General features: G+C 73.5%; 77 protein-coding genes, 3 tRNA genes and 2 rRNA genes. 37 read left to right on the top strand and 45 right to left on the bottom strand.

The genetic code is table 11. From position 1 onward, the window contains the following. A 23S ribosomal RNA gene (locus tag LWC33_RS21740) occupies window positions 1-1,856 on the top strand; the annotation flags it as partial. Between the two features lie 135 nt (window positions 1,857-1,991). Beyond that, a 5S ribosomal RNA gene (rrf, locus tag LWC33_RS21735) occupies window positions 1,992-2,108 on the top strand. A 210-nt stretch (window positions 2,109-2,318) separates the two neighbouring features. On the opposite strand, the gene LWC33_RS21730 is transcribed toward rrf, so the two are convergent. Both LWC33_RS21730 and LWC33_RS21725 read right to left on the bottom strand, forming a co-directional pair. Continuing rightward, the gene (locus LWC33_RS21730) at window positions 2,319-3,413 is read right to left on the bottom strand and encodes a quinone-dependent dihydroorotate dehydrogenase (RefSeq protein WP_233306267.1); all 1,095 of its coding nucleotides are present in this window, start codon (window positions 3,411-3,413) and stop codon (window positions 2,319-2,321) included. A 46-nt stretch (window positions 3,414-3,459) separates the two neighbouring features. After that, entirely contained in the window at window positions 3,460-3,837 is a 378-nt protein-coding gene (locus LWC33_RS21725) for an RNA-binding S4 domain-containing protein (protein WP_233306266.1), read from the bottom strand. A 58-nt stretch (window positions 3,838-3,895) separates the two neighbouring features. Between LWC33_RS21725 and LWC33_RS21720 the strand changes: the two genes are divergently transcribed. The 3 genes from LWC33_RS21720 to LWC33_RS21710 are packed head-to-tail and all read left to right on the top strand — an operon-like array spanning window position 3,896 to window position 5,905. Beyond that, window positions 3,896-4,801, top strand: coding sequence for a DMT family transporter (locus LWC33_RS21720; protein ID WP_233306265.1), 906 nt, complete (start codon window positions 3,896-3,898; stop codon window positions 4,799-4,801). A gap of 10 nt (window positions 4,802-4,811) precedes the next feature. Beyond that, complete coding sequence (locus LWC33_RS36190; protein WP_233306264.1) at window positions 4,812-5,681, top strand: diacylglycerol/lipid kinase family protein; 870 nt, start codon at window positions 4,812-4,814, stop codon at window positions 5,679-5,681. Between the two features lie 38 nt (window positions 5,682-5,719). Then, window positions 5,720-5,905 carry a hypothetical protein gene (locus tag LWC33_RS21710; protein ID WP_233306263.1) on the top strand — a complete coding sequence of 62 codons (186 nt, stop codon included), beginning with the start codon at window positions 5,720-5,722 and terminating at the stop codon, window positions 5,903-5,905. 16 nt (window positions 5,906-5,921) lie between these two features. Here LWC33_RS21710 and LWC33_RS21705 read toward each other — a convergent pair whose 3' ends face one another. Further along, a complete protein-coding gene (locus tag LWC33_RS21705; protein WP_233306262.1) occupies window positions 5,922-6,275 on the bottom strand; it encodes a hypothetical protein in 354 nt (117 codons plus the stop codon). Window positions 6,276-6,398: 123 nt separating this feature from the next. On the opposite strand from LWC33_RS21705, the gene LWC33_RS21700 reads away from it, so the two are divergent. Beyond that, window positions 6,399-7,565 (top strand): IS630 family transposase, encoded by a 1,167-nt coding sequence (locus tag LWC33_RS21700; protein WP_233306261.1) that lies wholly within the window; start codon window positions 6,399-6,401, stop codon window positions 7,563-7,565. Between the two features lie 12 nt (window positions 7,566-7,577). Here LWC33_RS21700 and LWC33_RS21695 read toward each other — a convergent pair whose 3' ends face one another. Together LWC33_RS21695 and LWC33_RS21690 are read right to left on the bottom strand one after the other, a co-directional pair. Next, window positions 7,578-7,880, bottom strand: coding sequence for an ArsR/SmtB family transcription factor (locus LWC33_RS21695; RefSeq protein ID WP_233306260.1), 303 nt, complete (start codon window positions 7,878-7,880; stop codon window positions 7,578-7,580). Next, window positions 7,877-8,308 (bottom strand): SRPBCC domain-containing protein, encoded by a 432-nt coding sequence (locus LWC33_RS21690; RefSeq protein WP_233306259.1) that lies wholly within the window; start codon window positions 8,306-8,308, stop codon window positions 7,877-7,879. Before LWC33_RS21690 ends, LWC33_RS21695 begins: the two co-directional genes overlap by 4 nt. Window positions 8,309-8,391: 83 nt before the next feature. Here LWC33_RS21690 and LWC33_RS21685 point away from each other — a divergent pair, with 83 nt between their 5' ends. Then, a complete protein-coding gene (locus LWC33_RS21685; protein WP_233306258.1) occupies window positions 8,392-9,045 on the top strand; it encodes an RraA family protein in 654 nt (217 codons plus the stop codon). A 211-nt stretch (window positions 9,046-9,256) separates the two neighbouring features. Here the strand turns inward: LWC33_RS21685 and LWC33_RS21680 are convergent, their stop codons facing one another. Continuing rightward, window positions 9,257-10,045 (bottom strand): 2-keto-4-pentenoate hydratase, encoded by a 789-nt coding sequence (locus LWC33_RS21680; protein WP_233306257.1) that lies wholly within the window; start codon window positions 10,043-10,045, stop codon window positions 9,257-9,259. Window positions 10,046-10,060: 15 nt separating this feature from the next. Further along, on the bottom strand, window positions 10,061-12,007 hold the full coding sequence (gene malQ, locus LWC33_RS21675) for a 4-alpha-glucanotransferase (RefSeq protein ID WP_233306272.1): 1,947 nt from the start codon (window positions 12,005-12,007) through the stop codon (window positions 10,061-10,063). Between the two features lie 269 nt (window positions 12,008-12,276). Between malQ and LWC33_RS35650 the strand changes: the two genes are divergently transcribed. Both LWC33_RS35650 and LWC33_RS21660 read left to right on the top strand, forming a co-directional pair. After that, window positions 12,277-14,118: a carboxypeptidase regulatory-like domain-containing protein gene (locus LWC33_RS35650; RefSeq protein WP_305080884.1), complete on the top strand. Its 1,842-nt coding sequence runs from the start codon at window positions 12,277-12,279 to the stop codon at window positions 14,116-14,118. A gap of 10 nt (window positions 14,119-14,128) precedes the next feature. Further along, on the top strand, window positions 14,129-14,953 hold the full coding sequence (locus LWC33_RS21660) for an alpha/beta hydrolase (RefSeq protein WP_233306256.1): 825 nt from the start codon (window positions 14,129-14,131) through the stop codon (window positions 14,951-14,953). Between the two features lie 37 nt (window positions 14,954-14,990). On the opposite strand, the gene LWC33_RS21655 is transcribed toward LWC33_RS21660, so the two are convergent. Next, on the bottom strand, window positions 14,991-15,695 hold the full coding sequence (locus LWC33_RS21655; protein WP_233306255.1) for an acetoacetate decarboxylase family protein: 705 nt from the start codon (window positions 15,693-15,695) through the stop codon (window positions 14,991-14,993). A 144-nt stretch (window positions 15,696-15,839) separates the two neighbouring features. On the opposite strand from LWC33_RS21655, the gene LWC33_RS21650 reads away from it, so the two are divergent. The 3 genes from LWC33_RS21650 to LWC33_RS21640 all read left to right on the top strand — a co-directional run bounded on the left by LWC33_RS21650 (window position 15,840) and on the right by LWC33_RS21640 (window position 22,409). Continuing rightward, window positions 15,840-21,281 (top strand): SpoIIE family protein phosphatase, encoded by a 5,442-nt coding sequence (locus tag LWC33_RS21650; protein WP_233306254.1) that lies wholly within the window; start codon window positions 15,840-15,842, stop codon window positions 21,279-21,281. A gap of 220 nt (window positions 21,282-21,501) precedes the next feature. Next, complete coding sequence (locus LWC33_RS21645; RefSeq protein ID WP_233306253.1) at window positions 21,502-22,035, top strand: cysteine dioxygenase; 534 nt, start codon at window positions 21,502-21,504, stop codon at window positions 22,033-22,035. Beyond that, on the top strand, window positions 22,032-22,409 hold the full coding sequence (locus LWC33_RS21640; RefSeq protein ID WP_233306252.1) for a rhodanese-like domain-containing protein: 378 nt from the start codon (window positions 22,032-22,034) through the stop codon (window positions 22,407-22,409). The genes LWC33_RS21645 and LWC33_RS21640 overlap by 4 nt, the downstream gene beginning before the upstream one ends. A gap of 22 nt (window positions 22,410-22,431) precedes the next feature. Here the strand turns inward: LWC33_RS21640 and LWC33_RS21635 are convergent, their stop codons facing one another. The 6 genes from LWC33_RS21635 to LWC33_RS21610 form a co-directional block, all read right to left on the bottom strand. Further along, entirely contained in the window at window positions 22,432-24,012 is a 1,581-nt protein-coding gene (locus LWC33_RS21635) for a fatty acyl-CoA synthetase (RefSeq protein ID WP_233306251.1), read from the bottom strand. 115 nt (window positions 24,013-24,127) lie between these two features. Next, entirely contained in the window at window positions 24,128-25,321 is a 1,194-nt protein-coding gene (locus LWC33_RS21630) for an acyl-CoA dehydrogenase family protein (RefSeq protein WP_233306250.1), read from the bottom strand. A 42-nt stretch (window positions 25,322-25,363) separates the two neighbouring features. Continuing rightward, window positions 25,364-29,701 carry an ATP-dependent RNA helicase HrpA gene (gene hrpA, locus LWC33_RS21625; RefSeq protein ID WP_233306249.1) on the bottom strand — a complete coding sequence of 1,446 codons (4,338 nt, stop codon included), beginning with the start codon at window positions 29,699-29,701 and terminating at the stop codon, window positions 25,364-25,366. A 158-nt stretch (window positions 29,702-29,859) separates the two neighbouring features. Further along, window positions 29,860-30,120 (bottom strand): DUF8836 family protein, encoded by a 261-nt coding sequence (locus LWC33_RS21620; RefSeq protein ID WP_233306248.1) that lies wholly within the window; start codon window positions 30,118-30,120, stop codon window positions 29,860-29,862. A 383-nt stretch (window positions 30,121-30,503) separates the two neighbouring features. Continuing rightward, a complete protein-coding gene (locus LWC33_RS21615; RefSeq protein ID WP_233306247.1) occupies window positions 30,504-31,322 on the bottom strand; it encodes a serine hydrolase domain-containing protein in 819 nt (272 codons plus the stop codon). Window positions 31,323-31,341: 19 nt separating this feature from the next. Further along, window positions 31,342-32,649, bottom strand: a complete 1,308-nt coding sequence (locus LWC33_RS21610) for a M20 family metallopeptidase (protein WP_233306246.1) — start codon at window positions 32,647-32,649, stop codon at window positions 31,342-31,344. 28 nt (window positions 32,650-32,677) lie between these two features. Between LWC33_RS21610 and LWC33_RS21605 the strand changes: the two genes are divergently transcribed. Beyond that, window positions 32,678-33,493 carry a DUF72 domain-containing protein gene (locus LWC33_RS21605; RefSeq protein ID WP_233306245.1) on the top strand — a complete coding sequence of 272 codons (816 nt, stop codon included), beginning with the start codon at window positions 32,678-32,680 and terminating at the stop codon, window positions 33,491-33,493. Window positions 33,494-33,508: 15 nt separating this feature from the next. Here the strand turns inward: LWC33_RS21605 and LWC33_RS21600 are convergent, their stop codons facing one another. From LWC33_RS21600 to LWC33_RS21570, 7 genes are all read right to left on the bottom strand, one after another. Continuing rightward, on the bottom strand, window positions 33,509-34,723 hold the full coding sequence (locus LWC33_RS21600) for an MFS transporter (protein ID WP_233306244.1): 1,215 nt from the start codon (window positions 34,721-34,723) through the stop codon (window positions 33,509-33,511). 110 nt (window positions 34,724-34,833) lie between these two features. Beyond that, window positions 34,834-36,417, bottom strand: a complete 1,584-nt coding sequence (locus tag LWC33_RS21595) for an acyl--CoA ligase family protein (protein WP_233306243.1) — start codon at window positions 36,415-36,417, stop codon at window positions 34,834-34,836. Between the two features lie 35 nt (window positions 36,418-36,452). After that, window positions 36,453-36,644, bottom strand: a complete 192-nt coding sequence (locus LWC33_RS21590) for a ferredoxin (RefSeq protein WP_233306242.1) — start codon at window positions 36,642-36,644, stop codon at window positions 36,453-36,455. Continuing rightward, complete coding sequence (locus tag LWC33_RS21585; RefSeq protein ID WP_233306241.1) at window positions 36,641-37,051, bottom strand: hypothetical protein; 411 nt, start codon at window positions 37,049-37,051, stop codon at window positions 36,641-36,643. Before LWC33_RS21585 ends, LWC33_RS21590 begins: the two co-directional genes overlap by 4 nt. A gap of 206 nt (window positions 37,052-37,257) precedes the next feature. After that, window positions 37,258-37,899, bottom strand: coding sequence for a class F sortase (locus tag LWC33_RS21580; protein ID WP_233306240.1), 642 nt, complete (start codon window positions 37,897-37,899; stop codon window positions 37,258-37,260). Then, window positions 37,896-38,630 carry an excalibur calcium-binding domain-containing protein gene (locus LWC33_RS21575; protein WP_233306239.1) on the bottom strand — a complete coding sequence of 245 codons (735 nt, stop codon included), beginning with the start codon at window positions 38,628-38,630 and terminating at the stop codon, window positions 37,896-37,898. Before LWC33_RS21575 ends, LWC33_RS21580 begins: the two co-directional genes overlap by 4 nt. Before the next feature lie 116 nt (window positions 38,631-38,746). Next, entirely contained in the window at window positions 38,747-40,636 is a 1,890-nt protein-coding gene (locus tag LWC33_RS21570; protein WP_233306238.1) for a propionyl-CoA synthetase, read from the bottom strand. 244 nt (window positions 40,637-40,880) lie between these two features. On the opposite strand from LWC33_RS21570, the gene LWC33_RS21565 reads away from it, so the two are divergent. After that, complete coding sequence (locus tag LWC33_RS21565; protein WP_233306237.1) at window positions 40,881-42,185, top strand: GDSL-type esterase/lipase family protein; 1,305 nt, start codon at window positions 40,881-40,883, stop codon at window positions 42,183-42,185. Window positions 42,186-42,191: 6 nt separating this feature from the next. On the opposite strand, the gene LWC33_RS21560 is transcribed toward LWC33_RS21565, so the two are convergent. From LWC33_RS21560 to LWC33_RS21550, 3 genes are all read right to left on the bottom strand, one after another. Continuing rightward, window positions 42,192-42,566: a hypothetical protein gene (locus LWC33_RS21560; RefSeq protein WP_233306236.1), complete on the bottom strand. Its 375-nt coding sequence runs from the start codon at window positions 42,564-42,566 to the stop codon at window positions 42,192-42,194. A 78-nt stretch (window positions 42,567-42,644) separates the two neighbouring features. Continuing rightward, window positions 42,645-42,863, bottom strand: a complete 219-nt coding sequence (locus tag LWC33_RS21555) for a heavy-metal-associated domain-containing protein (protein WP_233306235.1) — start codon at window positions 42,861-42,863, stop codon at window positions 42,645-42,647. 44 nt (window positions 42,864-42,907) lie between these two features. Further along, window positions 42,908-43,189: a metal-sensitive transcriptional regulator gene (locus LWC33_RS21550; protein ID WP_233306234.1), complete on the bottom strand. Its 282-nt coding sequence runs from the start codon at window positions 43,187-43,189 to the stop codon at window positions 42,908-42,910. Window positions 43,190-43,511: 322 nt separating this feature from the next. Between LWC33_RS21550 and LWC33_RS21545 the strand changes: the two genes are divergently transcribed. The 4 genes from LWC33_RS21545 to LWC33_RS21530 all read left to right on the top strand — a co-directional run bounded on the left by LWC33_RS21545 (window position 43,512) and on the right by LWC33_RS21530 (window position 44,224). Then, window positions 43,512-43,769 (top strand): hypothetical protein, encoded by a 258-nt coding sequence (locus LWC33_RS21545; protein ID WP_233306233.1) that lies wholly within the window; start codon window positions 43,512-43,514, stop codon window positions 43,767-43,769. 187 nt (window positions 43,770-43,956) lie between these two features. Next, a tRNA-Glu gene (locus LWC33_RS21540) sits at window positions 43,957-44,029 on the top strand. Window positions 44,030-44,047: 18 nt separating this feature from the next. After that, window positions 44,048-44,121, top strand: a tRNA-Asp gene (locus LWC33_RS21535). Between the two features lie 29 nt (window positions 44,122-44,150). Continuing rightward, a tRNA-Phe gene (locus LWC33_RS21530) sits at window positions 44,151-44,224 on the top strand. Between the two features lie 164 nt (window positions 44,225-44,388). On the opposite strand, the gene LWC33_RS21525 is transcribed toward LWC33_RS21530, so the two are convergent. Continuing rightward, on the bottom strand, window positions 44,389-44,985 hold the full coding sequence (locus LWC33_RS21525) for a formylglycine-generating enzyme family protein (protein ID WP_233306232.1): 597 nt from the start codon (window positions 44,983-44,985) through the stop codon (window positions 44,389-44,391). 217 nt (window positions 44,986-45,202) lie between these two features. Further along, window positions 45,203-46,687, bottom strand: a complete 1,485-nt coding sequence (locus tag LWC33_RS21520; RefSeq protein WP_233306231.1) for a glycosyltransferase family 39 protein — start codon at window positions 46,685-46,687, stop codon at window positions 45,203-45,205. A 377-nt stretch (window positions 46,688-47,064) separates the two neighbouring features. On the opposite strand from LWC33_RS21520, the gene LWC33_RS21515 reads away from it, so the two are divergent. Further along, window positions 47,065-47,427 carry a hypothetical protein gene (locus LWC33_RS21515; RefSeq protein WP_233306230.1) on the top strand — a complete coding sequence of 121 codons (363 nt, stop codon included), beginning with the start codon at window positions 47,065-47,067 and terminating at the stop codon, window positions 47,425-47,427. Window positions 47,428-47,541: 114 nt separating this feature from the next. Here LWC33_RS21515 and LWC33_RS21510 read toward each other — a convergent pair whose 3' ends face one another. The 3 genes from LWC33_RS21510 to LWC33_RS21500 form a co-directional block, all read right to left on the bottom strand. Further along, window positions 47,542-48,561: a sigma-70 family RNA polymerase sigma factor gene (locus LWC33_RS21510; RefSeq protein WP_233306229.1), complete on the bottom strand. Its 1,020-nt coding sequence runs from the start codon at window positions 48,559-48,561 to the stop codon at window positions 47,542-47,544. Window positions 48,562-48,887: 326 nt separating this feature from the next. Next, window positions 48,888-49,724: a mycofactocin-coupled SDR family oxidoreductase gene (locus LWC33_RS21505; RefSeq protein ID WP_233306228.1), complete on the bottom strand. Its 837-nt coding sequence runs from the start codon at window positions 49,722-49,724 to the stop codon at window positions 48,888-48,890. Window positions 49,725-49,797: 73 nt separating this feature from the next. Then, the gene (locus LWC33_RS21500) at window positions 49,798-50,622 is read right to left on the bottom strand and encodes a mycofactocin-coupled SDR family oxidoreductase (protein WP_233306227.1); all 825 of its coding nucleotides are present in this window, start codon (window positions 50,620-50,622) and stop codon (window positions 49,798-49,800) included. Between the two features lie 177 nt (window positions 50,623-50,799). Here LWC33_RS21500 and mftR point away from each other — a divergent pair, with 177 nt between their 5' ends. Beyond that, complete coding sequence (gene mftR, locus LWC33_RS21495; RefSeq protein ID WP_233306226.1) at window positions 50,800-51,462, top strand: mycofactocin system transcriptional regulator MftR; 663 nt, start codon at window positions 50,800-50,802, stop codon at window positions 51,460-51,462. A gap of 173 nt (window positions 51,463-51,635) precedes the next feature. On the opposite strand, the gene LWC33_RS21490 is transcribed toward mftR, so the two are convergent. Further along, entirely contained in the window at window positions 51,636-52,322 is a 687-nt protein-coding gene (locus tag LWC33_RS21490) for a hypothetical protein (RefSeq protein WP_233306225.1), read from the bottom strand. 298 nt (window positions 52,323-52,620) lie between these two features. Beyond that, on the bottom strand, window positions 52,621-53,583 hold the full coding sequence (locus LWC33_RS21485; protein WP_233306224.1) for an acyl-CoA desaturase: 963 nt from the start codon (window positions 53,581-53,583) through the stop codon (window positions 52,621-52,623). A gap of 407 nt (window positions 53,584-53,990) precedes the next feature. Between LWC33_RS21485 and LWC33_RS21480 the strand changes: the two genes are divergently transcribed. After that, complete coding sequence (locus LWC33_RS21480; protein ID WP_233306223.1) at window positions 53,991-54,194, top strand: cold-shock protein; 204 nt, start codon at window positions 53,991-53,993, stop codon at window positions 54,192-54,194. 59 nt (window positions 54,195-54,253) lie between these two features. Here LWC33_RS21480 and LWC33_RS21475 read toward each other — a convergent pair whose 3' ends face one another. Continuing rightward, a complete protein-coding gene (locus LWC33_RS21475) occupies window positions 54,254-55,165 on the bottom strand; it encodes an NAD-dependent epimerase/dehydratase family protein (protein ID WP_233306222.1) in 912 nt (303 codons plus the stop codon). A 294-nt stretch (window positions 55,166-55,459) separates the two neighbouring features. Here LWC33_RS21475 and LWC33_RS21470 point away from each other — a divergent pair, with 294 nt between their 5' ends. Continuing rightward, window positions 55,460-55,963 (top strand): hypothetical protein, encoded by a 504-nt coding sequence (locus LWC33_RS21470; protein ID WP_233306221.1) that lies wholly within the window; start codon window positions 55,460-55,462, stop codon window positions 55,961-55,963. A gap of 240 nt (window positions 55,964-56,203) precedes the next feature. After that, complete coding sequence (locus LWC33_RS21465) at window positions 56,204-57,409, top strand: DUF445 domain-containing protein (protein WP_233306270.1); 1,206 nt, start codon at window positions 56,204-56,206, stop codon at window positions 57,407-57,409. A gap of 16 nt (window positions 57,410-57,425) precedes the next feature. Here the strand turns inward: LWC33_RS21465 and crcB (LWC33_RS21460) are convergent, their stop codons facing one another. Then, window positions 57,426-57,782, bottom strand: a complete 357-nt coding sequence (gene crcB, locus LWC33_RS21460; protein ID WP_233306220.1) for a fluoride efflux transporter CrcB — start codon at window positions 57,780-57,782, stop codon at window positions 57,426-57,428. Continuing rightward, window positions 57,779-58,237, bottom strand: a complete 459-nt coding sequence (gene crcB / locus LWC33_RS21455) for a fluoride efflux transporter CrcB (protein WP_233306219.1) — start codon at window positions 58,235-58,237, stop codon at window positions 57,779-57,781. Before crcB (LWC33_RS21455) ends, crcB (LWC33_RS21460) begins: the two co-directional genes overlap by 4 nt. Window positions 58,238-58,360: 123 nt before the next feature. Here crcB (LWC33_RS21455) and LWC33_RS21450 point away from each other — a divergent pair, with 123 nt between their 5' ends. The 7 genes from LWC33_RS21450 to LWC33_RS21420 all read left to right on the top strand — a co-directional run bounded on the left by LWC33_RS21450 (window position 58,361) and on the right by LWC33_RS21420 (window position 66,151). Further along, a complete protein-coding gene (locus tag LWC33_RS21450) occupies window positions 58,361-58,789 on the top strand; it encodes a helix-turn-helix domain-containing protein (RefSeq protein WP_233306218.1) in 429 nt (142 codons plus the stop codon). An 11-nt stretch (window positions 58,790-58,800) separates the two neighbouring features. Then, window positions 58,801-59,631: a hypothetical protein gene (locus LWC33_RS21445; protein ID WP_233306217.1), complete on the top strand. Its 831-nt coding sequence runs from the start codon at window positions 58,801-58,803 to the stop codon at window positions 59,629-59,631. 133 nt (window positions 59,632-59,764) lie between these two features. Then, on the top strand, window positions 59,765-60,112 hold the full coding sequence (locus tag LWC33_RS21440; RefSeq protein WP_255692450.1) for a DUF2516 family protein: 348 nt from the start codon (window positions 59,765-59,767) through the stop codon (window positions 60,110-60,112). Beyond that, the gene (locus LWC33_RS21435) at window positions 60,109-60,651 is read left to right on the top strand and encodes a YbaK/EbsC family protein (protein ID WP_372476670.1); all 543 of its coding nucleotides are present in this window, start codon (window positions 60,109-60,111) and stop codon (window positions 60,649-60,651) included. The genes LWC33_RS21440 and LWC33_RS21435 overlap by 4 nt, the downstream gene beginning before the upstream one ends. Before the next feature lie 129 nt (window positions 60,652-60,780). Further along, a complete protein-coding gene (lon, locus tag LWC33_RS21430; protein WP_233306215.1) occupies window positions 60,781-63,114 on the top strand; it encodes an endopeptidase La in 2,334 nt (777 codons plus the stop codon). A 121-nt stretch (window positions 63,115-63,235) separates the two neighbouring features. Further along, window positions 63,236-64,630: an FAD-binding oxidoreductase gene (locus tag LWC33_RS21425; RefSeq protein WP_233306214.1), complete on the top strand. Its 1,395-nt coding sequence runs from the start codon at window positions 63,236-63,238 to the stop codon at window positions 64,628-64,630. A 123-nt stretch (window positions 64,631-64,753) separates the two neighbouring features. Next, the gene (locus LWC33_RS21420; RefSeq protein WP_233306213.1) at window positions 64,754-66,151 is read left to right on the top strand and encodes an FAD-binding oxidoreductase; all 1,398 of its coding nucleotides are present in this window, start codon (window positions 64,754-64,756) and stop codon (window positions 66,149-66,151) included. 10 nt (window positions 66,152-66,161) lie between these two features. Here the strand turns inward: LWC33_RS21420 and purU are convergent, their stop codons facing one another. Next, complete coding sequence (gene purU / locus LWC33_RS21415) at window positions 66,162-67,055, bottom strand: formyltetrahydrofolate deformylase (protein WP_372476669.1); 894 nt, start codon at window positions 67,053-67,055, stop codon at window positions 66,162-66,164. 227 nt (window positions 67,056-67,282) lie between these two features. Further along, window positions 67,283-67,774, bottom strand: a complete 492-nt coding sequence (locus tag LWC33_RS21410) for a DUF2505 domain-containing protein (protein WP_233306211.1) — start codon at window positions 67,772-67,774, stop codon at window positions 67,283-67,285. Between the two features lie 36 nt (window positions 67,775-67,810). Between LWC33_RS21410 and LWC33_RS21405 the strand changes: the two genes are divergently transcribed. The 3 genes from LWC33_RS21405 to LWC33_RS21395 all read left to right on the top strand — a co-directional run bounded on the left by LWC33_RS21405 (window position 67,811) and on the right by LWC33_RS21395 (window position 70,505). Continuing rightward, complete coding sequence (locus LWC33_RS21405; RefSeq protein ID WP_233306210.1) at window positions 67,811-68,881, top strand: UDP-N-acetylmuramate dehydrogenase; 1,071 nt, start codon at window positions 67,811-67,813, stop codon at window positions 68,879-68,881. Window positions 68,882-69,063: 182 nt separating this feature from the next. Continuing rightward, window positions 69,064-70,227, top strand: a complete 1,164-nt coding sequence (locus tag LWC33_RS21400; protein WP_233306209.1) for a L,D-transpeptidase — start codon at window positions 69,064-69,066, stop codon at window positions 70,225-70,227. Between the two features lie 47 nt (window positions 70,228-70,274). Continuing rightward, entirely contained in the window at window positions 70,275-70,505 is a 231-nt protein-coding gene (locus tag LWC33_RS21395; protein ID WP_233306208.1) for a hypothetical protein, read from the top strand. Window positions 70,506-70,520: 15 nt separating this feature from the next. On the opposite strand, the gene LWC33_RS21390 is transcribed toward LWC33_RS21395, so the two are convergent. Both LWC33_RS21390 and LWC33_RS21385 read right to left on the bottom strand, forming a co-directional pair. Continuing rightward, window positions 70,521-71,258: an SDR family NAD(P)-dependent oxidoreductase gene (locus LWC33_RS21390; protein ID WP_233306207.1), complete on the bottom strand. Its 738-nt coding sequence runs from the start codon at window positions 71,256-71,258 to the stop codon at window positions 70,521-70,523. Between the two features lie 55 nt (window positions 71,259-71,313). Continuing rightward, window positions 71,314-71,568, bottom strand: coding sequence for a DUF2530 domain-containing protein (locus LWC33_RS21385; RefSeq protein WP_233306206.1), 255 nt, complete (start codon window positions 71,566-71,568; stop codon window positions 71,314-71,316). Between the two features lie 380 nt (window positions 71,569-71,948). Between LWC33_RS21385 and LWC33_RS21380 the strand changes: the two genes are divergently transcribed. Both LWC33_RS21380 and LWC33_RS21375 read left to right on the top strand, forming a co-directional pair. Next, entirely contained in the window at window positions 71,949-73,325 is a 1,377-nt protein-coding gene (locus LWC33_RS21380; RefSeq protein ID WP_233306268.1) for an NCS2 family permease, read from the top strand. Window positions 73,326-73,424: 99 nt separating this feature from the next. Continuing rightward, the gene (locus tag LWC33_RS21375) at window positions 73,425-74,660 is read left to right on the top strand and encodes an MFS transporter (RefSeq protein ID WP_233306205.1); all 1,236 of its coding nucleotides are present in this window, start codon (window positions 73,425-73,427) and stop codon (window positions 74,658-74,660) included. Between the two features lie 104 nt (window positions 74,661-74,764). Here LWC33_RS21375 and LWC33_RS21370 read toward each other — a convergent pair whose 3' ends face one another. The 6 genes from LWC33_RS21370 to LWC33_RS21345 form a co-directional block, all read right to left on the bottom strand. Continuing rightward, window positions 74,765-75,730, bottom strand: coding sequence for a DMT family transporter (locus tag LWC33_RS21370; RefSeq protein WP_233306204.1), 966 nt, complete (start codon window positions 75,728-75,730; stop codon window positions 74,765-74,767). Between the two features lie 188 nt (window positions 75,731-75,918). Then, entirely contained in the window at window positions 75,919-76,869 is a 951-nt protein-coding gene (locus LWC33_RS36185) for a glycoside hydrolase family 16 protein (RefSeq protein WP_233306203.1), read from the bottom strand. 45 nt (window positions 76,870-76,914) lie between these two features. Continuing rightward, window positions 76,915-77,781, bottom strand: a complete 867-nt coding sequence (locus tag LWC33_RS21360) for a VldE C-terminal domain-containing protein (RefSeq protein WP_233306202.1) — start codon at window positions 77,779-77,781, stop codon at window positions 76,915-76,917. A 3-nt stretch (window positions 77,782-77,784) separates the two neighbouring features. Beyond that, complete coding sequence (locus tag LWC33_RS21355) at window positions 77,785-78,906, bottom strand: amidohydrolase family protein (RefSeq protein ID WP_233306201.1); 1,122 nt, start codon at window positions 78,904-78,906, stop codon at window positions 77,785-77,787. Then, on the bottom strand, window positions 78,903-79,757 hold the full coding sequence (locus LWC33_RS21350) for a hypothetical protein (protein WP_233306200.1): 855 nt from the start codon (window positions 79,755-79,757) through the stop codon (window positions 78,903-78,905). Before LWC33_RS21350 ends, LWC33_RS21355 begins: the two co-directional genes overlap by 4 nt. 439 nt (window positions 79,758-80,196) lie before the next feature. Continuing rightward, window positions 80,197-81,705, bottom strand: coding sequence for a glutamate-cysteine ligase family protein (locus LWC33_RS21345; RefSeq protein WP_233306199.1), 1,509 nt, complete (start codon window positions 81,703-81,705; stop codon window positions 80,197-80,199). 135 nt (window positions 81,706-81,840) lie between these two features. Between LWC33_RS21345 and LWC33_RS21340 the strand changes: the two genes are divergently transcribed. Together LWC33_RS21340 and LWC33_RS36180 are read left to right on the top strand one after the other, a co-directional pair. Then, complete coding sequence (locus tag LWC33_RS21340) at window positions 81,841-82,653, top strand: TrmH family RNA methyltransferase (protein ID WP_233306198.1); 813 nt, start codon at window positions 81,841-81,843, stop codon at window positions 82,651-82,653. A gap of 5 nt (window positions 82,654-82,658) precedes the next feature. Next, the gene (locus LWC33_RS36180; protein WP_233306197.1) at window positions 82,659-83,219 is read left to right on the top strand and encodes a DUF2537 domain-containing protein; all 561 of its coding nucleotides are present in this window, start codon (window positions 82,659-82,661) and stop codon (window positions 83,217-83,219) included. Window positions 83,220-83,360: 141 nt separating this feature from the next. Here LWC33_RS36180 and sepH read toward each other — a convergent pair whose 3' ends face one another. Then, a complete protein-coding gene (gene sepH, locus LWC33_RS35325; protein WP_255692439.1) occupies window positions 83,361-85,070 on the bottom strand; it encodes a septation protein SepH in 1,710 nt (569 codons plus the stop codon). Window positions 85,071-85,443: the final 373 nt, after the last annotated feature.

Genomic DNA, 85,443 nt, shown 5'->3' with positions numbered 1-85,443 from the left:
GTGGGGTTGGTGTAGTGGTTGGGTTGGGTAGGGGAGCGTCGTGCATCCGGTGAAGCCGCCGAGTGATCGAGTGGTGGAGGGTGTGCGAGTGAGAATGCAGGCATGAGTAGCGAATGCAGAGTGAGAATCTCTGCCGCCGGATGACCAAGGGTTCCTGGGCCAGGTTGTTCCGCCCAGGGTGAGCCGGGACCTAAGGCGAGGCCGACAGGCGTAGTCGATGGATAACGGGTTGATATTCCCGTGCTCGTGATAGTGCGTCCATGCTGAGGTCGTTGATGCTAACCATCCGAACCCGCCTTTGAGTCCTTCGGGACGAGGAGGAGTGGGGGAGCGTGGGATCCGATTCGGTAGTAGGCAAGCGATGGGGTGACGCAGGAGGGTAGCCTCGCCACGCGGTGGTTGTCGTGGTGTAAGCCTGTAGCCCGATCTCTAGGTAAATCCGGGGGTCTGCCTTTGATGGCGGGGGTGAGAGGTGATGCGTAGCCGATTGAGGCGAAGTAGGGTGATCCCATGCTGTCGAGAAAAGCCTCTAGTGAGTGCTGTTGCGGCCCGTACCCTAAACCGACACAGGTGGTCAGGTAGAGAATACCGAGGCGATCGAGTGAACTCTGGTTAAGGAACTCGGCAAAATACCTCCGTAACTTCGGGAGAAGGAGGGCCGGTGGCCTTGAAGCCCCGTTGCGGGCTAGGGGTGGCCGGTCGCAGAGACCAGGCCCAAGCGACTGTTTACTAAAAACACAGGTCCGTGCGAAGTCGCAAGACGATGTATACGGACTGACGCCTGCCCGGTGCTGGAACGTTAAGAGGACCTGTTAGCCGACTCGTCGGCGAAGCGGAGAATTTAAGCGCCAGTAAACGGCGGTGGTAACTATAACCATCCTAAGGTAGCGAAATTCCTTGTCGGGTAAGTTCCGACCTGCACGAATGGCGTAACGACTTGGGCGCTGTCTCGACCAGAGACTCGGCGAAATTGCACTACGAGTAAAGATGCTCGTTACGCGCGGCAGGACGGAAAGACCCCGGGACCTTTACTACAGCTTGGTATTGGTGCTCGGTTCGGCTTGTGTAGGATAGGTGGGAGACTGTGAAGCGGTCACGCTAGTGGTTGTGGAGTCGTTGTTGAAATACCACTCTGGTCGAATTGGGTGTCTGAACCTCGGGCCATGATCTGGTTCAGGGACAGTGCCTGGTGGGTAGTTTAACTGGGGCGGTTGCCTCCTAAAGGGTAACGGAGGCGCCCAAAGGTTCCCTCAGCCTGGTTGGCAATCAGGTGTTGAGTGTAAGTGCACAAGGGAGCTTGACTGTGAGACTGACGGGTCGAGCAGGGACGAAAGTCGGGACTAGTGATCCGGCACCTCCTGGTGGAAGGGGTGTCGCTCAACGGATAAAAGGTACCCCGGGGATAACAGGCTGATCTTGCCCAAGAGTCCATATCGACGGCATGGTTTGGCACCTCGATGTCGGCTCGTCGCATCCTGGGGCTGGAGTAGGTCCCAAGGGTTGGGCTGTTCGCCCATTAAAGCGGTACGCGAGCTGGGTTTAGAACGTCGTGAGACAGTTCGGTCCCTATCCGCCGCGCGCGTAGGAGACTTGCGGAAGGCTGTCCCTAGTACGAGAGGACCGGGACGGACGAACCTCTGGTGTGCCAGTTGTACCGCCAGGTGCATGGCTGGTTGGCTATGTTCGGAAGGGATAACCGCTGAAGGCATCTAAGCGGGAAGCTCGTTCCAAGATGAGGTCTCCCACCACCTTTGCGTGGGTAAGGCTCCCAGTAGACGACTGGGTTGATAGGCCAGAGATGGAAGCCCTGTGAGGGGTGGAGTTGACTGGTACTAATAGGCCGAGGGCTTGCCACAACATGTTGTTCGCATCCACTGTGTGACCCTGAGCACACGACCAGCAGTCCGGTTGGGCTGTGTGGTTGGTGGTCGACCCCGTCACCCCTCCCACGACTTCTGTCGGGGCGGGGTGGGGGATAGGTGAATAGTGTTGTCGGTGGTCATGGCGGAGGGGGAACGCCCGGTCCCATCCCGAACCCGGAAGCTAAGCCCTCCAGCGCCGATGGTACTGCACTCGCCAGGGTGTGGGAGAGTAGGTCGCCGCCGACATCAAACATCGAGAAGGCCCCGCAGCACTGCTGCGGGGCCTTCTTGCGTTTCCGCCTTCTCCAACATTCTGGAACCATAACGCGTCCAGAACGCCCGACCTGATGCGTTCTGGAACCATGACGCGACCAGAGCATCGGATTGAGCGCGTTATGGAGCCATAATGCGGCTCGGAGAGGGGGAGAGACGCATTATGGTTCCATAGCGCGGGGGTCAGGAGGTGGAGCCCACCGCGGCGGAGAGGGTGGCGTGCCCGTCGCGACGCAGGAGGGCGGCGAGGTCCCGGTTCACCTTCCGCGGCCACGTCCCGCCGCCATAGATGAAGCCCGTGTAGGACTGCACCAGCGAGGCGCCGGCGGTGATGCGGCGGTAGGCGTCCTCACCCGTGAAGATTCCGCCCACGGAGATGATGGTGCGGTCGGGGCCGAGCTTCGCTCGCAGCGTCCCCACGACAGCCTGTGCCGCCGTGGCCAGGGGAAGACCCGACAGCCCACCGGTCCCCAGCGCGTCGACCTCGGTGCGGGGTGTGCGGAGACCGTCGCGGGAGACGGTGGTGTTGGTGGCGACCACGCCGTCCAGCCCGAGGCGCACGGTCAGGTCCGCCACGGCGTCGACGTCCTCGGCGGCGAGGTCGGTCGTGATCTTCACGAGCAGAGGGACGGTGCGTCCGGGCACGGCGGACACGAGCTCCTCGCGCACGGCCTCGAGCAAGGGCGACAGCACGGCCACCTGCTGCATGTCGCGCAGGCCCGGCGTGTTGGGGGAGCTGACGTTGACGACCACGTAGTCCGCGTGCGGCGCGAGGACGCGCGCGCTGTGGCGATAGTCGTCGACGGCCTCCTCGGGCGTCGCGACCTTGCTCTTGCCGATGTTGATCCCCAGGACCGGCCGACCCTCCCGCGACAGGGCGGCCAGTCGTGCGGCGACGGCGTCGGCCCCGGAGTTGTTGAACCCCATGCGGTTCACGAGCGCCTTGTCCTCGGGGAGGCGGAAGAGCCGGGGCTTGGGGTTGCCCGGCTGCGGGCGTGCGGTGATCGTGCCGAGCTCGACGAAGCCGAAGCCGAGCCGGCCCAGCGCGACGGGCCCGCGGGCGTCCTTGTCGAAGCCCGCGGCCAGACCGAGCGGGTTGGGGAAGTCGACGCCGAACACCCGCGTCCGCAGCACCGGGTCGGACTCGGTCAGCAGGGCGCCGAGGCGCGGGCCGACGACCGAGGACCCGGCCACGCCCCGGATCGCCCCGAACGCGACACCGTGGATCGGCTCGGCGGGAATCCGCCGCAGGACGTGCCGGAACAGCAGGTCGTACATGCCCCCATCATCGCCCACCCGCCGGGCGCGGGCTTCCCAGGGACGCTCAGGGACGCGGTGGGCGGAGGGCGCCGAGCTGGTCGAGCATCCGCCGCTCGCGCTTGGTGGGCCGCCCCGTCCCGCGCTCGCGCACGGCGAACACCGGGCGGGCCTCCTTCGGCGGCGGGGGCGGCGTGTGGTCGAGGTAGCAGGCCTGCGCCTCGGGCGCCCCGACCCGCTTCTGGATCACCTTGGTGACCTCGACGATCCGCGTCTGCTCGTACACCCGCGCGCGGACCTCGTCGCCGGGGTGCACCGCGGTGGCGGGCTTGGCGGGGCGGTCGTTGACGCGCACGTGCCCGCCCCGGCAGGCGGCCGCGGCGTCGGACCGGGTCTTGGCCAGCCGGACCGACCAGAGCCAGCGGTCGAGGCGGGTGGACTCCATCCCTCCATCGTGACAGCACCGCGCGGCATAGATCCACCGCGCGCGGGGTTGCCCGGTGATGACGCAGGTGCGGGACCGGACGTGGCTCGTGGCGGTCGCGGCCGCGCTGTGGGGGACCGACGGCCTGCTGCGGGCGCCGCTCGCGGGCGCGCTCCCGGCCGCCACAGTGGTGTTCTGGGAGCACCTGATCGCCGTCGTCGTGCTGCTGCCGCTGGTCCCCGCGGCGGTACGGGCCTTCCGCGCCGCGTCGACGCGCGACCGCGTGGCACTGCTCGTGATCGGGGCGGGATCGTCGGCGTTGGCCACGGCGCTCTTCACCGCGGCGTTCGCCACCGGCGACGCCCTGACCCCGCTGGTGCTCCAGAAGCTCCAACCGCTCGTGGCCGTCGTCGCCGCGGCGGCCCTGCTCGGCGAGCGGGTGCGCGTGGGGTACTGGCTGTTCGCGGTGCCGGCCCTGGTCGGGGCCTGGCTGGTCGCCTTCCCCGATCCGTTCGCGGTGCAGGTGCGCGAGCTCGGGGCGGCCGGGCTCGCGATCGGCGCCGCGGTGCTGTGGGGCTTCGGCACGGTGCTCGGCCGGCTGGTCGGGGTGCGGACCGCGCCGCGCGACGTCACGGTGCTGCGCTTCCTGGTCGGGCTGCCGGCCGCGGCGACCATCGTCGCGGTGCAGGGCGCGCCGCTCGCCGTCACGCCCGGCCAGCTCGGCCCGCTGGCGCTGCTGGCACTGATCCCGGGCCTGCTCGCGCTCGTCCTCTACTACGTCGGGCTGCGCGACACCCCGGCCGCGCGGGCCACCCTCGCCGAGCTCGCCTTTCCCGCGACGGCCACGGTCCTCGGCATCGCGTTCCTCGGCGTCTCGCCCAGCCCGACGCAGTGGATCGGCCTGCTCGTCGTCGTGGTGACGATCACCGCGCTCGGCCTGCGGGAGCGCGGCGCGGAACCGGTGGTGCTGACGCGGACCGGATAGGGTGCGCGGCGTGGCGCGCGCCTTCGACCGGGTCGTGGTCGTCTTCAACCCGAACAGCACCGGGAACGCGCAGGAGCGCGCCGAGGAGCTCAAGTCGGGGCTCGCCGAGCGGGCCGCCGACCTGCCCGTCGAGCTGCGCCCCACCGAGTACGCCGGGCACGCGCGGGAGATCGCCCGCGAGGAGGCCGGGTCGGGCGCGCCGCTGGTCGTGTCGGTCAGCGGCGACGGCGGCTACAACGAGGTCGTCGACGGCCTGATGAAGGCCGGCGAGACCCGGGCCGCCGCCGCGGTGCTGGCGGCCGGCAACGCGAACGACCACCGCCGCGTCGTCGCCCGGCGGCCGCTGCTCGACGCGATCGTCGAGGGCCGGACCGAACGGCTCGACCTCCTGCGGCTCACCGTCGACGGCGACGTGCGGTACGCGCATTCCTACATCGGGCTCGGAATCACCCCGGTCGTCGCGCTGGAGCTCGAGCGCGGCGGCAAGGGCTCGTTCACGGAGGTCGTGACGACCGTGCGCGCCTTCTCCCGCTTCCACCCCTTCGCCATCGAGGTGGACGGCCGGCGCGAGACCTTCGACAGCCTCGTCTTCGCCAACATCCCCGAGATGGCGAAGTACGCCACGCTCGCCGAGGACGCCCGCCCGGACGACGGCGTCTTCGAGGTCGTGCTCGTCCGCCACCACTCGAAGCTGCGCACCGCCCTCACGGCGGTGAAGGCGGCGTTCCGTGGGCTCGGCCCCCAACCCAGCGTGCGCGAGTACGCCTTCGGCACGATCGACCCGATGCCGGCTCAGGTCGACGGCGAGGTCCTCGAGCTCGAGGCCGCCGCCCGGGTGCGGGTCGACATCGTGGCCGGCGCGCTCGCCACGGTCCGCTGATCCCGTTTGCCCGTGGGCCGGGGAGGTACGCCCGGAGTATGGAACGTGGCAGCAGCAAGCACAGCCCGCGTGTCGACGAGCAGGAGGCCGCCGAGGTCCAGGGCCGGATGGGCAACCACGGCGGGCACCGCGAGGAGTGGGCGGAGACCGAGCCGCGCGAGGGCGTCGAGAACCGGATCGAGCGGACGGAGCTCCCGCCCCGTCCGCTCGACGACGGCGAGTGACTAGTGGTTCCGGTCGTTAGTTCGTCGGGGGTCTGAGGTCCTGCCAGGCGTTGGGGTCGTCGAGGTAGAGGCCGCAGGCCAGGTCGAGGGCGTCTTGGCAGGTCCCGAAGGGCAGCCCGTTGGGGAAGAGCGATTCCTGGTAGTCGTCGTGGCTGGCCCGGTAGATCGCGACCTGCCAGTCATGGGCTGACCCGATGTAGCGCAACCGGCACAGCGGCAGGGTCGTGTGGGCGGTGGTGGCCTCGAGGTAGGTGAACACCCCGTGGTGGCGCATCCGCAGCTCGGTGATCTGGGGCCAGCGCTCCCGGGCGCGCGCGGCCAACCGGTGCCGCACGGAGTTCTTGGTCGACTCGGGGAAACGGGGCGCCACCGGCTCATGGTGGCAGCCCCGAGCGAGCTGTCCGGCCCGCAGGATCGTCCGCTTGCCGCACGCACGGGTTCGCACGGTGTGTCGCGGGGCGCCCAGCGGCGATCGGGAGCCGACAACGCGGGGATGCCGGTCGCCAGCCCGTTCGTCATCGTGCTCACCGCTGCCGAACAGGCCGTGCTGACCGCACGAGCCCGCAACGCACGCACCGAACACCGCGACCGGTTACGGGCCCGGATCGTGCTCGCGGCCGCCGGTGGCGCCTCGAACGCCGCGATCGCCGCGGAGCTGGGGGTCTGTGTCGACACCGCACGCAAGTGGCGTCGCCGCTTTGCGACCGGGCGGATCGAGGGGCTGACCGACCGGCCCCGCAGCGGGCGGCCGCGCATCTTCACCGCGGGGCCGACCGCCGCGCTCACCGCGCTGGCGTGCACGCTGCCGGCCGAGACCGGGATCCCGCTGGCGCGGTGGAGCAGCGCGGAGCTGGCCGGCGAGGCCGTCACTCGCGGTCTGGTCGAGTCGATCTCCGCGTCCACGGTGCGCCGCCGACTCGACGATGCCGCGATCAAACCCTGGCACCACCGCTCGTGGATCTTCCCCCGGGACCCCGACTTCGAGGCCAAGGCCGCCCGCGTGCTCGACCTCTACGCCCGCACCTGGGCCGGTGCCGCACTCGGCCCGGACGACTACGTGATCAGCGCCGACGAGAAATCCCAGCTCCAAGCCCTGCGGCGGCGCCACCCCGGCCGGCCCGCCGGGCCGGGCCACCCGCGCCGCGTCGAGTTCGAGTACCGCCGCGGCGGAACCCTGGCCTACTTCGCCGCCTACGACGTCCACCACGCCCGGGTCCTGGGCACCATCGCGCCGAAGACCGGCATCAAGCCCTTCACCGAACTGGTCGACCACGTGATGAGCCGCGAGCCCTACGCCTCCGCCCGCCGGGTGTTCTGGGTCGTCGACAATGGCTCCAGTCACGCCGGGCAGGCCTCGATCGACCGCATGACCGCGACCTGGCCGACCGCGACCCTGGTGCACCTACCCGTGCACGCGTCCTGGCTCAACCAGGTCGAGATCTACTTCTCGGTCCTGCAACGCAAAGCCATCACCCCGGTCGACTTCCCCGACCTCGACGCCCTCGCCGAGCGCATCCTGGCCTTCCAGGATCGCTACAACCAGACCGCAACCCCCTTCGACTGGACCTTCACCCGACACGACCTTCGCGCCCTACTCGACAAGATCAGCCACGAACAGCCCGCCGCACCCACCGCTGCCGCACGACCCCCGACGAACTAACGACCGAGACCACTAGCCCTCCGCGATCGCCTTGATCGCGGCGAGCCGGCGGTCCCACTCCTCCGCCAGGCCGGTCAGCCAGGCCGCGGCCGCGATCAGCCCGTCCGGCCGGGGGGACCAGCGGACCTCCCGGCCGTGCCGGCTGGACCGGACCAGCCCCGCGGCGTCGAGCACCCCGAGGTGCTGGACGACGGCCTGCCGGCTGATCGGCAGGTCGCGCGCCAGCACGGTCGCGCTCGCCTCCCCGCGCGCGAGCCGCTCGAGCAGCTCGCGGCGGGTGGGGTCGGCGAGCGCCGACAGGGCCTGACCACTCATGCGGGCACGGTCTCCAGGTAGCGCTGCAGCTCCGCGGTCTTGATCGCCCAGCCCTCGGTGTTCCCGCGGTGGTAGGCCGCGGCGTCGCCGGTGAGGCTCGCGAACCCGCTCTCCCTGACCCGGACGAGGGTCCCGTCCGCGATCTCGGTCAGGGTGAACTCGACGAGCGTCTCGTCCCCCGGTGCGGGCTCGGTCTCCCGGCTGCGCGCCCACCGGAAGCTGAACACCTCCGGTTCCTCGACGCGGTCGACCCGGGCGACGCTGGTGCCGTGGCCCTCGAAGCTGAGGGTCAGCCGGCCGCCCGGGCGCAGGTCGATCTCGGCCCCGGCGTCGCCGAACCAGCGGCCGAGGTGCTGCGCCTGCGTGATGACCTCCCAGACGCGGGCGCGGGCAGCGTTGACGGTGATCTCGCGGGTGATCGTGTCCATGGCTTCCTCCTCGGTTGATGTGCAAGCCTGAGGTTGCACCACATCGAAGTGCAAGTCAAGGATTGCAGGAGCAGGATGGGGGCATGGACACGCTGATCGAGCGCCTCCGCGCGGTGCAGGTCTCCTCGCTGTGCGACGCCGACAAGGGACTCGCCGTCGTCGACCCGACGATCCGCGCGATGGTCCCGGACGTCTCGTTCGCCGGGCCCGCGTTCACGTTGCTCGCCTACGACGACCACCTGCCGGTGCTCGTCGCTCTGCGCGAGGCCGAGCCCGGGTCGGTCCTGGTGGTGGCCACGAACTCGCTGCGCAAGGCGGTGTCGGGGGAGCTGTTCGCCACGGAGGCGCGCCGGCGCGGGATCGCCGCGATCGTGATCGACGGCTACTGCCGCGACGTCCGGGGGCTGCGCCGGATCGGGTTGCCGGTGCATGCGCGCGGCACCAACCCGATGTCCGGCACCACTCGCGACCCCGGCACCTTCGGGCGCGAGGTGCTGCTCGGGCGGGTGCGCGTTTCGTCCGGCGACATCGTGGTCGGGGACGACGACGGCATCGTCGTCGGCCCGCGGGAGCGCTTCGCCGCCGCGATCGACACCGCCGAGGAGATCGAGCGGGCCGAGAAGGCGCTGCTCGCGGGCATGGCGGCGGGCCGGGACCTGCACGGCATGACCACGGTCGACGAGCACCTCGCCGCCCTGACGAAGGAGCAGCCCAGCACCCTGGGCTTCACGGTCTGACAGCGAAACCCCGCGACTCGCGGGAGCCTCCACCCCGACTCGCGGAAGCTCACAGCGCGACTCGCGGGAGCTCGCAGCGCGACTCGCGGAACGGAGGCGCTCGTTTCCGCGAGTCGGGCTCTGGGCTCCCGCGAGTCGGGCTCTGGGCTCCCGCGAGTCGGGGTGTGGGCTTCGTCGGGTCGGGTCGGGTCGGGTCGGGGCTGCGTCGGCGTCAGGTGGAGAAGGTGATCTCCACGGAGCCGTGGGGGCCGAAGTCGGCGCGGACGGCGTCGCCCGCGGAGATCGCGGGCACCGGGGTGGTGGAGCCCGTCGTCACGATCTCGCCGGCCCGCAGGCCGGTCCCGAGGTGCGCGAGCTCCTCGGCCAGCCACACCAGCGCCGTCCGCGGGTCGCCCATCACCTCGGCGCCCGTCCCGGCGGCGGCCTTCTCACCGTTGATCCACAACGCTGTCCCCGCTGTGGACAACTCGATCCCCTGCCAGTCCGGGATCTCCGGGCCGAGCACGAACTGCCCGGCGCAGGCGACGTCGGCCAGCAGCAGCGAGCTGCCCGCCCGCGGGTAGTCCCGCAGCCGGGAGTCGGGCACCTCGATCGCCAGGTGCAGCGCCGCGACGGCGGCGAGCACCTCCTCCCGCGACGCCCCGACCGGCACGTCGGACGCCATCCGGAACGCGAACTCCGCCTCGACCACCCGCATGTGCAGGCCGCCGAAGGGCAGCACGTCGCCGGGTTCGAAGCGGAAGCGGTCGAACAACCGGCCCGGCAGCGGGGTGCCGATGCCGATGACGGCCTGGCTCGGTGCCGACGTCGCCGCGATCTTCCAGCCGTAGCCCGGGCCCGCCCGCTCGCCGATCCGCTGCTGGATCGCCCAGCCGGCCGCGTGGTCGTAGGGGCGCAGGTCCTCGGGGAGATCGTCGATCACGTCGCCGCCCGCCCACGCACGCCAGAGCAGATCGGCGGCGTGGTCGGCGGTCGTCAGGGCCTCGGCACTGAGGGGCATGATGTGATCGTCGCCTCACCGGCCCCCGGAACGCAATGCCGCGACGACCTCCTTCACCCGCGGGTCCGTCGCGAGCTCCTCGAGCGAGACCGGCAGCGGCAGCCGCCAGTTCGGGTACTCGTCGACGGTGCCGGGCAGGTTGGGCTGCCGGGTCTCGCCGACGACGTCGTAGGGCGAGGCGAGCACGAGCCGGCTGCGGCTGCGGGCCAGCAGCGCGTGCATCGCGACGACGATGCGGTCGTCGGAGGCGTCGGCCGGGTCGAGCACCCCCTCGGCGACGAGCAGGGCGACCAGCTCCTCGCGCTCGGCGGCGGCCTTGCGCTCCTCGGCGGCGACGTCGTCGAGCAGGCCGAGGTCGGCCCGGGCCCGGACGTGTTCGCCGGTCAGGAAGCCCACGGCCGTCGGCAGGTCGTGGGTCGAGATGGTCGCGACCGCCTCCTCCGGCCACTCGCCGGGCGGCATCAGCGCGTCATCGCGCTCGGGGTCGCGGGCGAACCAGAGCACGGTCGAGCCGAGCATGTTCCGGCTGTGCAGGGCCTCGGTGACCTCGGGTTCCACGGTGCCGAGGTCCTCTCCCACCACGGCCGCGCCGGCCCGGGAGGCCTCGAGGGTGAGGACGGCGAGCATCGCCTCGGCGTCGTAGTGCACGTACGTGCCGCGGTCGGGCGTGCGGCCCGGCGGCACCCACCAGAGCCGGAACAGCCCGGCGACGTGGTCTATCCGCAGTCCGTCGGCGTGGCTGAGCAGGGCGCGGAGCATGTCGCGGTAGGCCGCGTACCCGGTGTCGGCCAGCCGGTCGGGACGCCACGGCGGCAGCCCCCAGGCCTGCCCGCGCTGGTTGAAGGCGTCGGGCGGGGCGCCGACGGTCACGTCGAGGGCCAGGACGTCCTGCAGCGCCCACGCGTCGGCACCCTCCGGGTCGCACCCGACGGCGAGGTCGTGGATGACGCCGAGCACCATGCCCGCCTCGCGGGCCGCGGTGCGGACCCCGTCCAGCTGGTCGGCGAGCCGCTGCTGCACCCAGCCGTGGAACGCGACCCGCGGGGCGAGGTCGCGCCGCGCGCGGGCGACGGCGTCGGAGCCGGGATGGCGCAGCTCCTCGGGCCAGAGCGTGAACCGGCCGCCGTAGCGCTCGGCGAGGGCGCAGTACGTCGCGAAGTCGATGAGGTCGGGCCCCGGCTCGATCGGGTCGGGCCGCCCGGCCGACCGCCACAGCACCTCCAGCGCCGACCGCTTCGCCGCCCACACCCGGTCGTGCGCGATGCGGTCGCCGACGGTCTCCGGGCGCAGGGCGTCGACCTCGGCGCGGGTGGCCGCGTCGGCCGCGGCGTACTCGGCCAGGTCGGTGACCCGCAGCGCGAGCGGGGTCGCGAACCGCCGGCTCGACGGCGTGTACGGCGAGGGCTGCACGGGGGAGAGCGGGGTGATCGCGTGCAGCGGGTTGAGCAGGACCGCCGAGGCGCCCTGCTCGCCGGCGTGCGCGGTGAAGCGCCGCAGGTCGCCGAGGTCGCCGATGCCCCAGCTGGCGGCGGAGTGCAGGGCGTAGAGCTGCAGCATCCAGCCCCACGAGCGGGGGGTCGGCGGCAGCGCCGGCGGCGAGACGACGACGGTGACCTGCTGCTCCGCCGTCTCCAGCCGGTACCAGCCGGGTTCGAGCCCCGCGAGTACGCCCTCGACCTCACGGCGGCCGCCGTCCTCGTCGACCAGCACACCGGGCACCGGGAGCGGTCGGGAACGGTCGGCGCGCAGGCCGATCGTGCCGGGGAGCAGACCGCGCGCGGCCTGCTCGCGCGCCTCGTCCAGCGCCGCGGTGCGGGCGGCGGGGGTGCTCGCGTCGACCTCGAGCAGGCCGAGGACCTCGACGACCACCTCCTCGTCGACGGTGACCGGCCTGCGGTCGCCGTCGTCGTAGCCCGTTGCGACGCCGTGCGCCGCGGCCAACTCCGAGAGGTCCGGATCGATCGCCACGATGCGGAATCGTCCCGGATCGGGGCCGCCTCCGCCCGCCCGGATCCCCCGGACGCGCCGAGCCGGGTCGCCCGCGCCGACTGAATCGCGCTGAGCTGGGCCGATACCCGCCCGGGCGACACGCCGCGAACCGGTCGCCGAACAGGGTGAAGGGGCCTTCCGGTGCTACGGTCCTGCGACGAGTCCGGGCGGGCCCGCACGTCTCGCGCGGCCGTGGCGAGGGCACCGGTCGGGCCTCGACGAGATCGCGCGAGGAGAGCCGAATGAGCACGTGGGCCCTGGTCGTCATGGTCCTGCTCGTGCTGCTGGCCGCCGGGATCGTCCTGGTGGCGATGCGCCGCGGAGGCCGGGGCGGGGCGACCGCCGCCGGGACCGCCGCCCCGCCCGAGGCGGATCGGCCCGCGGGGCGGACGGTGGGAGACCTGGTCCGCGACCGGTCCGCCGGTACGCCCGCCGACCCCGAGCCGACCGAGCCCGGCGAACCCCCGGCGGCCGCCGCGCCGGTCGCCGAGGACCCGGCCGCGGCCGAGGACGCGCCCGCCGCGCCGGCCGAGCCGCCCGCCGAGGACCGGTCCGAGGAACCGCCCGCCGAGCACCAGATCGTGGCCGAGGAGGTCGACGCCGGCCCCGTCGGTCCTCCGTGGACGCGCGGTTTCGTCGACGGCGTGCCGGTCGAGGCGCCCCCGCGCATCCGGCCGCAGCGCCGGTCCGCGGTGGACCCGGCGCTGGTCGCCCGGGTCACCTCGGTCGCCCCGCCCACGCCCAGTCGCGACGAACGGCCGATGGCCCGCGGGATCGTCAGCCCGGCCGTCGCCGAGGCGGTGGCGCGGGTCGAGGCGTCGCGGAAGCGGAGGGGACCCGAGGCGCCGTCCGACGAGTCCGCCGTGCCCGCCCCGCGCGACGGCGGCGGTCAGCGCCCGATGCTCGCCGTCGTGCGCGGCGGGGCGGACGACGGGCGCGAGGTCCGCCGGCTGCGCACGGTGCCGACGATCACCGCGATGACCGCCGGCGCGGCCGCCGCCTCCCTCGCCGAGCCGGTGGTGGCGGGGCAGGTGGTCGAGGAGGCCGAGGAGCGCCCGGCCGAGCAGGCCGAGGAGCGACCGGTGGAGGTCGTGGACGAGGTCGAGGAATCCACCGGGACGGAGGACCCGGCCGACGGGCGCGAGGAGGCGCAGGCCGCGGAGGAGCCGGTCGCGGAGGAGCCGAGCGTCGAGGAGCCGGCCGCCGAGGCTGTCGACACGGTCCCGACAGCCACCGCTGTCCCCACCCCTGCGCCCGCGACCAGCCCCGACCCGGAGATCGACACCCCGGCTGCGGCGGCCGCGCCCGCGCCCGTCACGCTGAGGTCCGTGAGCCCGACGACGAGCGCCCCCGAGCCCGCCCCGCAGCCCGCCGGCACCGACACCGCCGTGGACGAGGCCCGCGCGGCCGAGCACGCCGCCGTCGACCTGGCCCTGCTGCGCACCCTCGGGTTCGCCGACCCCAACCCGCGCCCCGGCGCCGCCCCCGTCGTCGACCTCGCGGTCGTGCACGAGGAGGAGGAGCCGCTCGCGCCCGGGCAGGCCGTGCCCGTCCGGTTCCTGGTCGTGCAGCGCGACCGGCTCCCGGTGGGCGACGCCGCCGTCACGCTCCTCGACCCGCGCGGGCGTGAGACCGCCTCCGCGAGCGCCGACGTCGAGGGCCGCGGCGAGGTCACCGCACCCCGCCCGGGCGGGTACGTGCTGGTCGCGGCCGCGGACGGGCACCAGCCCGGGGTCGTCGCGCTGACCGTGCCCGACACCGAGTACGCCGTGGCGGAGGTCGAGGTGCAGCTCGTGCGCTCCTCGACGGTGGCCGGTGCGGTCCGGGACGTGCGGGGTTCGGGCGTCGCCCACGTCGCGGTCTCCCTGCTGCAGGACGGCGAGCTGGTCGCCACCACGATCACCTCGGCCGCGGGCGGCTACCGCTTCGGCGAGCTGGCCGCCGGCGAGTACACGATCGCGGTGGTCGCCGAGGGGCGGGAGCCGCGGATCGTGCCGGTCCGGGTGGGCGAGGAGGCCGACGCGGCGCAGGACGTCGTGCTGGCCGGGCCGGTCGCGCAGCCGTCCGCCGCCGGCGAGCACTGAGGGCTCGCCGATGCCGGTCGCGGAGGGGCGCCTCCCGGGCGTCCTCGGCGAGCTGTTCTGGCGGGCCTGGCTCCCGGACACCGAGGTCACCGGCGTCCTGCTCGTCAGCCACGGCCTGGGCGAACACTCCGGCCGCTACGACGCGCTCGCGCAGGCCCTCACCGCCGACGGCTGGGCGGTCTACGCCCCCGACCACGCCGGGCACGGGCTCTCCGAGGGCCGGCGGGTCGACGGCGGCCCCGCGAACTGGGTTCCCGACCTCGACCTCGTGCGCCGGCACGCGGCCGCCCGGCACCCCGGACGGCCGGTGATCCTGCTCGGGCACAGCATGGGCGGGCTGATCGCCCTGCGCTACGCGGCCGCTCACCAGGCGGCCCTCGCCGGCCTGGTCCTCTCCGCGCCCGCCCTGTCGAAGCAGGCCGTCCCCGGCCGGCTGGTCCCGCTGCTGACCGCCCTCGCCCGCGTGGCACCCGCCCTGCGGCCCGCGGGGATCGACGTCGCGGACCTCAGCAAGGACCCTGCGGTGGTCGCGGCGTACCGGGCCGATCCGCTCGTCCACCAGGGCCACCCGACACTGCGGCTCGGCTCCGCGATGTTCGACGCCATGGACGAGGCCCTCGCCACGGCGGCGGCGATCCGGCTACCGGTGCTGGTGCAGCACGGCGTCGACGACCGGATCACGACCGTCGAGACCTCGCGCGCGCTGGCCGTGGCCCTCGGCTCCGAGGACCTCACCGTCGAGTTCTACGAGGGCCTCTGGCACGAGATCTACAACGAGCCGGAGCGGGACCGGCCCGTCGCCGACCTCCGCGCCTGGCTCGCCGCGCACCGCTGACCCCGCGCCGGTCGCCCGGCTGACGGAACCGCGGTGCTCAGATCGGCAGCTCCTCGGCCGGGTTCATGTCGAAGGCGAGGTGGTCGACGATCGCGGTGAGCAGCGGCCGGCGGGGCAGGCCGAGGGACCGCAGCTCGTCGGCCATGGGATGCCCCGCGCCGAGGACGAGCGTGCCCGCCCCCGGGCCGACCCGGATCCCCCGCAGCCGGGCGCGGACGGGGCTGGCGAGCATCACGCCGTCGCGCGGGGCGAAGGCCGTGACCGCCCCGGGAACCGTGCCCGGCAGGGCGAAGGGCAGCGTGGAGAGGGCCGCGGTGAGCACGTGCCGGCCCTCGTGGGCGAGGTGCCCGGTGGCGCGCGAGCCGCGGATGTCGAGCTCGGCGGTCCCGAGCCACTTCGGCAGGCCCCACAGCGCGCGCCCGGCCTCCATCGTGAAGGTCTCGGTGACCGGCAGCTGGATGATGTGCACGCCGGTCCGGCCGCGGAACCGGACCGCGAGGGCGAGGGCCAGCTCGTCGTAGGTGCCGAGGTCGTTGACCCGGTAGTCGACCAGCCCGACGACGGCGACCGCCCACCCGGCCACGGCCAGCGGCTCCAGCCCGGTGCCCCGGAGCAGCGCCGCCGCGCGGGCCGCCCGGACGGGGTACGCGGCGCAGGCCGCGCCCGCGTCGCCGATGCGCACGGGGAAGGTCAGGTGCTTCCCCTGCACCTCCCAGCTGCCGTCGTCGAGCCTCGTCGCCATGACGGCATCCTGCCCGGTGGGAGGGGCCCCGGTGGCCGGTCGACGGGCCGCGTCCGGCCCGCGCGGGCCACGAATCGCCGCGGTCCCGGCGACCTGGCAGGCTGGTCCCCCAGGGGCGCCGGCCCCGACAGCGGAGGAGGGCTCGTGACGGTTCCGGACGGCCCCGGCGTCCGCCGCCTGCTCGCGACCGCCGATGAGTCGGACTCACCGCTCGGGGCTCCGGGGGAGTGGCCCGCCGAGCTGTCCTCGGCGGTCGACCTCATGCTCGCCTCGCCGCACCCGCTCGCCCTGTTCTGGGGCCCGCGGCACCACCTCGTCTACAACGACGCGTTCGCCGCCGTCCTGGCCGACCGGCACCCGCGGGCCTTCGGCCGGCCCGGCGCGGAGGTCTGGCCCGAGGTCTGGGACCACGTCGGCCCGGCGCTGCGGCACGTGCTCGACACCGGTCAGGCGGTGCAGCAGACCGACGACCGGCTGGTCGTGGACGGCTCCGACGGGCCGCGGGAGACCTTCTGGCGCTACGCGTTCAGCCCCGTCCGGGCCGCGGACGGGACGGTCACGGGCGTGTTCGACGTGATGTCGGAGAGCACGGCGCAGGTCGTCTCCGCCCGGCGCACCGCCCTGCTCGGCCGGCTGGCGCAGCTGGTCCGGGACGCGGGCCCGGCCGATCCGGCGGCCGCGCAGGTCGTCGCCGCGCTCGTGGACTCGCCGGACGTGCCGTTCGCGCTGATCGGCGGGGTGGGCGCGCCCGTGGCCGTCGGGGTGGACCCGACGCCCGGGCTGGTCGCGCTGCTGGACCGGGAGGGCCTGGTCACGCTGCCGTCCGGGGAGAAGGCGTGGGCCGCCCCGCTCAGCGGCGGGGTCCGGCTGCTGCTCGGCGCCACGCCCCTGCACCCGATCGACCGCGAGCACCGCGAGTTCCTCGCGCTCGTGGCCGGGCACGTCGACGCGGCGCTGGCAGCGGTGCGGGCGGCCGCGGAGGAGCGCGAACGCACCGGCAAGCTCGACAGTCGCGACCGCAGCCGCACCGAGTTCTTCACCGGCGTCAGCCACGAGTTCCGTACGCCGCTGGCGCTGATCATGGGTCCGCTCGAGCAGCTCCGCGGTGCGGACGACCCCCGGGTCCGGCACGACGCCGACGTCGCCCACCGCAGCGCGCAGCGGATGCTCAAGCTGGTCAACACCCTGCTGGACGTCTCGCGCCTGGAGGAGGGACACCCCGACGCCGGCTTCGCGCCCGTCGACCTCGGCACGCTCACCGGCGAGCTCGCAGCCCTCTTCCGCGCCCCGACCGAGCGCGCCGGGCTGCGGCTCGACATCGACTGCCCGCCGTCCGAGCGGCCCGTCTGGGTCGACCAGGACATGTGGGAGAAGATCGTCCTCAACCTGCTGAGCAACGCCCTGAAGTTCACCTTCGAGGGCGGCCTGCGGGTGAGCACGCGTCTCGAGGACGACCGGTTCGTGCTGCGGGTCGCCGACACCGGCACCGGTGTGCCGGCCGCCGAGCTGCCCCGGCTCTTCGACCGCTTCCACCGGGTGCGCGCCGCCCGGGCCCGGTCGCACGAGGGCAGCGGGATCGGGCTCGCGCTGGTCCGTCAGCTCGCCGAGGTGCACGGCGGCACGGTCGAGGCGGCCAGCACGGCGGGCGTCGGCAGCACCTTCACCGTGCGGCTGCCGCTCGGGTTCGTCCACCTGCCGGTCGAGAGCATCACCCTCGGGCGGCCCGCGACCACGCCGCACCCGCGTCCGGAGACCTTCGAGCCGTTCGTCGCCGAGGCGCTGCGCTGGACCCCGGCCCGCCCCGAGGACCGCGGGACGCCGCGGCTGCCGGAATCCGTGGACCCGCCGCAGGGCCGGGTGCTCGTGGTCGAGGACGACGTCGACATGCGCGAGCACCTGCACGGGCTGCTGAGCGAGAACTGGTCGGTGCACGCGGTGGCGAGCGGCACCGAGGCGCTCGACGTGGCCCGCTCCGACCCGCCGGACCTCGTCGTCGCGGACGTGATGATGCCCGAGCTCGACGGCATCGGGCTGCTCCGCGCGTTGCGCGCCGGCGCCCGCACGGCCGGTCTGCCCGTGGTGCTGCTGTCCGCGCGGGCCGGCGAGGAGGCCGCGGTCGAGGGCCTCGCCGCGGGGGCGGACGACTACCTCGTCAAGCCCTTCTCCGCGCGCGAGCTGCTGGCCCGCGTCGCCAACCACCTGCACCTGGGCCGGGTCCGGCGGGCCGCGGAGCACCGCTTCCGCGCCATGGCCAACTCCACGCCCGCGCTCATCTGGGTCGACGACGCCGGCGGCCACCGGGTGTTCGTCAACCGCGGTTGGCTGGACTTCACCGGCGCGCGCGAGGCCGTCGGCGAGCTCGGGCTCGACTGGCGCGAGCGCATCCACCCGGACGACCGCGAGCGCTACCGCTCGGTCGTCGAGGCGGCCACCCGGACCGGCGCGCCGTTCGAGGTGGAGTACCGGCTGCGCGGCGGCGACGGCCGGTTCCGCTGGGTGCTCGACCGCGGTGCCCCCGTGGGCGCGACCGCCGGCACGGACGGCGGGCCCGCCGGTCGCCGGGTCGGGTACGTCGGCGGCTGCCTCGACATCGACGCCCGGCACACCGAGCAGCGCCGCCACCAGCTCTACGCCGCGGTCGGCGACGCCCTGGACCGGGAGATCAGCCAGTCCGCGCGGCTCGAGGCGTTCGCCCGGATCGTGGTCGACGAGCGCCTGGGCGACATCGTGCGCGTGTTCACCGACGACGGCGCGGGCCCGGCCATGCGGATCGTCGCGGCCACCGACCCGGACGTCGAGCGGGAGCTCCGCACGCTCCCCGGCCTGCCGGTGCTGTGGGAGCTCGCCGACGTCGAGGAGCCGGTCCTGCTCCCGCCCGAGAAGCTCGCGGCCGCGTTCGCCGCGACCCCGCCCGAGGCGCAGGAGGTGTGGCGGCGGTCGGGGGCGCACTCGGCGTTGCTCGTCCCGCTGCGCGCCCGCGGCGGCATGCTGGGCATGTTCGCCGTCGCGCGCACGGGCGCCTCGCCGGTGCTCGACGAGTCCGACGTCGCGTTGTTCGCCGAGATCGCGCGGCGGGCGGCGGTCGCGGTGGACAACGCGCGGCTGCTGGAGCAGGAGCGCGCCAGCAGCACCCGGCTGGGGCTGCTGCACCGCGCGACCGCCGAGATGTCCGCGGCCGCGACCCCCACGGAGGTCGCCCGGACGGCCACCAGCCACCTGGTGGCCCTCCTCGGGTCCGCGGTGGCCGGCGTGTGGCAGACCCGCGGCGAGGACCTGCAGCTCCTGGCCCTCCAGGGCTGGGAGGGCGAACTGCCCGCCGAGCTCACCACGGTCTCCCTCACCGGCGACCATCCGGCCCGGACGGCCCTGCGAACCCGCCACGCCCTCTGGTTCGAGGACGCCGGGGGACTGCGCGACGAGCACGCCCCCGCCGCGGAGTGGCTGGCCGCCTTCGGGATCGAGGCCGCCTTCTGGGTGCCGCTCGTGGCGGGCGACCGCGACCTGGGCATGATCGCCGTCGGGTTCACGGGGCCGCGGGCCCTCACGGCCAGCGACCGCGAGGCGACGCTCGCCGTGGCGGAGCTGGCGGCGCAGGCGTTGGACCGGTCCCTGCTGCTGGTCGCCGAGACCGAGGGCCGCCGGCTCGCCGAGCGGCTCGGGGCCGTGGCCACGGCCCTCTCCCGTGCCACCGACCTGGAGTCGGTGGCCGACGTGATCCTCGCCCACGCGCGCTCGGCGCTCGGCGCCGAGGCCGTCGTCGTGCTGCTGGTCGACGACGAGGGCCTCCTGCACACCCTCGCCGCCGACGGTTGGTCGACCGACGGCCGGATCGTCGAGCACGGCCTGCGCGTGACCTCCGACCACCCGCTCGGCCAGGTGGTCCGCTCGGCAGAGCCGATCTGGGCCGCCGGGGGCCTGCCCGGGCCGTACCCGGTGCGCACCGCCGTTCCGCTGCTGGTCGCGGGCCGGGCGATCGGCGTGATCGGGCTCGGCTTCGGCCGCGACCCGGCCTTCGGGCCGGACGAGCGCGGGCTGGTGCTCACCCTGGCCAGCCAGTGCGCCCAGGCCGTGCAGCGGGCGCGGCTGCACCAGGCCGAGCACGAGGTCGCGGTGACCTTGCAGCGCAGCCTGCTGCCCCAGGAGCTGCCGCAGCTCGACCGGCTCGCCGTCGCCACCCGGTACAACCCGGGGACCGAGGGCACCGAGGCGGGCGGCGACTGGTTCGACGTGCTCGACCTCGCCGACGGGCGGGTGGCGCTGGTGGTCGGCGACGTCGTCGGGCGCGGTCCGTCGGCGGCCGCCGTGATGGGCCAGCTGCGCAGCGCGCTCGCCGCGAACCTGGTCAACGGCCAGCCCCCGGCCACCGCGTTGGAGCAGCTCGACCTCTTCGCCCGCCGGGTCACCGGGGCACGGGCCAGCACCGTCGCCTGCGCGGTCGTCGACACGGCCTCGGGCGTGCTGCGCTACGCGTGCGCCGGGCACCCCGCGCCGCTGGTCGCCGGGCCGGACGGGGTCCGCCTGCTCGACGGCGGCCGGGGCACACCGCTCGGCGTCGCGGGCCGGCCGCCGTTCGCGGAGGCCGAGGGCCGGATCGAGCCGGGCGAGACGATCCTGCTCTGCTCGGACGGGCTCTTCGAGCGGCGCACCGAGGTGATCGACGACGGCATGGAGCGGCTGGCCGAGACGTTCGGCGCGCTCGCCGCGCACCGGCCGTCGGACGTCATCGACGTGCTGCTCGAGCGGATGCTCGACGCGGAGGGCGCTCCGGACGACACGGTCGTGGTGCTGGCCCGCCGGGTGCCCGAGCCGCTGACCCGGTCGATGCCGGCCGACGCCGAGTGCCTGGCCCCGATGCGCCGGGCGATCGCGGAGTGGGCCGCGCGCTGCGGGCTCGGCGAGGACGGCACCACCGACCTGCAGCTCGCCGTCGGGGAGGCGGTGACCAACGCCGTCGAGCACGCCTACACCTCCGGCGGGGACCCGGGTGCCGACGCGGTCGAGCTCACCCTGGAGCTGCGGCCCGAGGGCCCGGTCGCGGTCCGGGTCGTCGACCACGGGCTCTGGCGGCCGCCGCCGGCCGACCCGGGCTACCGCGGGCGTGGCCTCGCGCTGATCCGCGAGCTGGCCGAGGAGGTCGAGGTCCTCCCGGCCGACGACGGCACCGAGGTCTGGTTCCGGCTGCCGGCGCTGCCCGTGGAGGTGGTCCCGCGGCTGCCCGGTGGCGCGGCCGACCGGCCCGCCGGGGCGGCCCCGGTCGACGGGGGCCCGGCCGTCACCCGGCTGCGCCGGTGGGCGGACCGGCACACGGTGCGCGTGCACGTGGACGGCGACCTCGATCTGGCCGGTGTCGCGGCGGTGCGCTCGGACCTGCTCGCCGAGCTCGACGGCGGCGGGCCGCTCACGCTCACCCTGGCCGCGGACTCGTACGTCTCCAGCTCGGGGATCGCGCTGCTCTCCGAGCTCGCCCAGCGCGCGCGGGCCGGCGGCACGGAGTTGAGCGTGGTCACACCCTCGGACAGCCCGGCGCGCCGGATCCTGGTCCTCGCCGGGCTGGACACCCTGATCGGCGTGGTGCCGGACGCCTGAGCAGGGCGTGACCGGACATTCGATCCGCTGGTCCGGGCACTGGGAGCGATTTCCGTGCCGGGCCCGCGGTGTGCTGGAATCACCGTGTGATGCCCGCGTGGAACCTCGGCCCGATCTGGGAGAGTCGCCGCGGGCACGTGTTCGACGAGTGCTGTCAGAGACGTCGCAGCTCGAGCTGACCCAGGCCCCCCGCTCGCGTCGTCCCCTCCTTGGAGTACCCGTGCTCGCGCACGCCCCTGCCGCTCGTCCCCGTGCCCTGCGTCCCACCGCTCCCACCCCGCTCGACCTGTCCGACCTCACCGACCTGACCCGCCGGTACGCCGAGGAGGTCCGCCTCGGCCGGCACGCGGTGCACGTCGATCCCGTGCACCGCTGGTCCCGCCGCCTGCACTCCGACGACGTCGTGGACGTCTGGCTGATCAGCTGGGCCCAGGAGCAGATCGCGGAGCTGCACGACCACGCCGGCTCGCTCGGCGCGCTCACCGTGGTCTCCGGCGACCTGGTCGAGCAGCGCTGGGTCGCCGGCCAGGGGCTGCGCGCCCGTACGCTGCGGGCGGGGCGCGGCGCCGCCTTCCCGCTCGGCCACGTGCACGACGTCGCCAACCACCTCGAGGCGCCCGCGGTCAGCGTGCACGCCTACTCGCCGCCGCTGACCGCGATGAGCTACTACGAGGTGACGTCCGGTCCGGACGGGGAGTTCCTGCGCCGCACCCGCACCGAGCTGACGGACGAACCGGAGAAGGTGGGGGCATGAGCCGCTCGATCGCCGACGTGCTGGCCGAGGCGCGGGCCCGGCTGAAGCGCGTGGACCCGCAGGAGGCCGCCGGGCTCCTGGAGCGCGGCGCGCGCCTGGTCGACACCCGCCCGCAGTGGCAGCGCGACGAGGAGGGCTCCTTCGCCGACGCGCTGGTGATCGAGCGCAACCACCTGGAGTGGCGGCTCGACCCGGCTTCCGGCGCCCGCATCCCCGAGGCCGTCGACCACGACGTGACCTGGATCGTGGCCTGCTCCGAGGGCTACAGCTCCAGCCTCGCCGCCGCCTCCCTGCAGGACCTGGGCCTGCACAACGCCACCGACCTCGACGGCGGGTTCCGGGCGTGGAAGGCGGCGGGCCTCCCCACCGCCTGACGCCCGAGGGCCGCCGCAGCGGTCAGTCGGCGAGGGCGGCGTAGGTGTCGCGGAGCTCCCGCTTGAGGATCTTGCCGCTCGGGTTCTTGGGCAGCTCGTCGACGACCACCACGTACTTGGGCGCCTTGAACCCGGCCAGGCGCTCGCGGGTGTGGGCGACGATCTCCGCCGGCTCCGCGGAGGCGCCCTCGCGCAGCACGACCGCGGCGGCCACGGCCTCGATCCACTCCGGGTGCTTCACCCCGAACACCGCGACCTCGCTGACGGCGGGGTGCTCGTAGATGGCGTCCTCGACCTCGCGGCTGGCGACGTTCTCGCCGCCGGTGATGATGATATCCTTCTTGCGGTCGACGATCGTGAGGTAGCCGTCGGCGTCCATCACGCCGAGGTCACCGCTGTGGAACCAGCCGTTGCGGAAGGCCTCCGCGGTCGCCTCCGGCTTGCCCCAGTACCCGCGCATCGCGTGCGGGGTGCGGTGCACGATCTCGCCGACCTGCCCGACGGGGACCGGGTTGTCCCCGTCGTCGTGCAGCCGGGTCTCCACGTTGAGGCTCGCCCGCCCGGCCGTCCCCGCCTTGGCGATCTGCTCCTCGGGGAACAGCACGGTCGCGTTGGGCGCCAGCTCGGTCTGGCCGTAGTAGTTGAACAGCCTGATCGCGGGCAGCCGCTCGCCGAGCTCCGTGAGCACGGCCACGGGCATGATCGCCGCGCCGTAGTAGCCCTTCCGCAGCGAGCCCAGGTCGTACCGGTCGAAGTCGGGGGAGCGCAGCAGACGGATCCACACCGTCGGCGGGCAGAACATCTTGGTGATCTTCTCGGCCTCGACGGTGCGCAGGATCGTCTCCGGGTCCGGGGAGTCGACGATCACGCTGGTCGCGCCCAGGTAGACGTCCGGCGTGAGGAAGTCGTGCAGTGCCGCGCAGTGGTAGAGCGGCAGGGCGTGCAGCTCGACGTCGTCGCGGTGGTACTCGCCGTCGACGATGTCGCTCACGTACTGGGCGGTCAGGTTGCGGCTCGTCATGATCGCGCCCTTGGGGGCCGAGGTGGTGCCGCTGGTGTAGAGCAGCTGGACCGGGTCGTCGTCGCCGATCTCGACGTCGGGCTCGGTGGCGTCGGGGTGCGCGAGCAGCTCGTCGAAGGACACCCAGCCCTCCCGCGCCCCGACCACGACCTGCAGCTCGACCGGGACGCCGGCCTCCTCGAACGTCGGCGCGAGCCGCTCGGAGACGATCGCCGCCCGGGCCCCGCTGTCCTCGAGCGCATAGCGCACCTCGCCCGCGGTGAAGTTGAAGTTCACCGGCACGGAGATCGCGCCGATCCGGGCAAGCGCGAAGTAGGCGACGACGAAGGCGTACGAGTTGTGCGACAGGATCGCGACCCGGCGGTTCCGCCGCACACCCTGCGCCACCAGGGCGTTCGCCACCCGGTTGACGTCGGCGTCGAGCTCGGCGAAGGTGCGCCGGGTGTCGCGGTGGACCACGGCGAGCTTGCCCGGGTACTTCTTCGCCGTGCGGGCCAGGAGCGCCCCGATGCTCTGCCGTCGCGCCCGCGCGATCTCCGCGGTGTAGGGCGGCAGGTAGCGGTCCAGGTCGTCGTCGGTCATGCGCGGGGCCTCCTCGTCGAGCCGTTCGGCGATCAGTAGACCCCGGTACGGGCCCCGCCGTCGAGGCTGCGGAGCAGGCTCGGGACGAGGCTCGGCAGGCGGCTCCGGAGAAGGGTCAGGAGAAGGCGCCGATACCCGTGATCTCCTTGCCGACGATCAGCGTCTGCATGGTCTCGGTGCCCTCGAAGGTGTGCACCGCCTCGATGTCCGCCCAGTGCCGGGCGACGTGGTGCTCGAGCAGGATCCCGTTGCCGCCCAGCAGGTCCCGGGCGGTGCCGAGGATCCGCCGCGCGGCCTGGGTGTTGTTCCGCTTGGCCAGCCCGGCGACCGTCGGGGACAGCCGCCCGGCCTCGGCGAGCCGGCCGATCTGCATGCAGTAGAGCTGCATGCCGGTGAGGTCGGCCAGCATGCCGACGAGCTTCTCCTGCACGATCTGGAACGCGGCCAGGGGCTTGCCGAACTGCGTGCGCTCCTTCGCATACCGAAGGGCGGCGTCGTAGCCCGCGGTCGCGTGGCCGAGCGCCATCCACGCGCAGAGCCCGCGGGTGCTCGCCAGGACCTCGGCGCAGTCGGCGAAGGTCCGCGCCCCGGTCAGCCGGTTCTCCTCGGGCACGCGCACGCCGGTGAGCGTGATGTCGGCCTGCCAGACCGCGCGCACCGACACCTTGCCGCCGATGACCGTGGCCTCGTAGCCCTCGGCCGGGGTCTCCACGACGAAGCCCTTCACCTCGCCGTCGGCCACGTCCCGGGCCCAGACGACGACGAGGTCGGCGATCGTGCCGTTGCCGATCCAGCGCTTGGCGCCGTCGAGCACCCAGTGGTCGCCCTCGCGACGGGCGGTGGTCTCCAGCGCGACCGAGTCGGACCCGTGGTCCGGCTCGGTGAGCGCGAAGGCGCCCAGCCGCTGCATCGTGGACATCGACGGCAGCCAGCGCTGCTTCTGCTCCGCGCTGCCGCACATCGCGATCGACTGCATCGCGAGCCCGGCGTGCACGCCGAGGAAGGTGCCCAGCGAGCCGTCGCCGCGGTGCAGTTCCATGTGGACGAGGCCGCAGGCCAGCGGGCTCATGCCGGCCGCGCCGTACCCGGCGATCGTCTCGCCGACGACGCCCAGCTCGGGGAGCCTCCGGATCAGGTGCCACGGCAGCTCGCCGCGCTCCCAGTACCCGCCGATCTCCGGCAGCACCTCGGCGTCGACGAACTTGCGGACGGTGGCGAACCGCTCCCACTGCTCGTCGGTGAACTGCTCGCGGACCGAGAAGAAGTCCGTCCCCAGCGCCTCGCCGAGGTGGGCGTACTGCGGCTCCATGGGATCACCTTGCCCTGCCTCGGGCCGCGCGGCACCTCGGGACTACAGCTCGTCGAGCGCATTCTGGATCCGCTTGATCGAGACCGGGTGGCGGGTCTTCATCGGGTGCGCGTAGAGGCTCACCCGCAGCTCCTCGATCATCCAGCGCACCTCGACCAGGCCGGCCGGGGGATCGACGCCCTCGGGCAGCGCGGCGAGCTCGTCCGCGTACTCGTCGGCGACGACGCGGACCTGCGCGGTCCAGTCGGCGTCGCGGGCCGGGTCGGTACGGAGCTTGTCGATCCGGATCCCGGCGGCCTGCAGGTACCGGGTGACGTCGGCGAGCCGGTTCGCGCCCGCCGCCGTGGCGAAGCCCGGCCCGACCAGCGCCGCGAGCTGCGCGCGGATGTCCGCCGCGCCCTCGCGGGTCGCGGGCGAGCGCAGCTCGGCGAGCGCCGCCTGCACGGGGTGCCAGCGGTCCAGCACCGCCCGGACGGCCTGCAGGACCTGCATCGTGGTGCCGGCGAGATGCTGCGCGAACACGCCCTGGAGTCGCTCGTAGCCGGCCAGGTCCCAGCACGGGCCGCCGGCCCGGGCGATCAGGTGGTCGGCCGCGCACGTCACGCAGTCCTCGAGCAGCGCGTCGACGCTGCCGTGCGGGTTGCGCGACAGGGTCAGCCTCGCCCGGTTGTCCAGCCCGCGCTGCACCTGCTTGGCCGGCGAGGGCGTCGCGAGCAGCAGCAGCCGCCGGACGCCGCGGCGGTGCGCAGCGTCCCGCTCGGCGGCCGTGGCGAACACCCGGACATCAACGCTTGTGCCGCGGTCGAGCAGACCCGGGAAGCCGGTCACCACGTGCGTGCCGCGGCGTATGGGCAGCTCGCGGGGGAGCTCGCCACCGGACCCGATGTCACCGGTCCAGCTGGTCAGCCCGGTCCGCTCGATATCCCGGCCCGCAGCCGCGATCTCCTGCCGGACCTGCGGGGCGAGCTGCTCGCGCAGCGCCTCGAGGTCGGTGCCCCTGGCCAGCTCGCGGCCCTTCTCGTCGAGCACCCGGAAGGTGACGACGAGGTGCTCGGGCAGCCGGTCCAGCTCCCAGTCGTCGCGCCCGATCCGCACGTTGCGCATCCTGCCGAGCTCGCGCTCCAGCGCGTCGAGGAGCGGCTCGTCCCCGGCGCGCACCCGGGCGAGCACGGCCCTGGCGTGGTCCGGGGCGGGAGAGAAGTTGCGGCGCAACGTCTTCGGCAGCGTCTTGATCAACGCCGTGACGAGCTCCTCGCGCAGCCCGGGGACCTGCCAGGTGAACGGCGTCGGGTCGACCTGGTGCAGCGCGGCCACGGGGACGTCGACGGTCACGCCGTCCGTGTGGTGCCCGGGCTCGAACGCGTACGACAGCGGCAGGGTCAGCCCGCCGGCGGCGACGTGGTCCGGGTACGCCGAGCGGTCGACTCCGCGCGCGGCCTCGGTCTCCAGCATCTCGGCGGTGAAGTCGAGCAGCTCGGGGTTCCGCCGCGACTCCTTCTTCCACCAGGAGTCGAAGTGCCGGCCCGACACCACGGACGCCGGCACCCGTCGGTCGTAGAACTCGAAGAGGGTGTCCTCGTCGACCACGAGGTCCCGGCGCCGGGCGCGGTGCTCGAGCTCCTCGGCGTCGTCGAGCAGCGCGCGGTTGGTGTGGAAGAACCGGTGTCGGGTCTCCCAGTCGCCCTCGACGAGCGCGTGCCGCAGGAACAGGTCGCGCGACACCTCGGGGTCGATGCGGCCGAAGTCCACGGTCCGGTCGGCGATCACGGGGATCCCGTGCAGCGTCACGCGCTCGGTGGCGACGGCGCTCGCTCGCTTGCGCGACCAGTGCGGCTCCGAATACGTCTTCTTGACGAGATGTCCGGCGAGCGGCTCGATCCACTCCGGCTCGATCCTCGCGACGGTCCGCGCCCACAGCCGGGAGGTCTCGACGAGCTCGGCCGCCATCACCCAGCGCGGCGGCTTCTTCGCCAGCGCCGAGCCCGGCCAGATCGCGAACTTCGCGTTGCGGGCCCCGAGGTACTCCCGCGCGCCGCGGCGCGCCGTGTCGTCTCCCCGCCCGCCCCGCTGCTTCGTGTCGGTCTCCTCCAGCAGCCCCACCTGGGACAGCAGCCCGGAGAGCAACGCCTGGTGGATCCGGTCGGGGTCGGCGGGCGTGTCGTTGGCGGTCATCCCGGCCGAACGCGCGGCCCGGCGGAGCTGGCCGTGCAGGTCCCACCACTCGCGGATGCGCAGGTAGTGCAGGAACTCCTCGCGCAGCGTGCGGCGGAACCGGTTGCCGGACAACACCTCCCGCTGCTCGGCCAGGTACTGCCAGAGCGCGACGAACGCGAGGAAGTCCGAGCCCTCCACGCGGAAGCGGTTGTGCTTCTCGTCGGCGGCCTGGCGCTGCTCGGTCGGCCGCTCGCGCGGGTCCTGCACCGACAGCGCCGCGGCGATCACGAGGACCTCGGTGAGGCAGCCGGTCCGGTTGGCCTCCACCAGCATCCGGCCGAGCCGGGGGTCGACGGGCAGCCGGGCGAGGGCCTGGCCCACCGCCGTCAGGGCGCCGTGGTCGACCGCGCCCAGCTCGTGCAGCAGGGCGAGGCCGTCGGCGACGTCCCGGCGGTCCGGGGGCTCGACGAACGGGAACGCGGAGATCTCGCCCAGGTCCAGCGCGATCATCTGCAGCACGACCGACGCGAGGTTGGTGCGCAGGATCTCGGGGTCGGTGAACTCGGGGCGCGCGTCGAAGTCGTCCTCGGCGTAGAGCCGGATGCAGACGCCGTCGGACGTGCGGCCGCAGCGGCCGGCGCGCTGGTCGGCGCTGGCCTGCGAGATCTTCTCGATCGGCAGCCGCTGCACCTTGAGCCGGCGGGAGTAGCGCGAGATGCGGGCCGTGCCGGTGTCGATCACGTACTTGATGCCGGGGACGGTCAGCGAGGTCTCGGCGACGTTGGTGGCCAGCACGATCCGGTTCCCGGGGTGCGGGGCGAAGACGCGCTGCTGCTCGGCGGTGGTCAACCGGGCGTAGAGCGGCAGGATCTCGGTGTTGCGGAAGTTCCGGCGCGCCAACGCGTCCGCGGTGTCGCGGATCTCCCGCTCGCCGGGCAGGAACACGAGGGTGTCGCCGGGGCCCTCGCGCTGCAGCTCGGTGACCGCGTCGCCGATGGCGTCGATCTCCTCGCGGTCCGGGTCGGCGTCGGGGTCGTCGGGGTCGACGACGGGCCGGTACCGGATCTCGACGGGGTAGGAGCGCCCCGAGACCTCGACGATCGGGGCGGGCTCCTCGGACGTGCCGAAATGCCGGGCGAACCGCTCCGGGTCGATCGTCGCCGAGGTGATGATCACCTTGAGGTCGGGACGCCGGGGCAGCAGCTGCGTGAGGTAGCCGAGGATGAAGTCGATGTTGAGGCTGCGCTCGTGCGCCTCGTCGATGATGAGCGTGTCGTACTGCAGCAGGTCCCGGTCGCCGGTGAGTTCGGCGAGCAGGATGCCGTCCGTCATCAGCTTGACCATCGTGCGGTCGCCCACCTGGTCGGTGAAGCGGACCTTCCAGCCGACGACGTCACCCAGCTCCGTGCCGAGCTCCTCGGCGATGCGGGCGGCGACGGTCCGCGCGGCGAGCCGGCGCGGCTGGGTGTGGCCGATCATGCCGGAGACGCCGCGGCCCAGCTCGAGGCAGATCTTCGGCAGCTGGGTGGTCTTCCCGGAGCCCGTCTCACCGGCGACGATCACGACCTGGTGGTCGCGGATCGCCGCGGCGATGTCCTCGCGCCGGGCGCTGACGGGCAGCGCGGCGGGGTAGGCGATGCGCGGCACCGCGGTGCGGCGGCGCTCGAGCCGGTGCTCGGCCGCGGCGACGGCGTCGGCCACGGCCTGCTGGGCGGTGCCGTCGCCGGAGCGGCGGGCACCGCGGAACCGTCGGGTCAGCCGGGTCGCGTCGTGCGGGCCCAGCTCGGCGATGCGGCGCTCGAGGTCGGCGAGGACCTCCGCGGGCAGCGACGGTGTGGCGGGCTCGGTCCGCTCGGGACGCTGACCGCGGCTGCGACCATTCCCGGAGTCACGGCCCGAGTCGCGGCTGCCGTCACGGCGCTCGTCGGCGGGGCGGCCGTCGGTTCGGCCGTCGGGAGAGGCGCTGGCGGGGCCGGGCGCGTTCCCCCGCCTCTCGGCGGGTGCGCTCCGGCCCCGGGACCCGCGCCGGCGGGGTGTGCGGCGGCGGGTCCGGTCGCCGCTACCCGGGGTCGCGGCGCTGCCGCTCTGGGGCGCAGCCGCGGCCTGCGGGGCGGCGGGTCCGGTCGCGATGGTGGGTGTCGGACCGGACGGGAGGGGAACGCCGGTGCGTGCGGAGGGATCGCCCGCGCGCGCAGTCGTGTTCCCGGTGGCTCGGATGGAGGTCATCGATCGTCAAGTCTGCCTGTCGGGGGCGAGGACCGCGCCCGGCGGGCATCGGGTTCAACGGGCCGGCCGGAGGATCTGTTCCGGCGGGCGGTGTGGATCACACCCGCTCGGTCCCAGTCTGACCGACGGCCGGGGGCGGCGCGACGGGTTTGCGGCCGTCAGGCCGAGCGCAGCGCCGGGGTGATCTCCTCGGCCACGGGGTCGTCGGTGGCGGGGTGCTCCACGAGCGCGACCACCCGGCCGGCCAGGAAGCGGGCGGTGCGCACGACGGTGCCGCCGCGCGTGACCTCGCTGACCTCCACTGTGCCGCGGGTCTGCGCGATGTCGACGCGGCGCCCGGCGCGGGTCGCCTCGACCTCGTAGGTCCGGGTGGTGCCGCTGCCGGCGTCGACCACGATCTCGACGCGGTCGCCCTTCATGGCGTGCTCCTCGAGCGAAGTAGGGGTGGAAGGTCCGGGCCGGACGGCCGGTCGCCTCTCGGCGCGTGGCCGCTCGCAGCGGCAGATGGTTGAGACCCGGGGACACGGTGTCCGCCCGATCCGGACGCTTCCTTCAACCCACGCGGCCGGGGCGAAATTCCCTGGTCGACGATGGGGTCCGAGCCGGACGCAGGTCGCCTCGCGGCGAGTGGCACACCGCGGCTCCAGCCGTACGGTATTCCGCGGCGGCGTTTATCTGTTGCGGCCCGGGGACACTGCTCGCCCGGCTCGGACATGTGATCCAACGGGCGGGGCCCGCGGATGATTCCCGGATCCACGGGGTGTCGTGGGTCACGTTCCGGATCCTGCCGCATACGGGCTGTTCACAGGGCCGCGAGGATCCTGTCGTTGTACGGCGTCCACGCCTCGACGGCCCACTCGCCGAACTTCCGGTCGGTGAGCACCACGCAGGCGGCGCCCGCAACGGGGTCGACCCACAAGAAGGTCCCGGACTGGCCGAAGTGCCCGAACGTGCGGGGCGAGTTGCGGGTGCCGGTCCAGTGCGGGCTCTTGCCGTCGCGAATCTCGAAGCCGGCCCCCCAGTCGTTCGGGCGCTGCGAGCCGTAGCCGGGCAGCACGCCGTTGAGGCCCGGGAAGACGACCCGGGTGGCCTCGGCGAAGGTCGCGGGCGCGACGAGCGTGGGCGACAGCAGCTCGGCGGCGAACCGTGCCATGTCGGCGGCCGTGGAGAAGGCGCCGGAGCCCGCGGGGCCGCGCAGCTCGGTCGCGTCGAGCCCGAGCGGGGCGAGGACGGCCTCGCGCAGGTACTCCGGGAACGCGATGCCGCTGGCCTTGGCGATCGCGTCGCCGAGCACCGTGAACCCGGCGTTCGAGTAGATCCGCCGGGTGCCCGGCTTCGCCTGGACGTCGTCGGAGTCGAAGGCGAGGCCGGAGGTGTGCGCGGCGAGGTGCCGGATCGTGGAGCCCTCCGGGCCGGCCGGGTCGTCCCACTCGATCGCACCCTCCTCGACAGCGATGAGCACGGCGTAGGCGGAGAGCAGCTTGGTCACCGAGGCGAGGCGGAACTCCCGGTCGAGGTCCCCCGCCGTCGCGCGGACCTCGCCGTCGGCACCCACCACCGCGGCGGCGACGTGGTCGACGGGCCAGTCCAGGACGGCGCGCGTGGCGCGGGCGAGATCCACGGGTCGAGCGTAGTTGGGGCTAGTCGAAATAGTGCGGCACGTCGACCGCCCCGCCCTGCGCCTCGAACTCGGCGTGCACGGCCTCGCGCAGCGCCGGGTCAGCGAGGTAGTCCAGGGCGGTGAGGGCGAGGCCGAGGGCACCGTCGCGGACCCCGGCGTCGCCGCCCGCCCCGCCCGCCGCCTCGGCGAACTCGACGGTGTGCAGCGAGTCCGTGGGCCCGGAGATCGCGAGCATCGGGTGGATGGCGGGCATCCGGTAGCTGAGGTTCCCCAGGTCGGTCGACCCGGTGAGGAACTCCGGCACCGCGCCCGGGCTGAGCGAGGTCCGGCCGCAGTCCCGCTGGTTGACGGCCCACCGCCCGGCCAGCGTGCGGTTGTGCCGGATCGGCAGGTAGGCGGGCTTCTCGTCCCAGGTGAGCTCGACGCCGCAGCCGTGCATCAGCGCCGCGCCCTCGGCGATCGCGGTGACCCGCGCCGCCAGGTCCCGCAGGGTGTCCGGCTCGGCCGAGCGGACGTAGAACAGCAAGGCCGCCCGGTCCGGGACGACGTTGGGACGCGACCCGCCGTCCGTGAACACCCCGTGCAGCCGGTCGCCCGGCGGCAGGTGCTGACGCAGCGCCGCCACCCCGGTGTAGGCGGCGACGGCGGCGTCGAGGGCGTTGCGGCCCATGAACGGCTGGGCGGCCGCGTGCGCCGCGACCCCGCGGAACACCATCTCGACCTGCCGGCGGCCGAGGAACGGGTGCATGGCGACGTCGTGGGAGAAGGGATGGAGCATCACGACGGCGTCGACGTCGTCGAACACCCCGGCCCGCGCCATCGTCTCCTTGCCGCCCCCGCCCTCCTCGGCGGGTGTGCCGAACAGGGTGACCCGGCCCGGCGCCCGGCCGGCGAGCGCGAGGTACGCGCCCACGGCCGTCGTGCAGATGACGTTGTGGCCGCAGCCGTGCCCGATCCCCGGCAGTGCGTCGTACTCGGCGAGGATCCCGACGTGGGGGCCCTCTGTCCCGACGCCCACCCGCAACGCCGTCCCCAGCCCGGCGATCCCGACCTCGGCCTCGTGCCCGTGCCGTTTCAGCAGCTCGGCGACGGCGGCCACCGATCGGTGCTCGCCGAACGACGTCTCCGGGTGGGCGTGCAGGTCGCGGCTCAGCGCGACCAGCTCGTCACCCAGCTCGACGACGGCGTCGGCGACTGGTTCGCGGAGCTCGGCGGTGGCCCCGGCGTGGTCCGAACCGAGCGGTCCGGCGTCGGTGACCGCCCGCTCGGTCGCGGCCACCAGGGCGCGGAGGTAGCCGTCGTCGGGCGGGACGGGTTCGCTGCGCACCTGCCGCACCCTAGGCCAGGATGACCACGTGGCCGAGGTGCGCACCGGGACGTCGGGATGGCGGTACCCGCCGTGGCGCGGCGTGTTCTATCCCAGGGGCCTGGCCCAGCGCCGCGAGTTGGAGTACCTGTCCCGCGCGGTGTCGTCGATCGAGGTCAACGGGTCCTTCTACTCGCTGCAGCGGCCGGAGAGCTGGGTGAGCTGGCGGGAGGAGACGCCGCCGGACTTCCTGTTCGCGGTCAAGGGTCCGCGGTTCGTCACGCACCTCAAGCAGCTGCGCGAGGTCCGGACCCCGGTGGCCAACTTCTTCGCCTCCGGCGTGCTGGGCCTCGGTCCCAAGCTCGGGCCGGTGCTGTGGCAGCTGCCGCCGCGGATGCGCTTCGACCCCGACCGGATGCGGGCCTTCCTCGAGCTGCTGCCGCACACCACTTCCGCCGCGGCCGATCTCGCGAAGGAGCACGACGAGCGCCTCGAGGGCCGCAGCCTGCTGGAGACCGACGCCGACCGCCCGCTGCGGCACGCCGTGGAGGTCCGGCACGAGAGCTTCCGCGACCCGGCGTTCCTCGACCTCCTGCGGGAGCACGACGTGGCGCTCGTCGTCGCGGACACCGCCGGCAAGTGGCCCTTCCTCACCGACGTGACCAGCGACCACGTCTACGTCCGGCTGCACGGCGACCAGGAGCTCTACGTCAGCGGCTACACGCCGCAGGCCCTGGACGTGTGGGCCGACCGGATCCGCGGATGGCTCGCCGCGGACCTCGACGTGGTCGTCTACTTCGACAACGACGTCAAGGTGCACGCGCCCTTCGACGCGATCGCGCTGGCGGAGCGGCTGTGCGGGTGACTCGGGGCCGGCGCCTCAGCCGCTGACCCGGGAGGGCCGGGTGCTTCCGCGCCCGGCGCCCACGACATCGTCCGACCTGCGGGTGTGGGCCAGCAGCATCCGGCGGCCGAGCAGGACGCCGACGCCGGCCACCACCATCGCGGCGGCGGCCACGATCCAGGCCGCGGTGAACGAGGCGTGCGCGGCCAGGAACCCGAACCCGACCGGCCCGACGAACCCGCCGGCGTACACGCCGACCTGCACGATCGCCGTCGCCGCGGCGGGCGCCGACGGGTTCAGCCGCACCACCGCGAACTGCAGCAGGCCCGGCCACGACCAGCCGAGCCCGAAGCCCAGGACCGTGCCGACGACCAGCGCCACCGGTCCGGGCGCGGCGAGCAGCAGGAGCCCGGCCGCGCCCAGCAGCAGGCAGCCGGCGACGACCGCCACGTGCCCACCCGTGCGGCGGTCGGCGAGCCAGCCGTGCAGCATCCGCATCAGCAGCCCGACGACGCTGCCGAGGGTCAGGACCAGGCCCGCGAGCCCGGGGTCCACGCCCCGGTCCACCGCCGAGGCCACCAGGAAGATGCCCAGCCCGGTCGCGCTCGCCGCGCCCAGTCCCGCGGCGGCGCCGACGACCGACAGCGCCGCCGTCGCCCGGTCCTCGGGGACGGTGCGGTCGCGGACGCCGGGGCCGGATCCGCGCGGGGCGGCGGCCAGGGAGGTCAGCGCCAGCGCCGCCCCGATCACGTAGGCCCAGCGCCACCCGACGGTGAGCGCGACGGCCGGGACCGCGACGCCCGCCAGCAGTGTCGCCAGCGGCACCGAGGCCTGCTTGACCCCGAAGGACAGGCCCATGCGCGCGGCGGGCATCGAGCGCGCGAGGGTGAGGTTCGAGGAGAGCTGACCCATGACGTTGCACCACGCGCCACACAGCAGGATCGCGAGGAGCGAGGCGTAGTTCCGCGCCAGCCCGGCCGTGAGCAGCATGAACGAGGCCGCGCCGAGCACGGCGATGCGGCTGGTCCGGCCCGAGCCCAGGCGCTCGACGATCTTCCCGACGGGCAGCGACACCACCGCCGAGACGGCGAAGTACAGCGCCACGACCAGGCCGAGCCCGGCCGGGTCGAAGCCCAGCTCGGCGGAGATCTGCACCGCCAGCGCGCCGGTCAGGAAGATCGGCAGCACCGTCGAGGTGGTGATCGCGACCGCGCCGGCCCCCACACGGAAGGCGGACTGGTCACGGCTCACGATGAGCAACGCTAACGGACTCGCGCCCGGGGTTCGCCCGGACGTGACGGATCAGGAGGCCCTACCGGTCGTCAGGGGAACGGGCGGCCGTCGTCAGACGCGGTCGTCCGTCACGAGCTCTCCCGGGCGCGCAGCTCGAACTTCTGGATCTTGCCCGTGGAGGTCTTGGGCAGCTCGTCGACGATCTCGACGTCGCGCGGGGCCTTGTACCGCGCGATCTTCGACTTGACGTGCTCGATCAGCTCCTCGGGCGTGGCCTCGCCCCCGGGGGCCAGCACGACGAACGCCTTCGGCCGCTCGCCCCACTGTTCGTCGGGCACGCCGATCACCGCGGCCTCCAGGACCGCCGGGTGCGACACGACGGCCTGCTCGACCTCGACCGTCGAGATGTTCTCGCCGCCGGAGATGACGATGTCCTTGGCGCGGTCGCGCAGCTCCACGTAGCCGTCGGGGTGCATCACGCCCAGGTCGCCGGAGTGGAACCAGCCGCCCTCGAACGCCTTCTCGGTGCCCGCCGGGTCCTCGTAGTAGCCGGTCATGACGTTGTTGCCGCGCATGACGATCTCGCCCATCGTCTGCCCGTCCCGCGGCACGTCGCGCATGCCCTTGTCCACCACGCGCACCCGGTCCGTCTGCAGCATCCCGACGCCCTGCCGGGCCTGCAGCGCTGCGCGCTCCTCGGGCTCGAGGCCGTCCCAGGCGCGCTGGTACTGGTTCACGGAGTACGGCCCGTAGGTCTCGGTGAGGCCGTAGACGTGCACGATCCGGAAGCCCATCCGCTCCATCTGCAGGATGGTGGTCGGGCTCGGCGGGGCGCCGGCGGTGGTGACGACGAGCTGGTAGTCCAGCTTCGTCGCCTGCTCCGCGCGCATGATCGTGGTGACGACGGTGGGCGCGCCGTTGAGGTGCGTGACCCCGTGCTCGAGGATCAGCTGCCAGATCCGGTCGCCGCGGACCTCACGCAGGCAGACGTGGGTGCCGCCGATGCCGGTGAGCGCCCAGGGCGTGCACCAGCCGTTGCAGTGGAACATGGGCAGCGTCCAGAGGTAGACGCTGTCCGGCGTGTGCGCCGAGTGCACGATCTCGCCGAACGAGTTCAGGTACGCCCCGCGGTGCGAGTACTGCACGCCCTTGGGCTTGCCCGTGGTGCCCGAGGTGTAGTTGATCGAGATCGTCGAGTCCTCGTCGGCGACCTCCCAGGGCAGCGGCTCGTCCGAGCCGCGGGCGAGCAGGTCGTCGTAGCGCACACCGGAGCCGATGCCGTCGCCCGGATGGCCCGGGTCGACCACCGTGATGATCTCCTCGACGGTCTGCAGCTCGCGGACGACCGGCTCGACCTGGGGGAACAGTGCCGCGTCGACCACGAGCAGCTTCGAGCCCGAGTGGTCGAGGATGTAGCGGATCTCCTCGGACGACAGCCGGGTGTTGATCGCGACCAGGATCGCCCCGGCCAGCGGCACGGCGAAGTGCGCGACCAGCATCTCGGGCACGTTGGGCAGCAGGTACGCCACCCGGTCCCCGCGCTCCACGCCGGAACCGCGCAGGCCGTGCGCCACCCGGGTGACCTCCGCGGCGAACTCCGCGTAGGTCCACGTGCGGTCGTCGTGGACGATCGCCGTCTTGTCCGGGTACACCTCGGCCGAGCGGCCCAGGAAGCTCAGCGGCGTCAGCGGCGTGGTCCAGACCGTGTCCATCCGCAGATCCTCGCCGCTGGCCCGGGGCCCGGCAACTATCCCTCGAGAGTGATGGCGGCCTTGGGGCAGGCCCGGACCGCCTCCTCGACCTTCCCGCGCAGCTCCTCCGGCGGGTTCTCGTCGAGGATGTAGAGGAAGTCGTCGTCGCGCACCTCGAAGACCTCCGGTGCGGCGGCCATGCACAGCGCGTTGCTCTCACACAGGTCGAAGTCCACATGAACCTTCATGGCGTCAATGGTGGACCCGTGGGGTCGGTCGCGGGTGACTCAGGACACCCTTGCCTGGAACCTGTACCAGGGAGGCGGGGTGCGGCCGCGCGGATGCTCGGGCAAGGGGTCCGGTCGGCCTCCGCACGGGCGGACGCCGCGGCCCGGACGGCGCCGGCGAGGGCCAGCGGGGCGGGCGCCTGCGGGGTGGTGGCAGGCGTGCGCGCGGACTGGTGCCGGACGGTGGGTTCCACGGCGGCCACGTCGACGGGGGCGGCGCGCGGGGTGACGCGGAGCTGGGCGGCCAGCACGGGGCCCGGCGGCCCGGTGTCGACGACGAGCGCCGCGGCGGCCAGGCCGCCGACGACGACCGCGGCCAGGCTCGCCGCCAGCACCGCGGGGAGCCGCGGGCGGAACGGGTGACGCATCGGAGGCGGGGTCCTCTCCGGTGGGGGTGCGACGGCCGGTGGGGGAGCGCGCCGTCCCTCCCTCATCGCGGGCCCCGGACCGGGGTGTTACACGTTCGGGTGAACGGTGGCGTCGGACCACCGAACGCGCACAAGATCCACAGCCGGGCAGCGGAACGCTCGGATCCCGAACGTCCCGGTGCCCGGTCGCGGATCATGCGGCGCGGTCAGGCCGTGCCCGTCAGGCGGGCGTAGACCACGACGTTGTCGGCGTAGGAACGGGCGGTGTCGTCGAAGGCGCCGCCGCAGGTGATGAGCCGCAGCTCCGCGCCCGGGGTGTCGCCGTAGACCTCCTCGGTCGGGAAGGCCGACTTCGGGTACTGCGCCACCCGGTAGGCGGTGAACAGCGCGGTAGTGCGATCGGCGCGGGCCACCCGGATCTCGTCGCCCACCGCCACCGCCGACAGGCGCGTGAACGTGCCGGGCACGCCGCCGTAGTCGACGTGCGCCGCCAGCACGGCCGGTCCGGACCCCCCCGGGGTCGGGCCGAGCCCGAACCAGCCGACGGTCGTCGCGTCGGTCGGGACCTCGAGGGCGCCCTCGGCCGTGAGGCCCAGCTTCCGCAGCGGGCCGGCCGCCACACCGATCGACGGGACCTCGAGCCGCTCCGGCGTCGACGCGGCCAGGGGTGCCGTGGCCGCCGGCGCCGCGGCCGCCGGGACCTGCGCGGCCTGGTGCGTCGCCTGGGTCGACTGCGTGGCCTCCGGGGCGCTGCAGCCGGCCAGGACGACCACGGCGGTCCCGGCGAGGAGGCCGGCGGCGAGCCGCCGGAACCGGCCGGCGGGCGACGGGATCCGGGTGCGGCTCATCGGAGGCCGGCCCCGCCCGTCGCGACGCCGCCGACCGGGTGGACCGCGACCTGGCGGCCCTCGGTGCCGAAGTGGTCCTCGCAGGCGATGCCGTCGGAGTCGGCGTCGAGCCGCTCGGGGTCGGAGAGGTCGGCCAGCAGCACGGCCTGGGCCGCGGCCTGGGTGGCGAAGTCGGCGCAGTCGCGATCGCCGGTCACCACGGCGGTGTCGTCCGCGGCCTCCTCGACGGTGGTCGGATCGTCGTCCGTGGTGACGTCCGTGGCGGCGTCGTCGTGGTTGCCGTCGCCGTGGTCGTCGCGGTCCTGCCACCCGCCGTCGTGGTGGTCGTCGCGGTTGCCGTTGTCGTCCTTGCCGCCGTGGTCGTCGCGGCCACTGCCACTGCCGCTGCCGTTGCCGTCGCCGGTGCCGTGGTCGTCGTGCGACGGGGGCGTGGTGGGCGAGGGCGTCGGCTTCGGGGGCTTGGTCGTGGTGGTCGGCGTGGGCTTCGGGGTCGTGGTCGGCGTGGTCGTGCCGCGGCCCGGCAGTGACTCGCAGGCCTTGCCGTCGTGGTTGCCGTCGAGACCCGGGTTCAGTGGGAGCGCGGCCTGGGCGTCCTCCTCGTAGGTGAAGTCACTGCAGGTGACCGTGGCCGCCATCGCGGGCGCGGTGGCGCCGAACAGCAGCGCGGCGGAGACGGACGCGAGCAGCGCGGCGGTACGGATCAGCGGACGTGCGGGGGCACGAGTGGGCATCGGTGTCCTCTCGGAAGGGGGCCCGGCCGCCGGGGCTTCTCGACGGCCGACCCACCTATCGCGAGAGGGTTACCTCCGCATTACCACGTCTCATCCATCTTTGGTATGCGTCGCCGCTAGTCCTTCCGGAGCACCGGCCGCAGGGCGTCGAGGACGTCGACGCTCTCGATGGTGGAGGGCACCGGCTCGTCGGCGCCGTCGGCGATACCGCGCATGGTCTTGCGCAGGATCTTCCCGGAGCGGGTCTTGGGCAGCCCCGGGACGATCGCGACCTCCTTGAGCGAGGCCACCGCGCCGACCTGGTCGCGCACCATCTGGACCAGCTCGGCGCGCAGCTTGTCCTCGTAGCCCTCGGCGGAGGCGTCCACGCCGGCCTTGAGCACCACGAACCCGCGCGGGATCTGGCCCTTCATCTGGTCGGAGACGCCGATGACCGCGCACTCGGCCACGTCCGGGTGCGAGGCCAGGACCTCCTCCATGCCGCCGGTGGACAGCCGGTGTCCGGCGACGTTGATGACGTCGTCGGTGCGGCCCATGACGAACACGTAGCCGTCGTCGTCGACCCGGCCGCCGTCGCCGGTGAGGTAGTAGCCCTCGAACGCCGACATGTAGGACTGGATGAACCGCTCGTCGTCGTTCCACAGCGTGGGGAACGCGCCGGGCGGCAGCGGCAGCTTCGCGACGATCGCGCCGTCCTCCCCGGCCGGCACCGGCTTGCCGTCGGTGTCGAGGATCTGGATGTCCCAGCCGGGCAGCGCCCGGGTCGGCGAGCCCGGCTTGATCTCCAGCAGCTCGATCCCGGCCGGGTTGGCCACGATCGGCCAGCCGGTCTCGGTCTGCCACCAGTGGTCGATCACCGGGATGTCGAGCAGCTGCGAGGCCCAGCGGTAGGTCTCCGGGTCGAGCCGCTCCCCGGCCAGGAACAGGTACTTCAACCCGGACAGGTCGTACTTGCGCGCGTACTCCCCGTTCGGGTCCTCCTTCTTCAACGCCCTAAACGCCGTCGGGGCGGTGAACATCGAGCGCACCCCGTACTCCGACATCACCCGCCAGAACTGCCCGGCGTCCGGGGTCCCGACCGGCTTGCCCTCGTAGAGGATCGTGGTCGCGCCGGCGAGCAGCGGCGCGTAGACGATGTAGGAGTGCCCGACGACCCAGCCCACGTCGGACGCGGTGAAGATCGTCTGTCCGGCCGAGACGTCGTAGACGTTGGGCATGGACCAGGCCAGCGCTGTGGCGTAGCCCCCACCGTCGCGGACCACGCCCTTGGGCTTGCCGGTGGTCCCGGAGGTGTAGAGCACGTACAGCGGGTCGGTGGACGGCACCGGCACCGGACCGGCCGGGGAGGCCTTCGCCACGGCCTCGGCCCAGTCGACGTCGTTGTCGCCCATGGCCGCCTGGGCCTGCGGGCGCTGCAGGATCACCTGCTTGTCGGGCTTGTGCGCGGAGAGCTCGATGGCCTTGTCCAGCAGCGGCTTGTACTCGATGACCCGCTTGCCCTCGATCCCGCAGGAGGCCGACACGACGACCTTCGGGGCGGCGTCGTCGATGCGCACCGCGAGCTCCTTGGCCGCGAACCCGCCGAACACCACCGAGTGCACCGCGCCCAGCCGCGCCGACGCCAGCATCGCGATCGCCGCCTCGGGCACCATCGGCATGTAGATCACCACACGGTCCCCGCGGCCCACGCCCAGCTCGCGCAGCACCCCGGCGAAGGTGGCGACCTCGTCGCGCAGCTGGGCGTAGGTGTAGGTCCGCTTGGTGTCGGTGACCGGCGAGTCGTAGATCAACGCGGCCTGCTCGCCCCGCCCGGCCTCGACGTGGCGGTCCAGCGCGTTGTGCGCGACGTTGATCTCCCCGTCGGGGAACCAGCGGTAGAACGGCGGGTTCGACTCGTCCAGGGCTTTCGTCGGCGCCTTGTGCCAGTCCAGCGCCTCCGCCGCCCGCAACCAGAACCCCTCCCGGTCCTCCACGCTGGCCCGGAAAACGTCCTCGTACGCGCCCACAACGGCCTCCCGAATCCGAACGTCCTCGCACTTCCCGGCCCCTGACCCTAGGGCGAACCGGCCCCGTGTGGGGCGCCGAACTGGCCGATCGGTGAGGCGACGGTCCGTCATGAGTGGTCCACGTAACGTCACCACTCGGATGGCCGATAGGCCGAGCGGCGGGCGGGATCGTTCGTTCGAGTGAGGATCTCGCCCCGCCGGCACGACCCGGTCGGGTTGGTCCGCCGTCGGCGAAGGGGTGTGGGTGGACGCTCTGCACCGGTTCCGGGGTGGCCGGGGACTCGCGGCGGGCCTGGTGGCGGCCGCGGCCGTGCTCGGCCTGGCCGTCGCGCTGCTCCCGTTCGGGTCGACGGGTGCGTCGGGTGCCGAGGACGGGGCCTCGCCCGCGCCGTGCGGTCCCGCGTGGGTGGCGGCGTGGCGGACCAGCCCCCAGGCCGGGCAGGCCTTCGACCTGGGCGGACGGACGCTGCGGATGCTGCTGCGGCCCCAGGCCACCGGCTCGGAGCTGCGGATCCGGGTCTCCAACCGGTTCGGCACGCAGCCCCTGCGGATCGACGCGGCGTCGGCGGCCGTGGCGGGTTCCGGCGCTGCGCTCGTGCCCGGCACCGCCCGGCCGGTGCTGTTCGCCGGCGCACCGACCGCCGTCGTGCCGCCCGGGCAGGACCTCACCAGCGATCCGCTGGCGTTCGTCGCCCAGCGCGGCACCCCCCTCGCGATCAGTCTCTTCCTGCCGCAGGAGCCGGACCGGGTCGCGGTGCACCCCGTCGCCCTGCAGACCTCGTACGTCTCCACGCCGGGCGACGTCGCCGACTCGGTCGCCCCCGGCCCGTTCACCCGGGCGGTCTCGTCCTGGTTCGTGCTCACCGGGGTCGACGTCCTGGCTCCGCGCGCCGAGAACGCCGTGGTCCTGGTCGGCGAATCGATCACCGACGGCGTCGCCAGCGACCCCGACCGGGACGACCGCTGGTCCGACGCGCTGGCCGGGCGGCTCACCGGCGGGCTCGCCATGCCCGTGCTCAACGCGGGGATCTCGGCGAACCAGCTGCTCGGCGGTGGGACCGGGGAGGCCCCGGCGGCCCGCTACGCCGACGACGTCGCCTCGGTGCCGGGCGCTGCCGACGTCGTCCTCCACATCGGGACCAACGACCTCGCCGCCGGCCGGGACGCCGGCGAGATCGTCGCCGGCCTGGTCGACTACGCCGACCGGGTCCGGGCGGACGGCCGGCGGGTCTTCCTGACCACGATCACGCCCTCGACCGCCGGCGCGCACGGCACGCCCTTCGCCGTGGAGCAGCGGGAGGCGGTCAACCGGTGGATCCGTACCGAGGGGCCGGCGCACGCCGACGGCGTGTTCGACTTCGCCACCGCGGTGGCCGACCCGGCCGACGCCGCCCGGCTGGCGCCGGCGTTCGACTCCGGCGACGGCCTGCACCTCTCGGCGGCGGGCTACCGGGCGCTGGCCATGGCTGTCGACCCCACGCGGCTCACCGGGAGCCCGTGCCTGGCCGACGGCGACGCCGCGAAGGTGCTGGTCTCGGCGCCACGATGACGCCCGCTACTGCCGCCTGAGGCGCAGGCGCAGCTGCGCCCGTCGACCCGCCTCGGCTGCGGTGACGGGCATCGGCCCGGTCGGGGCGTCCTCCTGCGCCAGCCGTTCGAGCACCCACTCCGTGGCCAGCGCGCCCGGCGAGGTCCCGCGTTCCTCGGCCACCCGGCGGAGCTGCTCGATGCGCAGCGCCGGCAGCCGCAGCTGGAAGACCTGGGCGCTGCCGAACCGGCCGGTCGTCTCGGTCGCGCCGGGTTCGGCGCCCGGCGCGAGGGCCGCCAGGTAGGAGTCGAGCTCCGGATCGTGCTGCTCCAGCTCGGGCCCGGGGGCCCTGCGGGCGGGCGCGCCGTGGCGCGACGGGCGTCGGTCCCGGAAGCCGGCCATGCGGGGAGCGTAGCGGCGCGCCGTCACCCGGACGCACGAACGGCACCCCCGGTCGGGGTGCCGTTCGTGACGCGCGAATCAGGCGAGGGAGTAGCCGGCCTCGACGACCGCGGCCTCGATCTCCTCGCGGCCGATCTCGCGGTCCGCGGTGATCGTGACGGCGCCGCTGGCCAGGTCGACGTCGACCGAGCGGACGCCGGCGACCTCGCCGACCTCCTCCTGGACCGAGGTGGTGCAGTGCCCGCAGGTCATGCCGACGACCGTGACGGTGGTGCGGAACGGGGTCTCGACGCTCATGGGTGGGGAGCCTCCCTCTCGTACGGACGGATGGGCGGGGACGGTCAGGACTTGACGAGACGGGCGATGGCGTCGGCGGCTTCCTTCACCTTCGCCGCGCCCTCGTCGGGATCGTTGCGGGCCGCGTCCACGACGCAGCCCGCCATGTGCTCGGAGAGCAGCTCGAGAGCGAACGACTGCAGCGCCCGGGTCGCCGCGGAGACCTGGGTGAGCACGTCGATGCAGTACACGTCGTCGTCCACCATGCGTTGCAGGCCGCGGATCTGGCCCTCGATGCGGCGGAGCCGCCGGAGATGGGCCTCGCGGGCGCCGGAATAACCGGGCATCGCGTTCCTCCCTGGGTCGCCCGTGGTGTCGCTCTCGGGGACGAGCATACCCCGAGGGGGTACGCCGGCGCGGGCGGCTCCGGATGTCGCATTGTGGTGATCGTGTGACGCACCGTCGTCGTCCTCACCCGGGAAGGGGCATGCGGGGAGGGTCTCGGATGGGTAACGTTCCGGCCACGGCCACGGGGGTGGCCGCAGGGTGTTCGCCGGTCACGGGGCGCGACGCCGGTCGGGGGATCGGTGCTCGTGGGTTCCGCCGTGCCCGTCTCCGCCCGCGGGCCGCCCCGGGTCGCCAGGGGTCGCGACCGAAGGAGAGACGTCGTTGAGCGGGATCGACAGCGTGCGGGGCAGTGCCAACGGACTCGCGAACGGGGTCGCCGGCGGGGAGGACCGGGCCTCCGGGGCGATCCCGGGTCCGCGCAGCGCGGCCGACGCCTACCGGGTCTCCGACGACGAGGTGCAGCGCGCCCGGCTCGTCGTCGCCGAGAACTCGCAGGACCCGGACGACCTCCGGCTGCTGCTGGACATGCTCGGCCTGGTCTCCGCCAATCCCGATCTGCCGCCGCCAGTCTGCCGCTGAGGTGTACCGCAGGTCACAAACGTCGCCGACCGGGCCGAACAGGCCCGTTCGGCGCTCTCGCACCGGGTGTGACCAGCGGGAACGCGGTAAGAGGGGGGCGATTTGGGTCGGCGCCGGGGCGTGTCATATGCTTTCCTCGCTCCCAACGGACAGCCGTTGGAGGTCGAGGATCGCTCCGGCGGTCCGAGCCCCCATCGTCTAGCGGCCTAGGACTCCGCCCTTTCAAGGCGGCAGCGCGGGTTCGAATCCCGTTGGGGGTACGGTAAGTCCATAAGCAAGGCCCAGTGGCGCAGTTGGTTAGCGCGTCGCCCTGTCACGGCGAAGGTCGCGGGTTCGAGTCCCGTCTGGGTCGCTTCACCATCCGGTTCCCCTCGGAGCCAGGGCCAGGTAGCTCAGTTGGTACGAGCGTCCGCCTGAAAAGCGGAAGGTCGGCGGTTCGACCCCGCCCCTGGCCACACCTTCTCACCGGCCCGCGTCCCGCGCGGGCCGTTCCTCTTTTCGACCGCCCGCCCTGCATGATCACGGGCCGTGGACGGGGACGGTCGGGAATCGACCCGCGTCGTCCACGATCGGTGATCTTCGTCGCCCAGCGCGCCCACGGCCAGGTGCTCCGCAGCGATCAAACGGAGCGGGCGAGGCGGAAGCCGAGGTCGTCGATTGTCAGAGTGGGGTGGCTCTTGCGTCGGCAGGAGGCGCGGCACGCTCGCGGCGGGTCGAACCATCCGCCGCCCCGGAAGACCCGGTACGGCCCGTAGACCCGGGTGTCGAAGCGGTCCCAGCACCACTCCCGGACGTTGCCGATCGTGTCGTGCAGGCCCCAGGCGTTCGGGGCGCGGGTGCCGACCTCGTGCGGCCGGCCCCCGGAGTTGCCGCGATACCAGGCGATCTCGTCGAGCTCGCCGGGCCGGACGTCGGTGCTGCCCGCCCTGCAGGCGAACTCCCACTCGGCCTCGGTGGGCAGCCGGTAGCCGTCGGCCGCCCGGTCCCACCCGATGCCGAGGCCGTCGGGGTCCTCACCGAGGGTGTAGCAGGGTCGGAGACCCTCCTCCGCCGACCGCGTGGTACAGAAGCGCAGCGCGTCGAACCAGGAGACCTCGGTGACCGGCAGCCGGCTGTCGCCGCCGTGGAACTCCCCGGCGGTCACCGGGACGGGCGCGAGCCGGAACGCCGAGATGTCCACCTGCCAGGTCGTGCGGCTGCCCTCGTCGCGCAGCACGATCCGGCCGGCGGGGATCGTCAGCAGGGGAAGGCGCCGAGCGCGCCGACGCCGTCATGGCCCTCAGTGTGCCGCGCCGACCGCGGCGTGTCCGGACATTTCCGCCCGGGTCTCCGTTGCCGGCGACGCGGTTGGGGGAGGCCGGCGGTGATTCGGCAGACGGCCTCGGCGTGCAGCAGCGGCAGCGGGACGGGCGGATCCACGAGCAGCCACGGGATCACCCGATGTGTCGGATCCGGGGCCAGAGCGCGGTCCAGCTCGCGACCGGGTTCCGGCACACCCACACGGGCCGGCCCTGCTCCTGGTTGTCGAGCCCGACGCCGTCGTCGATCACCGCGGCCTGCTCGAGCGAGCCGCACCACTGCCGGAGGAGCGCCCGCGGGTAGCCGACGACGACGGCGGTGGCCGTGTCGGGCGGTGTGCCCCAGTCGGCGTAGGAGTTGTGGCCGCTGACGACCGGGATTCCCGGCGCCGACCGCTGCACGGCGCCGGCCTCGCCGTAGTTCGCGGTGAGGACGACGGTACCGGGCGGCTGCGCGGCGACGACCCCGGCGACCGTCGCGGCGAACTCCGGCCAGCCCACGGTCTCGCCGACGTCGGGCACCACGGACGTGACCGGGGTGTCCTTCAGCTGTGCGACGGGGACGACGGGGAGCATCAAGGTGGCGTTGATCGCGGCGGTGAGGACGAGGGCGCCGCCGAGGAGCGCGGCCTGCCCACGCCCGGCCCGCACCCAGCGCAGCACCGGTTCCGCCCCCGCGGCCAGCAGCACGGGGTACAGCCCGCCCAGGTAGTACGGCTTGCCGCCCGTGGCCGTGAACAGCACCGCCAGCAGGGCGTACGCGACGGGGAAGAGCCGATACGTCCGGCTGCGCCAGAGCGTGACCAGCCCGGCCACCCACACCGGCACCAGGAGCGGCGAGACCAGCACCAACTGGAAGGGCACGACGAGCCACCAGGGCTCGCTGGAGGTGGACCCGCCGGTCGCGATCGATCCCGACAGCTCCACCTGCGGCCACCCGTGCGCCGCCTGCCATGCCAGGTAGGGCGCCCACAGGGCGGCGGCGAGCAGGCCCGCACCCCACATCCACGGATCGCGCAGCGGTCGCCGCGGCCCGACCACCACCAGCCCGACGAGCAGGCCGAGCAGCAGGAAGGCCACGAGCATCTTGTTCTGCAGGCCGATCCCGGCGGCGAGCCCGACCAGGAGCCACCGGGGGCCGCCCCTGCGCAGCGCCCGCGCCGTGAGCCACGCGACCACGGCCCACACGAGCAGGTCGAACGTGGTCGTGGACAGCAGGTGGCCGGTCTGCAGCACGATCGCCGACACCGCGGCGCAGGCGGCCGCCAGGGTCTGCGCCCCTCGTCGACCGCCGAACTCCCGGGTCAGCAGGGCCGTGACGATCACGAGCATGCCCGTGAAGAGCGCGGGCAGGACCCGCAGTCCCACCAGGGAGTCGCCCGCGACCGCCGTGGCGATCCGTGCGAACAACGGCGTGAGCGGGCCCTGGTCCACGTACCCCCAGGCCAGGTGCCGGCCCGCGGCGAGGAAGTAGAGCTCGTCGCGGTGGTAGCCGTAGCCGCCCGCCGCGAGCAGCAGGACGAGGACGAGCAGCGCGGCGACCGCCACCACAGGGCCACGGGCGAAGGAGGGCTGCACCGCACGGCCCTCCGTCGCATTCGGTGACGGTGTGTCGACCATCAGCCGCTCCTCCGGCTGGCCCGATCCGCGGGTTCGGGATTCGGGAAGCGTGCCCGATCGTGGCGCCGCCATCCCCGTGTCGGGATACTCTCGTCACCAAGAGTGACAGGGGCAAAGGTTATGCGGCTGAACGGGTCATGATTCACTGCAAAGAGTGACTGCTTTCGGATGGACGGGGTTGACATCCGCCGCTGATCATGCCCGAAGAGACCAATATCCTTACCTAAAGTAATGCCATACACACGATGGTGGTAGATGGCTCGGTAGTTCGGTCGGGGTGCGGATAGCTTTTCCGTCATCAGCGGGGCTCCCCAAGTCACACGCTGAAACACGATGGGTCCACGAACCGGATCCCCGTACGTAACAGGAGAACCACTGTGCTGAAGAAGGCTGGGATCGTCACCGTCGGCGTCGCTGCGAGCATCGTTGCGGTGTCCCCGCTCGCGTTCGCCGGTGACATGGGCCACGACCACCACGGCGGTCACCACCAGTCCGACCGCGACATCAAGAACATCGGCGCGATCAGCGACGACGGCCCCTCCTCCGCGAACGGCCTGGTCGCGGTGAACGCCCTGAACAACGCCGACGTGCTGAAGAACGTCAACGTCTGCCCGAACGTCGACGTGACCGCCGCCGTCAGCGGTGTGCTGGGTCTCCTGAGCGGCCCTTCCGTCGCCCACGACGCCCCGCAGGCCGCCTCCTGCGACGCCGGCGACATCGCGAGCCTGCGCCAGAGCTGACTCGCTGAGCTCAGCGTCCAACCGGGGATGACGCACCGGGCCCGATTTCCGGGTCCGGTGCGTCCCGCGTTCTCAATCCATTTCCGGCGAATTCTCGTCGAGCCCCCGAAATGCTCAGGAACCGGGCGGGAGCTCCGCGGGCAGACCGAAGAACTCGAACAGTTTGGCGTCGAGGAAGGTGCTGATCCCCGCGATCCGGTCGCCCTCGATCCGCAGCACCTGCAGGCCCCACGGCCGGTGCACCCCGTCCGGGTGCAGCCGGTACTGACCGAACGCCGGAGCGCCGTTGGCCCAGGTGGGCAGCATCCGCGAGCCGCGGCACTTCGCGCCCGGCCCCAGCATCCAGGCGAGGATGTCGTCCCGGCCCCTGAGCCAGAGCTCGAGCGGCGGCATGTTCTGCTCGGCGTCCTCGTGCAGCAGCGCCACCAGCGCCTGCATGTCGTAGCTCTCGAACGCCGCCACGTACTTGGCGAGCAGCTCCACGTGGTCCTCGGGCGGCGGAGAGGCCGCGGCCTCGTCCGCCCCGCCGATCCCGCGGTCGTCGAGCGTGGCGCGGGCCCGCTGCAGGGCGCTGTTGACCGAGGCCACCGACGTGCCGAGCAGCTCGGCGACCTCGGCCGCCTTCCAGCAGAGCACCTCGCGCAGGATCAGCACGACCCGCTGCTTCGGCGGCAGGTGCTGCAGCGCCGCGACGAACGCCAGCCGGATCGACTCCCGCGCGACCGCCGTGTCGGCGGGGTCCGAGCCCGACGGGGTGACCCGTGCATCGGGCATCGGCTCGAGCCAGGTGTCGTCCGGCAGGGGCTCGCGCAGGTTCTCCGCCTTCGGCTCGGACGGCCCCCCGAAGTCCATCGGCACCGCGCGCCGCTTGCGCCCGTTGAGCGCGTCGATGCAGACGTTCGTGGCGATCCGGTACACCCACGAGCGCAGCGAGGAGCGCCCGTCGAACTTGTCCAGGGCCCGCCAGGCCCTGATCATCGTCTCCTGCACCGCGTCCTCGGCCTCGAACGAGGAGCCGAGCATGCGGTAGCTGTAACCGGTCAGCTCGGCGCGGAAGCGCTCGAGCTGCGCCTCCAGCTCCGCGCGGTCCGGCGGCGTCGACACTGCGGCCGACGTGGTCGTCGTCGCGCTCATGACCCGGGTCCCCCCTCGGCTCGGCAGGCCGGAGTGGGAGTGTCCGGCCTCACTCCCGAGAGTGTGCCCGGTCCCACCGACAAAATCAGGTGCGTATCGCCGATCCGCACTTTTCGGGCGGCCGGACGGCGGGACGGGCACCATCGGGGCATGGCCGTCGACGCTCCCCGTGCTCTCGCGGGGACTCCCCGTGACGAGGTCGTCGAGGCGGTGGGGGAGGGCCTGGGTGTGGAACCACGGGCCGGGGCACGAGCGCCGGCTGCTCGACGCCTACGGCGTCGCCCCCGACCCGGAGCGGACCTTCCTCTACCGGCTGGTGTGGGACCTCACTTGACCGTGTAGCCGGCGTCGACCGGCAGCGTCACCCCCGTGATGTAGCGGGCCTCGTCCGAGGCGAGGAAGAGGATCGCGTTGGAGATGTCGATCGGCTCCACCCACGGCACCGGCAGCGCGTTCGTCGACTCGAAGATCGGGGCGGCGGACTCCCGGGTGGGGTGCGCGTTGTCCGGCTCGAACAGGCCCCAGGTCTTCTCGTTCTGGATCATGACCGTGTTCACGCCCGTGGGGTGCACCGTGTTGCAGCGGATGGAGTGCGAGGCGAACTCGTTCGCGATCGTCCGCATGATCCCGACGACGCCGTGCTTGGCCGCCGTGTAGTGCACCGTGTTCGGGGTTCCCTTCAGGCCCGCGGTGGAGCTGGTGATCACGATCGAGCCGCCGCGGCCGCCGGCGACCAGGTGCGGCAGGGCGGCGCGGCAGGTGTTCCACACGCCGGTCAGGTTGATGTCGATCATCTCCCGCCAGGCCGAGTCGGTGAGCTCCAGCGCCGGCTGGATCTCGAACACGCCGGCGTTGGCGCACACGATGTCCAGCCGCCCCAGCTCGGCGACCCCGGCGTCGACCGCGGCCTGCAGCCCGGCCGAGTCCCGGACGTCGACCTTGGTGGTGACCACCCGGCGGTCGAGCTCTTCGATGAGCTTCGCGGTCTGCGCCAGGTCCTCCTCGGTCGCCGGCGGGTACATCTCGATGCTCGGCACGGGCTCGCAGATGTCCACCGCGATGATGTCCGCGCCCTCCTGCGCCAGCCGGATCGCGTGGCTGCGGCCCTGGTTGCGGGCGGCCCCGGTGACGAACGCGACCTTCCCCTCGACGCGCCCGCTCATCGCTCGGCCTCGCCGACGCTCGGCCGGCGCTTCGCGCAGACGCTGTGTCGATCATTCGCTCGGTGACGCTCGCTCATCGGACCACGAACCCGGCGTCGACGGGCAGGGTCGTCCCGGTGACGTAGCGGCCCTCGTCGGACACCAGCCAGGCGATCGCGTTGCTGACGTCGCGCGCCTCGATCACGGGGACGTCCATGAGGTTCGCGAGCGCGTCGCCGACGTCGGCGGACTCGGCCAGGAAGCTCTCGACGACCGGGTTCACGATCATCGGGGTGTTGACGCCGGTCGGGTGCACGCTGTTGACCCGGATGTTGTGCGGGGCCAGCCAGTGCGCGAAGGTCCGCATCAGTCCGACGACGCCGTGCTTGGCCGCGCAGTACCCGTCCATCGCCCCGCTGCCGTCGCCGCCCCGGCCGGTGAGGCCCTGGGTGGAGCTGGTCAGCACGATCGCGCCGCCGCGACCCTGCTCGATCATCGTCGGCGCGGCCGCGTGCACGGTGTTCCAGACGCCGGTCAGGTTGATGTCGATCAACGTGCGGAAGACCGCCGCCTCGTTGCCGTCCTCGGCGACGCCGATCGACGCGATGCCGGCGTTGGCCAGCACGATGTCGACCCCGCCGAGCGCGGCGACGCCGTCGGCCACGGCCGCGTTCAGGGCCTTCTCGTCGCGGACGTCGGCCACGTGGGCCACGATCCGGCGGTCCAGCTTCTCGACCTCCGCGACCGTCTCGTCCAGGTCCGCCCTGGTCGACATGGGGTAGGCGACCGTGTCCACCTGCGCGCAGATGTCGACGGCGATGATGTCCGCGCCCTCCTCGGCGAGCCGCAGCGCATGACTGCGTCCCTGCCCTCGCGCGGCCCCGGTCACCAGGGCGACCTTGCCCTCCAGCTTGCCCACGTGTTGCTCCTCCCGGCTTCGTCGCCGTTGAACTGTCGACCAGTTGGTAGACGCCCGGCCGCACTGCTTCGGGCGGGTAACGCCGTGCCCGGTCGTACGATGACCTCGACCACGGGCGCTCGCGTGAGCCCGGTCGCACCGACGTTAGCCCGGCGTCCCCGGGCGGAGGAAGGGCCGATGTCCGCTGCCGCTGATGATCCCGGGGCGGGCACCCGCCGCGCCGGGCGCCGGCCGGTGACGAGCCGCTCGGAGATCGAGCACATCGCCCTCGACCTGTTCACCGAGCGCGGCTTCGACACGACCACGGTCGACGACGTCGCCCACGCCGCCGGGATCGGCCGGCGCACCTTCTTCCGCTACTACGCCTCGAAGAACGACGTCCCGTGGGGCGCGTTCGACGAGATGCTCCAGCGCATGCGGGAGCACTTCGCGACCCTGCCGTCCGACGTGCCGGTCATGGAGGGCATCCGGGCCACGGTGCTCGACTTCAACGACGTCCCGGCCGCCGAGCAGCCCTGGCACCGGCAGCGGCTGCGGCTCATTCTCGAGACGCCCACGTTGCAGGCCCACTCCACGCTGCGGTACGCCGAGTGGCGGCGGGTGGTCGCGGACTACGCGGGGGCGCGGCTGGGGCAGCCCGCCACCGCCCTGCTGCCGCGCACCCTGGGGCACGTCTGCCTCGGAGCCGCCCTCGCAGCCTACGAACAGTGGCTCCGCGCCGACGACGTCGAGCTCCGCGACCTCCTCGACGACGTCATGGTCGCGTTGGAGAACGGATTCGCCGACACCCGGGCCGACGAGCTCACGCCCCCCGCGAACCCCGCGGCCCGCGAGGCGTAGCCCCGCGAGTCGGGCTCTGCGTGTCAGCGAGTCGGGCTCTGCGTGTCAGCGAGTCGGGCTCTGCGTGTCAGCGAGTCGGGCTCTGCGCGCCGGCGGGTCGGGCCGGTCCTCACGTGCTGCGGCCCGGTCGCCGAGGAGCCGGGCGACCGGGCCGCGAGGTGTCTCGGCCGCGGTCAGCCGACCGGGGCGGCGTCGCCCGGGAGGGCCGGCGCCGGCGGCACCGCCGGGGCGGGCACGGCCGTCACGGGGTCCGGCACCGGCGGGAGGGCCGGGTCGGGGACGGCGGGCAGGGTCGGATCGGCGGGCGGGGCCGGCACGGCCGGGGCGTCGACGGGCACGGCCGGGTCGACCGGCAGCGCGGCGCCGGGGACCGGCGGGAGGGCCGGGTCGGGAACGGCGGGCACCGCGGGCTCGGTCGGGAGCGCGGGCGCGTCGACGGGCAGGGCCGGGTCGACGGGCGGCGCGGCCCCCGGGGCCGGCACGGCCGGCGGGGCCGGCAGCGGCGGGACCTGCGCCGGGTCGGCGGCGGTGACCTCCTGCCGGGCCGCCGGCGTGGCGGCGTCCGCCGGGACGGGCACGGGCACCGGGACGACGGCGGTCGGGTCGGGCGGGACCACGCCGCCGAGCAGGCCGGGGAGCAGCCCCTGCAGACCCTGCAGGACGTCGTTGAGCAGCCCGCCCACCGGCGTCTCGGGCACGGCCGGCACGACCGGCACCGCCGGCACCACGGGCCCGGCCGGGGCGATGACGGGGGGTACCTGGTCCGCGACGGGCGCGGCGGACGCGGTCCCCGCACCGAGGACGGCGACGCTGCCGCCGGTCGCCACCGCGACGAGCGAGAGCGCGATCTTCTTCCGCACGGCAAGCCTCCTGATGATCACCCGGCGGGACGGGCGAATCATGCGAAGGAGGCGTTCGTGCTGACCAGACCCCCACCTCGGGTGGTCCACTACCGCAGTCGCGTTCCGTGAGAGAGACCGGGGAGGACGACCGATGTGGGCGACCTCGATCGGTGGGTCCACCCGGCCGTCACCCCCTGGACGGGCGACGACACGCCCGGCGGGCACGTGCCGCCGTCACCCGAGGGCGTACGACTGCGATCACCCTCACCCGGTCGGGCTCTGCGTCACCGAACGTGGAGCACGGAAAGCGCCGAGGTCACGCGGCGTGCTCGGCCTCGGCGCGCCGCGAGAGCCGGTCGAGGCGCCGCGTGGTCGGCCAGCGCACGGAGTGTGCCCACCCGAACACCTCGAAGATGCGGATGAGCCGGGCGGAGATGTCGATCTGGCCGGGCTTGGCGCCGTGGCGGGCGCACGTGGGGTCGGCGTGGTGCAGGTTGTGCCACGACTCGCCGAACGACAGCAGCGCCAGCCACCAGACGTTGGCCGACCGGTCGCGCGCGGCGAAGGGCCGGTCGCCCCAGATGTGGCACACGGAGTTGATCGACCAGGTGACGTGGTGCAGCAGCGCCACCCGCACGAGCCCGGCCCACAGCACCGCGGACAGCGCACCGCCGATCGACCAGGTGAGCAGGCCGCCCAGCAGGCCCGGCAGCAGCAGGCTGGTGAGGGCGAACCAGAGGAAGTTGTCGCCGATGCGCCGGAGGGCGGGGTCGGCGAGCAGGTCGGGGGCGAAGCGCCGGGCGTTGGTCTTGTCGCGGTCGAGCAGCCAGCCCATGTGCGAGTGCCAGAAGCCCCTGACCAGGGCGCGCGCACCGGTGCCGTACAGCCACGGCGAGTGCGGGTCGCCCTCCTTGTCGGAGTAGGCGTGGTGGCGGCGATGGTCGGCCACCCAGGTCACCACGCTCCCCTGGAACGCCAGCGAGCCCGCGACGGCGAGCGCGATCCGCAGCCCGCGGCGCGCCTTGAACGAGCCGTGCGTGAAGTGCCGGTGGTAGCCGACGGTCACGCCCATCCCGCTGACCATGTAGAAGACGACGAAGAGCGCCACGTCGACCCAGCCGAGCCCCCATCCCCAGGCGACGGGGACCGCGGCCGCGACGGCCAGCAGCGGGACGACCATGAACGCGATGACGAGGACGTGCTCGAGCGTCGAGCGGCGGCCTTCGGTGGCCGGCTCGGCGGCGCGACTCTGCGGGCGGTCGGGGGCGAGGCTGGTCATACGGTCGCCTTCACACGTCGAGGGGTCGGTCGGAGGAGGACCGGCTCCGGCCTCGTCGCGACGGCGGCGGTCCGCCACGCGGGACGTGCTGTCGTGTCTTCCCTGCCGGCCCGTCGCGACTGCGGCCGTAGGTCACGGTAGCGCAACGAACCGGACAAGGCCGTGTTGCAGAGGTGTCCGGAGGGTGAGCACAAGATCTGCGTCCGGCGTCACGTCCGGTCGTGGTAGCGTTCGCCCTGGTTGCAGTCGTGTCTTTCCTCGATCGTTGAGACAGCGTGCGTGGAACGTGTGACAGCGGGTTCCGCACGTGTGGTCGGGGACCTCTCCTCTTCCACCGCCGGGCCCCGCGCGACCTCCGGCCGTCGGCATGTCGGCCGGATCCGTTCAGTGTGTGGGAGAAAAAAGCTATGCCGCAGGGCACCGTCAAGTGGTTCAACGCCGAGAAGGGCTTCGGCTTCATCGCCACCGACGACAACGGGCCGGACGTCTTCGTCCACTACTCGGCCATCCAGACCAACGGCTTCCGGACCCTCGAGGAGAACCAGCGCGTCTCCTTCGAGGCCAGCCAGGGCGCCAAGGGCCCGCAGGCCGACTCGGTGACCCCGCTCTGAGCGTCGTCTGAGTCTTCCGCTGCCGGCGATCCCCCTCGGGGTCGCCGGCAGCGGCGTCTCTAGAGGCTCTTCAGCCAGGCGCAGGTGAGCGCCAGACCCTCCTCGATCCCGCGCGGGGCGAGGCCGAGCGCGCGGGCGCCGGCGTCGTCGACGTGGACCGGCGGGAACCCGCCGTAGACCTCCGAACGGCGGGCGAAGGTCGACGCGTCGGGTCCCAGCGTCGAACCCGGCGGGAGCGCCCTGACCCGGTGCGGGGTGCCGAGCAGCTCGGCGGCCCGGTTCAACACCCGGCCGAACGGCGCGACCTCCCCGCACAGCACGTACCGCCGCCCGGGCTCGCCCCGGTCCAGGGCGCAAAGCACGCCCTCCGCGGCGTCCTCCGCCAGCACCCAGCCGATCGGGGCGTCGACGACCTCGGTGATCTCCCCGCGCGCCAGGAACCGCAGCAGCCCGTTGTAGCTCTGCGGCCCGGCCGGGCTGGGTCCGTAGATGCTGACCGGCACCGTGATCGACGCATCGACCTCCTCCGCCGCGAGCACGAGCGCGTCGGCCTCGGCCTTGGCCCGGGAGTAGGGGTCGGTGAGGACAGGCCGGCCCGCGGGCCGCTCGCCCACCAGCCCCGACGCGTCCATCACGGCCGCGCTGCTGCTCACGTGCACGAGCCGGCGTACCCCGGCCCGGCCCATCGCCTCCAGCACGGCCCGGGTCCCGCCGACGTTGGTGGCCCGGATCTCCTCGGGTGTGCCGCCGACGATCCCGGCCAGGTGCAGGACCGCGTCGGCGCCCTTCAGCGCGGCGTCGAGCGAGCCGGGGTCGTCGAGCCGGCCGACGGCCGTCGGGACGCCCTCGGGCAGCAGCGCGGCGGCGCGGACCGGGTCGCGCACCAGCGCGCGCACCGGCCGGCCGCGGCGCGCCAGGAGGGCGACGAGCGTGCTTCCCAGGAACCCGGTGGCGCCGGTGACGAGCAGCATGCCCCCATCATCGGGGTACGCCCGTTCGTCGTCGGCCGGTGCGCCGATCGGTCGCAACCTCGAACGGAGTAGCCGCCGGTCCCCGGCCGCCGACCGGTCGGCCGCCGACCACCGGTGGGTGACGGACCGGTCGGCGGTGGCGCGGGCCACTCACCTCTCGGTCACGTGCGGTCACCGCGAGCGACCGGCTAACACGAACCCGGTGCCCGCCGATGGTGTTGCATGTGATGTGAGCGACGCCGGACGGGCGCGCCGGGTCACGGATGATCGGTACGGAAAGAGGAGTTGAGCCGGATGTCGTGGTGGGACAGCTACCGGGCCGTCTACGGCGCGGAGCTGCGGGCGGCCGCCGTGGAGTACGTCGAGCACGGGTGGCCGCTGGTGCCGGGCCCGGGAACCGACGTGCTGCTCGACACGGGGACCGTGCTCGACGTGATCGAGGTTCCGGCCGAGCTCGGCCGGCAGGTGTGCGCCACGCTGCGTGACCGCGGGATGGTGGTCCCGGTCGCCGCGACGCCGCACGACACGTGGTGGTTCCCCATGACCCCGAACCACCCGCTGCCCGCGGAGCTCTCCCTGCACACGGACGTCGTGCTCCACACGGACGGCATCGGCGTGCTGGCCCCGCCCACCGAACGGCCCGACGGTTGGGTGCAGTGGCGGGTGCGCCCCTCTTTCACCGGCTACGAGGTGCCCGAGGCCGCCGTGATCGTCGAGGCCGTCCAGGCCGCCGTCCGCCGGCGCTCGACCCTGGCGGACCGACCGGACCCGGCCGTGCAGGCCGTCCGCGTGGGCTGACCCGCTCCCCAGGACCCGGCCGGGTCCGGTGGACCACCGCCGGGCCCGGCCGTCCCCATTCCGGGACGGCCGATTCTCAGGTTCGCGGTCACACGCCGTTCCGCCGACGGGCACTATGAAGCGGTGAGTTCCGACCGTGCCCTCGCCACCGCGCCATCGCGGCCGACCGGCAGCAGCATCCCGACCGGGCTGGGCCTCGGCCCGGTGGCCGAGGCCCAGAAGCGCCGCGACCTCCGGAAGATGAAGCTCGTCGCCACCGGGTTCCTGCTCGGCGCGACGGTCGTCTTCTTCGTCATGCGGTACCTGGAGCTGCATGGCCAGGCGTGGGCGGGCTACGTGCGCGCCGCCGCCGAAGCCGGCATGGTCGGTGCGCTGGCGGACTGGTTCGCGGTCACGGCGCTGTTCCGGCGGCCGCTCGGGCTGCCGATCCCGCACACCGCGATCATCCCGCGGAAGAAGGACACGATCGGCGACAGCCTCGGCGACTTCGTCGGGGAGAACTTCCTGTCCGAGGACGTGGTGCGGGAGAAGCTCGGCCGCGTGGAGGTGTCGCACCGGGTCGGCAGCTGGATCGGCCAGCCGCAGAACGCGGAGCGCATCACCGCCGAGCTGGCCACCGCGGCCCGCGGCCTGGTCACCGTGCTGCGCGACGACGTCGTCCAGGACCTGATCGAGCAGGTGCTGGTCCGCAAGCTGCTGGAGAAGGAGGTCGGGCCGCCGCTCGGCAAGATCCTCGAGGGGATCCTCGACGACGGCGCGCACCGCCACCTGGTCGACCTCGTCTGCGACCGCGCCTACGACTGGGTCACGGACAACCAGGAGATGGTGCTGCGGGTCGTGCACGACCGCGCCCCGATGTGGACACCGCGGTTCGTCGACGACATGGTCGCGGACAAGCTGTTCAACGAGGTCCAGGGATACGCGTGGGCGGTCAAGACCGACCCCGAGCACCCGCTGCGGCACGCGATCGACCGCTTCCTCGCCGAGTTCGCCCGGGACCTGCAGAGCGACCCGAAGACGATCGCGCGGGCCGAGCAGGTCAAGCAGCAGATCGTCGACCACCCCGACGTCCAGAAGTTCATCGGACAGGCCTGGGGCGTGGTCAAGGGCATGATCCTCGACGCCGCGGCGGACCCGTCGAGCGAGCTGCGGGGGCGGGTGCGCGACGGGCTGGTCGCGCTCGGCACCAGGCTGTCCGGCGACGCCGAGCTGCGGGCCCGCCTGGACGGCTGGCTGGCCGACGCCGCGGGATACGTCGTGCGGCACTACCGGCGCGAGATCACGACCCTGATCACCGACACCGTGGCCCGGTGGGACGCGGAGGAGACCTCCCGCAAGATCGAGCTGCAGGTCGGCCGCGACCTCCAGTTCATCCGGATCAACGGCACGGTCGTCGGCGCGCTGGCCGGCCTGGTGATCTACACCGTCTCCCAGCTGGTGTTCTGACCTCGGCGTCCCCCGGTCACAGCACGGCGCCGACGGCCAGGCCGAGGCCTGCGGCGCCCAGGCCCGCCATGACGGACCCGACCGCGTTGAAGGTCGCGAGCAGCGGGCTGCCCTGCCGCGCGAGCTGGACGGTCTCGTAGCCGAACGTCGAGTAGGTGGTCAGGGCCCCGCAGAACCCGGTGACGACCAGCGCGGTCACCGTGGGGGAGGTGGTGGCCGCGGCCACCGTCCCCAGGATGAACGAGCCGACGACGTTCACCGTGAACGTGCCCCACGGGAAGCCGCTGGTGTGCCGCGACTGCACGAGCCGGTCGGTGAGGAAGCGGGCGGGCGCACCGACGACCGCGCCGAGGATGACGAGCAGGGCGGTCATCGGCCGAGCCTCCTCGTCACGGCGGCGCCGAACCAGGTCGCCGCCACGGCCGCGCCCAGCGTGCCGGCCAGGTAGAGCAGGCCCAGCGCGAGGTGGCCGCCCAGCAGCAGGTGCTGGCTGTCGACCGAGAAGGTCGAGAAGGTGGTGAAGCCGCCGAGGATCCCCGTCGCGAGGAAGGGCCGCCACAGGGGATGCGCCTGCCGCAGCTCGGTCAGCGCCACCAGCACCACGCCGATGGCGGCGCAGCCGGCGACGTTGATGAGGAAGGTCCCGAGCGGGAACGCCCCCGGCAGGGTGGGCAGGCCCAGACCCACCGCCCACCGTGCGAGCGCGCCGATGGCCCCGCCGAGGGCCACCACGAGCGTGGCGGGGCCCTGGCCGCGGAACGGCTCCATCGCAGGTCTCGGCGGCGCCTGGACGATGTCCTCGCCGGTGGGAGGCAGGTCCTCGGTCACCGAACCACTCTAGGACGCAGACGCTCGAAATCGTGACGAGGCCCACGCCACCAGCGCAAGCATTGCGCTTGCAGGAGCTAGCGGTGGTCCGTACGGTTGATCGTGTCCGGGGGAGGTGAGTGCATGTCGGACGACAAGCCGTTGATCGACCAGGCCGTGGGTCAGGTGGGTCACGTCGTCGAGAAGACCGTGGACGACATCGGCTCCTACATCCGCGCCCAGCGGGAGGCCGCCCAGGTCTCGCTGCGGCAGCTCGCCCGGACGGCCGGCGTCAGCAACCCGTACCTCAGCCAGATCGAGCGCGGGCTGCGCAAGCCGTCGGCCGAGATCCTGCAGCAGATCGCGAAGGGGCTGCGGATCTCCGCCGAGGCGCTCTACGTCAAGGCGGGGATCCTCGAGGAACGGCCCACCAGCGTCGTCACCGACGCGGTCCTCTCGGACGCCTCCCTCACGGAGCGTCAGAAGCAGGTTCTGCTCGACATCTACCAGTCCTTCCGGCGGGAGAACGACCTACCGGTCGATCCCGGCGTCCCGACCGAACAGAGGAAGTGATCATCATGGCCGTGTCGCTGCCGACCGCCGCGGACGTCCGCAAGGTCCGTGAGCAGGCTGCCAAGTCCGCCGCCGAGCAGGCGGAGACCGTGAAGACCCCGCTGCTGGCCGTCCTGGGTGCCGGCGAGTACGCCTACTCGAGCATCCTCGGCGCGTACAGCAACGCGAAGACCGCCGCCACCGCCCAGGCCGAGGCGGCCCAGAAGCTCGCCTCCGACCTTCCCGGCGAGATCGAGAGCCTGCGCGGCCGGCTGACCGCCGAGGAGCTGCGCAAGGTCGTCGAGGTGTGGCGTGCCCGGGCGGAGAAGGCCTACGCCGACCTCGCCCGCCACGGTGCGGGCACCTGGTCCGAGATCCGGAAGCAGCCGCAGGTCAAGCAGGCTTTCAGCCAGGTCGAGGAGCTCACCGGCAAGTTCGACGCGCGGGTCGACACCCTGGTCGACGACGCGCACGACGCCGCGGAGAAGGCCCTCGCCACGCTGACCCGCCAGACCCGTTCGGCCGGCGAGAAGGTCGCCGTCCGTACCCAGAAGGCCGCCGACGAGGTCGCCGGGACCATCACCGAGGTGTCCGAGGACGCGTCGAAGGCCGTCGCCGAGGCGGGCAAGGACGCCGCGAAGGCGGTCGACGAGGCCGGTGACGAGGCCGCCGCCACCACGCGCAGCACCACGCGCCGCGCGGCGAACAGCACCACGCCGACAACCGAGCCCGCCCCGAAGACCGAGACGGCGGTGAAGAGCGAGACCCCGGCCGCGAAGGCCGCGACCCCGGCGAAGACCTCGCCGAAGACCGCGACCCGCAAGCCGGCCACCCGCCGCACGGGCACCACGTCCGACAGCTGACGCCGCCCGCGTCCCGACGGCCCCGGAGCACCCGCTCCGGGGCCGTCGGTCTCTGCAGGGACACCACTCACGGTGTGCGGGTATGTCCTGATCCCGCCGTCGCACGTAGTCTGGGCCGGTGAACGTGTTCACCATGCTCGACCGACTGGTGCTGTGCGTGATCGGCATCGTGGTCGCGGCGTGTTCGGGTTACGCCTTCGTGCACGCCGTCCGCCAGCGTGCCGACGCCTTCCAGGCGGCCAGCAAGCTGACCAAGAACGCCTGGCTGGGCATCACCGGCGCGGCCGCGCTGTTCCTGCTGGTCATCCCGGTCTTCGGGGTGATCTCCTCGCCCAGCCTGCTCGGGGTCGTCGCCTCGTTCCAGGGGCTGCGCAGCGAGCTCACGCTGTTCTGGCTGGCCGGCACGGTCGCGATGCTGGTCTACCTGGTCGACGTCAGGCCGGCCGTCGTCGCCGCGTCGCGGGGTGGCAACAACTGGTGAGCGTGCTCGGCACCCTGACCCCGCTCCCCGCCGCCGACCACCCCGAACTGCTCGCCGAGCCCGTCGTCAAGGCGCTGTCGCAGCTGCCCGACGCGAGCGGCGTGCTGGTCGCGGAGATCGACCCGGAGCTGGCCGACACCGCGGCCTTCTGCGAGGCCTACTCCTCCCCGCCCGAGTTCTCCGCCAACTGCGTGGTGGTCTCGGGCAAGCGCTCCGGCGAGGTCCGGTACGCGGCGTGCCTGGTCCTCGCGACCGCCCGGGCGGACGTCAACGGTGTGGTCAAGCGCCGGCTCGACGTCCGCAAGGCCTCCTTCGCCCCGATGGCCGAGGCCGTGGAGCTCACCGGCATGGAGTACGGCGGCATCACCCCGCTCGGCCTGCCCGAGGGCTGGCCGCTCCTGATCGCGCCGGAGGTCGCGGCGGCCGAGGCCGTGGTCGTCGGCAGCGGGATCCGGGGCTCCAAGCTGGCGGTCCCGGGTGCCGTGCTCGCCGCGCTGCCCGGCGCCGAGGTCGTGGCGGACCTGGCCCGCCCGGTCTGACCCGCACCGGGATCGTGCCGGCCGGCCACGTCGAAGCTGAGTGTCCTCGGCTCAAGGTTCCTGTGTTCGCTCCGGGAAGAATTACTTGAACGCTGGAATGAGGTTTGCGGTGTAAGCGTTGTGCCGGGCATGACACAGACGCTGAAGCTGCCGGTGCTTCCGCTGACCGACTCGGTGGTGCTGCCCGGCATGGTGGTGCCCGTCCGGCTCGACGCTCCGGAGGTTCAGGCCGCGGTCGACGCCGCGGAGGGCAGTGCAGACGGCCGCTCCGCCGACGCTGCGCGGCGGCAGGTCCTCGTCGTCCCCCGCCTCGACGGGAAGTACGCCGCGATCGGTGTGGTCGCGGTCCTGGAACAGATCGGCAGGCTCCCGAACGGGGAGCGTGCCGCCGTGGTCCGCGGTGAGACGCGGGCCCGCATCGGCTCGGGTGTGACCGGGCCGGGCTCGGCCCTGTGGGTCGAGGCCGAGACGGTCGAGGAGTCGAGCGTCACCGGCCGGACCCACGAGCTGGCCAAGGAGTACAAGGCGCTGGTCGTCTCGATGCTGCAGCAGCGGGGCGCCTGGCAGATCATCGACGGCGTCCAGCAGATCACGGACCCCGCCGAGCTGGCCGACACGGCCGGCTGGAACCAGTGGCTCGACCTCGAGCGCAAGTCCCGGCTGCTCGCCGAGACCGACGTGACACGCCGCCTGGAGTTGCTCCTCGACTGGACGAAGGAGCACCTGGCCGAGCAGGAGGTCTCCGAGAAGATCTCGAACGACGTCCGCGAGGGCATGGAGAAGCGGCAGCGCGAGTTCCTGCTGCGCCAGCAGCTCGCCGCGATCCGCAAGGAGCTCGGCGAGGGCGACGACGAGGGCGAGGACGACTACCGCACCCGCGTCGAGGCCGCCGACCTGCCCGAGCACGTCCGCAAGGCCGCGCTGACCGAGGTCGGCAAGCTGGAGCGGGCGTCGGACCAGAGCCCGGAGTCGGGCTGGATCCGCACCTGGCTCGACACGATCCTCGACATGCCGTGGAACGAGACCACCGTCGACACCGACGACCTGGTCGAGGCCCGGCGGATCCTGGACGCCGACCACGCCGGCCTCGACGACGTCAAGGAGCGGCTGGTCGAGTTCCTCGCCGTCCGCTCGCGCCGCACCCGCAAGGGCCTGGACACCATCGGTGGCCGTGGCTCGGGTGCCGTGCTGGCGCTCGTCGGCCCGCCCGGCGTCGGCAAGACGTCGCTGGGTGAGTCCGTGGCCCGCGCCCTGGGCCGCAAGTTCGTCCGCGTCGCCCTCGGTGGCGTGCGCGACGAGGCGGAGATCCGTGGTCACCGGCGCACCTACGTCGGTGCCCTGCCCGGCCGCATCGTCCGGGCGATCCGCGAGGCCGGCACGATGAACCCCGTCGTGCTGCTCGACGAGATCGACAAGGTCGGCAGCGACTACCGCGGCGACCCGTCCGCGGCCCTGCTCGAGGTGCTCGACCCGGCGCAGAACCACACGTTCCGCGACCACTACCTCGAGGTGGACCTGGACCTGTCCAACGTGCTGTTCCTCGCCACCGCGAACGTCGGCGAGGCCATCCCGGGCCCGCTGGCGGACCGGATGGAGGTCGTCACCCTCGACGGCTACACGGAGCAGGAGAAGATCGCGATCGCGCGGGACCACCTGCTGCCGCGGCAGGTCGAGAAGGCCGGCCTGGAGCCCACGGACGTCGAGTTCTCCGAGGTCGCGCTGGGCATGATTGCCGCCGAGTACACCCGCGAGGCGGGCGTGCGGCAGCTGGAGCGGGGCCTGGCGAAGGTCCTGCGCAAGGTCGCCGTCGGGCTCGACAGCGGGGAGCCGTCGCCGATCCACGTCGACGCCGACACCCTGGTCAAGTACCTGGGCCGGCCGAAGTTCACCCCGGAGTCGGCGGAGCGCACGTCCGTCCCGGGCGTGGCGACCGGCCTGGCGGTGACCGGCGCGGGCGGGGACGTCCTGTTCATCGAGGCCACCAAGATGGACGGCGACCCCGGTCTGACGATCACCGGCCAGCTCGGTGAGGTCATGACCGAGTCGGTGTCGATCGCCCTGTCCTACCTGCGCTCGCGCGGGCTGGCGGGGGACCTGGCGTCGAAGAAGCTCCACGTGCACGTCCCCGCCGGGGCGGTGCCGAAGGACGGCCCGTCGGCCGGCGTCACGATGACGACGGCGCTGGCGTCGCTCGCCTCGGGGCGCCCGGTGAAGTCGTCGGTCGGCATGACCGGCGAGGTCACGCTGCAGGGCAAGGTGCTGCCGATCGGCGGGGTCAAGCAGAAGCTGCTGGCCGCGCACCGGGCGGGCCTGACCGACGTGATCATCCCGAAGCGCAACGAGCCCGACCTCGACGACCTGCCCGAGTCGGTCCGCGGTGAGCTCCGGGTGCACCCGGTCGCCGACGTGAGCGAGGTCCTCGAGATCGCGCTCGAGCCGGTGGAGCAGCGCGCCGCCGCCTGATCCACGCAGTCCCCGGACGGCGTCCCTCCTTCGGGTGGGGCGCCGTTCGGCGTTCTCGGGGTATTCGTGACCGTTGTCACGTCCTCTTCCTCGGTGCGGAGTCCGAGAGCGAGGAGGGCGAATGACGAGCACAGCACGGTACGACGTCGAGGCGTTGCGGGCCCGGGTGGGCGGGACCGTCCTGCTGCCCGGGGACGAGGGCTACGACGAGGCCCGGTCGGTGTGGAACGGCGAGATCGACAAGCGCCCCGCGGTGATCGCGCGGTGCACCGGGCCCGACGACGTCGCCGCGGCGCTCCGGTACGCCCGCGAGGAGGGGCTCGAGGTGGCCGTGCGCGGAGGCGGGCACGGGTACTGGGGTGCCGCGGTGCCGGAGCGCGGGCTGATGATCGACCTGAGCCCGCTCGACTCCGTGGTCGTCGACCCGGTGGCGCGGCGGGCCCGCTGCGGCGGGGGCGCGAAGCTGGCGCAGCTCGACGCGGCCACGCAGGAGCACGGCCTCGCCACGCCCGCCGGCACGGTGAGCCACACCGGCGTCGGCGGCCTCACGCTCGGCGGCGGCTTCGGCTGGCTGTCCCGCCTGCACGGGTTGTCGATCGACAACCTCGAGTCGGCCGAGATCGTGCTGGCCGACGGCCGGTGCGTGCGGGCGAGCGCGACGGAGCACCCGGACCTGTTCTGGGCGATCCGCGGGGGCGGCGGCAACTTCGGCGTGGTGACCGAGTTCGAGTTCCGGCTGCACCCGGTCGGGCCGATGGTCAACCTGGCGCTGCTGTTCGTGGAGCAGGAGCGGGCCGCGCACGCCCTGGGTGCGGCGCGCGACTGGTTCGACGCGATCCCGGAGGGGATCAGCCCGGCCGTCGCCTGCATCTCCGCTCCGCCGATGCCGATCGTGCCGGAGGAGCACCACTTCCGGCGGGGCGTCGGGGTGATCGTCGTCGGTTTCGGCAGCGCCGACGAGCACGCGGCGGCGTTGGCCCCGTTGCGGGAGGCGCTCGACCCGCTCTTCGAGGCCGTCACCCCGATCCCGTACGTCGGGCTGCAGCAGATGCTCGACGAGGCCGCGTGCTGGGGCATCCACGCCTACACGAAGGGCCTGTACCTGGACGCGATGCCGGACGAGGTCCTCGACGCCCTGGCCGAGCGCCTCCCGGGCATGACGTCGCCGCTGTCCGAGGTGCTGATCTTCCCGTTCGGTGGTGCGTACGCCGAGGTCGGTGAGGACGACACCGCCTTCGGGGGCAGCCGCGGCCTGCGCTACGTCGTCGCGATCGAGGCGGTCGCGCCCGACTCGGCCACCCTCGCCGTGGACCGCCGGTGGGTGCGCGACACGTGGGACGCGCTCCGCCCCGCCGCGGTCGGCTCGGGCTCGTACGTGAACCTCATGGCGGAGGCGCCGGAGGACGCGCTGCGCTCCGCCTACGGCCCCCGGAAGTTCGAGCGGCTCGCCCGGATCAAGGCACAGTACGACCCGGGCAACGTCTTCCACGTCAACGCGAACATCAAGCCGGCCTGAGATGTCGAGCGGCGCCCCTCCGGTAGGGAGGGGCGCCGTTCCCCGCCTCGGGGTCGCAAAGTACGTACAGCCCCGAGAGTGAGCTTCATCACACACTCGACCTCCGGCAAGGAGGAGGGTGAGATGACGAGTACGGCCAGGTTCGACGTGGAGGCCCTGCGAGCCCGGATCGCGGGCGCGGCTCTGCTACCCGGCGAGGCCGGGTACGACGACGCTCGATCGCTCTGGAACGGGGAGATCGACCGTCGCCCCGCGCTGATCGTCCAGTGCCGCGCCGCCGCCGATGTCGCGGCCGCCGTCGACCTGGCCCGCGAGGAGGGTCTGGAGCTCACGGTCCGCGGCGGGGCACACGGCGTCGCGGGCCGGGCGATCTGCGACGACGGTCTGATGATCGACCTGTCGCCGATGAAGTCGGTCGTCGTGGACCCCGGTCGGCGCCGGGCGGTCGTCCAGCCCGGGGTGTCGCTCGCCGAGCTCGACGCCGCGACGCAGGAGCACGGCCTGGCCGTGCCCGCCGGGACCGTCAGCCACACGGGCGTGGCCGGGCTGACCCTCGGCGGCGGCATGGGCTACCTGACCGGGCTGTACGGGCTGACGATCGACAACCTGGTCAGCGCCGAGGTCGTGCTGGCCGACGGCAGCATCGTCGCTGCGTCCGCCGACGAGCATCCGGACCTGTTCTGGGCGCTGCGGGGCGGCGGCGGGAACTTCGGGGTGGTCACCTCGTTCGAGTTCCGGTTGCACCCGGTGGGCCCGGAGGTGCAGTTCGCCCTGCTGTTCTGGCACCACGACGCCGGCGTCGCACCGCTGCGGGCCTGCCGGGACGTCGTGGCCGAGCTCCCTGACCAGGCCGGATGCCTCTTCGCGATCGGGCTGAACGCACCGCCCGCGCCCTTCGTGCCGGAGGAGCACCATCTCGCGCTCGGCAGCGCGCTGATCCTCGTCAGCTTCGGCTCCGCGGAGGAGCACGCGCAGATCCTCGAACCCCTGCACCGGGCCGCACCGCCGTTGTTCGAGCTCGTGACGCCGATGCCGTACACCGGCGCCCAGCAGGCGATCGACGACTCGGCTCCGTGGGGAGGGTTCTATTACGAGAAGTCGCTCTACCTCGAGGAGCTGGACGACGACGCGCTCGAGGTGCTCTTCTCCCGGGCACGCGCGAAGACATCGCCGATGAGCTTCTCCTTCGCCTTCCCGCTCATCGGCGAGTACGCCCGCGTGGCCGACGACGCCACGGCCTACGGCGGCCGCCGGCAGGTCCAGTACGTCGTCGACATGGTCGCGGCGGGCACCGATGCGGAGACGCTGGCGGCCGATCGGCAGTGGGTGCGCGACACCGCCGATCTCCTGCGTCCTCTCGCCGGAACGGCGGGGGCGTACGTGAACTACTTCGACAGCGACGACGACGACCGCGTCCGTGCGACCTACGGCGCCGCGAAGTACGACCGCCTCGCCGCGATCAAGGGCCGCTACGACCCGGCCAACCTGTTCCGCGGCAACGTCAACATCAAGCCCGCCTGACCGGAAGGCCCTACCGGAAGACGACGGTCTTGTTGCCGTGCACCAGCACCCGGTCCTCGAGGTGCCAGCGCAGGCCCCGCGCGAGGACCAGGCGCTCGGCGTCCCGGCCGCGCCGGACCATGTCGGCGACGGTGTCGCCGTGGTCGACCCGGATGACGTCCTGCTCGATGATCGGGCCGGCGTCGAGGTCGGCCGTGGCGTAGTGGCAGGTGGCGCCGATCAGCTTCACGCCGCGGGCGTGCGCCTGGTGGTACGGGCGCGCGCCCGCGAAGGACGGCAGGAAGCTGTGGTGGATGTTGATCGCCCGGCCCGCCCACTCCTCGCACAGGTGCGCGGGGAGGATCTGCATGAACCGGGCGAGCACGATGGCGTCGGGTTCGTGGGCGTCGACGATCTGGCGGACCTTCTCGAACGACTCCACCTTGCCCTGCTCGCGCCTCGGGTCGCGCGGACCCGGGAAGGGCACGTGGTGGAACGGGACGCCGTGCGCCTTCACCAGCGGCGCGAGGTCCTCGTGGTTGCCGACGACCGCGTCGAGCGTCACCGGTAGCTCGCGGGCGGCCACGCGGCCGAGCAGGTCGTGCAGGCAGTGCGGCTCACGGGTCACGAGCAGGACGGCGTGCTTGGGCACACCGCTGTCCGTGACCCGCCACGTGGCCTCGGGCCCGAACTCCCCGGCGATCGCCGCGAAGCGGGCGCGGAGCTCGTCGACGTCGAAGGGCACGGACGACGCCCGCACGGCCTGGCGGGTGAAGAACCAGCCCTCCTCCGCGTCGGCGTGGTACGCGGCCTCGACGATCCAGGCGCCCGTCTCGGCGAGGAAGCCGGCGATCCGCGCGACGATGCCCGTGCGGTCGGGGCAGCTGAAGGTGATGACGTAGCGGCGGTCGGCTTCCGGTTGCACGACCACAAGCGTGCCATCGCGAACGTCACGTGCGGCGTGGGGTGCGCCACGAGCGGGTTCCGACGCACGATCAAGGCGGGACGACCCCCGACCGTGCCCGCACGCGGGCTGACGGTCGTCGGGCTGTCCTCGACGGTCACGCCGCCGAGCGCGGTCCAGTAGGCGAGCTGGTCACGCGGGCAGCGTCCAGCGCGGGGAAGGACCCCGCGCATCGAGTTCCGCCCGGGTCAGACCCGGGAGAGCGTGTACTCGGTCTCCATCTCCAGCAGATGGTGGATCTGCTGGGCGACCGACTCCTCGATCTTCCCGCCGATGATCGGGACCTTGACCGTGACGTCGACGTTCACGACCAGCTCGGAGCCCTCACCCTTCGGCGAGAGCCGCATGGTGCCCTCCGCGCCCGCGGGCATGCCGGGCAGCTCGACGCCGACGGTGCCGTCGTAGCCGGACCCGGAGCGGGTCCAGCTCTCGTCGCGCTCGATGGTGATGCCGCGCGACCCGACGAAGGACTTCACGACCCCGGGCAGGTCCTTCTCGTCGATGCCGTGCCGGATGCGGTACTTGCAGCCGTTCTCGTCGCCGGTGTACTCGAGGATCGCGGCGTCTCGGCCGCCCATCGTGGCGAGGCGGTCGCTGAGGATCTGGCGGTCGACCATGGTGGCGTAGACGCGGTCGACGGGGTGGGGGCTGGTGGCGCGGAACTCCGTCGGGCGGGACACGGCCGGAGGCTACCCCGCCCGCTACCGTGGCGCCCTGTGCAGACCTCCCCCGCACAGGACGAACAGGTCGGCCCGGTCCAGGTCGGCGTGCCCCTGGCCCCGCTGACGACCCTGCGGCTCGGTGGTCCCGCCGCGCGCCTGATCGAGGCGCCCGACGCCGGCACCGCGGTCGACGCCGTCCGGGCGGCCGACGAGTCCGGCGAGCCGTTGCTGCTGCTCGGCGGCGGCTCCAACGTCGTCGTGGCCGACGCAGGGTTCACGGGCATCGTCGTGCGGCTGACCGGCGGCGGGATCGCGCTCGAACGCCGGCCGGACGGGTCGGTGCTGCTCACGGCGGAGGCGGGGGAGAACTGGGACGCGGTCGTCGCCGCGACGGTCGCCGAGGGCCTGGGCGGGCTGGAGTGCCTGTCGGGCATCCCCGGGCTGACCGGCGCCACCCCGGTGCAGAACGTCGGCGCCTACGGCGTGGAGGTCTCCACGCTGCTCGTCGACGTCGACCTCTACGACCGGCGCGCCCGGACCGTCCGTACCCACGTCCCGGCCGCCGAGCTGGGCCTCGGCTATCGCACGAGCGTCCTCAAGGACACCGAGGCCGCGGTCGTGCTGCGGGTGCGGTTCGCGCTGCCCGGCGGCGCGGCGAGCATGCCGATCGCCTACGCCGAGCTCGCCCGCACCCTGGGCGTCGACCCCGGCTCCACCGTGCCCGCGGAGGTGGCCCGCGAGGCCGTGCTGGAGCTGCGCCGCGGCAAGGGCATGGTGCTCGACGCCGCCGACCACGACACCTGGAGCGCCGGCTCCTTCTTCACCAACCCGATCGTCGACGACGCCGCGGTGCCGGACCCGGCGATGCCGCGCTGGCCGGCGGGCGGGGGCCGCACGAAGCTGCCCGCCGCCTGGCTGATCCAGCACGCCGGCTTCGCCCCCGGCCACGCCGGGCCCGGCGGCCGGGTCGGCCTGTCGACGCGGCACGTCCTCGCCCTGACCCACCGCGGGGGCGGCAGCACCGGGGACCTGTTGGCGCTGGCCCGCGAGGTGCGGGCGGGGGTGCTCGGCCGGTTCGGGATCGCGCTGCACCCGGAGCCGGTCCTCGTCGGCTGCAGCCTGTGACCGCAGCCCGTGCCGTGTCGTGCCCCGGCGCTGGTGCGAACCCGCCCGCGTCGGCGGTCGTCGCTGTGGGTGGTGACGCGTAACCTCGTCGATCGGACAATGCTCACGAGGCTCACGAGAGCAACGTCCGCGGCCCCGTTGCGTCCTGGTACGGGGTGGGGGAATCTCGTACGGGGGAGACGATGAGGCGGTTGCTGCTGGTCCTGGCCGTGATCGTGGTCGGGACCGTCGGTGTGGTCACGGCGGCGACGGCCGCCGGGCGCGGCGGTGGCGTGACACCGGCGCTGCTCGCGCGCGCGGCAACGCTGGCGTACCGGCCGGCCGCGCAGGCCACCGGTATCAACCCCACGTCACCCGTCTCGGTGAGCGTGACGGACGGCACGCTGGAGCAGGTCGCGCTGACCAACCAGCAGGGCGGGCCGGTGGCCGGCGCGCTCAACGCCGACCACACCGTCTGGACCAGCAGCGAACCCCTGGGCTACGACACCGAGTACACGTGGTCCGGCACCGCGAAGGGTGAGGACGGCGTCGGCGTGCCGCTGGCGGGCGGCTTCCACACCGTCGTCCCCACGAAGCAGGTCCGCGGTGTGATCAACATCGGCGACGGCCGCACCGTCGGCATCGCCGCCCCGATCGAGATCCAGTTCAACAGCCACGTCGAGGACCGTGCGGCCGTCGAGCGGGCGCTGAGCGTGCAGACGTCGGTGCCGGTCCAGGGTGCCTGGGGCTGGCTGCCCGACGAGTCCGGCGGGTCCCGGGTGCACTGGCGGCCGAAGGAGTACTGGCCGGCGAACACGAAGGTCTCGGTCGCGGCGAAGCTGTTCGGCATCGACTACGGCGGCGGGCAGTTCGGCGCCGCGGACGTGACCAGCGACTTCCAGATCGGCCGCGCGCAGGTCGTCAAGGCCGACGCCCGGTCGTTCCGCATGGTCGTGATCCGGGACGGCAAGCAGATCGCCAACTACCCCGCGAGCTACGGCCTGGCCGCGGACCCGAACCGCAACACCCGCTCCGGCATCCACGTGGTGACCGAGAAGTTCACCGACAAGCGGATGGTCAGCCAGCAGTACGGCTACGACGTCGTGGAGAAGTGGGCCGTGCGGATGAGCAACAACGGCGAGTTCATCCACGCCAACCCGGCCTCGGCGAACGCGCAGGGCTCGTCCAACGTCACCCACGGCTGCGTCAACCTGTCGCTGGAGAACGCGCGGTCCTACTACGACACCGCGCTCTACGGCGACCCGGTCGAGGTCACGGGCACACCGGTGCAGCTGTCCGCCCGGGACGGCGACGTCTGGGACTGGACGCTGTCCTGGGACCAGTGGCAACGCCTCTCCGCGCTGTAGACGTGGCTCCAGGTGTGCTGCCCGTCCCGCTCGGGTAGGCACCCCGTATGACCGATCCGTCCGTGAACGACACCGGGCACGCCACCGCCGCCGAGCGGGCCGAGACCCGCGCCGAGCCGCTGCCCGAGGAGGCGCGGGTCACCGGCCCGGACGAGGACCGGTACGCCGAGGCCGAGGGGATCCTCGAGGACTCCGAGGAGCGCATCGCCGAGGCCGACGCCGGGCGCGCCCCCGCCGACGCCGCCTACGAGAACCGTCGTTCCGAGGACACCGTCTGAGCCGGACCCGGGCGGTCAGCCCTCCCGGTACGCGCGGCCGGCACTCGCCTGGGCGCGCGGCATGATCGTGATCTGGTCGAGGTTCACGTGGCTCGGCCGGGTCGCGGCGAAGGCGATCACGTCGGCCACGTCCTCGGCCGTGAGCGGGGTCAGGCCTCGGTAGACGTTGTCCGCCTTCGCCTGGTCGCCCTCGAAGCGGACCAGGGAGAACTCGGTCTCCACCATGCCGGGGCAGATCTCGGTGAGCCGGATCGGCTGGCCGAGCAGCTCGCCGCGCAGCGTGCGGTGCAGCATCGCCTGGGCGTGCTTGGCGCCGGTGTAGCCCGCGCCGTTGTCGTAGGGCGCGAGGGCCGCGATCGAGGTCACGGTGACGATGTGCCCGTCGCCGGAGGCGCGCAGCTTCGGCAGCAGGCCCTGGGTGAGCCGCAGGGTGCCGATGACGTTGGCCTCGAACATCCAGCGCCAGTCGTCCTCGTCGGCCTCCTCGACCGGCTCGAGGCCCTTGGCGCCGCCCGCGTTGTTGACCAGCAGCCGGCACTCCGGAACCGCCTCGACGAAGGCGGCGGCCGACTCCTTGTCCGTGACGTCGAGCCGCAGGGCCGTCCCGTCGATCTCCTTGGCGACGGCCTCCAGCCGGTCGACGCGGCGGGCGCCGAGCACGACGTGGAAGCCCTCCGCGGCGAGGGCGCGGGCGGTGGCGGCCCCGATGCCTGAGCTCGCTCCGGTGACGACGGCGGTGGGACGGTCGGTCATGCCGCGAGCCTAGTTCGCCGGTCGGCCGGAGCCGCGCGAGCGGTGTGGACCCGCGTCAGCCGTCGAGTCCCCGCTGGGCGAGCCGGGATCCGCGTCGCGCTGCCGCGCGCTGCCAGCGGAAGATGCCGAACCCGATGGCGCCGAGCACGGCGCCCGTGACGCACGTGGTGAACCAGATGTCGAGCGGCCGGCCGGCCACGAGGTGGGCGACGAACAGGCCCACCGCGCCGAGCACCCACACCAGCGTGCCGATCGCCGTGACCAACGTGACGTCGGTGGTGCTGCGCGGCAGGGGCGGCGGGTCGACCACGGGCCGAGCCTATCTCGCCCTGGGCGAACACCACCCTCGGCGAACACCACCCTGGGCGAACACCACCCTCGGCGAACACCGCCCTCGGCCCCTGCTTCGGATACGGACGCCCGGTCGCCGCCTCGCCTGCGCGCGGCGGCACAACCCGGCGGAGGTGCCCGACCCGCTCGGCTGACCGCGGCGCAACCCACGCGCCTAGCCGCCGATGCCGTTCCGAAACCCGCCGTTCCGCTGGTCGACGGCGTGGTCGACGGCGTCGGGCACGAACGGCCTCCGTCGGGGGGACAGGATCGGCGGAGCGAGGTGCGGCCGCATACCGTGTGCGCGTGCTCGAGCGCCTGTTCAAGCTCACGGAACGCAAGACGACGCTGTCCCGCGAGATGCGCGGCGGCCTCGTCACGTTCGTGACGATGTCCTACATCATCGTGCTGAACCCGCTGATCCTCGGCAGCGTGTCGCCCGGTGACCCGAGCGCGAAGACCGACGTGCTCGGGAACATCCTGCCGATCGGGCAGGTCGCCGCCGTGACGGCGCTCGTCGCCGGCGTGATGACCATCCTGTTCGGACTCGTGGCGAACATGCCCTTCGCCATCGCCACCGGGCTCGGCATCAACACCCTGCTCGCGGTCACGATCGCGCCGATGATGACCTGGCCCGAGGCCATGGGTCTGGTCGTGCTCGACGGCATCGTCATCGTGGTCCTGGCCGTGACCGGCTTCCGGACCGCGGTGTTCAACGCCGTGCCGGCCGCCCTCAAGTCCGCCATCGCCGTGGGCATCGGCGCCTTCATCGCACTGATCGGGCTGGTCGACGCGGGCTTCGTCCGCCGCCTGCCCGACGCCGCGCACACGACGGTGCCGGTCGGCCTGGGCATCAACGGCTCGATCGCGTCCTGGCCGACCTTCGTCTTCGTGGTCGGGCTGCTGATCACGGGCGTGCTGGTGGTGCGCGGCGTCCGGGCGGGCCTGCTGATCGGCGTGGTGGCCACGACGGTCATCGCGATCATCGTCGAGGCGATCGTGCACGTCGGATCGTCGGCCACCAACCCCAAGGGCTGGTCGCTGTCCGTGCCGGCGCTGCCGAGCAGCATCGTCGGCTGGCCCGACCTGTCGCTGGTCGGCAAGTTCTCCTTCGGGGCCTTCGGCCGGCTCGACGCGCTGACCGTCATCCTGCTGGTGTTCACGCTGGTCCTGGCGAACTTCTTCGACGCCATGGGCACCATGACCGGGCTCGGCCAGCAGGCCGGGCTGACCGAGAAGGACGGGCAGCTGCCCAACATCGGGCGGGCCCTGGTGGTCGAGGGGGCCGGCGCGGTGGCCGGCGGCATCGGCTCGTCGTCGTCGAACACGGTCTTCGTGGAGTCCGCCTCGGGCATCGCCGAGGGCGCGCGCACGGGCCTGGCCAACGTCCTCACCGGCGTGCTCTTCCTCGCGGCGATGTTCTTCACCCCGCTCTACGCGATCGTGCCGGTGGAGGCGGCGGCGCCGGCGCTGGTGGTCGTCGGGGCGCTGATGTTCCGGCAGGTGGCCGGCATCGAGCTGACGGACCTGCGCACCGCGCTGCCCGCCTTCCTGACGATCGTGATCATGCCGTTCACGTACTCGATCGCCAACGGCATCGGGGCCAGCTTCATCAGCTACGTCGTGCTGTCCGCGGCCACTGGCAAGGCGCGCCAGGTGCACCCGCTGATGTGGGTCGTGGCGGTGGCTTTCGTCGGGTATTTCGCGGTCGGCCCGCTGCGTGAGGTCTTCGGGTAGTTGTAGTAAACTAACTACATCGTGAGTGCTGTCGCCGAAACCCCGGTCCCCGCAGGTTCCGATACAGGTTCCGATTCCGCGCACTCACCCCCCGGAGGCATGTTCGCCTCGCTGCGCGTACCCAACTACCGGCTCTTCATCTCGGGCCAGGTGGTGTCCAACGTGGGCACCTGGATGCAGCGGATCGCGCAGGACTGGCTGGTCCTCGACCTCACCCACGGCAGCGCCACCGCGCTCGGGATCGCGGCGGCGCTGCAGTTCGCGCCCACGCTCGTGCTCTCGCTGTGGGGCGGGGTGCTGGCCGACCGGGTCGACAAGCGGCTCGTGCTGGTCGGCGTCCAGCTCGCGATGGGGCTGTGTGCCGTGGCGCTCGGCTCGATCGTGCTCACCGGTGTCGTCGCGCTGTGGCACGTCTACCTGTTGTGCCTGCTGCTCGGCTGCTTCTCCGCGCTCGACGCGCCGATGCGGCAGGCCTTCGTGTCCGAGATGGTCGGACCGGGCCAGGTCGTCAACGCGGTCGCGCTGAACTCGCTGTGCTTCAACCTGGCCCGGATCGTCGGGCCCGCCGTGGCCGGCGTGCTGATCGTCGCGGTCGGCACGGGCTGGGTCTTCCTGATCAACGCCGTCAGCTTCGCCGCCGTGATCACGGGCCTGCTGCTGATGCGGCCGGAGAAGCTGTACCGCACCGAGCGGGTCGCGCGGGCACCCCACCAGCTCCGCGACGGGCTCGCGTACGTCCGGGGGCGGGCGGACCTCGTCGCCGTGATGGTGCTGGTCTTCCTGGTCTCGACCTTCGGCATCAACTTCTTCATGACGCTCGCGCTGCTGGCCCGCAACGTCTTCGACCGTGACGCCGAGGGCTACGGCCTGCTCACCACGCTGCTGGCGGTCGGGTCCGTGCTCGGCACCACGATGGCCGCCCGGCGTACCCGGAAGCCGCGGCTACGGCTCGTGGCGGGGGCGGGGCTCGCCTTCGGTGCGCTGCTCGTGGTCGCCGGGCTGATGCCGACGTACGTGTCCGCCGGTATCGCGCTCGTCCCCGTCGGGTTCGCAGCGCTGATCTTCACGACCGCGGCGAACTCGTCCGTGCAGCTCTCGGTCGACCCGACCGTGCGGGGCCGGGTCATGGGGCTCTACATGCTGCTCCTGCTGGGCGGGACCCCGGTGGGCGCACCGCTGCTGGGCCTGCTGGCCGCGCACTTCGGCGGCCGCGCGCCCCTGGTCGTCGGGGGGATCGTGACCGTACTGTCGGTGGTCGCGGTCGGGCTCGTGTTGGTCCGCCGTTCGGGGATGCCCCGCCTCCGGATCTCGGGGTTGACGGCCGAAGCGAGGTAAGGCTAACCTTCATCTCGTCGCTTCGTGGTGGGAGCGGCGTGTCAGTTCGGGAAGGGCCAGGCCCTCCGGCTCCGGCCGGGGGGCCTGGTTCGTTCTCGGGGCTCCTACCGGCGCCTCGTGAGCCCGACGCCGACGAGGCAGAGCGCCCCGCCGAGCAGCGCCAGGGCGGGCGGCGCCTCGGCGAGCAGCACAGCCGACAGTGCGACCGTGATCGGCGGGACGAGATAGGTGGTCACGCCGAGGCGCCCGGCGTCCATGCGCGCCAGCGCGTAGGCCCAGGTGCTGAAGGCGAGCGCGGTCGGGACGAGCCCGAGGTAGCCGAGCCCGGCCGTCGCGGTCCAGGGGGCCGCGGTCAGGTCGTGGGCCAGGGACCCGGCGAAGGGCAGGCAGGCGACGGCCCCGATCGCGCAGGCCAGGAACGTCACCTGCAGGGCGGGCAGCCGGCGCAGTACGGGCTTCTGCGCCAGGACGCCGATCGCGTAGGTCACCGCGGCGACCACGCACAGCAGGATGCCGAGCAGGTCCGACCCGTCCCCGCCGGCGCTCGACGCGCCGATCACCACGGCACCGGCGAACGCCACCCCGGCGCCGATCAGCAGCCAGCCGGGGAAGCCCTCGTGCAGCAGCACGCCGGCGAACAGGGCGATGAGGATCGGGCCGATGTTGACCAGCATCGCGGTCGTGCCGGCGTCGACGCGCTGTTCCGCGGCGTTGAGGGCGACGTTGTAGACGCCGAACCAGGCCACGCCGCAGAGCACGAGCAGGGCCCACTCGCGACCCGTCGGGCGGACCCACCGGCCTCGCACGAGGAGGAGGGCGCCGAGCGCCAGTGTGCCGACCGCGAGCCGGCCGAGCGCGAGTGCGCCCGGATCGTAGGCGCGGCCGACGAACCGGATCCCGACGAACGCGCTCGCCCAGGCCAGCACGGTCACGCAGACCGCGGTGAGGGCGCCCCACCGGGGACCGGGGAGGACCGTGACCGGGGCGGCCGGGGGCATCGCGGTTGCCGCCGGCTCGGTCGTGGGGACGTCGGGTTCGGGCGCCGGGAGATCCCGGGCGGGTTCACGCACGAGGCGACGCTAGGCCCTCGCCCGAGGCGATCTCCCCCGGGTTTCCGTCAGGGGGTTGCGGACGAAGCAAAGGCTAGGCTAACTTCCGTCACGTCGCTTCGTGGTGGGAGCGGCGCGTCAGTTCGGGAGACGAGTGGGCCCCGGCGGGATCGGCCGGGGCCCACTCGCGTTCAGGCCGTCACCGGTGGTCACAGGCGGTACTGCCGCACCCAGTCGACCTCCATCCGGGACTCGCGGACGTCGCCGCCGTGCGGGAACCAGTCCAGCTGGATAGTCAGGTGCATCGGACCGGGCGGCAGGGTGCCCGTGTCGTCCGTGCGCCACCACTCCGCGCCGTCGACGAACGCTGCGATGTGGTCGGGCGTCCACTCCACCGCCCAGTTGTGCCACTGCGTGGCGTCGATCTCGACGTCGCCGTGGAGCTGGGAGTTGTCGGCGCCGTAGTGCAGGAACATGTCCGTGCTCTGCCGGTCCGGATCGGACATCTCCATGAAGTCGACCTCGCCGCCCGTGGGCCAGTCCTCGGCGTCGGGCCAGAGGAGCAACAGGGCGTGGTAGCTGGGATCGCTCTCCGGTGCCCGGACGCGACCCTCCCAGCGGCCGTACTTCTGCCCGGGGTTCCAGGCCATGCCGCCGGTGGTGCCGTCGGGCGAGCCGGTGACGACGAGGACGCCGCCCTGGATCGAGAACGCGTCGGGGGAGCGGCGGCCGTTCCCGCCGTGGCCCTCGCCGTCGTAGAGGCCCCAGCCGTCGAGACCGTCGGTGAAGTCGTCCTCCCGGTTCGGGGTGCCCCAGCCGAGGGTCGCGGCGGCGGTGCGGCCCTCGCCCGTCCCCGTGCCCCCGGTCCGGCTGCGGGTGAGGGCGCCGGGGCGCCCGGTGCCGCCGCTCGCGGGGTCGCGGGTGGGGTCCCGCGCGGTCCCGTCACGTGCCCGGGCGGGGCCGAGGCCGGCGGGGCGACGTGGTGGGGCCGGGATGCGGCGCACCCGCTCGCCCCCGCTGTCTCCACGTTCGGCGGCGGTCCGGATCACCGGGACGTCGGCGGGCGAGGCGGCCGCGCCCGGCCCGACCAAACCGAGCAGGGCGGCGACCCCGGTCGCGAGCAGGCGCACCAGGTGGGCGGTCAGGTCGGTCGGCGGCACGGCGTCCTCACTCGTCCTTCCTGCTCACGGGTGCTCACGGGGCGCTCACTGGGTGAAGCTGACGTGGACGTGGTCGAAGTGGCCGCCGGTGACGTCGCTCGTGTCGTAGACGCTGCTCGTGTACGGCCGGCCCCAGCCGCCCTCGTCGGTGACCGAGGGGTCCCAGTAGCGCCCCTGCCAGATCAGGTACGCGACGGCGAGGGGTCCCGCGTGCTCGCGCAGGTAGTTCGCCACCGCCCAGCCCGCCGCGAGGCCGTCGGGGTCGGGGAAGGCGCCGGCCGTCCCGGGGAAGAAGTCGCACGCGCGACCCTGTGGATGGTCGCTGCGGGGGTTCCAGGCGTGCGCGTCCCAGCAGCCGGCCGAGCGGATCACGGGACCGCCGCCGAGCGGTCCGAACGCCGCGGTGACCGCCGCGACGCCGTGCCGCGTCGCGCCCGTGACGCAGCCGTCCCCACCGGTCGGGTCGGGCGGGGTGCAGGCGGTCCGCCCGCCCGTCCATGCGCTCGGCTGCGCTGCGGGCAGCGCGCGGTCCCGGGCGTCGGACACAGCCCTCCGCAGGGCGTCGGGGCAGGCGGCCGCGCAGCTCCCGGCCGGCGCGGGTTGCCGGAGCATCCGCGCGACGCCCGTCCGCAGGGCCGAGCAGGTGCGCCGCAGCTCGGTGACCGGGGCGGGCTCGTCCGCGGACCGGGCCGCGACCCGCCGGACCACGCCGGGGCGGGTGGGAGCGAGCTCCGGGCACTGCTCGGCGGTGATCCGCTCGAGGAGCGGCGCGCGGGTGGGGGCGGGGATCACGCGGACCTCGCCGGAGCCGGTGGGCTCGCCGGGCTCGGCCGCGGTGGGCCGGAGCTGGGGCGATCCCGGGCTCGTGAGGGCCGCCACGGTGAGCGCGGCGGCGAGCAGGACGCGGACCACGGGTCACCTCGACCGGCCGACGTCGACCGGGCTCGCGACGTCGAGGATCCGGATCCCGCGGACGGGGCGGAGGTCGGGGTGGGTGGCCGCGGGCGCCCGGGCCGTCGCCGTGCCGAGGGCGACGAGGTCGGCGGCTGCGGAGTCGGTGGGACCGGTGTTCAGGGGGCCGTCCAGCTCGAGGGCAGCCGACGGATCGGCAGGCGTGCGTCCGTTGCCTTCGGTGTCCGACGTGCAGGCGGGGTCGACGTACGGGGGTGGGCTCGGCCGGGCGTGCGGCGGCTCGGAGAGGGAGCGCGGGAGCGCGATCGAGGTGAGCGGGCCGTCGGCACCGACCGGGACGAAGGGGCGGTAGGTGGTGAGCGGGGCCTCCGGCCTCGACGGCTCCGGCTCCGGCGGGACGGTGACCGGTGCCGGGCCCGGTCGGAGTGGCGCGGGTTCCGGCCCGAGCGCCGCCGGCGTCGGGTCCGGACCCACGGGCAGCGATCCCGGGCGGGCCGGTACGCGGTCGGGCCCGAGCGAGGCCGACAGGCCGGCCCGGAACGCGACCGGTGCCGGACCGAGCGCGGTCGGCCGGGCCGGTGTGAGGTCCGGAAGGAGCGGCGCCGACGCGTCGGACCGCGGGAACGCGCCCAGGGTCGACGGCCGTGGCGCGAGCGGCCGGGCCGCCGGAGCGGGGCCCCCGAGGCGGCCCGAGTCGGCGACCGCCCGGGCGAGCCGGGTGATGGCGTCGAGGTAGGGGCGCAGGGCCCGCGGGAGCCGGTCGCGCGGCGTCCCGAGCAGGCCCGCGGCCTCGCGGTACGGGTCGGCGATTCCGCGCCAGCGCCCGACGTGCGGCACCAGCACCACGGCCACCCAGCCCGGACCGAGCTCGTCGAGGCGTTCGGGGTGACGGCGTTCGGCGCCGTCGACGCTCACGGCGAGGACCGGAGGTACCGCCGTCGGGTCGAAGAGGTCGGCGATCCGCACCGCGCGGTCCAGGGACTCGGCGCTGCTGCGGCAGACCACGATGTCGGCCTCGATGCCCGCGCCGGTCCCGCTGTCGCGACCGTGCAGGGCGAGGGCGAGCGTGGTCGTCCCGACGCCGCCGGACACACCGGCGACGGACGGTGGGCGGAAGCCGGTCATCGGATCTCCACGGGAGCGTCGTCGTCCAGATCGGTGTCGAGGTCGGTGCGATCGGCGGGATCGGGCCCGGGCCGGGCCGGGCGCTCGCCGGCGGGGTCGTCGAGCTCCTCCTCGGCGTCGACGACGAGCCGGTCGCCCGCCACCCGCACGGCCACACCGAGCCGCACCCACCGGCCGGCCAGCCCGCGCCCCCCGGGGGCGGCAGGGGCGGGCGGGGCGGCCGGGACGGTGGGCCCGTCGTCGCCGGCGGCCCCGGGGCCGGGGCGGCCGCCCGGGACGCGGCGGTAGGGGGTGACACGGACCCGCACGTCGACGAGCACCCGGCCCTCGCCGTCCGGCCGGACGAGCCCGGGCAGGGCGAAGTCGGCGCGTTGGCGGCCGTGCCCGGACCAGCCGAGTCGCACGGGCCCGCGGTCGGCGAGGTAGTCGCCGAGGACGCGGGCGCGGCGGTCGGGATCGTCCTCGTCCCAGGAGAGGTAGTCGGCGGCGAAGGCGGCGGCGAGCGCCGCCGCCTCCGCCGGGTGGGGAACGGGCTCGGCGTGAGGCGCGGGAGGTGTCCCGGCGCTCGCGCGCGGCGGCGCCGACGGCCGGTCGACCTGGGTGACGGACCAGGCCGCGGCGACGGCGGCGGAGCCGGAGTCGGGCCAGCCGTGGCGGCCGTTCTCCGCGGGCGCAGCCGTGACGGGCGGGAAGCCGTGCGGGTCGGTGGGGGGATCGGCCTGCACCACCGGCCGGGGCGGGCCGAGGAGCTCCTCCGCGCGGCGGGAGAGCCGGGCGTGGCTGGTGGCGCTCCCGGGGACGATCTCCCGCGGCGCCCCGGCTTGGCGGCCGAACATCCGGAAGGCGGCCACGTCACCGCCTCCCGGGCATACGGAACCAGGACATCGCTCCCTCTCGTGGGCAGGCGCTCCCGCCCGCGGAGGGCCGCGGGTGCAGCGAGCGGAGGGCCGGCGGCGCCCGGATCGCGGGCCGGCCGGCGGGACGAGAGGAACCCTAGGAAGCCGGGGCATCCCCGCGGGCCGGAACGGAGCGGCCGTTCACGATCGCGAACAGCCGCCCGTCACCGGGCCCCGCATCTCCCGACTCGCGGGAGCTCAGAGCGCGACTCGCGGGAGCCCAGGGCGCGACTCGCGGGAGCCCGGGGCGCGACTCGCGGGAGCCCGGGGCGCGACTCGCGGAAGCCCAGGGCGCGACTCGCGGGAGGCCCAGGGCGCGACTCGCGGGAGCCCAGGGCGCGACTCGCGGGTGCGATGCGCGAGTCGGGGTGTGGGCTTCGGCGAGTCGGGGTGGTCAGGCGGGGAGGGGCCAGGTGTGGGCGGGCTCGTTGGCCTCCGAGGCCTCGAGGTACCGCTCCAGCATCCCGATCAGCGCACCCTGGCGGCTCGAACCCCGGGCCTCGAGCGCGGCCACCGTGTCGAGCTGCCAGGTGGCGCCCGTCCGGCCCGTGACGCACCGCCGCTCGATCACCGTCAGGTACCGGTCCCGCACGGCGGCGCTCACCCCCCACCGGGTCAGGCCCTCGTGGGCGAGCGGCAGCAGCTTGCGCAGGGCCAGCTCGTCCGGCTTGATCCACCCCGTGCCGGGCCAGTAGAGCGGTGCCTCCATGCCGTGCCGCGCGGCCGTCGTGAAGTTCTCCTCGGCCGCCTCGAACGACATCGACTGCCACAGCGGCTGGTCGGACTCCACGAGCACCCGCAGCAGGCCGTAGAAGAACAGCGCGTTGGCCACCATGTCCACGGCGGTGGGCCCGGCCGGCAGCACGCGGTTCTCCAGCCGGATGTGCGGCTGGCCGTCGGCGACGTCGTAGACCGGGCGGTTCCACCGCCAGATCGTGCCGTTGTGGAGCTTGAGCTCGTCGAGGTCCGGCACGCCGCCGTTGCGCAGCGTGGTCATCGGGTCGGAGTCGCCCGAGAAAGGGACGATCCCCGGGAAGTACCGGGCGTTCTCCGCGAAGAGGTCGAGCACCGAGGAGATCCAGCGCTCGCCGAACCACACCCGCGGCCGGACGCCCTGGTTGCGCAGCTCGACCGTCCGCACGTCGCACGCCTGCGTGAACAGCGGGATGCGGGTCTCGGCCCACAGCCGCGAGCCCAGCAGGAACGGCGAGTTCGCCCCCAGCCCGAGCTGGACGCCCGCGAGGCACTGCGCCGCGTTCCAGTACGCGGGGAACGAGCCCGGGGAGACCTGCAGGTGCAGCTGCATCGACGTGCAGGCCGCCTCGGGGATGATCGTCTCGAAGTCCGCGGTGAACCGCTCGGGCGCGACGGCGTGCAGCCCGCCCGGGTCGCCACCCGAGATGTCCACGTGGATCGGCTCGCCGCGCGCGGCGAGCATCTGGTCGTTGAGCACGGCGTAGCGGTCGTCGGCCGAGATCGACTCGCCGACGAGGTGAGAGCTGTCCAGCGTCGGCAGGATGCCGATCATCGCCAGCTGCGACTTGCAGTCCCGCGCCTTGGCCCGGGCGACCGCCAGCTCGTCGAGCAGCTCGTGCTCGAGGTGCCGCCACTGGTCACCGGGGAGGGGGCGGGGCGGGAGGTTCAGCTCGATGTTCCAGCGGCCCAGCTCGGTCTGGAACTCCGTGCCGCCGATGGCCTCGAGGACGTCCTTGCCGGTCATCGACGGGCTCAGCGAGCCGTCGACCAGGTTCAGCTCGACCTCGATACCGGTCATCGGGTCGTCCTCGGCGAACGGGTGCTCCCGCAGCATCGTCGTCAACGCCTCGAGGCAACGCTGCACCTTGGCTCGATACCGCTGGCGTTCCCGCCGACTGAACCGGGTCCGGTCGACGTCCTGGCCCATGCTCCCCCGATGCCTCCTAGCTGCCGGTCCGCCCGCGGCGGCTCTCCACCGTGACACATCGCCGGAAGCGGCGGTACCGGCTGACCGGGCGACCCCGTGCGACGAACGGCAGCCCACCTGGGACGATCGGTCATCGTGGCCATCATCACCGCGATCGGCGACCCCACCGACCCCCGCCTCGACGACTACCGCGACCTGACCACCGCCGACCGCCGACCCGACCGCCCCGGCGGCCGCGGGCTCGTGATCGCCGAGGGCGTGGTCGTCGTCCGACGCCTGATCGAGTCCCCCTATCCCGTCCGCTCCCTACTGGGGGTACCCCGCCGGCTCGAGGAGCTCACCCCCGATCTCGCCCGTCTCGACGTCCCCGCCTACGCCACCGACGCCGACACGATGGCCACCACCGTCGGCTTCCACCTGAACCGCGGGGTGCTCGCCGTCGCGGACCGTGCCGCCCCCGTGGACGCGGTCGAGCTGGCCCGTACCGCCAGCGTCCTGGCCGTGTGCGAGGGCGTGAACGACCACGAGAACCTCGGCTCGCTGTTCCGCAACGCCGCGGCGCTCGGCGTCGACGGGATCCTGCTGGGTCCGCGGTGCGCCGATCCGCTGTACCGGCGGTCGGTGCGGGTGTCGATGGGGCACGTCCTGCGGGTGCCGTTCGCGCCCCTGCCGGGTCCGTGGCCGGAGTCGCTGGATCTGCTCCGCGAGGCGGGACTGCGGGTCGCAGCCCTGACGCCCGCCCCGGACGCGGTGTCCCTCTCGGCGGCGGGGCTGGCGGGGGAGCGGGTGGCGCTACTGCTGGGCGCCGAGGGGCCCGGCCTGACACCGGAGGCGCAGGCCGCGGCCGACGTCCGGGTGCGGATCCCGATGGCCTCCGGCGTCGACTCTCTCAATGTCGCAACGGCTGCCGCGGTGGCCTTCCATGCCGTGGCGGCGTCCGTAGGCTGAGAAGTGTGCACCTCGCTGCGGGGGGTCAGGTGGTGCTCGGTGAGAAGCGGCCGGGCGACGCCGTGCTGCCCCCGGACCTCACCGCGGACCTCCGCCAGTGGGGCGCGGTCGCGGCGAGCATCCGTGGGGTCGAGGTGCGGCCCGAGCAGCAGGACATCGTCAGCAGACGCGGGCGGCAGCTCGCCGGCCGGGTGTCCGACGTCCTGGGCAGGCCGGTCGAGTACGTCGACCCGCTGACCGGCGGTGTCGACATGGTGCACGGGCGCACCACCGAACCGATCCCGCTCGTGCCCCCACACCCCGACGAACCGGTCCCCTGGGCGACGGGGCTGGTGGTGGCCGCGTTCTTCGCGGTGCTGGCGGCGATCGGCGACATCACGCTCAGCCGGGCTTTCGGGGAGGCCTTCGGGCTGCTCTGGATCCCGGCGAACGTGCTGGTCGTGGGCGGTCTCGCACCCTCGCTCTGGCTGATCCGGCGGCTGCTGTTCTGGCGGTGGATCGGGCTGGGCACCGCCGTGGGGCTCGGGGTGGCGTGGGTGGTGCTGCTGCTCGGCCAGTTCCTCTGACCGGCGCCCGCCGCCGCGGAAGCGCACCGGGTGGCTCACGGTGCGGACGTCCGGCGGCAGCGGTGCACACACCGGTTCCGCTGCGACGCTCGCCGGGTCAGGAGCGGCCCGGTTCACGGTGTGCGGGGGCGAGGGCGGCACTCAGCGGCCGCGGACCCCCAGCAGCACCTCGTCCCAGGACGGCATGACCGGCTTGCCCTTCTTGGTGCGCTTGGCGGGCGCGGGGTTTTCGCCCCCGGCCCGGCCGGCGGGTCGCGCGTCGCCGGCCGGGGCCGCGGCGCTCTCGGCCCCCGGCGAGGTCTTTCCGGCGGTCTTCCCCGGAGTCTTCGTCGAGGTCGTCCCGGGCTTCGTGGCGGTGCTCGGCTCGGTGGACTCGCCGGAGGGCTTCTCGGAACCCTTCTCGGCGGTCTCGGCGGTCTCGGCGGTCTCGGCGGTTCCGGCGGTCTCGGAATCCTTGGAGACCTCTGCGGTCTCGGAGACCTCGGAGACCTCGGAGACCTCGGCGGTCTCGGAGTCCTTGGAGACCTCTGCGAGCTCGGCGGCGTCGGTGGACGCCGTGTCCGCGCCCTGGCCGAGCTTCGCCTCGTCCGTCGGGGCGGCCTCTTCCCCGTCCTCGGTGTCCTTGCTGTCCTCGCTTCGCGTCGCCGGGTCCGCCTTCTCCTGCACCTCGGGCGCGGGATCGGTGGCCGCGGCGTCCGCGGCCGGGTCGGCCTCGAGGAGCGCTGCCTCGGGGCCCTTCCCCTCCGGCTCGTCCTCGGCCTTCGCGGCGGCGGGCGCCTCGTCCCGCACGACGTCGCCCGCGGCATCGCCGGAACCGGGAGCATCCCCGTCCCCGTCCCCGTCCCGGTCCCGCGGCTCGTCCTCGCCCGGGGCCGGCACCGGGGCCGGCCCCGGGGTCGACACCGCCGACGCAGACGCCGCGGCGGCGTCGTGCGACCGGTCGGCGTCCGGCGGTGCACCCGCCCCGACGTCCACTCCCGACCGTCCGGTGTCGACCGCGCGCGTGTACGTGGTCAGCGTGTCCGTGCTGCGTGCCGCGGGGTGGGTGGGCGGGCCGGCGAGCTCCGACGACGCCTCGGCCCGCGTGGCCCCGCGTACCGCCTCCCACCGACCGCCGGGCACCGGACCGCGGCGCTGCTCCGGAGCGATGCGGCGCGCCTCCGCGCCCACCGAACCGTTCACGGCGGCGGGCACGACCTCCTCGGCCACCTCCACCGCGGCGTCGCCCGGCCGCGCCATGTCGATCACCGGGCCGACGGGTCGCAGCGGCTGCTGCGGGCGGCCCTCGACGAGGTCACGGGCGTGGTCGTCGAGCGCGGTCACGGTGCCGCCGTGGGCACCCGGTTGGAAGGCCCAGTGCGCCCGGATGTCCGAGCGCCCGGACCGCCAGCCGAGGGCGACGACCCACCGTCCGTCCTCGCCCTTCCAGCTGTCCCATTCGGCCCCCGTGTGGTCCTGCCCCCGGAGACCGAAGGTGTGCGCGACGGTCTCGGCGAGGGTGCGGACGTCGGGACCGTCGTTGCGAACGGGGTGGGCAGCGCGGGCGAGCTCGGCCGTCCGGGTGCGTTCGAGGAGGACCGGATAGGCGAACCGCTCGATCTTCTGGACGGGCACCCCGGCGGCCGAGGCGACCTGTTCCACAGACGCCCCGGCCCGGATCCGGGCTTGGATCTCGCGTGGTCGCAACTGGCTCTCCAACTCGATCGCGATCTGTCCGAGCCGGGTCAGGTCCCCTCTCGCGGCGGCTCTGAGCTGCTCGTCGGCGGGCACGGTGAACCGTTCGCGGCGCGCCGGATCCTCGAGGACCACCGAACCGTCCTCGGTGATCCCGACGACCCGCAACGACCGCATATCGCCGGCCTCCTCGTTCGCTCTGACCCCGTCCGGGTGACGGTAGTTGCCGAATCGTGTCCGACGAGTGAGGCGCGCCGGTGGGCCCTTCCGGCCCTCGACGTGGCCTTCTGGTCCGCACCGACGACCGCTCCCGCCGGTGGACACTCCGTACCGTCGCACGTCGTGCCAAGATCGGTAAAGCTGAGGCGCATGTTACTGATGTGACTACGTTCCGTCACCCTCACCTGGACGAAACGGCCGGGTCGCGCGAGGCGACCCGGCCGTTCGGGGAGTGTGGGGGCTACTCAGCCCTGATGTGCGCTCAGCGCCGATGTTCGCTCCGCAAGCTCCGCTCAGCGCCGATGTCCGCTCCGCAAGCTCCGCTCAGCGC

Source organism: Pseudonocardia terrae, from assembly GCF_021343995.1.
Classification (GTDB): domain Bacteria; phylum Actinomycetota; class Actinomycetes; order Mycobacteriales; family Pseudonocardiaceae; genus Pseudonocardia; species Pseudonocardia terrae.
The sequence above is the reverse complement of the archived record's forward strand: the minus strand, read 5'-3'. Positions and strand labels throughout refer to the sequence as shown.

Excerpts from the sequence above, each read along its gene's own strand:
- LWC33_RS21560 (WP_233306236.1), bottom strand. The coding sequence starts at position 42,566 with ATGGCCGGCTTCCGGGACCGACGCCCGTCGCGCCACGGCGCGCCCGCC.
- LWC33_RS21450 (WP_233306218.1), top strand. The coding sequence starts at position 58,361 with ATGTCGGACGACAAGCCGTTGATCGACCAGGCCGTGGGTCAGGTGGGT.
- LWC33_RS21580 (WP_233306240.1), bottom strand. The coding sequence starts at position 37,899 with ATGAGCCGCACCCGGATCCCGTCGCCCGCCGGCCGGTTCCGGCGGCTC.
- LWC33_RS21710 (WP_233306263.1), top strand. The coding sequence starts at position 5,720 with ATGGAACGTGGCAGCAGCAAGCACAGCCCGCGTGTCGACGAGCAGGAG.
- LWC33_RS21680 (WP_233306257.1), bottom strand. The coding sequence starts at position 10,045 with ATGCCCCTCAGTGCCGAGGCCCTGACGACCGCCGACCACGCCGCCGAT.
- LWC33_RS21480 (WP_233306223.1), top strand. The coding sequence starts at position 53,991 with ATGCCGCAGGGCACCGTCAAGTGGTTCAACGCCGAGAAGGGCTTCGGC.
- LWC33_RS21590 (WP_233306242.1), bottom strand. The coding sequence starts at position 36,644 with ATGAAGGTTCATGTGGACTTCGACCTGTGTGAGAGCAACGCGCTGTGC.
- LWC33_RS21470 (WP_233306221.1), top strand. The coding sequence starts at position 55,460 with ATGTCGTGGTGGGACAGCTACCGGGCCGTCTACGGCGCGGAGCTGCGG.
- LWC33_RS21695 (WP_233306260.1), bottom strand. The coding sequence starts at position 7,880 with ATGAGTGGTCAGGCCCTGTCGGCGCTCGCCGACCCCACCCGCCGCGAG.
- LWC33_RS21685 (WP_233306258.1), top strand. The coding sequence starts at position 8,392 with ATGGACACGCTGATCGAGCGCCTCCGCGCGGTGCAGGTCTCCTCGCTG.
- lon (WP_233306215.1), top strand. The coding sequence starts at position 60,781 with ATGACACAGACGCTGAAGCTGCCGGTGCTTCCGCTGACCGACTCGGTG.
- LWC33_RS21725 (WP_233306266.1), bottom strand. The coding sequence starts at position 3,837 with ATGGAGTCCACCCGCCTCGACCGCTGGCTCTGGTCGGTCCGGCTGGCC.
- LWC33_RS21485 (WP_233306224.1), bottom strand. The coding sequence starts at position 53,583 with ATGACCAGCCTCGCCCCCGACCGCCCGCAGAGTCGCGCCGCCGAGCCG.
- LWC33_RS21420 (WP_233306213.1), top strand. The coding sequence starts at position 64,754 with ATGACGAGTACGGCCAGGTTCGACGTGGAGGCCCTGCGAGCCCGGATC.
- LWC33_RS21440 (WP_255692450.1), top strand. The coding sequence starts at position 59,765 with ATGCTCGACCGACTGGTGCTGTGCGTGATCGGCATCGTGGTCGCGGCG.
- LWC33_RS21510 (WP_233306229.1), bottom strand. The coding sequence starts at position 48,561 with ATGAGCGCGACGACGACCACGTCGGCCGCAGTGTCGACGCCGCCGGAC.
- LWC33_RS21635 (WP_233306251.1), bottom strand. The coding sequence starts at position 24,012 with ATGACCGACGACGACCTGGACCGCTACCTGCCGCCCTACACCGCGGAG.
- LWC33_RS21720 (WP_233306265.1), top strand. The coding sequence starts at position 3,896 with ATGACGCAGGTGCGGGACCGGACGTGGCTCGTGGCGGTCGCGGCCGCG.
- LWC33_RS21505 (WP_233306228.1), bottom strand. The coding sequence starts at position 49,724 with ATGAGCGGGCGCGTCGAGGGGAAGGTCGCGTTCGTCACCGGGGCCGCC.
- sepH (WP_255692439.1), bottom strand. The coding sequence starts at position 85,070 with ATGCGGTCGTTGCGGGTCGTCGGGATCACCGAGGACGGTTCGGTGGTC.
- LWC33_RS21390 (WP_233306207.1), bottom strand. The coding sequence starts at position 71,258 with ATGACCGACCGTCCCACCGCCGTCGTCACCGGAGCGAGCTCAGGCATC.
- LWC33_RS21640 (WP_233306252.1), top strand. The coding sequence starts at position 22,032 with ATGAGCCGCTCGATCGCCGACGTGCTGGCCGAGGCGCGGGCCCGGCTG.
- LWC33_RS21380 (WP_233306268.1), top strand. The coding sequence starts at position 71,949 with ATGCGCGGCGGCCTCGTCACGTTCGTGACGATGTCCTACATCATCGTG.
- LWC33_RS21475 (WP_233306222.1), bottom strand. The coding sequence starts at position 55,165 with ATGCTGCTCGTCACCGGCGCCACCGGGTTCCTGGGAAGCACGCTCGTC.
- LWC33_RS21355 (WP_233306201.1), bottom strand. The coding sequence starts at position 78,906 with ATGACCGGCTTCCGCCCACCGTCCGTCGCCGGTGTGTCCGGCGGCGTC.
- LWC33_RS21555 (WP_233306235.1), bottom strand. The coding sequence starts at position 42,863 with ATGAGCGTCGAGACCCCGTTCCGCACCACCGTCACGGTCGTCGGCATG.
- LWC33_RS21520 (WP_233306231.1), bottom strand. The coding sequence starts at position 46,687 with ATGGTCGACACACCGTCACCGAATGCGACGGAGGGCCGTGCGGTGCAG.
- LWC33_RS21345 (WP_233306199.1), bottom strand. The coding sequence starts at position 81,705 with ATGGGCCAGGACGTCGACCGGACCCGGTTCAGTCGGCGGGAACGCCAG.
- LWC33_RS21550 (WP_233306234.1), bottom strand. The coding sequence starts at position 43,189 with ATGCCCGGTTATTCCGGCGCCCGCGAGGCCCATCTCCGGCGGCTCCGC.
- LWC33_RS21585 (WP_233306241.1), bottom strand. The coding sequence starts at position 37,051 with ATGCGTCACCCGTTCCGCCCGCGGCTCCCCGCGGTGCTGGCGGCGAGC.
- LWC33_RS21375 (WP_233306205.1), top strand. The coding sequence starts at position 73,425 with ATGTTCGCCTCGCTGCGCGTACCCAACTACCGGCTCTTCATCTCGGGC.
- crcB (WP_233306220.1), bottom strand. The coding sequence starts at position 57,782 with ATGACCGCCCTGCTCGTCATCCTCGGCGCGGTCGTCGGTGCGCCCGCC.
- LWC33_RS21730 (WP_233306267.1), bottom strand. The coding sequence starts at position 3,413 with ATGTACGACCTGCTGTTCCGGCACGTCCTGCGGCGGATTCCCGCCGAG.
- LWC33_RS21575 (WP_233306239.1), bottom strand. The coding sequence starts at position 38,630 with ATGCCCACTCGTGCCCCCGCACGTCCGCTGATCCGTACCGCCGCGCTG.
- hrpA (WP_233306249.1), bottom strand. The coding sequence starts at position 29,701 with ATGACCTCCATCCGAGCCACCGGGAACACGACTGCGCGCGCGGGCGAT.
- LWC33_RS21465 (WP_233306270.1), top strand. The coding sequence starts at position 56,204 with ATGAAGCTCGTCGCCACCGGGTTCCTGCTCGGCGCGACGGTCGTCTTC.
- LWC33_RS21425 (WP_233306214.1), top strand. The coding sequence starts at position 63,236 with ATGACGAGCACAGCACGGTACGACGTCGAGGCGTTGCGGGCCCGGGTG.
- LWC33_RS21595 (WP_233306243.1), bottom strand. The coding sequence starts at position 36,417 with ATGGACACGGTCTGGACCACGCCGCTGACGCCGCTGAGCTTCCTGGGC.
- LWC33_RS35650 (WP_305080884.1), top strand. The coding sequence starts at position 12,277 with ATGAGCACGTGGGCCCTGGTCGTCATGGTCCTGCTCGTGCTGCTGGCC.
- LWC33_RS21630 (WP_233306250.1), bottom strand. The coding sequence starts at position 25,321 with ATGGAGCCGCAGTACGCCCACCTCGGCGAGGCGCTGGGGACGGACTTC.
- LWC33_RS21690 (WP_233306259.1), bottom strand. The coding sequence starts at position 8,308 with ATGGACACGATCACCCGCGAGATCACCGTCAACGCTGCCCGCGCCCGC.
- LWC33_RS21700 (WP_233306261.1), top strand. The coding sequence starts at position 6,399 with ATGCCGGTCGCCAGCCCGTTCGTCATCGTGCTCACCGCTGCCGAACAG.
- LWC33_RS21400 (WP_233306209.1), top strand. The coding sequence starts at position 69,064 with ATGAGGCGGTTGCTGCTGGTCCTGGCCGTGATCGTGGTCGGGACCGTC.
- mftR (WP_233306226.1), top strand. The coding sequence starts at position 50,800 with ATGTCCGCTGCCGCTGATGATCCCGGGGCGGGCACCCGCCGCGCCGGG.
- LWC33_RS21655 (WP_233306255.1), bottom strand. The coding sequence starts at position 15,695 with ATGGCGACGAGGCTCGACGACGGCAGCTGGGAGGTGCAGGGGAAGCAC.
- LWC33_RS21620 (WP_233306248.1), bottom strand. The coding sequence starts at position 30,120 with ATGAAGGGCGACCGCGTCGAGATCGTGGTCGACGCCGGCAGCGGCACC.
- LWC33_RS21395 (WP_233306208.1), top strand. The coding sequence starts at position 70,275 with ATGACCGATCCGTCCGTGAACGACACCGGGCACGCCACCGCCGCCGAG.
- LWC33_RS21660 (WP_233306256.1), top strand. The coding sequence starts at position 14,129 with ATGCCGGTCGCGGAGGGGCGCCTCCCGGGCGTCCTCGGCGAGCTGTTC.